This is a genomic window from Desulfovibrio sp., from assembly GCA_016208105.1.
Taxonomy (GTDB): Bacteria; Desulfobacterota; Desulfovibrionia; order Desulfovibrionales; family Desulfovibrionaceae; genus Fundidesulfovibrio.
Genome location: JACQYS010000029.1, coordinates 1 through 114,931, shown reverse-complemented (window position 1 = coordinate 114,931; position 114,931 = coordinate 1). Strand labels below are relative to the sequence as shown.

General features: G+C 58.1%; 112 protein-coding genes, 1 tRNA gene and 1 pseudogene (1 of these 114 cut by a window edge). 68 read left to right on the top strand and 46 right to left on the bottom strand.

Features of this window, described 5'->3' with window-relative positions; all coding sequences use genetic code 11:
- The 4 genes from HY795_17955 to HY795_17940 all read left to right on the top strand — a co-directional run.
- A protein-coding gene (locus tag HY795_17955; protein ID MBI4807103.1) for an ABC transporter ATP-binding protein crosses the window boundary here: on the top strand, positions 1-135 show its final stretch. It extends 624 nt beyond the left edge of the window; 135 of the gene's 759 nt are visible here — the last part of the coding sequence; the start codon falls outside the window, past its left edge; the stop codon is at positions 133-135.
- Positions 136-148: 13 nt separating this feature from the next.
- Positions 149-1,306 carry a SufD family Fe-S cluster assembly protein gene (locus HY795_17950; GenBank protein ID MBI4807102.1) on the top strand — a complete coding sequence of 386 codons (1,158 nt, stop codon included), beginning with the start codon at positions 149-151 and terminating at the stop codon, positions 1,304-1,306.
- A gap of 432 nt (positions 1,307-1,738) precedes the next feature.
- Positions 1,739-2,107, top strand: coding sequence for a response regulator (locus HY795_17945; protein ID MBI4807101.1), 369 nt, complete (start codon positions 1,739-1,741; stop codon positions 2,105-2,107).
- Between the two features lie 37 nt (positions 2,108-2,144).
- Positions 2,145-2,594 carry a metal-dependent hydrolase gene (locus HY795_17940; protein MBI4807100.1) on the top strand — a complete coding sequence of 150 codons (450 nt, stop codon included), beginning with the start codon at positions 2,145-2,147 and terminating at the stop codon, positions 2,592-2,594.
- Positions 2,595-2,655: 61 nt separating this feature from the next.
- Here HY795_17940 and HY795_17935 read toward each other — a convergent pair whose 3' ends face one another.
- The 4 genes from HY795_17935 to HY795_17920 all read right to left on the bottom strand — a co-directional run bounded on the left by HY795_17935 (position 2,656) and on the right by HY795_17920 (position 5,198).
- Positions 2,656-3,417, bottom strand: a complete 762-nt coding sequence (locus HY795_17935; protein ID MBI4807099.1) for a DnaJ domain-containing protein — start codon at positions 3,415-3,417, stop codon at positions 2,656-2,658.
- On the bottom strand, positions 3,414-3,869 hold the full coding sequence (locus HY795_17930; GenBank protein MBI4807098.1) for a YkgJ family cysteine cluster protein: 456 nt from the start codon (positions 3,867-3,869) through the stop codon (positions 3,414-3,416). Before HY795_17930 ends, HY795_17935 begins: the two co-directional genes overlap by 4 nt.
- Before the next feature lie 7 nt (positions 3,870-3,876).
- Positions 3,877-4,269: a CoA-binding protein gene (locus tag HY795_17925; GenBank protein ID MBI4807097.1), complete on the bottom strand. Its 393-nt coding sequence runs from the start codon at positions 4,267-4,269 to the stop codon at positions 3,877-3,879.
- A 104-nt stretch (positions 4,270-4,373) separates the two neighbouring features.
- On the bottom strand, positions 4,374-5,198 hold the full coding sequence (locus tag HY795_17920; protein ID MBI4807096.1) for a DMT family transporter: 825 nt from the start codon (positions 5,196-5,198) through the stop codon (positions 4,374-4,376).
- Positions 5,199-5,247: 49 nt separating this feature from the next.
- Between HY795_17920 and HY795_17915 the strand changes: the two genes are divergently transcribed.
- Positions 5,248-6,471, top strand: a complete 1,224-nt coding sequence (locus HY795_17915) for an aminopeptidase P family protein (protein ID MBI4807095.1) — start codon at positions 5,248-5,250, stop codon at positions 6,469-6,471.
- A 175-nt stretch (positions 6,472-6,646) separates the two neighbouring features.
- Here the strand turns inward: HY795_17915 and HY795_17910 are convergent, their stop codons facing one another.
- The gene (locus tag HY795_17910) at positions 6,647-7,078 is read right to left on the bottom strand and encodes a CBS domain-containing protein (protein ID MBI4807094.1); all 432 of its coding nucleotides are present in this window, start codon (positions 7,076-7,078) and stop codon (positions 6,647-6,649) included.
- A gap of 304 nt (positions 7,079-7,382) precedes the next feature.
- Between HY795_17910 and HY795_17905 the strand changes: the two genes are divergently transcribed.
- From HY795_17905 to HY795_17815, 19 genes are all read left to right on the top strand, one after another.
- A complete protein-coding gene (locus tag HY795_17905) occupies positions 7,383-7,994 on the top strand; it encodes a protein-L-isoaspartate(D-aspartate) O-methyltransferase (GenBank protein ID MBI4807093.1) in 612 nt (203 codons plus the stop codon).
- An 18-nt stretch (positions 7,995-8,012) separates the two neighbouring features.
- The gene (locus HY795_17900) at positions 8,013-8,948 is read left to right on the top strand and encodes an Mrp/NBP35 family ATP-binding protein (GenBank protein MBI4807092.1); all 936 of its coding nucleotides are present in this window, start codon (positions 8,013-8,015) and stop codon (positions 8,946-8,948) included.
- A gap of 110 nt (positions 8,949-9,058) precedes the next feature.
- Positions 9,059-9,601 (top strand): CDP-diacylglycerol--glycerol-3-phosphate 3-phosphatidyltransferase, encoded by a 543-nt coding sequence (gene pgsA / locus HY795_17895; protein ID MBI4807091.1) that lies wholly within the window; start codon positions 9,059-9,061, stop codon positions 9,599-9,601.
- A 345-nt stretch (positions 9,602-9,946) separates the two neighbouring features.
- Positions 9,947-10,225, top strand: coding sequence for a hypothetical protein (locus HY795_17890; protein ID MBI4807090.1), 279 nt, complete (start codon positions 9,947-9,949; stop codon positions 10,223-10,225).
- Between the two features lie 2 nt (positions 10,226-10,227).
- Complete coding sequence (locus tag HY795_17885) at positions 10,228-10,545, top strand: septum formation initiator family protein (GenBank protein MBI4807089.1); 318 nt, start codon at positions 10,228-10,230, stop codon at positions 10,543-10,545.
- A complete protein-coding gene (locus HY795_17880; protein ID MBI4807088.1) occupies positions 10,529-11,371 on the top strand; it encodes a hypothetical protein in 843 nt (280 codons plus the stop codon). Before HY795_17885 ends, HY795_17880 begins: the two co-directional genes overlap by 17 nt.
- Before the next feature lie 90 nt (positions 11,372-11,461).
- The gene (locus tag HY795_17875) at positions 11,462-12,283 is read left to right on the top strand and encodes a hypothetical protein (protein ID MBI4807087.1); all 822 of its coding nucleotides are present in this window, start codon (positions 11,462-11,464) and stop codon (positions 12,281-12,283) included.
- 123 nt (positions 12,284-12,406) lie between these two features.
- The gene (fbp, locus tag HY795_17870) at positions 12,407-13,420 is read left to right on the top strand and encodes a class 1 fructose-bisphosphatase (protein ID MBI4807086.1); all 1,014 of its coding nucleotides are present in this window, start codon (positions 12,407-12,409) and stop codon (positions 13,418-13,420) included.
- On the top strand, positions 13,417-14,469 hold the full coding sequence (gene tsaD, locus HY795_17865) for a tRNA (adenosine(37)-N6)-threonylcarbamoyltransferase complex transferase subunit TsaD (protein MBI4807085.1): 1,053 nt from the start codon (positions 13,417-13,419) through the stop codon (positions 14,467-14,469). The genes fbp and tsaD overlap by 4 nt, the downstream gene beginning before the upstream one ends.
- Before the next feature lie 342 nt (positions 14,470-14,811).
- Positions 14,812-15,132 (top strand): thioredoxin, encoded by a 321-nt coding sequence (gene trxA, locus HY795_17860; protein MBI4807084.1) that lies wholly within the window; start codon positions 14,812-14,814, stop codon positions 15,130-15,132.
- A 3-nt stretch (positions 15,133-15,135) separates the two neighbouring features.
- Entirely contained in the window at positions 15,136-16,065 is a 930-nt protein-coding gene (gene trxB, locus HY795_17855; GenBank protein MBI4807083.1) for a thioredoxin-disulfide reductase, read from the top strand.
- 21 nt (positions 16,066-16,086) lie between these two features.
- A complete protein-coding gene (locus tag HY795_17850) occupies positions 16,087-16,821 on the top strand; it encodes an outer membrane protein assembly factor BamD (protein ID MBI4807082.1) in 735 nt (244 codons plus the stop codon).
- Positions 16,822-16,891: 70 nt separating this feature from the next.
- Positions 16,892-17,677, top strand: a complete 786-nt coding sequence (locus HY795_17845; GenBank protein ID MBI4807081.1) for a hypothetical protein — start codon at positions 16,892-16,894, stop codon at positions 17,675-17,677.
- 8 nt (positions 17,678-17,685) lie between these two features.
- Positions 17,686-19,725, top strand: coding sequence for an elongation factor G (fusA, locus tag HY795_17840; GenBank protein MBI4807080.1), 2,040 nt, complete (start codon positions 17,686-17,688; stop codon positions 19,723-19,725).
- Positions 19,722-20,324: a 16S rRNA (guanine(966)-N(2))-methyltransferase RsmD gene (gene rsmD / locus HY795_17835; protein MBI4807079.1), complete on the top strand. Its 603-nt coding sequence runs from the start codon at positions 19,722-19,724 to the stop codon at positions 20,322-20,324. The genes fusA and rsmD overlap by 4 nt, the downstream gene beginning before the upstream one ends.
- Entirely contained in the window at positions 20,270-20,782 is a 513-nt protein-coding gene (coaD, locus tag HY795_17830) for a pantetheine-phosphate adenylyltransferase (protein MBI4807078.1), read from the top strand. Before rsmD ends, coaD begins: the two co-directional genes overlap by 55 nt.
- Before the next feature lie 14 nt (positions 20,783-20,796).
- Positions 20,797-21,717 (top strand): tRNA (adenosine(37)-N6)-dimethylallyltransferase MiaA, encoded by a 921-nt coding sequence (gene miaA, locus HY795_17825; protein MBI4807077.1) that lies wholly within the window; start codon positions 20,797-20,799, stop codon positions 21,715-21,717.
- Positions 21,699-22,859: an N-acetylmuramoyl-L-alanine amidase gene (locus tag HY795_17820; GenBank protein ID MBI4807076.1), complete on the top strand. Its 1,161-nt coding sequence runs from the start codon at positions 21,699-21,701 to the stop codon at positions 22,857-22,859. The genes miaA and HY795_17820 overlap by 19 nt, the downstream gene beginning before the upstream one ends.
- Before the next feature lie 14 nt (positions 22,860-22,873).
- On the top strand, positions 22,874-23,452 hold the full coding sequence (locus HY795_17815; protein MBI4807075.1) for a CDP-alcohol phosphatidyltransferase family protein: 579 nt from the start codon (positions 22,874-22,876) through the stop codon (positions 23,450-23,452).
- Here HY795_17815 and tatA read toward each other — a convergent pair.
- Complete coding sequence (tatA, locus tag HY795_17810; protein ID MBI4807074.1) at positions 23,449-23,628, bottom strand: twin-arginine translocase TatA/TatE family subunit; 180 nt, start codon at positions 23,626-23,628, stop codon at positions 23,449-23,451. The genes HY795_17815 and tatA overlap by 4 nt on opposite strands.
- Before the next feature lie 75 nt (positions 23,629-23,703).
- On the opposite strand from tatA, the gene HY795_17805 reads away from it, so the two are divergent.
- The 13 genes from HY795_17805 to HY795_17745 all read left to right on the top strand — a co-directional run bounded on the left by HY795_17805 (position 23,704) and on the right by HY795_17745 (position 32,115).
- Positions 23,704-24,075 carry a hypothetical protein gene (locus HY795_17805; protein ID MBI4807073.1) on the top strand — a complete coding sequence of 124 codons (372 nt, stop codon included), beginning with the start codon at positions 23,704-23,706 and terminating at the stop codon, positions 24,073-24,075.
- A 10-nt stretch (positions 24,076-24,085) separates the two neighbouring features.
- On the top strand, positions 24,086-24,904 hold the full coding sequence (locus HY795_17800) for a hypothetical protein (protein MBI4807072.1): 819 nt from the start codon (positions 24,086-24,088) through the stop codon (positions 24,902-24,904).
- Positions 24,905-24,907: 3 nt separating this feature from the next.
- A complete protein-coding gene (locus tag HY795_17795; GenBank protein ID MBI4807071.1) occupies positions 24,908-25,573 on the top strand; it encodes an HAD family hydrolase in 666 nt (221 codons plus the stop codon).
- A gap of 94 nt (positions 25,574-25,667) precedes the next feature.
- Positions 25,668-25,973, top strand: a complete 306-nt coding sequence (locus tag HY795_17790) for a YggT family protein (GenBank protein ID MBI4807070.1) — start codon at positions 25,668-25,670, stop codon at positions 25,971-25,973.
- Positions 25,974-25,986: 13 nt separating this feature from the next.
- Positions 25,987-26,505, top strand: coding sequence for a DivIVA domain-containing protein (locus HY795_17785; GenBank protein MBI4807069.1), 519 nt, complete (start codon positions 25,987-25,989; stop codon positions 26,503-26,505).
- Complete coding sequence (locus HY795_17780) at positions 26,506-26,823, top strand: DUF167 domain-containing protein (GenBank protein ID MBI4807068.1); 318 nt, start codon at positions 26,506-26,508, stop codon at positions 26,821-26,823.
- 21 nt (positions 26,824-26,844) lie between these two features.
- Complete coding sequence (locus HY795_17775) at positions 26,845-27,078, top strand: DUF465 domain-containing protein (GenBank protein MBI4807067.1); 234 nt, start codon at positions 26,845-26,847, stop codon at positions 27,076-27,078.
- 3 nt (positions 27,079-27,081) lie between these two features.
- Positions 27,082-28,782 (top strand): biosynthetic-type acetolactate synthase large subunit, encoded by a 1,701-nt coding sequence (gene ilvB, locus HY795_17770; protein MBI4807066.1) that lies wholly within the window; start codon positions 27,082-27,084, stop codon positions 28,780-28,782.
- A gap of 10 nt (positions 28,783-28,792) precedes the next feature.
- On the top strand, positions 28,793-29,272 hold the full coding sequence (gene ilvN / locus HY795_17765; protein ID MBI4807065.1) for an acetolactate synthase small subunit: 480 nt from the start codon (positions 28,793-28,795) through the stop codon (positions 29,270-29,272).
- Positions 29,273-29,479: 207 nt separating this feature from the next.
- The gene (ilvC, locus tag HY795_17760; GenBank protein ID MBI4807064.1) at positions 29,480-30,472 is read left to right on the top strand and encodes a ketol-acid reductoisomerase; all 993 of its coding nucleotides are present in this window, start codon (positions 29,480-29,482) and stop codon (positions 30,470-30,472) included.
- 137 nt (positions 30,473-30,609) lie between these two features.
- On the top strand, positions 30,610-31,032 hold the full coding sequence (locus HY795_17755) for a hypothetical protein (GenBank protein ID MBI4807063.1): 423 nt from the start codon (positions 30,610-30,612) through the stop codon (positions 31,030-31,032).
- Complete coding sequence (locus HY795_17750) at positions 31,029-31,433, top strand: hemerythrin family protein (protein MBI4807062.1); 405 nt, start codon at positions 31,029-31,031, stop codon at positions 31,431-31,433. Before HY795_17755 ends, HY795_17750 begins: the two co-directional genes overlap by 4 nt.
- A gap of 10 nt (positions 31,434-31,443) precedes the next feature.
- Positions 31,444-32,115 carry a phosphatase PAP2 family protein gene (locus HY795_17745; protein ID MBI4807061.1) on the top strand — a complete coding sequence of 224 codons (672 nt, stop codon included), beginning with the start codon at positions 31,444-31,446 and terminating at the stop codon, positions 32,113-32,115.
- 75 nt (positions 32,116-32,190) lie between these two features.
- On the opposite strand, the gene HY795_17740 is transcribed toward HY795_17745, so the two are convergent.
- The 5 genes from HY795_17740 to HY795_17720 all read right to left on the bottom strand — a co-directional run bounded on the left by HY795_17740 (position 32,191) and on the right by HY795_17720 (position 36,301).
- Positions 32,191-32,634 (bottom strand): N-acetyltransferase, encoded by a 444-nt coding sequence (locus HY795_17740; GenBank protein ID MBI4807060.1) that lies wholly within the window; start codon positions 32,632-32,634, stop codon positions 32,191-32,193.
- A 55-nt stretch (positions 32,635-32,689) separates the two neighbouring features.
- Positions 32,690-33,832, bottom strand: coding sequence for a glutathionylspermidine synthase family protein (locus tag HY795_17735; protein MBI4807059.1), 1,143 nt, complete (start codon positions 33,830-33,832; stop codon positions 32,690-32,692).
- 8 nt (positions 33,833-33,840) lie between these two features.
- Positions 33,841-34,158 carry a hypothetical protein gene (locus HY795_17730; protein ID MBI4807058.1) on the bottom strand — a complete coding sequence of 106 codons (318 nt, stop codon included), beginning with the start codon at positions 34,156-34,158 and terminating at the stop codon, positions 33,841-33,843.
- 9 nt (positions 34,159-34,167) lie between these two features.
- Entirely contained in the window at positions 34,168-35,004 is an 837-nt protein-coding gene (locus HY795_17725) for a DUF350 domain-containing protein (GenBank protein ID MBI4807057.1), read from the bottom strand.
- Between the two features lie 808 nt (positions 35,005-35,812).
- A complete protein-coding gene (locus HY795_17720) occupies positions 35,813-36,301 on the bottom strand; it encodes a hypothetical protein (protein MBI4807056.1) in 489 nt (162 codons plus the stop codon).
- Positions 36,302-36,612: 311 nt separating this feature from the next.
- Here HY795_17720 and HY795_17715 point away from each other — a divergent pair, with 311 nt between their 5' ends.
- The 5 genes from HY795_17715 to HY795_17695 all read left to right on the top strand — a co-directional run bounded on the left by HY795_17715 (position 36,613) and on the right by HY795_17695 (position 48,498).
- Positions 36,613-37,230 (top strand): hypothetical protein, encoded by a 618-nt coding sequence (locus HY795_17715; GenBank protein ID MBI4807055.1) that lies wholly within the window; start codon positions 36,613-36,615, stop codon positions 37,228-37,230.
- A 113-nt stretch (positions 37,231-37,343) separates the two neighbouring features.
- Entirely contained in the window at positions 37,344-46,370 is a 9,027-nt protein-coding gene (locus HY795_17710) for a hypothetical protein (GenBank protein MBI4807054.1), read from the top strand.
- A gap of 9 nt (positions 46,371-46,379) precedes the next feature.
- Positions 46,380-47,357, top strand: a complete 978-nt coding sequence (locus tag HY795_17705; protein ID MBI4807053.1) for a tetratricopeptide repeat protein — start codon at positions 46,380-46,382, stop codon at positions 47,355-47,357.
- A gap of 92 nt (positions 47,358-47,449) precedes the next feature.
- Positions 47,450-47,791 carry a hypothetical protein gene (locus HY795_17700; protein MBI4807052.1) on the top strand — a complete coding sequence of 114 codons (342 nt, stop codon included), beginning with the start codon at positions 47,450-47,452 and terminating at the stop codon, positions 47,789-47,791.
- 29 nt (positions 47,792-47,820) lie between these two features.
- Entirely contained in the window at positions 47,821-48,498 is a 678-nt protein-coding gene (locus tag HY795_17695) for a hypothetical protein (protein ID MBI4807051.1), read from the top strand.
- Between the two features lie 594 nt (positions 48,499-49,092).
- On the opposite strand, the gene HY795_17690 is transcribed toward HY795_17695, so the two are convergent.
- The 5 genes and pseudogenes from HY795_17690 to HY795_17670 all read right to left on the bottom strand — a co-directional run bounded on the left by HY795_17690 (position 49,093) and on the right by HY795_17670 (position 52,894).
- On the bottom strand, positions 49,093-49,578 hold the full coding sequence (locus HY795_17690) for an ERCC4 domain-containing protein (GenBank protein MBI4807050.1): 486 nt from the start codon (positions 49,576-49,578) through the stop codon (positions 49,093-49,095).
- Between the two features lie 182 nt (positions 49,579-49,760).
- Positions 49,761-51,019 (bottom strand): annotated as a pseudogene (locus tag HY795_17685) (integrase arm-type DNA-binding domain-containing protein).
- Positions 51,020-51,226: 207 nt separating this feature from the next.
- Positions 51,227-51,320, bottom strand: a tRNA-Ser gene (locus HY795_17680).
- Positions 51,321-51,372: 52 nt separating this feature from the next.
- Positions 51,373-51,834 carry a tRNA-specific adenosine deaminase gene (locus tag HY795_17675; GenBank protein ID MBI4807049.1) on the bottom strand — a complete coding sequence of 154 codons (462 nt, stop codon included), beginning with the start codon at positions 51,832-51,834 and terminating at the stop codon, positions 51,373-51,375.
- A 247-nt stretch (positions 51,835-52,081) separates the two neighbouring features.
- Entirely contained in the window at positions 52,082-52,894 is an 813-nt protein-coding gene (locus tag HY795_17670; GenBank protein MBI4807048.1) for a phosphoribosylformylglycinamidine synthase subunit PurQ, read from the bottom strand.
- Between the two features lie 136 nt (positions 52,895-53,030).
- Here HY795_17670 and HY795_17665 point away from each other — a divergent pair, with 136 nt between their 5' ends.
- The 11 genes from HY795_17665 (at position 53,031) to HY795_17615 (ending at position 63,845) form a co-directional block, all read left to right on the top strand.
- Positions 53,031-54,668: a CTP synthase gene (locus tag HY795_17665; GenBank protein ID MBI4807047.1), complete on the top strand. Its 1,638-nt coding sequence runs from the start codon at positions 53,031-53,033 to the stop codon at positions 54,666-54,668.
- Positions 54,665-55,216, top strand: coding sequence for an HAD-IIIA family hydrolase (locus HY795_17660; protein MBI4807046.1), 552 nt, complete (start codon positions 54,665-54,667; stop codon positions 55,214-55,216). The genes HY795_17665 and HY795_17660 overlap by 4 nt, the downstream gene beginning before the upstream one ends.
- Positions 55,204-57,537 carry a glycosyltransferase family 39 protein gene (locus HY795_17655; protein MBI4807045.1) on the top strand — a complete coding sequence of 778 codons (2,334 nt, stop codon included), beginning with the start codon at positions 55,204-55,206 and terminating at the stop codon, positions 57,535-57,537. Before HY795_17660 ends, HY795_17655 begins: the two co-directional genes overlap by 13 nt.
- A gap of 116 nt (positions 57,538-57,653) precedes the next feature.
- A complete protein-coding gene (rpoN, locus tag HY795_17650) occupies positions 57,654-59,093 on the top strand; it encodes an RNA polymerase factor sigma-54 (GenBank protein ID MBI4807044.1) in 1,440 nt (479 codons plus the stop codon).
- 42 nt (positions 59,094-59,135) lie between these two features.
- On the top strand, positions 59,136-59,675 hold the full coding sequence (raiA, locus tag HY795_17645) for a ribosome-associated translation inhibitor RaiA (GenBank protein MBI4807043.1): 540 nt from the start codon (positions 59,136-59,138) through the stop codon (positions 59,673-59,675).
- Positions 59,675-60,127 (top strand): PTS sugar transporter subunit IIA, encoded by a 453-nt coding sequence (locus HY795_17640; protein ID MBI4807042.1) that lies wholly within the window; start codon positions 59,675-59,677, stop codon positions 60,125-60,127. The genes raiA and HY795_17640 overlap by 1 nt, the downstream gene beginning before the upstream one ends.
- A gap of 101 nt (positions 60,128-60,228) precedes the next feature.
- On the top strand, positions 60,229-61,113 hold the full coding sequence (gene rapZ, locus HY795_17635) for an RNase adapter RapZ (protein ID MBI4807041.1): 885 nt from the start codon (positions 60,229-60,231) through the stop codon (positions 61,111-61,113).
- A 10-nt stretch (positions 61,114-61,123) separates the two neighbouring features.
- Positions 61,124-61,561, top strand: coding sequence for a PTS sugar transporter subunit IIA (locus tag HY795_17630; GenBank protein MBI4807040.1), 438 nt, complete (start codon positions 61,124-61,126; stop codon positions 61,559-61,561).
- Positions 61,562-61,563: 2 nt separating this feature from the next.
- On the top strand, positions 61,564-62,019 hold the full coding sequence (locus HY795_17625; protein ID MBI4807039.1) for a PTS sugar transporter subunit IIB: 456 nt from the start codon (positions 61,564-61,566) through the stop codon (positions 62,017-62,019).
- A gap of 146 nt (positions 62,020-62,165) precedes the next feature.
- Positions 62,166-62,822: a PTS sugar transporter subunit IIC gene (locus HY795_17620; GenBank protein MBI4807038.1), complete on the top strand. Its 657-nt coding sequence runs from the start codon at positions 62,166-62,168 to the stop codon at positions 62,820-62,822.
- A 99-nt stretch (positions 62,823-62,921) separates the two neighbouring features.
- Positions 62,922-63,845 carry a manganese-dependent inorganic pyrophosphatase gene (locus tag HY795_17615; protein MBI4807037.1) on the top strand — a complete coding sequence of 308 codons (924 nt, stop codon included), beginning with the start codon at positions 62,922-62,924 and terminating at the stop codon, positions 63,843-63,845.
- A gap of 67 nt (positions 63,846-63,912) precedes the next feature.
- On the opposite strand, the gene HY795_17610 is transcribed toward HY795_17615, so the two are convergent.
- Entirely contained in the window at positions 63,913-64,494 is a 582-nt protein-coding gene (locus tag HY795_17610) for a DUF2087 domain-containing protein (protein ID MBI4807036.1), read from the bottom strand.
- Between the two features lie 394 nt (positions 64,495-64,888).
- On the opposite strand from HY795_17610, the gene HY795_17605 reads away from it, so the two are divergent.
- Positions 64,889-65,347, top strand: a complete 459-nt coding sequence (locus HY795_17605) for a cupin domain-containing protein (GenBank protein MBI4807035.1) — start codon at positions 64,889-64,891, stop codon at positions 65,345-65,347.
- Positions 65,348-65,411: 64 nt separating this feature from the next.
- Here the strand turns inward: HY795_17605 and HY795_17600 are convergent, their stop codons facing one another.
- The 13 genes from HY795_17600 to HY795_17540 form a co-directional block, all read right to left on the bottom strand.
- A complete protein-coding gene (locus HY795_17600) occupies positions 65,412-66,293 on the bottom strand; it encodes a 4-hydroxy-tetrahydrodipicolinate synthase (protein MBI4807034.1) in 882 nt (293 codons plus the stop codon).
- Positions 66,294-66,342: 49 nt separating this feature from the next.
- A complete protein-coding gene (locus tag HY795_17595) occupies positions 66,343-67,059 on the bottom strand; it encodes a hypothetical protein (protein MBI4807033.1) in 717 nt (238 codons plus the stop codon).
- Between the two features lie 194 nt (positions 67,060-67,253).
- Positions 67,254-67,529: an integration host factor subunit beta gene (locus HY795_17590; GenBank protein ID MBI4807032.1), complete on the bottom strand. Its 276-nt coding sequence runs from the start codon at positions 67,527-67,529 to the stop codon at positions 67,254-67,256.
- Positions 67,530-67,634: 105 nt separating this feature from the next.
- Positions 67,635-68,462, bottom strand: coding sequence for a MinD/ParA family protein (locus HY795_17585; protein MBI4807031.1), 828 nt, complete (start codon positions 68,460-68,462; stop codon positions 67,635-67,637).
- On the bottom strand, positions 68,459-69,328 hold the full coding sequence (locus tag HY795_17580; protein MBI4807030.1) for a GGDEF domain-containing protein: 870 nt from the start codon (positions 69,326-69,328) through the stop codon (positions 68,459-68,461). Before HY795_17580 ends, HY795_17585 begins: the two co-directional genes overlap by 4 nt.
- Positions 69,315-70,431 (bottom strand): peptide chain release factor 2 gene (gene prfB, locus HY795_17575; protein ID MBI4807029.1). Its coding sequence is split into 2 segments (ribosomal slippage): positions 69,315-70,349 and positions 70,351-70,431, totalling 1,116 coding nucleotides; the frame shifts between segments, so codons are not numbered across the junction. The genes HY795_17580 and prfB overlap by 14 nt, the downstream gene beginning before the upstream one ends.
- A 2-nt stretch (positions 70,432-70,433) precedes the next feature.
- A complete protein-coding gene (lnt, locus tag HY795_17570) occupies positions 70,434-71,957 on the bottom strand; it encodes an apolipoprotein N-acyltransferase (GenBank protein MBI4807028.1) in 1,524 nt (507 codons plus the stop codon).
- The gene (locus tag HY795_17565; protein ID MBI4807027.1) at positions 71,935-72,789 is read right to left on the bottom strand and encodes an HlyC/CorC family transporter; all 855 of its coding nucleotides are present in this window, start codon (positions 72,787-72,789) and stop codon (positions 71,935-71,937) included. The genes lnt and HY795_17565 overlap by 23 nt, the downstream gene beginning before the upstream one ends.
- Before the next feature lie 45 nt (positions 72,790-72,834).
- Positions 72,835-73,908: a hypothetical protein gene (locus HY795_17560; protein ID MBI4807026.1), complete on the bottom strand. Its 1,074-nt coding sequence runs from the start codon at positions 73,906-73,908 to the stop codon at positions 72,835-72,837.
- 13 nt (positions 73,909-73,921) lie between these two features.
- Positions 73,922-75,844, bottom strand: coding sequence for a tRNA uridine-5-carboxymethylaminomethyl(34) synthesis enzyme MnmG (mnmG, locus tag HY795_17555; protein ID MBI4807025.1), 1,923 nt, complete (start codon positions 75,842-75,844; stop codon positions 73,922-73,924).
- A gap of 118 nt (positions 75,845-75,962) precedes the next feature.
- Positions 75,963-77,201, bottom strand: a complete 1,239-nt coding sequence (locus HY795_17550; GenBank protein MBI4807024.1) for a M20 family metallo-hydrolase — start codon at positions 77,199-77,201, stop codon at positions 75,963-75,965.
- 127 nt (positions 77,202-77,328) lie between these two features.
- Entirely contained in the window at positions 77,329-77,565 is a 237-nt protein-coding gene (locus tag HY795_17545) for a hypothetical protein (protein ID MBI4807023.1), read from the bottom strand.
- A gap of 85 nt (positions 77,566-77,650) precedes the next feature.
- Positions 77,651-78,961: an amidohydrolase gene (locus HY795_17540; protein ID MBI4807022.1), complete on the bottom strand. Its 1,311-nt coding sequence runs from the start codon at positions 78,959-78,961 to the stop codon at positions 77,651-77,653.
- Positions 78,962-79,048: 87 nt separating this feature from the next.
- Between HY795_17540 and HY795_17535 the strand changes: the two genes are divergently transcribed.
- Positions 79,049-81,100, top strand: a complete 2,052-nt coding sequence (locus tag HY795_17535) for a hypothetical protein (GenBank protein ID MBI4807021.1) — start codon at positions 79,049-79,051, stop codon at positions 81,098-81,100.
- Positions 81,101-81,178: 78 nt separating this feature from the next.
- On the opposite strand, the gene HY795_17530 is transcribed toward HY795_17535, so the two are convergent.
- On the bottom strand, positions 81,179-81,760 hold the full coding sequence (locus HY795_17530) for a hypothetical protein (GenBank protein ID MBI4807020.1): 582 nt from the start codon (positions 81,758-81,760) through the stop codon (positions 81,179-81,181).
- Between the two features lie 107 nt (positions 81,761-81,867).
- On the opposite strand from HY795_17530, the gene HY795_17525 reads away from it, so the two are divergent.
- The 3 genes from HY795_17525 to HY795_17515 all read left to right on the top strand — a co-directional run bounded on the left by HY795_17525 (position 81,868) and on the right by HY795_17515 (position 83,987).
- On the top strand, positions 81,868-82,383 hold the full coding sequence (locus tag HY795_17525; GenBank protein MBI4807019.1) for an adenine phosphoribosyltransferase: 516 nt from the start codon (positions 81,868-81,870) through the stop codon (positions 82,381-82,383).
- A 100-nt stretch (positions 82,384-82,483) separates the two neighbouring features.
- Positions 82,484-83,227, top strand: coding sequence for an S-methyl-5'-thioadenosine phosphorylase (gene mtnP, locus HY795_17520; protein MBI4807018.1), 744 nt, complete (start codon positions 82,484-82,486; stop codon positions 83,225-83,227).
- Positions 83,228-83,231: 4 nt separating this feature from the next.
- Positions 83,232-83,987 carry an alpha/beta fold hydrolase gene (locus HY795_17515; GenBank protein ID MBI4807017.1) on the top strand — a complete coding sequence of 252 codons (756 nt, stop codon included), beginning with the start codon at positions 83,232-83,234 and terminating at the stop codon, positions 83,985-83,987.
- A 3-nt stretch (positions 83,988-83,990) separates the two neighbouring features.
- On the opposite strand, the gene HY795_17510 is transcribed toward HY795_17515, so the two are convergent.
- The 8 genes from HY795_17510 to HY795_17475 all read right to left on the bottom strand — a co-directional run bounded on the left by HY795_17510 (position 83,991) and on the right by HY795_17475 (position 92,545).
- The gene (locus tag HY795_17510; GenBank protein MBI4807016.1) at positions 83,991-85,574 is read right to left on the bottom strand and encodes a response regulator; all 1,584 of its coding nucleotides are present in this window, start codon (positions 85,572-85,574) and stop codon (positions 83,991-83,993) included.
- Positions 85,575-85,748: 174 nt separating this feature from the next.
- Complete coding sequence (locus tag HY795_17505) at positions 85,749-87,347, bottom strand: citramalate synthase (GenBank protein MBI4807015.1); 1,599 nt, start codon at positions 87,345-87,347, stop codon at positions 85,749-85,751.
- Positions 87,348-87,460: 113 nt separating this feature from the next.
- The gene (locus tag HY795_17500) at positions 87,461-88,693 is read right to left on the bottom strand and encodes an aspartate kinase (protein ID MBI4807014.1); all 1,233 of its coding nucleotides are present in this window, start codon (positions 88,691-88,693) and stop codon (positions 87,461-87,463) included.
- The gene (tsaE, locus tag HY795_17495; GenBank protein MBI4807013.1) at positions 88,690-89,193 is read right to left on the bottom strand and encodes a tRNA (adenosine(37)-N6)-threonylcarbamoyltransferase complex ATPase subunit type 1 TsaE; all 504 of its coding nucleotides are present in this window, start codon (positions 89,191-89,193) and stop codon (positions 88,690-88,692) included. The genes HY795_17500 and tsaE overlap by 4 nt, the downstream gene beginning before the upstream one ends.
- Before the next feature lie 3 nt (positions 89,194-89,196).
- Entirely contained in the window at positions 89,197-89,652 is a 456-nt protein-coding gene (locus tag HY795_17490; GenBank protein MBI4807012.1) for a CBS domain-containing protein, read from the bottom strand.
- Positions 89,639-91,201 (bottom strand): NAD(P)H-hydrate dehydratase, encoded by a 1,563-nt coding sequence (locus HY795_17485; GenBank protein MBI4807011.1) that lies wholly within the window; start codon positions 91,199-91,201, stop codon positions 89,639-89,641. Before HY795_17485 ends, HY795_17490 begins: the two co-directional genes overlap by 14 nt.
- A 108-nt stretch (positions 91,202-91,309) precedes the next feature.
- The gene (locus tag HY795_17480; protein MBI4807010.1) at positions 91,310-91,684 is read right to left on the bottom strand and encodes a holo-[acyl-carrier-protein] synthase; all 375 of its coding nucleotides are present in this window, start codon (positions 91,682-91,684) and stop codon (positions 91,310-91,312) included.
- Positions 91,685-91,819: 135 nt separating this feature from the next.
- Positions 91,820-92,545, bottom strand: a complete 726-nt coding sequence (locus tag HY795_17475) for a pyridoxine 5'-phosphate synthase (protein ID MBI4807009.1) — start codon at positions 92,543-92,545, stop codon at positions 91,820-91,822.
- 151 nt (positions 92,546-92,696) lie between these two features.
- Between HY795_17475 and HY795_17470 the strand changes: the two genes are divergently transcribed.
- Positions 92,697-94,034 carry a UDP-glucose/GDP-mannose dehydrogenase family protein gene (locus tag HY795_17470; GenBank protein MBI4807008.1) on the top strand — a complete coding sequence of 446 codons (1,338 nt, stop codon included), beginning with the start codon at positions 92,697-92,699 and terminating at the stop codon, positions 94,032-94,034.
- Positions 94,035-94,351: 317 nt separating this feature from the next.
- Here the strand turns inward: HY795_17470 and HY795_17465 are convergent, their stop codons facing one another.
- On the bottom strand, positions 94,352-94,858 hold the full coding sequence (locus HY795_17465) for a nitroreductase family protein (GenBank protein MBI4807007.1): 507 nt from the start codon (positions 94,856-94,858) through the stop codon (positions 94,352-94,354).
- 343 nt (positions 94,859-95,201) lie between these two features.
- Between HY795_17465 and HY795_17460 the strand changes: the two genes are divergently transcribed.
- Positions 95,202-95,567 carry a PilZ domain-containing protein gene (locus HY795_17460; GenBank protein MBI4807006.1) on the top strand — a complete coding sequence of 122 codons (366 nt, stop codon included), beginning with the start codon at positions 95,202-95,204 and terminating at the stop codon, positions 95,565-95,567.
- 126 nt (positions 95,568-95,693) lie between these two features.
- Here HY795_17460 and HY795_17455 read toward each other — a convergent pair whose 3' ends face one another.
- Both HY795_17455 and HY795_17450 read right to left on the bottom strand, forming a co-directional pair.
- The gene (locus HY795_17455) at positions 95,694-96,038 is read right to left on the bottom strand and encodes a hypothetical protein (GenBank protein MBI4807005.1); all 345 of its coding nucleotides are present in this window, start codon (positions 96,036-96,038) and stop codon (positions 95,694-95,696) included.
- 157 nt (positions 96,039-96,195) lie between these two features.
- A complete protein-coding gene (locus tag HY795_17450; protein ID MBI4807004.1) occupies positions 96,196-98,292 on the bottom strand; it encodes a heme NO-binding domain-containing protein in 2,097 nt (698 codons plus the stop codon).
- 689 nt (positions 98,293-98,981) lie between these two features.
- On the opposite strand from HY795_17450, the gene HY795_17445 reads away from it, so the two are divergent.
- The 3 genes from HY795_17445 (at position 98,982) to HY795_17435 (ending at position 104,691) form a co-directional block, all read left to right on the top strand.
- Positions 98,982-101,597, top strand: a complete 2,616-nt coding sequence (locus tag HY795_17445) for an EAL domain-containing protein (protein MBI4807003.1) — start codon at positions 98,982-98,984, stop codon at positions 101,595-101,597.
- A 107-nt stretch (positions 101,598-101,704) separates the two neighbouring features.
- Positions 101,705-102,229, top strand: a complete 525-nt coding sequence (locus HY795_17440; GenBank protein ID MBI4807002.1) for a transporter suffix domain-containing protein — start codon at positions 101,705-101,707, stop codon at positions 102,227-102,229.
- Between the two features lie 275 nt (positions 102,230-102,504).
- Positions 102,505-104,691: an RNA-binding transcriptional accessory protein gene (locus HY795_17435; protein MBI4807001.1), complete on the top strand. Its 2,187-nt coding sequence runs from the start codon at positions 102,505-102,507 to the stop codon at positions 104,689-104,691.
- Positions 104,692-105,001: 310 nt separating this feature from the next.
- Here the strand turns inward: HY795_17435 and HY795_17430 are convergent, their stop codons facing one another.
- From HY795_17430 to HY795_17420, 3 genes are all read right to left on the bottom strand, one after another.
- Positions 105,002-105,781 carry an NAD(P)-binding domain-containing protein gene (locus HY795_17430; protein MBI4807000.1) on the bottom strand — a complete coding sequence of 260 codons (780 nt, stop codon included), beginning with the start codon at positions 105,779-105,781 and terminating at the stop codon, positions 105,002-105,004.
- Between the two features lie 31 nt (positions 105,782-105,812).
- A complete protein-coding gene (locus HY795_17425) occupies positions 105,813-106,100 on the bottom strand; it encodes a hypothetical protein (protein MBI4806999.1) in 288 nt (95 codons plus the stop codon).
- A gap of 149 nt (positions 106,101-106,249) precedes the next feature.
- Positions 106,250-106,828 carry an RNA polymerase sigma factor gene (locus HY795_17420; GenBank protein ID MBI4806998.1) on the bottom strand — a complete coding sequence of 193 codons (579 nt, stop codon included), beginning with the start codon at positions 106,826-106,828 and terminating at the stop codon, positions 106,250-106,252.
- 147 nt (positions 106,829-106,975) lie between these two features.
- Between HY795_17420 and HY795_17415 the strand changes: the two genes are divergently transcribed.
- The 4 genes from HY795_17415 to HY795_17400 all read left to right on the top strand — a co-directional run bounded on the left by HY795_17415 (position 106,976) and on the right by HY795_17400 (position 109,719).
- Positions 106,976-107,536 (top strand): hypothetical protein, encoded by a 561-nt coding sequence (locus HY795_17415; protein ID MBI4806997.1) that lies wholly within the window; start codon positions 106,976-106,978, stop codon positions 107,534-107,536.
- 74 nt (positions 107,537-107,610) lie between these two features.
- The gene (locus HY795_17410; GenBank protein ID MBI4806996.1) at positions 107,611-107,859 is read left to right on the top strand and encodes an SHOCT domain-containing protein; all 249 of its coding nucleotides are present in this window, start codon (positions 107,611-107,613) and stop codon (positions 107,857-107,859) included.
- Between the two features lie 769 nt (positions 107,860-108,628).
- A complete protein-coding gene (locus HY795_17405) occupies positions 108,629-109,072 on the top strand; it encodes a hypothetical protein (protein MBI4806995.1) in 444 nt (147 codons plus the stop codon).
- Positions 109,066-109,719, top strand: coding sequence for a hypothetical protein (locus tag HY795_17400; protein MBI4806994.1), 654 nt, complete (start codon positions 109,066-109,068; stop codon positions 109,717-109,719). The genes HY795_17405 and HY795_17400 overlap by 7 nt, the downstream gene beginning before the upstream one ends.
- Before the next feature lie 596 nt (positions 109,720-110,315).
- On the opposite strand, the gene HY795_17395 is transcribed toward HY795_17400, so the two are convergent.
- Entirely contained in the window at positions 110,316-112,799 is a 2,484-nt protein-coding gene (locus HY795_17395) for a DEAD/DEAH box helicase family protein (protein ID MBI4806993.1), read from the bottom strand.
- Positions 112,800-113,470: 671 nt separating this feature from the next.
- Here HY795_17395 and HY795_17390 point away from each other — a divergent pair.
- Entirely contained in the window at positions 113,471-114,085 is a 615-nt protein-coding gene (locus tag HY795_17390; GenBank protein ID MBI4806992.1) for a hypothetical protein, read from the top strand.
- Positions 114,086-114,931: the final 846 nt, after the last annotated feature.

Genomic DNA, 114,931 nt, shown 5'->3' with positions numbered 1-114,931 from the left:
ATCCTCGAATACATCAACGCCGACCGGGGCCAGGTGATGTACGAAGGCAAGCTCTGCTGCGAATCAAACCCGAGAGACATCCTCGATCACATCAGCCGTTTCGGCTACCAGGAATGCCTGCGCTGCCTGGCCTAACCGGAGTTCCCATATGAAACCCATCGACCTGAAAGCCTTCGATTTCACCGCTCCCGCGCCCAAGGAGATCCCGGACCTCACCACCCTGGACGAGGCCGACAAGCAGCAGCTGCTAATGGCCGGCGTGGACGTGACCGCAACCGCCGTAAGCGGCACCTACATGCACCTGGACCACGGGGCTGTGCACTGCAAGTCCCGCCAGAAGGGCGTGGAAATCCTTGACATCAAGACCGCCATGGCCAAGTACGACGGCCTCAAGGAGTACATGTGGAAACTGGTGGACAAGGACAAGGACCAGTTCACCAAAACCGCGCATGAGAGCCTGCACGGCGGTTACTTCATCCGCACCGAAAAGGGCGCCAAGATCACCGAGCCTGTTCAGTCCTGTCTGTTCATCAAGGGCGACATGACCGGCCAGGCCGTGCACAACATCATCGTGGTGGAAGAGGACTCGGAGCTGCACATCATCACCGGCTGCTCTGCGGCGCATTCGTCCAAGGGCGCGGCCCACTTGGGGATTTCGGAGTTTTTCGTCAAGAAAAACGCAAAGCTGACCTTCACCATGATCCACAACTGGGCCGAAAACACGGTGGTTCGTCCCCGTTCGGCCGGAGTGGTGGAGGAGGGGGGCGTCTTCCTCAACAACTATGTGCTGCTGAAGCCCGTGCGCGACCTGCAGATGTACCCCACCGTCACCCTGGCGGGCAAAGGGGCCGTGGCCCGCTTCAATTCGGTCATGGTTGCGCCGGTGGGATCGCATCTGGATACCGGCAGCCGCATCATCCTGGGCGCTCCCGAGACCAAGGGCGAGATGATCGCCCGCACCATCACCACCGGAGGCACCATCATCGCCCGTGGCCATATCGCCGGCAATGCCGTGCCCGCCCGGGGGCATCTGGAATGCAAGGGGCTTATTCTCGGCGGCGGCGTGATCCACGCCATCCCTGAATTGGAGGCCACCGTGGACGGGGTGGAGCTCTCCCACGAGGCGGCCGTGGGCAAGATCGCCCAGGAAGAGATAGAGTACCTCATGGCCAGAGGCCTGGACGAAGAGCAGGCCACCTCGACCATTGTCCGCGGCTTCCTCAACGTGGACATCATGGGCCTGCCGGAAAAGCTGCAGCAGGTTATCGACGAAACCATCACGGAGTGCGAGAAGGACATGTTCTGATTTGCGCCCGTAAGGCAACGCTTGGGTGGCTTTATTGCCGACAGACCTGAGATTGTGTTGTCTTGGTCTGAATGATTGTTGAGCCGGAGAAAGAGTGATCTCTTTTTCCGGCTTTTTTTCGGCTTTGCCAGCTCCCGCCGTCACAAACTGTAAGCTCCCGCCGAGCGTGGTGTCCGCGAAAGCCTCCCGCTATTGCAAGTGTTCAACAATGCGGAAGCATTGAGTTTGGTTTTTTCAAGCATGTACCTGTTATTAATAAACGCTACACTGGGAAGGAGAATACTCTCGTGTTTTTGTATAAATAAACAGATGGAATTGTTATTTGTTTATTTATATTTATGTTGTTTTGCCTTTCCCAGTGGTGTCATCCCGGCTATGGTAGAAAAAAAGATGTCGTCGTTCCTATGGCATCTTCCTTTGAGCGGAGGAGTGATGACGAAATCCGTTGTCATCGTTGAAGACGATCCCTGCTGGTGCGAGGCCTTGAAGACCTTTTTCGACGGTAATGGGGAATTTTCGGCATTGGCCTTCACGGACGCGCACCAGGCCTGGGATGCCATAGCTCATTCGCCCCCGGATTTAGCCGTTCTGGATGTGGTGATGCCGGTTCTGGGAGGCCAGGAACTGGCGGAAATGATCCGTGAGAAGGGCCTTTCCACCAGAGTCATTTTCCTCACGGGCTTATTGACCCTGGAGGAGACGAAGGCCAGAGGCTACCGGGTAGGGGGCCAGACCGTGGTGGGCAAACCGGCCCCACTGCATGTTCTGCTTGATCTCGCCCGCCAGGCTCTGGCGGTCTGACTTGCCAGCCCGCCCAGGCTGATGGTAGCGCCTGCGCATGCCCGGATTCAAAGGACATGTTGCTGGCGCTGTGGTCTCAACGGGAATCGCTCTCGGCGGGGCTTGGTGGCTCGGACTCTACCGGCCGGAACCAAAAATGATGGCCATCCTGGCCGCCCTGGCCATTCTCGGCTCCCTGTTCCCGGATGTGGACACCAATTCCAAGGGCAGGCACCTGTATTACGGTGCCGCGCTTCTTGCTGATGCGGTTCTTATTCTCAAACAGCAGTACCGGTACGCTGCCCTGCTCGGGTTCTGCGCCATTCTCCCCGCCGTTGGCGCCCACCGGGGCTGGACCCACACCTGGTGGGCCGGGCTCATCATTCCAAGCCCCATCCTCATCGCGCCCATGATGCTCATGGGCATGACCTGGCAGTTCCTGCTGCCGTTCTATTTGGCAGCGGTGCTGGGGTATTATTCCCATCTGCTTCTGGACGGGACGTTCTAGGCTCTTTCTTGGGCCGGATGTGTGCCCAGGTTCTTTGAGGGGGGAGAAGGCAGGCCGAATTTCAGCCGATGGTGAGCTTGAGATACAAATCGCCTTTCCAGGGGCCGATCCTGCGGCCAAGCCCCTTGAGCCTGATGGGCTGGCCCAGAGTGTAGTCCTTGGGCAGGGTGAACTCCACGGTCTTCTGCTCGCTGCCAACCCCTTGCCTGATGCCGACCCGGAGTTTGGCTCCTGGAAGAATGCTTGTCGGAGGGACCTCGACGGTCTGTTCGTCGTCGAGCTGTCTGAGCATCGCTCCCTTGATCCCGCCCAGAAAGCCGGAGGAGAAATCCAGGCTCCATTTGGATTTTCCCACCCGAACGTCCAGGGTGCGGCTGGTGGTGCTTTGGCCGGGAGTCCGGGCCTTGGATTTGTGAAGTTCGTTGTAGATGTCGTCGAAGACCTGGCGCGCGAAAGCGTCCTTGAGCAGGTCCTGGAGAACGTCCTCGCGCCGGAAATAGTAGTTGGTCTTGTCGGTATCCTGGGTGGATGCCTTGGTGTAGGCCGTCTTGGCCTTGCGACGGGTGGTGGCGTCGGCTTGCGGTTGTTCCCCAGCCTTTTCCCGGTGGGAGCCGCGCGCGCCCTTGGGCGGGCCTTCGGCCATGACCTGCTTGAGCAGCAGATAGGCCTCGTTCAAATGCTGGAACTTGCGCTTGGCCAGGGAGTCGCCGGGGTTCAAGTCGGGGTGGTAGCTGAAGGCAAGATTGCGGTAGTTCTTTTTGAGTTCCTCAGGGCCGTCCTCAGGGCCAAGACCAAGAATCTTGCTGGCTTCGGCGACGTTCACGGCGCTTTAATCCCATCCAGTTTGAGGGCGCTCGGGGCGTCCGGGTCGCCGGTGACGCCCACGTCCGCATTTTTGAGCGTTGCCAAGCCTTCCTTGACGAACTGCTCGTGTGAGAGCTCTCCGTTTATCCCCTGGCAGTAATCCTGGGCCAGTTCCCAACTGGACGAGTCCAGCAGGTTGCCCCGGAAATAGGGCCAGGCCCGGCAGATGTCCGGCCGGGCAGGGTGAACCCCGCAGCCGTTCTCGAAAAAGACGCAGTAGGAGTCGCTTCGGACCCCGAGGTGGACTTTTTCCCCTTTCCGGCTGGTATGCTCGGCAAGAAAAGCGCCGAGCGCCATACCCAGGTGTTCAGCCAGGCGCAACTGGTCCTTGGCGGTGAGCACGATGCCCCCGTCGCCCTGGCAGCAGTGGCCGCAGCGGCGGCATTCGAATGCGGAGGGTGTTTGGTCCATGCCGGGTCTATTGGAAAAGGCGGCGGTGTTCCACCATGAGACACAGGTCCTCCACCACCATTGCGGGGCTGCCGGAGAGGATCGTGCGGGCCTCAAAGCTGAAGATGCCAAGCTGCATCCAGAAAATCCTGGGAGGCGCAACCAGCTGGAGGGCTTCCCGGGCGTGTTCCGGACAGTTCTCCGCTGCTCGAAACAGATTCACGATGTCTATGGGCTGGCCGATGTCGGTGAGTTTGGCGAAGGTGGGGAGTCCCCAGACGTCCTTGCGGACAGGATGAACCGGGTAAACCGTGAATCCCTTTTCAATGAGGTAGCGCCCCACACGGTCCACGGGGCTGCCGGGCTTGTCCTTGGCCCCGACCACGGCCACGGACGCACAGCCGGCCAGAGCCTTGCGCATCTCGGCATCGCCTAAAAGCATGTTCGCCGCCTTGTCCTGAAAGTGCCGTACAATTGGGGGTATAATCCCGACGTGCCCCTTACTAACCGCAAAGTCCGTCCCTCTCAAGGGGTATGTCCCGCCAGGCGGGCTCCGGTGAGGATAAGGGCGATGCCGAACCACTGCCAGCCCTGGAGCGATTCGCCCAGGAGAAGCCAGCCAAGCATCAAGGTGAAGGCTGGAATAAGGTTCACCGCTGCGGCCACGCTCCCGGCGGTCAGTTTCGAGAGGCAGTAGTTGTAGAGAGAGTATGCCCCCACGCTCACGCCAATGCCCAGGTACGCTATGGCGGCCAGGGCTTCCCAGTGTATCTCCGCTGGCCAGGGGGAGATGAGAAGGGCGGGGAGAAAGAAGATCGCCCCGATGATCACCTGGAAGGCGGTGAGAAAAAGCGGCGGAAATACCCGCACCAGGTGTTTGACCATGAGCGTGTAGACTGTGGCGCAGGCCATGGCCGCGAATTCCAGGAGGTTGCCTAGAGCCGGGTTTGGCGAGTATTGGTCCTCTGGCGCGAAGGCGCTCAGGAGCGTCGCGCCGGCAACACCCATGGCCAGTCCCAGCCAACCCCTGCGGGAGGTCCTTTCGTGCAGGAACAATCCCGCTGCGCAGGCCACCATCACGGGCAGGAGCGCGGTTATGACTCCGGCCTGGGATGCCTGGGTCAGGGTGAGGGCTTTGGCCTCGAACACGAAGTAGAGGCACGGCTCGCTCAGGGCCATCAGCATCAGTTTCGGAATATGGGCCCGCACTTTGTTTATTGGAGGGATGCGTTTCCAGTAAAGGCTGAATGCCGCCAGGGCCAAGAGAAGCCGGCCCAGCACGATCAGCCAGGGATCGAGGTACTGCACGGCGGCCTTCATGGCCACGAAGGACCCGCCGTAGAGAAGCATGGCCGCCACCAAAGCGGCGGATGCAGTCCATGTAGCAGGAGAAGAAGGTATGTTTGAAGCCATTGAAGTGATGCCCGCTGAAGAGATCGCCCGGCGCCATCAGGCCTGCCGGGCGGTTTTGGCCAAAACGGCTCCCGAAGCGGGAGGATTGGCGGTCTTTTCCCGGCTGGCCATCTACTATCTCACGGGGACCTTTGGCAACGGAATGCTGTGGCTGCCCATGGAGGGCGAGCCGGTGCTCTTGATCCGCAAGGGAATCGAACGGGCCATGATGGAGTCGCCGCTCAGCCGGGTGGTGGCTTTCCGCTCCTACGGTGATGTTCCGGGGATATGCGCCGAGGCCGGGTCCCCCCTGACTCCGGTGGTGGCGGCCGAGATGAACGGGCTTTCCTGGAGTTTATCCGGTTTGCTCTTGTCAAAGCTCAAGGATGTCCGCTTCGTTCCGGGTGATATGGCGCTTTCAAAGTGTCAGGCCGTGAAAACCGAGTGGGAGCTGGCCAAAATCCGTCTGTGCGGGCAGCGACACGCTAAAGCCATGGTTGAACTTTTACCCGCGCGGCTGAAGCCGGGCATGACCGAGCGCGAGGTGTCCCACACAATATGGGATATCTTTTTTGAACTCGGACATACCGGGATAATGCGCATGGGCTCGCACGGAGAGGAAATTTTCCTGGGACACGTGTCGGCCGGGGATTCCGGCAACTACCCGAGCGTGTTCAACGGCCCCCTGGGCCTGCGCGGTGAACACCCGGCCACTCCCTTCATGGGGTATGCGGGCCAGGTCTGGCGGGCCGGTGAGCCGCTCAGCGTGGACTGCGGCTTTGCGCTCGAAGGCTATGTTACTGATAAAACCCAGATATTCTGGGCAGCCTCCGGTCCAGCCATTTCGGACGAAGTCGCATCCGCGCATTCGTTCTGCATGGACGTGCAGTCCTTTGTGGCTGAAAACTTAAAGCCCGGAGCCATACCCAGCGAACTCTACGCCCATTGCCGGGAATGGGCCGTGAAACAGGGGTTTGCCGAAGGTTTCATGGGGCTTGGCGGAAACAAGGTGCCCTTCCTGGGGCATGGCATAGGCCTTGTGGTGGACGCATGGCCCGTGCTGGCCAAAGGTTTCGACGAGCCCTTCGAGGCCGGCATGGTTATGGCCGTGGAACCCAAGATGGGCATCGCGGGCGTCGGCATGGTGGGAGTCGAAAACACCTTCGAGGTGACGCCGTCGGGCGGGGTGTGCCTCACTGGAGACAGTTTTGGCATACTGTCCGTAGGGTAGCCGCTGGCGTCTTGGGTGCGGCGTGTGAATACCCAAGGAACAAGCCGGGCCTCCCCCATGGAATCGAGGGCGGCCCGAAGGCAAGTTTGCGATTGCTCTTTCTGGACGGTGCCAGGGCTCCGCGAGAGATGTCGTATTACGTTTTGCCTTTATAATGTTGGCAGATCGTCTTACGCTAGTCCCGCTCGTCAAGCGCGTCCATAAGGCTTATTGTCAGGCGCAGGAAATCCGCTTCGGTTATGATGCCAACCAGCTTGTCGCCGTCCACCACGGGCAGGCAGCCGTATTTGTGGTCCAGGAGCATTTGGGCGGCGTCGCGAAGCTGGGTGTCGGAGGAGACAACGGCCACGTCCGTGCGCATGATTTCGCGCAGGGGGATTCCAGCGTCCAGTTCGTCCTGGGTGGAAGAGTCGATCTCCGAGAGCTTGGAAACGGCAACAGCCAACATGTCCCGGTGGGTGATGAGCCCGATGAAGCTGTCCTTCGAGTCGACAATGGGCACGTGCCGCACTCTGGCCATCTCCATGATCTGTTTGGCGGTGTAGAGGGAATCCGACTCCAGCAGAGTGAACAACTGGGTGGTCATGAGGTCGCTGACAGTGAGCATGTTCGTTCTCCTGGGGTTAGTATCCTGCAAAAAACCATGGTGAAGGCGTCGCGTTGCCCTTGCCGGTGTTGGATGTTCGAGGGTGCATGCCGCGGTCAATTCCAGTTGGGCGTTGCAGTTTCCGATTTTTCCATTCTTACATATTTACCAAGTCGCGTGGCGCCTGTAAACCCTGCCGGGAGAATTCATCTATTTTCCCATACGGACTCCAACGGCTGGCGTCTTGGTGAAAAAACAGGTATTTTCCTCGATGTAACGCCGGAGTTGTCGCTTGGAAATCGATCCCAAACGCAGTCGAGAGCGCATGGTGCGCGACCAGATCATCGCCAGGGGCGTCTCCTCTTCCGCGGTGCTGGCCGCGATGCGCAAGGTTCCGCGTCATCTTTTCGTGGAAGAGGCGCTCAAACCCCAGGCCTATGAGGACCACCCCCTGCCCATCGGACAGGGACAGACCATTTCCCAGCCCTACGTGGTGGCCTGGATGACCGAGCTTTTGGACATCCGTCCGGGCATGAAGGTCCTTGAGATCGGCACCGGCTCGGGGTACCAGACGGCGATTCTGGCGGAGATGAACGCCGTCATCTACTCCGTGGAGCGGGTGGCCGAACTCTACGAGCTGACCCGGAACCGCCTGGCCTCGATGGGGTATGGCAATGTTCATCTCAAACTCGACGACGGGACGATGGGCTGGCCCGAATACGCCCCTTACGACCGGATTCTGGTCACTGCCGGCGGCCCCAGGGTGCCGGAGCCGTATGTGGAACAACTGGCCGATCCCGGCCTGTTGATTATGCCGGTGGGACCTGAACGGCGCAGCCAGAATCTGCTTCTCTTGCGCAAACAGGATGGGAAGATCGGACGCAAGTCCGTGGGACAGGTAATGTTTGTCGATCTCGTCGGCCGCCACGGCTGGTAGGCTGGACGGAGGAATTCCATGAATATCAAGAAGAAAGGCGAGAAGGACCCAGCAGCCTGCAAGAGCTGCTCGAAAGCGAGCACCTGCGGCTCCAAGTCGTCCTCCGAAGATTGCAAGGACTCCAAGGCGCAGCAGCAGGACGAACGGATCTCTTCGGCCCTGTCGAAGATCGGCTACAAGCTCTTCGTCATGAGCGGCAAGGGCGGAGTGGGCAAGAGTTCTATCACCGTGAACCTGGCCGCGGCCCTGGCCCGAAAGGGACACAAGGTCGGCATTCTGGACGTGGATCTCCATGGTCCGAGCGTTCCGCGCATGCTTGGGCTCTCGGGAAACCTGGAGGCCAACGAAAAGGGCGAGGTTTCCCCCAAGGCCTACGACGAGAATCTCTATGTGGTGTCCATGGAGTCCCTTTTGAAGGACCCGGACCAGGCTGTCCTGTGGCGCGGCCCCATGAAAACCTCCGCCATCCGGCAGTTCATAGGAGAAGTGAAGTGGGGCGACCTGGACTATCTCGTCATCGATTCCCCGCCCGGAACCGGAGACGAACACATGACCGTTCTGCGCACCATTCCCGACGCCCTGTGCGTGGTTGTGACCACGCCGCAGGAAGTCTCCCTGGCGGACGTGCGCAAGGCCATAAATTTCCTGCAATACGCCCAGGCGAACATCCTGGGGCTGGTTGAGAACATGAGCGGGCTCATCTGCCCGCACTGTTCCAAGGAGATAAATCTGTTCAAGAAGGGCGGCGGAGAGGAACTGGCCAAAAAGTACGGCATCGAATTTTTGGGCGCCATCCCCCTGGACCCGGTCACTGTGGTGGCCGGTGACGTAGGCAAGCCGGTGGTGCTCATGGATGCTCCCTCTCCAGTGAAGGACGCCCTCATGACTCTGGCCGACAATATCGACAAAGCCGCCCAGTCCAGCTTGGAGGCCCATTCCACCTTGAGTCGCTGACGCTTTGCCATGAGTATCACCTGTTTGTGCTTTCGCCGGCCTGGCCGGAATGACCGGGCCTTTGGCCAGGTCCATCCGGTTCGCCCGGAACGCGGCATGGGAGACCGTGCATGATGAACCTACCCAATATTCTCACTCTTGCCCGCATCGGCGTGGTGCCGGTGCTCGTGCTCATGCTTTATTTCCCGGGCCAGTCCATGTGCTTTGCGGCCATGCTCGTGTTCATCCTCGCGTCCGTGACCGACATCGTTGACGGGTTCCTTGCCCGGCAAATGGGTTTGGTGACGAACCTCGGCAAGTTCCTGGACCCCCTTGCGGACAAGCTGCTCATCGGCTCGGTGATCATCATGCTGGTGCGCCTGGGTTGGGTGGAAGCCTGGGTGGCGGTGCTCATCATCGGACGCGAGATGGCTGTGACAGGTCTGCGGGCAGTTGCGGCGGACGCTGGCGTGGTGATCGCCGCAGACCGTTTCGGCAAGTTGAAGACTATTATTCAGACTTTCGCCCTGTGTCCCTTGATTCTGCATTATCCCTTCGCAGGTGTCGATCCTCAGCCTTTCGGGGACATGCTGCTCTATGTTGCGCTGGGATTAACTGTCGGATCAGGGGCCAATTACATGTACACCTTCTTTAAAAACTGGTCTCCTCAATAGTCTTGGCGTTGCCAAGGGCTTTTGGCCGTCCGGAGCATCATGGGGTGCTTCGGGCGGCTTCTTTCGTTGTTGGTTCCAGAGACGATGGTGCGATCGGCTGTAATTGGATAACACTCCCTTGCTTTTCAGTGTAGGGATGCATGGATGATGTCTTGGAGGAGAAGTGTCCTTTTTTTGGTCTTAAAAAATACATTTCTCTCTATTTTGCTTTGCATTTCCTTTTCTGGTATGTAATGAAACAACAAAGAGTTCGCCAACCCTTGCCGGGATTGCCTTCCCTGGCTGGTTGAAGTAGGAAGAAAAGGACTTTGGCCTCAATTTTTGGATAGAGCAGGGTAAGTCTTCATGCAAGAGCTCGATTCGACAACCCTTGCCGCGCGCATCATGAACTGCCTCCAGACCATTCTGGAGCTTGAACCAATGCTTAGCCGTCTTGATTCCGGACACATCCTGCTCTCAGAATTCAAGGTTCTCAAAGCCTTCTTGAACGACATGGACGGCCTGTCGCTTGACGAGGACGACGTGACGCGTATAGAAACCGCCACTGAGCATTTCCTCCAGGAACTGAAGACGCCCGTGGCTTTCACGGCCCCGGGCGGCGCCAACAGAGTGACTCTTCAATAGCCATGTTCATGCGGCGCCTGCTTCTGACGATGATCCTCTCTTGCAATGCAATATTGCTTTACAACCTTGTATGGAGCGACAAAGGCATATTCGCCTACCTGGATCTGAAGAATCACCAGAAGCAGCTGAAGTCCAGGCTGGAAAACCTGGGCGGACGATCGCTTGATTTGAGTCAGGAAATCCGCTGGTTGAAATCCGACAAGGCATTTACGGAAAAAATGACGCGCGCACACGGGAACTATCTCCGCGATAACGAAATCATCTATCTTTTCCCAGGGAACACTCCCGAAGGAAGCGTCGGCGATGACATCAAAAATTGATTTCTACCGTGAAGTCCTAAACGACGACCCCAACTCCCGCGTCTTCTTCCCGCTGGCCAAGATGCTTGCTGAGCAGGGCGAGGCCGAAGAAGCCGTCTCCGTGCTCAACCGGTCCGTGGGGTTTCATCCCGGGCATCTGGAAGCAAAGTTCCTGCTGGTGGAGCTTCTCACCCGCCTGGGTCGCCAAGAGGAGGCTCTGGGCGCGTTCGAGGGGCTTTCTTCGCTCATGTCGAGCTACCCCTCGGTCTGGACTCTCTGGGCCTCCAAAACCACCGGCCTTTCAAAAGATTCCGCCCTGGCCCTCAAATTTCTGGCTCTGTCCCTGCAGGGCAAGGATGTCTCCTGGCTGAGCATCATGGAGCAGGGGCTCGGCATCGCATCAGGGACGCCTGTCTCCGCAGATGACGACGACGCTCATGAAGGCTCTGACGTTTCTGGCGGGTTCAGCCTGCGTGGGGCCGACGAGGTCATGGCCTTGACCCAGCAGATCGTGTCCCAGGAACGTCTGACCCCGAAGGAGCAACTGCCGCCGGAATGCGCCTCCCAGGCTTTCGCCACGGTGAAGACCAGGACCATGGCCGATCTTTTGGCCCGGCATGGCGACTATTCCTCGTCCCTTGAGATTTATGGCGAACTTCTTCGCATGTCCTCCTCCGAGCAGGAGAAAAAGAACATCACCGCCCGCATCGCGGAAATCGAATCCCAAATGGCCGCCGGCGTGGCTCCGGCCAGACCCGCTCTGGGACAGCAGCCCAAATCCAAGGCCAAACTGGTGAGCATGCTCGAAGCCCTCGCCAACCGCCTGGATGCCCGGGCTACCGCCTGAGCCGCTTGAAATCGCCCTCACCAAAGAGTACACGGGCCAGGTACGCTTGGGTCTCACCCCATCTCACACTCGGTAAAAAGGAACGGCGTCATGCTTAAACGCGTTATTCCGGCCATGCTGGCCTGCGTTCTTTTCGCGGCCTCTGGCTGCGACACGGTCAAGCCCTACTGGAAGGGCACGAAGAAATTCTACAAAGAGTACGTCAACGTCGATCCGTCCATTGACCTCAAGGATCCGGGGGATTCCGACCCTTCCGTGCGCAAACTGGCCGCTTTGTTCGCTCCCGTGGACGAGCATCTGGAATTCTTGCTGCGCAGTCTCTCGGCCCAGGACCTGCCTCCTGAACGCGAATGGTGCCAGGCATTCATGGACGCCTTCCCGTGGCTTTCCGGCATGGCCGTTCTGACCGACACCGGGCTGGTTTCGTTCAAACTGCCCACGTATACCATCAAACCCATCGACTACGCGCCTCTGCTGGAGTTCGAGAAGCTCTACAAGAACAGAAAGATGGCCGCATATGTCGCCGCTTCCGAGCTTGGATCCGAGGTACTTGTGGCCAAGCCCCTTTTTGTGAACAACGAATACAAGGGGCTTCTGGTTGTGAGCTTCGATCCGGGCAACCTGGCGAAGTTTTCTCCCGAGCCAGGCCAGTTGATGATCTTCGCACCCGGAGCGACTCTTTGGACCGGGGATAATGCCGCGGCCTGCCAGTCTCTTGCGCAGCTGAATTGGAAAAACATATTCAAGAGCGACGTGGCCGGAGAACAGGCTGTCGGGGGAACCCGGTACCTCTGGCAGTCGCGCTTTGTGGCCCAGGCCCGCTTGATCTACGCGGTTTCCGCGGCGCAAGCCCCGGCCAAACCCGCCAAGGCGGAAGCCAAGCCGCAGCCCGCGCCAGCACCGGCTCAATAAACGCATCAACTGAAGCTGGGGGGGCGAAAGCCCTCCCGTAACGGTTTGTGCAGAGAGTAGCCTCTCCAAACCGTTGCGGAAGAACCATTGGAATTTCAACTCGCCAAACAAGGAGCCGGCCGCATGCGCCAGGTCACCGTCACTGAACACCTCCTCCTGCACCAGAAGGAATCGCCCATGGCCACCGGGCGTTTCACCTCCATGTTCAACGAGCTGATCCTGGCCGCCAAGATCATATCCCGAGAGGTGAACAAGGCCGGCTTGGTGGACGTGCTCGGATTGACCGGTGAAGTGAATGTTCAGGGCGAGGCTGTGCGCAAACTGGACGAATACGCCAACTCCGTGCTCATTCACCGGATGCAGCGGGCCGGAGTGCTCTGCGCCATCGCCTCGGAAGAGAACGCGGATCTCATCGAGATTCCGGACCATCTCCCGAAAGGCGACTACATCCTGGTCATCGATCCGCTGGACGGCTCCACCAACATCGACGCCAACGTCAACGTCGGCACCATCTTCTCCATTCTGCGCCGCAAGGAGAAAAGCGAATGTTCGGCCAGGCTGTGCGAAGTGCTCCAGAAGGGTGCGGAGCAGGTGGCGGCCGGGTATTTCCTCTACGGCACCTCCACCATGATGGTCTACACCACCGGGCGCGGCGTGAACGGCTTCACCCTGGATCCCAGCGTGGGCGAGTTCCTGCTCTCCCATCCTGAAATCCGCACCCCGGAAAGGGGCAAGATTTACTCCGTCAACGAGGCCTACTGGACCTATTGGGACGAACCCACCCGCGAGATAGTCGATTATTTCAAGAGCCCCGGGAACGAGCGCGGCGCGCCGTACTCCGGCCGCTACATCGGGTCGCTGGTGGCGGATTTCCACCGGAATCTCCTCTACGGGGGCATCTTCCTCTATCCCGCCGACACCCAGGATCCCAAGAAGCCCCACGGCAAGCTGCGCCTCATGTGCGAAGCGAGCCCCCTGGCCTTCGTCTGCAAGCAGGCCGGCGGGGCGGCCAGCGACGGCCGGGGCGACATCCTGGACATCGAACCCACCGAATTGCACGAGCGCGTCCCGCTGTTCATCGGCAGCAGGAAAGACGTGGAAAAGGTGGTGGAGATTTACGGCAAGCATAAGAAATGATTTGTCTTGGCGTCGAGACCTCCTGCGACGAGACCGCGCTGGCACTGGTGGAGGACGGCAAGCTCCTCGGAGAGAGGATGGCCAGCCAGGTGGAGCTGCACGCCCTCTTCGGCGGCGTCGTTCCCGAGCTTGCCTCCCGCGAACACCTTCGCAAAATGTCGGCCTTGTTCAATTCCCTGCTTGAATCAACCGGCGTACGCTCCGAGCGTATCGGGGCCGTGGCCATAGCCAGGGGGCCCGGCCTGCTGGGCAGCCTGCTGGTGGGATTGAACTTTGCCAAAGGGCTTTCGCTGGGGCTTGGGGTTCCCCTTGTGGGGGTGAACCACCTGCACGCCCATTTGATGGCAGTCGGGCTTGAGCGCGATGTCCCCTTTCCCTCTCTCGGTCTCCTGATTTCCGGTGGCCACACCCACCTCTATCTCATCAAATCTTTTTTTGATTTCGAGCTGTTGGGACGCACTTTGGACGACGCTGCCGGCGAGGCCCTGGACAAGGCCGCCAAGCTGGTCAATCTTCCCTATCCTGGCGGCAAGTTCATCGACCTGTTGGGTCAAGGCATGGAGCCCGACAGATCCCTGTTTCCCCGGCCCAACACCAGCCATCCCGGCCTGGATTTCAGTTTCAGCGGCCTGAAAACCTCTGTGGCCCGCTACGTGGACGCGCATCCGCACCTGAAACTGCCGGTGCTGCCCGAAGGCCAATTGCCGGACGTGCCCGGACTGCCTCTTTTCTGCTCCTCCATCAATTGGGCTGTCGCGGACACGCTACGCATCAAGACCAAACGCGCCTTTGCCGCGCACCCCGGGATGAAGGCCCTCATCGTGGCCGGGGGAGTCGCTGCAAATTCCATGATCCGCCGGGTACTGACCGGCTTCTGTAAGGACGCCGGAGTTGAGGCTGTGTTTCCTTCCATGTCCTTATGCACGGACAATGCGGCCATGATTGCCTCTCTGGGCGAGAAGCTGGCATGCGCCGGTCTGAGCCACGGCATGGAGCTTATGGCCATCCCGCGCGGCCGCCCGGTTCCCTTTGATTATTCTCGGGTATAGCCAAGGATAAACAGGCCGGGCTCAGGTCCGCCGCACCAGCGTTCACTCAGGGGGTTCCCGGCTCGCGATTCTGAGAGGCGATTTATCACCTTGTAATAGATGGTTATATTTTTTAATTGAGCTGGTGGTTCTATTTGGTGGCCTTGACGAAGTTCGAGACATCAGGCTTAGATGTAGAAGGACCAACGCTGATTTTAAAAATTCAGGAATTATTCGCTTCTCAAAATCCGGGACGTTCTGTAAGAACCAATCAAGCCGGAACGCCCTCGTTCCTGCGGGCCCGTCCATGAATGAAGCGGGCCTTTCTCTTCGAGGTTCACGATTCAGCAAAGGAGAATACGCATGGCCATCCAAGTCACCGATGCAAATTTTGAAGAAGAAATCCTCAAGTGCCAGCTGCCAGTTCTGGTGGATTTCTGGGCTCCCTGGTGCGGCCCCTGCCGAGCCATGGGTCCGGTGATCGACGAACTGGCCAACGAGTATACCGGTCAGATCAAAGTGACCAAGATGAACGTGGACGAAAACCCCGCCACCCCCAGCAAGTACGGTATCCGCGCTATTCCCACCCTGATCCTTTTCAAGGCTGGCGAAGTGGTTGAGCAGATTACCGGCGCCGTTTCCAAGTCCTCCATCAAGGAAATGATCACTCAGAAGGCGCTCTAGTCCATGAAGAGTTACGACGCAGTGGTCGTGGGAGGCGGGCCGTCCGGAATGACGGCCGCTCTCTATCTGGCCAGGTCCGAGCTCACTGTGGCCATGGTGGAGAAGCTTTCTCCCGGCGGCCAGGTGCTCATGACGCATTTCATTGAGAATTATCCCGGCTATCCCGACGGCATCGAGGGATGGAAACTGGCGGATATTTTCGCCAAGCATCTCGACTCTTATCCGGCAATCGCCAGGTTGAACGACGAGGTCAAAGCCATCGAGCCCCATGAGGGTGCACACAAGCTTTTGGTCGGTTCCGAGTGGATCCAGGCCAGGTCCGTGATCATCTGTTCAGGGGCCAGATACAAGCGTGTAGGCATCCCGGGGGAAAGCGAACTGCTTGGCAAGGGCGTGTCCTACTGCGCCCTGTGCGACGGCAATTTCTTTCGGGGCCAGGACGTGGCGGTCATCGGCGGCGGCAATTCCGCCCTGGAAGAGTCGCTGTACCTTGCCAGACTGGTAAAAAAGCTCTACCTCATTCACCGCCGCGACGACTTCCGGGCCCAGCGCTGTTATCAGGAACGCTGTGTCATAAACCCGGCCATAGAGCTTGTCCGCAGTTCGGTTGTGGAAGAGATCGTCGGTACCGATAAGGTCGAGGCCGTGACCATTCGCAACCTCAAATCGGGCGAAGTTTCGCGGCTGGAAGTGCAAGGGGTGTTCGTCTTTGTGGGCTACGAACCCAACGGCGGTTTTTTCCCGCCGGAGATGGAACTCGATACACAGGGGTTTATTGTCACGGACCAGAACTACCGTACCAGCGTGCCGGGCATCTACGCCGCCGGGGATGTGCGCTCCAAGCACGTCCGCCAAGTGGCCACCGCCGTGGGAGATGGCGCGGGTGCGGCGAGCACAGTCATCAGTTATCTGGAGACCCTGACCCACCATTAACACAGGTTCGCAAGCAAACACATGACAAGAACCAATTTCGTGCGCGCCATATCACTGGCGCTTCTGCTTTTCGGCCTTTCCGGCTGCGGCTTCATCGACTACTATTTCCTGCCTCCGGCCGAGGACACCGCTCAGGAACTCTGGGAAGCCGGGCGGGACGCCATGAAGGAAAAGCGCTACACCGAAGCTCAGGAGTACTTCCTGAAGCTTAAGGACCGCTATCCTTTCAGTCCCTACACCCCTGACGGACTCATCGGGTTGGGCGACGCCTACTTCATGGACGACAAGTTCCTGCAGGCCGCGGACGCCTACAAGGAATTCGAAGCCCTTCATCCCAGGCACGAGCAGATCCCTTACGTGCTCTACCAGGTCGGCGTGTCCACCTTCCGCCGGCTCGAGTCCATCGATCTGCCTCAGGACGGTCTCCAGGAGGCCATCCAGTACTTCACCCTGCTCAAGGACGCCTATCCCAACACCCAGTGGGGACAGGACGCGCCCAACTGGATCGTGAAGTGCCGGACCCGCATGGCTTCCCACGAGATTTTCGTGGCCGACTTCTACTGGAACACGGACAGGTTCGGAGCCGCTTGGCGCCGCTACATGTACGTTGCCGAGAACTTCAAGGATCTGCCCGAGATCTTCGCGTATTCCAAGGAGAGGGCCCAGCTCTCCTACTTGAAATACCAGAAGACCCTTTCCGAGTCGGAACGCCGGGAAGTGGAAGGCAGTTGGCTCAAGTTCCTGAAATGGCTCTAAGACGAGGCGGCCTTCGGGCCGCCTTTTTCTTCATCCCATGACTCAAGACCGGCCTGGCGCACTTCCTGATTTGTTTGATGCCTGGCGCGTAAGCGATGCCCGGTTCGCCAAGGCGTACCATCGGACCGGGGACCGGGGCAGGGCCGTTATCAAGAGCGCTATCGCCGCCGCCTTCCAGGCCTGGCAGCCTTCAGCCTGCGCCAGTGTAGCCATCTCCACCCGCTTTCATGGCGGCGAGACCCGCTCCGAAGAGACCGCCCCCCGCCCCTGGTACGCACTCGCCCTTGATCCCGGGGTTGTGTCTCCAGCCCAGATCGTGGCCGCCCTCATCCCGGCGGTGGCCGCGCGCATCCCCAATGTGCTGGTTTTCCGGCCCAAGGCGCGAAGCGGCTGGCCGGATGCGCTCCTGACCGCCCTTGAACTGTGCGGCGTGGAGCAAGTATTTTCCCCGTCCATGAAGAACTTCGAATACTGCCTGGGCTTTCTTCGGGATGCATTCGGCCGGGGAGGCCTGGCCTGTCTTGGTGCTGAGCCTTTCTGGAAGAAGATTGCGGTATTGGCCGGGAGCGGGGTGCGCACGCACTGGCTGGCACCTCCCCCTCAGATGGGCCAGCTTGTTGTTTCTGGCATCACCTGGGATCAGGACGCAATCGAGTTCGCGCATGCCGGGGTGGAGCTTGCCGTGTATGGCGACGCCTCTGCTCTGGCCCATTCGGAACACGAGGTTGTGCTCGCTCCCTATGCGGCGGCGCCGCGTTCGGCCAGGCTGGTTCTCGAACCCGGGCGCGAGGCCCTGTGGGACTGGAACGACCTGCCGCGCGAGCTTTTCTTTGGCCGGCGTCTCGTCTATAGCTGATTCCCATCATGGCTTCACATTCTCCCTCGGGCAAGCCGGGAATCGGCTCTCTGCGCAATATCGGCATCATCGCCCATATCGATGCGGGCAAGACCACTCTGACCGAGAGGATTCTCTATTACGCCGGCAAGATACACCGCATGGGCGAGGTCCACGAAGGCACCGCCACCATGGACTATCTGCCCGAGGAACAGGAACGGGGCATCACCATCACCTCGGCCTGCACCACCTGCTACTGGGCGGGCCGCCAGATAAACATCATCGACACTCCCGGACACGTCGACTTCACCATTGAGGTGGAGCGCTCCCTGCGCGTTCTGGACGGAGCCATCGGCGTCTTTTGCGGTGTGTCCGGAGTCGAACCCCAGTCCGAGACCGTGTGGCGCCAATCCGAGCATTACCGAGTTCCGAAGCTGGCCTTTGTGAACAAGATGGACAGGCCGGGGGCGGATTTCCGGGCTGTTTTGGACTCCATGCGCCAGCGCCTCGGTGCTGTCCCGCTCGCCATCCAGATCCCTCTGGGTGCGGGCCCTGATTTTTCCGGCATTGCCGATCTTGTGCGCATGGAGAAAATAGTTTTCTCCGGCGATACGGCTGAACGCGCTCCTCTCGCCGCCGACGAGAGAGCCCTGGCCGAGCCCTGGCGGGACACCATGCTCGAAGCCCTTGCCGAACATGACGAAGCCCTCATGGTAGCCTATCTTGGCGGCGAGGCCATCGCTTCGGACATGATAGCCGCCGTGATCAGGAAGGCCACGCTGTCGCGCGGGCTCACCCCGGTTCTGACCGGTTCGGCTCTTCGGAACATGGGCGTCCAGCCCGTCATGGACGCTGTCTGCGACTATCTGCCGAGCCCGGCCGACATCGGATCGGTGCAGGGCCTGGATCCTGTTTCCAGGAAGACGGTCGAGCTCGCTCCAGACCCCAAGGCTCCGCTCTCCGCCCTGGTGTTCAAGGTGATCATGGAAGCGGGGCGCAAGCTCGCCCTGGTGCGCGTGTATTCCGGCACCCTGGTCGAAGGCGAGGATGCCGTGAACGTCACCCAGGGCAAGACCGAGAGGATTGGCCGCATCTTCCATCTGCACGCGGACCAGAAGGAGCCCCTGCCCAAGGCCGGACCAGGCGAGATCGTGGCTCTGGCCGGGATGAAACTGCCGCGCACCGGCGACACCTTGGCCAGCAAGGCGCAGCCAGTACTGTTGGAGAGCATCTCCCAGTACAAGCCGGTGCTTTCCATGGCCCTGGAGCCTCGCAACACCGAGGAACTTGATAAGTTGAAGGACGCCATGGCCAGGGTGCTCCTGGAAGACCCCACCTTGACCTGCGCTCACGACGAGGACACCGCCCAGCTCATCCTTTCCGGCATGGGAGAGCTGCACCTGGAAGTGGTGCTGGAGCGCATCCGGCGCGAGCACGGTCTGACGCCCAGGGCGGGCAAGCCCCAGGTGGTCTGCCACGAGACAGTCACCAGGGAAGGCCGCGGCGAAGCGGAATTCGCCCGCGAGCTGGGCGGACAGATGCACTACGGGAAAGTTGTGCTCACTGTGGCGCCTCTGCCCCGTGAAAAGGGCAGGGAAATCCATGTGCCGCTCGACCCGAAAGTCTGGCCCAAGGTCTGGCTGGACGCTGTGGCAGAGGGCCTGGAGGATGGGCTTGAATCCGGGGCCCTGGAGGGCTTTCCGGTTCAGGACGTCTCCGTGCGCGTGGAGGACATGGGAAGGGTGGAAGGCCAGTCGTCCCCGGCGGGCTACCGCATGGCCGCAGCCCAGGCCCTGAAGAGCGCGCTTCGAAACGCTTCCCCGGCGCTGCTGGAACCCATCATGTATCTTGATATCTCGGTCCCGGACGACTTCGTGGGCGACGTGATCGGCCTGCTGGGTTCCAAAGGGGCGAAGATTGAGAATCTTTTCGACCGGGCAGGGCAGAAGATCGTCCAGGCGCTCACACCCCTGCGCAGGCTGTTCGGCTTTTCCACCGAGCTTCGTTCCGCCACCCAGGGCAGGGCGGGCATGGTGATGAAGTTCGCCCGGTTCGACCTCCTGGAATAGCCGTGCGCATATTGGGGGGAAGATTCAAGGGGCGCGACCTGCCCACGCTTTCGGGCGACGGCTGCCGGCCGGCCATGGCCAAGGTGCGCGAGGCGCTTTTTAACATGCTGGCGGCCAGAGGGCTTGACGTGGAAGGCCTAAGGGTGCTTGACGTGTTCGCGGGCACCGGCAGCCTGGGATTTGAATGCCTGAGCCGAGGCGCGGCGTTTGTCCGGTTTGTGGAAGCCAACAAGACCCTGGCCAGGCGGATAGCCGACAACGGACGCCTCCTGGGTCTTGGCCCCGAATCCTGCTCGGCTTCCCCGGGAGACGCCCTCAAGCTTCTCTCAAGACCGCCCCGGGAGCCTTTCGGACTCGTGTTTATCGATCCGCCGTACGGCCGCGATCTTCTGGCTCCGGTGCTTACGCGTGTTGTCGCCAACCACTGGCTTGCCCCCGGCGCCTTTGTCGTGGCCGAGCTGGAAAAAGATCTCAACCTGAATATCTGCCCCGCCTCACTGGAACTGGAGGCGGACCGGCTTTACGGACAAACCAGGATACTCGTATGGACTCTCGCAAATCCCACACAGCCGTCTATCCCGGAACCTTCGACCCCCTGACCATGGGCCACCGCAGCCTTGTGCGCCGTGCGCTCAAGGTTTTCGACGGGGTCACCGTGGCGGTGGCGGAACAGACGCCCAAGCAACCTCTTTTCACCCTGGAAGAGCGGGTGGAGATGATCCGCGAGGTTTTCGCAAGCGAACCCCGCGTCAAGGTCGAGCCGTTCAGCGGGCTTTTGGTGGAGTACGTTCGCTCCTCCGGGGCCAACGTCATTCTGCGGGGCATGCGCGCGGTTTCGGACTTCGACTATGAATTCCAGCTGGCGCTCATGAACAGGCGTCTGGACAAGGACATCGAAAGCGTATTTCTCATGACCGACTTCAGGTGGCTCTACATAAGCTCCACCATCATCAAGGAACTTGCCAGGGCGGGAGGCGACTACGAGGGGCTGGTGCCGGACGCGGTGACGCGCCGCTTGCGGGAACGCTTCGGCCCCCCCAACGGCAAGAGAAAATAGGGCTCGCTTTCCACGTGCATCCCGCAAAGGCTCTTTGCATACTGGGGCCGACAGGAGCCGGAAAAACCGAGGCGGCTCTGGCTTTGGCAGACGCGGTACGAGGCGTGGTGGTCAATTTCGATTCACGCCAGGTGTATCGGGAGATTCCGGTCACCACCGCCCAGCCCACTCCCGAGGAGCAGACCCGGTGCGGGCACATGCTCTACGGTTTTCTTTCCTGTTCGCGGGCCATATCCGCTGGAGCTTATGCCGAGCTGGCCGCGCCCGTAATCCGGGATGTGCTGGCCCAGGAGATGGTCCCCATTCTGGTCGGTGGCACCGGCCTGTACCTGAAGGCCTTGCTCGAGGGCATGGCCCCGATCCCGGATGTGCCCGGCGAGGTCCGCCAAAAGGTTCTCGACGACTGGGATTTCCACGGACCTCTGGCCATGCACGAACGTCTGGCACTGAGCGATCCCGCCTATGCTACAAAAGTGCACCCGAACGACCGCCAACGCGTGACCAGAGCCCTGGAAGTCTTCGATGCCACAGGCAGGACGTTCTCCCAGTGGCATGCGGCCACCGAGAAGGTGCTTGACGTGCCCTGCCTGAAGATGGGCATCGGCCTGGACAAGGGAGTCCTGGAAAAACGTCTGGCCCGCCGCATCGAGGCCATGCTCGAAGCGGGTGCCCTGGAGGAAATCCGGCGCGCCGTGGAACTCTGCCCGGAGCCCAATGCGCCGGGGCTTTCCGGAATAGGCTGCGCCGAACTGGCCGCCCATCTGCGCGGGGAAACGAGCCTGGATGAGGCCAAGGCCCTGTGGCTTTCCAATACAAAGGCCTACGCCAAGCGGCAGATGACCTGGTTCAAGAAGGACCCGGACATTCGCTGGTTCAGCCCGGGCGAGGCAGGGGCGATGCTTACGACGGCGCAAAAATGGTTGCACACGCCGTGAACAGTGCCAAGGGCGTTGGTATGTCCCGCATTTCCAGGCGCAGCGCCATCTCAATAGTGACAACCGCCTGCTTGGGCCTTTCCGTGCAGTGCTTTGCCAGCAAGGACACAGGCCAGGAGCTCGCCTCCAAGGGGCACGAACTGCTCCTTTCCGGGAAGCCGTCCGAGGCGCTCGCCATGCTCAAGGAGGCGGCCAGGTTAGATCCCGCCAACCCCTGGGTGTTCAACCTGCTTGGGCGGGTTTATTTCATGTCCGACCAGAACTCCCTGGCTGCCGAGAGCTTCCGAATGGCTCTTCGGGCTGACCCAGGCGACGGCTATGCCCGCATGATGCTCGACGTGCTGTCCCAGAAACCCCTGGGGCCTGCCCACACCCCAGAAAAGCCCGCCAAGCACAGGAAGCCTTCCCAGATTGAGGAGGACGCCCGCAAGGAACTCGAAGCGTACGCCGCCAGCGGCAAGCCTTCCGGGGCGCGGCTCATCCTCATCGATCCCGGCCATGGCGGGGCTGACAAGGGTGTGGCGGGTTCAACGGGACTGGCGGAAAAGACAATTGCCTTCGAGTTGGCAATAAAGGTCGCTTCGGCAGTGGAAGCCCAACAGGCGGGCGTGCGGGTTCTCCTGACCAGGAACGCGGACCACGACCAGCCGCTGTGGAGCAGATCCGCTCTGGCCGGGCTTCTGGGGGCCGATCTTTTCGTTTCCCTGCATTGCGCGGCTTCCCTGCCGGGGTATTCCGGCATCGAAATCTACTCCTATTCCCCAACTCCTTCGGATCCTCAGGCAGCGGCAGTGGCCGACCTGGAAAACGGGGTCATCCGCTTCGAGCGGATCCAGGCCCCGATGGTCCAGGTTCCGGTTGCCATGGATTTTGTGTCGTCCTGGTACACGAGGCGGCTGTCGGTGATGGGCAGGGAAGCGGCCCAGCGGATCGCAACCGGGCTTAGGGCCGGGAAACCGCTGGATACGGTCACTGTGCGTGCCGCGCCCCTCAAGGTGCTGGCCAATGCCGGGCGGCCGTCCGTTTTGCTGCAAACGGGCTTTCTCTCCAACCAGCCGGACGAAACTGCCCTCAAAAACCCGGAATTCCTGGAGAAGCTTGCCGATGAGCTTGCCAGGGCCTTGACTCGAAGCCTTGGATAGGGTTTTCACTGATCATGGTTTCCGGCTCAAGCAACTGGACCATCCCCAATGCCCTTACCATGGCGCGGATTCTCTTTACGCCCCTGTTCGTGGGCTTTTTTCTGGATGGAAGCCACAGGGCTGCGCTGTTCATGTTCTTTTTGGCCGGAGCAACGGACGCGTTGGACGGATTCCTGGCCCGAGTGCTCAACCAGCGATCCCCGCTCGGAGCCGTGCTCGACCCCGTGGCGGACAAAATCCTTCTGGACTCGGCCTATGTCTGTCTGGCCCATGCCGGCTGGATCCCAACCTGGCTGGCGGTGGCCGTGGTCAGCCGGGACGTCTTGATTCTTGGAGGGGTGGCGCTTCTGACCTTCTGGGGTCAGGACATGAGGGCGAGTATCAAGCCGAGCCTTACCAGCAAGGCCACGACGGTTTTTCAGATGGCTCTTGCCCTGGCGGCCTTTTGGCGGGGCATGGCCGGTTTGGAAGGTGCTTTGGGGCTCGCAGTGGATTGGCTGGCCTGGGCAACGGCGGCCCTGACGTTCGTTTCGGGATCTCTCTACGTGGTTTCCGGACTGACGATGTTCAAAGGGGCCTCTGACCAGGACTAGTGGGTGTCCTTCTTGTCCTTGGTCTCTTCGATTTTGTCCGTTTCGGAAGTGGCCCGGCGGAAATCCCTGATGGCCTTGCCCAGACCGCGTCCAAGATCGGGAAGTTTGCTTCCCCCGAAAAGAAGCAGAACGATAAGCAAAATGAGCGATAACTCCCAAAAACCTAAGCCGAACATGCCAAGCCTCCCAATCGATTGCTTCTCAAAAGGCTACATTGCTGCCAGTAACCGGTCAAGCGAAGCGAGAACCCTTTGACCCAGATATTACGGCTTCCAGCCACCGGTTGCGGACATTTCATTCGCGGCCGGTGCCTGTATGAAGAACACTTGAATCCCGGTTATCATGCTGCCTACCGTTGCGCTGTTCTGGAAAAGCTGCAGGCATTCTACGACTCCTTCCTTGCCCAGGCCGATGCCTTCGGGCTGGAAGAGTCGGTGGCCTGCGGCATCTGGGAGAAGCGATTCCGGGAGCTCTGCCAGGAGGATACGGGTTGTCAGGATCACAAGCCCGATGTTATTGATCCCTTTCCCGGCTGTCTTCATTGCCTGGAGGATGTCTGCGTCCTGAAGCTTCCCGAATGCGCGGGGCGCTGCCAGAATTTCACATCAAAATCTCGGGGATGACCCACGGACTATGAGTCTCAACACCACGAATTTCCTGGTCAATGTCCCAGCTCTCAATCCCGGGAGCGCGCCCGATGCACCTTCTGCCGTGCGTTTTTTGAACCCTGGCGTGCCTGTCCCCGGACATGACGCTTCCCTCTACAAGCCGGACAACCTGCCCATGAATGATGCCGTGGTGAAGGCCATGCTGGCCCAGTTCGCCCAATTGGCCCGCGAGACCAAGAACCTGGGCGATATATCGGCGCTTGTCTCAGGGCACTTCGAGAACTTCTTTTCGGGCACGAGTTTCGCCATAAAAGATGATCTCCGGGCAGCTCTTTCCGGCTCAGCCCGCGAAATCGAGATGCGCAAGGCTCTTTCCCGTGCGCAGACGGAACTTTGTCTGGCCTGGGCCCTGGAGGACGCGGCTTTCGAATTGGCGAGCCTCAAGGACAAACTGGACGCCCAGTGGAGCACGTTCGAGAAATCACTCGGCCTGGAAGAGGAAGACGCCTTGGAGGGCTCGGCTGCCGCCCTGGCCGGGGCCAAACCCGATCTCACTCCCGATGGGCCGAAGATCCCCCTTGCCGTGCTGATGGAGTCCATTCTGGCCTTTGTTCCAGACGGCCAGGGGCTCTATTGCGCGGACGAAAATATTTTGGCTGACTGGGCGGAGTACGGGGTGGCCTTCTCCGAGGCGTCCGCGGAAACCCTGGCCAGGTTTGGCCTTGAAGGGGAATGGCGCCAGGCCTTGGCCCCTGGCTACACGTTGTGCCTGAACAAGCGCCCCGACGCCTCAAAGCCGTGGCTGGACGCGGTTCGTTTGATCGTCTCCCCTGGAGGGAAATAGCCCATGCCCGAGTGTAATGACACATCACCCGCCGCCTTCCTGGACGGCGTTAAAGGCGTGATATTCGACTGCGATGGCGTGCTGGTGGACTCCAAGGTCGCCAACCGCATGTACTACAACACGGTGCGCAAAAAGCTCGGCCTTCTCCCCATGACTCCTGAGGAGGAAGAATTCGTCCACGCCCACGCGGTAACGGTGTCCATTGCCCATATCATTCCGGTGGAGCGCCTGGCCGAGGCCGAAGAGGCCCGCCGGGAGATCGACTACGAGCAGGACATCATGCCGTTCACTTTCCTGGAGGACGGTTTGGTGGACCTTCTTTCCACCATGCGAGACCAGGGATACCTTCTGGCGGTGAACACCAACCGGACGGATTCCATGGAGATGCTCCTGGAAACCTTCGACCTGACGGAATATTTTTCACCGGTGGTCACCGCCGCCAAAGTGAGCCACCCCAAGCCCAATCCCGAGGGGGTCCACCAGATTCTCAGGCACTGGAGCCTCACCAGGCAGCAGGTGGCCTACATTGGCGATTCCAGTGTGGACGAACTCACCGCCAGGGCCGCTGGCGTGCCGTTCTGGGCTTACAAAAATCCGAAGCTTTCCGCCGCGCTGCATGTGGGGAGTTTCGAACGCCTGCGCAGGTGTTTCCTCCAGGGGGCGACTTAGGGGCGGACTAAAAAGCCCTTGATTTGCGTGGGTGCGTGTGCGAGTCTCGCTTAGCCGGGAAATGTCCGGCCAAGCCAGTTATACGGGGAAAAACATGCCTTTTGTGGGACCTCTTTTAAAGACCATTGCTCTCATTCTTGATTTCGTTTTCGGCACCTATAAGTGGATCATCATCATAGCGGCGGTGGTCTCCTGGATTCGGCCCGATCCCTACCATCCCGTTGTCCGCTTTCTCTATTCCGCGACGGAACCCGTGCTCTACAGGGTGCGCCGCATGTTGCCGTTCGTCATGGTGGGGGGGATGGATCTCTCGCCTATTGTGGTTATTTTGGCGTTGCAGTTCATCGGCCAGGTGTTCATCGTCGAATCGATCGCTCAACTGGCCTTCATGATGCGCTAACCAGGAAGAGGCTGTGACGATCTCCAAGATCGACCTCTTGGGAAAGAAATTCAACCGTTGCATGCGCGGGTACTCCCCTGAAGAGGTGGACCTGGTCATGCACGAAGCCGCGGAAGCGCTCGGCGAAGTGGCCGACGAGAACCGCAGGCTTACGGAGCGTCTGGCCGAGTTGGAGCGTGCCCAAGGCGGCCGCTATCAGGACCCAGCCCTCGCGCAACCTCCCTCCGACCTTCGCGGTGCTCTTGCCACGGGACGAAAGATCGTTGAGGAAATTCATGAAAACGCCCGGCGCGACTCCCAGCGCATCATAGAGGAGGCCCGGGCCGAAGGGAGCCGCATTGTTGCGGACGCCAATCTGGTGAAGGCCCGCATTTTCGAGGAGATCGCGGATCTTCGGGCCCAGAAAGAAGCCTTTGATCAGGAAATGCGCAAACTCCTCGAAGACCATTTCAGGCTGCTGGAGGCCTCCGAAGCCCCCTCCGGAGCCGGCACGCTCGGCGGAGAATTTACCTTCGCCGAAGGCCAGGAATAGATGGTGGACCGGCCGCCCTATGCCGGGGAAGCCAAGGGCGGCGGGCTCAGGGTGCTGGTGTGGGTGCAGCCAGGGGCCAAACAGGACGCCGCTGTCGGAGTGGTGGACGGGCGCCTCAAGGTGAAGCTCAAGGCCCAGGCCCAGGAGAACAAGGCCAACGAGGCGCTGGTTGTGTTTCTGGCCAAGTGTCTTGGTCTGCCGAGAAGCTCGCTTGAGCTCACCTCCGGGCAGACCAGCAGGAAAAAGACGATACGCGTCAAAGAAGGCTTCGAGCCCGATTGGCGCGCACTGGATAAGGCCAATCACGAAGGGAATTAACCTGAACAGGAGGCAACGGCCATGGACAGTCGCGATATTGAGCTCATTCAAAAGCTCAGCGATTCGGACCAGGAACTCAGAGCACTCTACGACGAGCACGTAGCCTTCGGGAAACTGATCGAGAAGCTTGAAAGCAAGCCCTACTTGAACGCCACCGAAGATCTTGAGATCAAGGAGCTCAAAAAGAAGAAGCTGGCCGGCAAGACCCGTATAAACGTCATTTTGGATTCATACCGCAAGGCGGAGGCGAAATAGATCATGGAACTGACCGGGGCCCAAATTCTCCTCGAGTCCCTGGGGCGCGAGGGAGTTGACGTTATCTTCGGCTTCCCAGGCGGGGCGGTGATAGATATCTATCACCAGATCCCCAATTATCCCAACCTCAAGCACGTTCTGGTACGCCACGAGCAAGGCGCCATTCACATGGCGGACGGCTATGCGCGGGCCACGGGCAAGGTGGGGGTATGTCTGGTAACGTCGGGCCCCGGCGCCACCAACACTGTTACAGGGATCGCCACGGCCTACATGGACTCCATTCCGGTGGTGATCATCACCGGGCAGGTGCCCACTCCGCTCATAGGCAACGACGCCTTCCAGGAAGTGGACATCGTGGGCATCACGCGGCCCTGCACCAAGCACAACTTCCTGGTCAAAGACATCACCAAGCTGGCCAAGACCATCAAGGAAGCCTTCTTCCTTGCCCAGTCCGGCAGGCCCGGGCCGGTTCTCATCGACCTGCCCAAGGACGTGCAGCAGCAGCTGTGCGCGTTCAATTATCCCAAAAAGGTGGCGCTTAGAGGCTACAACCCGCACTACGACCCCAACGTCAAGCAGGTGCGCAAGGTGGCCGAGCTTCTGTGCAAGGCCAAGCATCCCGTCATTTACGCCGGGGGCGGCGTCATCAGTTCAAGCGCCTCCAAGGAGCTCACCAAGCTGGCCCAGGCCTACGGTTTGCCGGTCACGGCCACGCTCATGGCCCTGGGCTGCTTCCCGGGAGACGATCCCCGCTGGCTCGGTATGCTCGGCATGCACGGCACCTATGCGGCCAACCACGGCATGTCCAACGCGGACCTCATCCTGGCCGTGGGCGCGCGCTTCGACGACCGGGTAACCGGCAAGCTGTCGGAGTTCGCCACCAAGGCCACCATGGTCCACATCGACATCGACCCCACCTCCATCCAGAAGAACGTGCACGTGGACGTGCCTATAGTGGCCGACTGCCGCCTCTTCATGGAGGCCCTCAACAAGGAGATGGCCGATCTGGCCGGGCAGAAGGACGTGTTCGTTCCCAAGGACAAGTGGCTGGCCCAACTGAGCGAGTGGAAGGCCAAGCATCCGGTGAAGTACAAACCGGCCACCAAGGGCGGATTCATAAAGCCCCAGTCCGTTGTTGAGATGCTCTACAAGATCACCAAGGGCGACTGCATCATTTCCACCGAAGTGGGGCAGAACCAGATGTGGGCGGCCCAATTCTTCAACTACAAGAAACCGCGCACGCTTCTTACCTCCGGGGGCCTCGGCACCATGGGGTTTGGTTTCCCCGCAGCCATCGGGGCCCAGGCCGCCTACCCGGACAAGCTGGTCATCGACGTGGCCGGCGACGGCTCCATCCAGATGTGCATCCAGGAGCTGGCCACGGCCGTGTGCTACAACCTGCCGGTGAAGATCGTCATTTTGAACAACGGCTACCTGGGCATGGTGCGTCAGTGGCAGGAGCTCTTCTACGAGAAGAACTACTGCAGCACCTGCTTAGATATCGCCCCGGACTTCGTGAAACTGGCCGAAGCCTATGGCGCGGCCGGCTTCAGGGTCACCCAGGCCAAGGAACTGGAAGCCACCCTCAAGCAGGCTTTCTCCACACCCAAGCCATGCATCGTGGACGTGATCGTAGACCCGGAAGAGAACGTGTACCCCATGGTTCCCGCCGGAAAATCCATCACCGAAATGATCCTGGTCTAAGGAGGACGCCGTGCGCCACATTCTTTCCATTCTCGTTGAAAACGAACCCGGCGTTCTCTCCCGGGTGTCCGGGCTTTTTTCCGGCAGGGGCTTCAACATCGAAACCCTGAACGTGGCTCCTACCCTTGAAGAGGGTGTGTCCATCATGACCATCACCACCATCGGCGACGAGACGATCATCGAGCAGATAATAAAGCAGCTGCGCAAGCTGGTCACGGTGATCAAGGTGGTGGACCTGACCGAGGTGAAGAACGTCGAGCGGGAGATGATGCTCCTCAAGGTTGCTGCCGAAGAAGGCAAGCGGGCCGAGATCCTGCGTATCGTGGACGTGTTCCGCTGCAAGGTGGTGGATGTGGGCCTTGACGAGTTCACCCTGGAGATCACCGGCACCCAGGACAAGATCACGGCGCTCATCAACCTCATGCAGCGCTTCGGCATCAAGGAAGTGGCCCGCACCGGAGCGGTGGCCATGCGCAGGAGCATGCAGTAGCAACGGCGCGGCGCGAGGAAGCCTCCGGCGGCCAAAGGGCTATCGCCCTCTGGACTCCCTTTCCGCTTGCGCATTGAATGACCGGAACCTGGGAGCCCACCGCAAGGTGGGCTCCCGTTTGCTTGCACTATTGACGGTTTTTGTCTAAATTAACCGTCCCACGATTACAGCTATCACCTCTCCGTGAGGCGCAAAGGAGCCCTTTCAATGAAAGTTTTCTACGATCAGGATGCCGATCTTTCTCTTCTGAAAAATAAAACCGTGGCCATCGTCGGTTACGGTTCCCAGGGCCATGCCCACGCCCAGAACCTCCGTGATTCCGGAGTGAAAGTGGTCATCGGGCAGCGCGAAGGCGGCCCCAACTGGAAGCTGGCCAAGGAACACGGCTTCGAGCCCATGGACGCTGCCAAGGCCGCTGCCGCCGCCGACGTGATCATGATTCTGGTGCAGGACCAGTACCAGGCCGATCTCTACAACGAGTGCATCAAGCCCAACCTGAAGGCCGGGAAGGTGCTGGCTTTCGGACATGGTTTCAACATCCATTTCAACCAGATCGTCGCTCCCTCCGATGTGGACGTCATCATGGTCGCTCCCAAGGGCCCCGGCCACATGGTGCGCCGCGTCTACACCGAAGGCTCCGGCGTGCCCTGCATCGTGGCCGTGCACCAGGACGCCTCGGGCAAGGCCCTGCAGATCGCCCTGGCCTATGCCAAGGGCGTCGGCGGCACCCGCTCCGGCGTGCTCCAGACCACCTTCAAGGAAGAGACCGAGACCGACCTCTTCGGCGAGCAGGCCGTACTGTGCGGCGGCGTGTCCGAACTCATCAAGGCCGGTTTCGAAACCCTGGTGAACGCCGGATACCAGCCCGAGATCGCCTATTTCGAGTGCCTGCACGAACTCAAGCTCATCGTGGACCTGATCTACGAGGGCGGCCTGGCCAAGATGCGCTATTCCATCTCCGACACCGCCGAGTACGGCGACTACACCCGCGGCCCTCGCATCATCACCGATGAGACCCGCAAGGAGATGGCCAAGATTCTGAAGGAAATCCAGCAGGGTGAATTCGCCAAGGAATTCATTTTGGAAAACCGCGCCGGCGGCCGCGCCCACTTCCTGGCCATGCGCCGCACCAACGCCGACCACCAGGTGGAAGAGGTTGGTTCCAAGCTTCGCGGCATGATGAGCTGGCTGAAAAAATAATTCGCGGGAATACTTAAAAAAAAGGCCGTGGTCCTGGACGTGACCACGGCCTTTTTTTATAGGTTGCTCAGAACGAAATATATACGGTGATGAACATGGCGGTTAAGGTTTTCCCCATTCCTCCGAAAAGGCCTGGTATGGCTGCATATCTTCGCCTTTTCATGGCTGCCGTACTGGTCGTGACGGTCCTTGCCGGGCAGCTTCAGGCTCAGGACAAACGCGACGGAAATTACTGGCGCACCATACCGGAAACCGAAAAGCTGGACATCATTCTCGGCTTCTTCGACGGCATGGCGTTATCGGAAAGCCTTATCCATATCGTCGTCCGGGAGAGCTATTCCGTTTGCACGGATGTTATCGAAAGCATCATGGCCCAGACGGGCAAGTATTTGGACAACCTGACCACAGCTCAGATAGCCACGGGCCTGGACACCTTCTACGAGGACGCGGCCAACAGGAACATTCCCATCTATTGGGGGATCTGGGCTGTTGCCAGGCAGGCCAAGGGCGACAAGGACCTGGGAAAATTCATCAAGGAACTGAGGAAAGCCCATAAATGATCAATGCTCCTGAAACCTGGGATTCGTCGCTGGAAGTAGGGCACGAGGACATTGACGCGCAACACCGGGCCCTGTTCGGCATGATTGTGGAGCTTGACGAACGCCTGTCCAACGATGAATCCGGCCAGGGGGTGCAGGACGCTCTCCAAGGCATGATGGCCTATGCCCATACGCATTTTGAAATGGAGGAAGCGTTGATGGCCAAGGCCGGGTGGCCGGGGTTGACCCGCCACAAGGGAATGCACGCGGAATTCATGCTGAAGACGGTTTTTTTTACCAGCGAGTACCCTGAGGACAGCGAATGGACCGCCTTGGATATGCTGCGATTCCTGCTTACATGGCTTGTGGACCACATCAAGGTGCAAGACAGAAGCTTCTTCGAGTGGCAGAAAAAACAGTAAGGGGTGCCTCTTGCGTTCGATGGCTGGCTTTTTGGCTTTGCTGGTTGTTCTGGTTTTTCCCCACACCTGCTTTGGACAAACGTTAGGCCCCGACGCCTATTTTTCAAGCACCTCGGCCGCGCAGCAAGCCCTGTTGCTCCTGCCGCCCCCGCCTGCGCCCGGCACTGCCGCTCAGGCCGCGAACATTCTCCTCCTGAACACCGTGATGGCCACCGCTTCCCCAGCAATGGTGGCCAATGCCCAAGCTGACGTTGTCCCCTCGGTCTTCGACTTCTCCAATGTGCTGGGCGCGGGTTTCAACGCCCAGAACCTGCCGCTGACCAACGCTTTCTTCAACAAGGTCACCATTAACACGCAAAACACGAACATTGCCCTTGATCGCACGTACAACAGCCAGGGGCCTGTAACGGCGGCTTCCTACCCCAGCGCGCACACGGTGCTTGGATATATAGACGGCGTGCTGCTTGGGGAAATGCTTCCGGAAAAAAAGGACCAGCTTCTCACCTACGGCGTCCAATTCGGGCTCAATCGCCTGATCCTGGGCCAGCATTGGCCCACGGACGTTGGCGCCGGCCAGATGGAAGCCACCTTCCTCTTGCCGATTCTGTCCGCCAGCCCGCAATTCCAGAGCGATTTCAACCTGGCCAAGGCGGAATTGCGCGCCCAGCAGGGGCTGAAGTAATCCCCCGGCAGACCGCCTGAAGCCAATCCCGCTTGGCGTTGAATGCCGGGGCGTGGCAATTGTGGGGCATTCTCTCTAGAGTTTCTTCGTCATGAACACGCGTCGGAAGCCCTTGTCTTCGCATCGGTGCGTTTCCACAAAGCCAAGGCGCTCATAGAATGCCACATTCTCGGTCATGGCCTCGTTGGTGTACAGCCGGATTGCCGGGTGGCCCCGGCGGCGGGCCTCTTCTTGCGCAAACGATATGAGGCCTCTCCCCAGGCCGCGCCCCTGAGCTTCGGGATGCACCGCCACGTTGTCCAGGAGCAGGGCGTCAGGCTCGTCTTTCAGAACGAGAACCCCGAGCACATGGCCGCCATCCTCAACCACGAACGTCTCTCCGGCCGCTATGAGCTCGCCATAGTCGTCCAGCATGGGTCCTGGCTTTCTCCCAATACGCGGGACATAGGCCACGTAGGCGTCCTGCAGGATTGTTTCGATGCCGGGCCTGTCTTGTGATGTGGCTTGCCGGATTATCATACATCTCCGATTGTCGTGTGGTTTGCGCCCAGGCGACCCTCAGGCGTGGCAGTGTTCATGCAGGCTCGAAGGCGTGGGGCACGAACCGGCTGAGATTCGTTGTCACGCATTGCGTGGCTTCGCGAATGCCCATGCCCGCAGCCCAACCGCCGATTACCCAGGCTCCTATCACAGGCCTTGCGCCGTCAAAGTCCGGCAACTCGCACAATCCCTGCCACACCACATCGTTCTCGTCGTAGGCCCCGGCCGTTTTTTCCACGATCCTGCCGTCCTTCACCACGGTCAGGTTCGCCCCTTCGCGTGCCAGCTTTGGTTTCACTACGTAATCCGAGAGCCCGTTCGGCCCGTCGAGATAGGCGGGCAGAAGGTTGGGGTGGTCCGGGAAAAGCTCCCACAGGATTGGCAGGATGGCCTTGTTGGAGAGGAGCATCTTCCAGATCGGCTCTAACCAGCGCATGTGTGGCGATGTGAACGACAAGTATTGGCTGAAGTCCTCCCGCGTGAGCCATTCCCAGGGATAGAGCTTGAAAATGCTCTGGATCGGGCGGTTCTTGGTGTCCACATAGCGCAAAGCCAGGGCGTCCCAGCCGATCTCGTCGACATGGAGAAAGTCCGTGGCGATGTTTGCGGATTCGGCGGTGTCGCGCAGGTAGTTGGCGGTGATGATGTCTTCGATGTCGCGGGTTGAGGCGAAATGGAGGATTTCTCCTTTCAGTCCGGGTTTGACTTCAGCCCATCTGGCCAGGAGTTTTTCGTGAATGGAGTTGAACTGGTCGCGTTTCGGGAAAACATCCTGCAGCCAGAACCATTGAATAACCGAGGCTTCGAGCAGGCTGGTCGGCGTGTCCGCGTTGTATTCGAGAAGCTTCGGAGGGGAGACGCCGTCGTACGCGAAGTCGAAGCGGCCGTAGATCGAGGGAGGTTCTTCCTCCCATGCCTGCTCGATGAGCGGGACGGCAAAGCCCGGAATACCCAGATCCGTGTAGCGGCCTTCGCTTATGATGTGCTGGGCGGCATCGAGGCAGCGCTCATGGAGTTCGTTGGCGGCAAGCTCGATGACGTCCACCTCATTGGCAGTGAATAGGTAGTAGGCCGATTCGTCCCAATAGGGGACGTCGTCCAGGCTGTGAAAGATGAATCCCTGGCTTTCGACAATGCCTTGCCAGCCGGGGCGGGGGTCTACACGAATGCGTCTCATGGGTTGGGTCAGGATGCGGATGAAAGGTGTGCGCCTGTGGAACCGAAGCCGCCACGGCTGACGAAGGTTTTTCCTGTCGAGGACTTATTGCCCGATGCGATGGCCTGACCCTCCGCGACAGCCGCGTTGTAGTTCGGATGGTCGGCTGGCAAAGGCCTTACGGACCTGTCCTCGCCGACGAGGTAGGGGCGCCCGGAGGAATGGTAGATGATGTTGTGATAATTCCCTCGCTGGTATTCTTCGTCATCGTCGTCGGAAACGCAGCCGCTTAACGCAAGGCTGACCGATACTACGAGGCCGATGGTGACGTGGCGCGATCGTTTCATGGCCGTGCCCTATGCGGTGGCAGCGATGATGAGGGCCAAGCCCAGCTTGACGCCCATGTCCGCGATCACGGCCGCGGCATTTTTGTCCCGGGCGATTTCCTGGGTCAGGGTGGTCTTTGCCAGAAGGACCTTGTCGGTCAGGTAGCACCCGGCCAGGAGGAGAATTATGCCCCGGATGGCGGCAAGGCAGAAGGCCCAGATGTCACGGCCCCAATCAGTGAAATCTCCCGATACGGCCGAGGCCAGGATAAGCGAGAGGCAGACCAGCATGGAGCCCAGATGCAGGCCAAGAGCCGGATTTCCCTGGGCGATTTCAGCCTGATCGTCAAAAGGGGACAACCGTTCGAGAAGTTTAAGAAAAAGGACGAGGGTGAGTTGCCCCAGGAGGAAGAAAACCACGCCGGAGAGAAGGGAGCCTTGGCCCGAAAAGGCTGACCGGAGAATGAATCCCGTGGCCAGGCCGCCACCGGCTTCGGCGAACCCGACCGCGCTGTTGCCGCCTAGGATGGCTTGGGTGTTGTTGAGCCCAGGCAGGACTACCCGGTCGAGAATGGCGAAAGCGATGAACAGAAGGGCCAGAAGGATCACTCCTGTGAAGGCGAAGCTTGCGATGTCGCGCAGGAATCCCGTGGAGGGCGCGCTTAGCGGGCCGCAGAGTCCAAGGGCGGTAGCCAGCGCGAAGGACGAGAAGCGAAGGGCCAAGGCGGTATTGTTGCCATTGGTTATGTGGTCATCAATGGAAACGTTGTTGGACTTTTCAATGCGAAGGGCACAGAGGCGGTGTGCAAGCCAGAAAATGGCGAATGCGACGGCGAGGAAGGTCAGGGATGCTAGGGCGTGGGCCATATGGGCGCTCCTGCTCTGTTAGGCGGTCCAATTTTAAAAAATCTCTACAGTCGGGGGGAGGATGAGGCAACCGTAATATGACGGCATTGCTGGAGGTAATGCCTAACACAATCCGGCGGATGGAGATGTTTTCCAGCGTCCCAGGGGTCTGGGGAGAATTGAAAAGCGGGATTTTACGGAAGAGTAGATGGCGGAGAGGGTGGCCGTCAAACTGGATTCTAATTTACTATTATAGTAGACATTATTTTTTAGAAATAAATAGTTATCCGGAAAATTACCCGGAAAACGATGGAGCTGCATCTACTCAATTATCGCACAGAGCACCCCAATTTCATAGCCCCTTCGAGAAAAGGGAGGGTAACCCCCTGCCCCCCGCTCAGTGGTTCCATCCACCCCGGTAGAGGCTCAAGTGGAACGTCCGCAGGCGGAGTCGCCTACGCCTAAGTCAGAGCATCCCACTTTTATCAACGCATCCAGCCCTAGAATCTCGTCTGATCTCGACGTTGGCCTTCTGGTCAACTGAGGAGGGTAAACGCGCTTTTTTAACCCTCCTATGTTCGTTTATTCAAGCTAGCCTGAAGATGGCCAAAAGAGGTCTCCCATCTTCAACCCTGATGTGGTCTACGAGCGGGAGGCCAGCCATGCGCGTCAGCTTTTGGGATCACAACTATGCCGGAAGAGCTCTGCCCTCCTGGCCTGTGCACTCTTGCTTTTGGTTTGGACCTTGGGATGCCAAAGGAAGCTGTAGCACCTTGAGACACGAGATTAACTGAGATTGCTATTGCCAATACGGAGCGCTCTTTGCTTCTTATTCTTTTTTGATACCAGGCACACCACCATCTAGAGTCACGGTGTTCCGAAGCACACCGCCGTCTAAATAAAATAACAACCGGTACGTAGCCGTGCGGTGGACGATAGCAGCATTGCTGTTCATGAAATCCTCGTCCACGCGGAGCAAAATAGCGTTTCCGGAACCAAATGACATCCTCTTGACGGAGCGTACGTTCAACCCCGTGTTCCATACGAACGATCGGTCATTGTGGTCGATGCGAAGATAAATGAATGAACCGTTCATTGCGGGGTCGCCTCCTCCAACCTCAAACACTTTGATGGAAGGGCCTGTACGCGAGTACTGCCCCTGGTGCATCGCCTGGAGGTAGGCCAGAACGGTGTAACGATCGCTCTCCGGCAGTGGAGTGCACTCCTGGGCCAGGGTTTTGGGTGAATCCCACAGCAGCAGGACGAATACAGCGTAAGCGAGCAATGCGTAATAACCGGCCGACCTGTTCGAAATCATTGTGGGTCCTGTGGTTGTTACAGGTGACGATGCTTGCCTCCTCTTAACGGCTGCCCAGAACTGCGGGTCGTAACATGACCTCATAGGATCGTCGCGAACCGCCCAGGAAGACGACCTCTTGCGTTACTCCATATTTTTCCATTTTTGAGAGTCAGCAGCCGAAAAGCCAAGAGAACCCCCTTCAGGCCCTAAATGAGCCTGTTCCGTCCTCTCATTGACATCCCAAGACCATATTTGTCATTAAAAGTTAGCTGGGCGATTCATTCGTCGTGCGCAAGGTCCCGGCCAAAAGCCCGTCAGGAGCTACTTCCGTGAGACAACGCGCCGCACCAAAGCCCGTTGAGCCCCTCTTGGCTTGGGACATCACAGTTCCATTGCTCACCAACCGCTTCATGCTCACCGACTTCGCGCGCTGGATGCTCTTGACCTACGCGGCCATGGCGCTGATAGCCTGCCTGATCGGGCTCTTCGCCCGCGACATGAAGGTATTCCTCGGTGTCCTCCAGCTCTTCGGACTCATCTGCGCTGGGATGACAGTGCTGTTCGTGCTGATCATGCTGATCTTCTTCAGAAACCGCATGGAGCTAGCGTTCGCTATCGACGAAGACGGGATCAACGCCCTGGTTGCAAGCCGCAAGGCCAAAGCAGGCAACCGTCTGGCCATCCTTCTTGGCATCCTTGCCGGAAAGCCCGTTGCCGTCGGAGTTGGTCTCACCGCCCGTGCTCAGGAGCATACACGCCTGGAATTTTCCGAGCTACGCCGTGTGCGTTTCTCGCCCGAACCGGCGGTCATCAGTCTGCGCGACAAATGGTTCAAGCACGTCCGGCTCTATTGCCGCCCGGACAACTACGCCAAGGCCGAGGCACTGGTGGAGAAGGGGCTTTCGCGGTCCAAATCCAAGGTCAAACCCTTGCGGGACGCGGGCTGATAGCCGCAGGGAGACCCTGGACGCGCGCAGGCGCGCGGCGGAGCCGATGAAGATGAAGGGGTGAGGGTGGCAGTTGTTTTCCGTTTGAACACACAAGCAGCGAAGGGTTCTTCATGATCAAGCATCCATGCCTGCCGGTGGGAGCGTTTCACTATTGCTTGCCGTTCTTCTTCCTCACAGTCCTGCTTCTTTCACTGCTTTTTCCCTGCTCTGCCCTCCAAAGCGCATGGGCCTCCAATCAGACCACGCTCGCCAACCTTATTCATAAAGCGGCCGACAACTGGCAGCAGCGCGACTTCGACGAGATGCTACCTTTCATCAATATCGAAGGCGGCAAGGACACTGAGGAATTCCTGCGCCTGCTCGACAGCTCGATCAACTCCATCAACACCTTCAACGGCGTCCCCGCCACGCAGCAGGCCCGCGACAAATTCCGCGCGAGCATCCTGGAGGAACTCGACGCCAGGCGCTTCGCCCAGGTGGACGACATCCTGCGCGAGGCCGCAACCAAATTTCCAAACCTGGAAGCTGCCGTGCGCACGGGCTCGTCGGGACTTCGCCATCTGGGCAAGGACGCGGGAGGGGGTTATCGCCCGCTTCTCTCCGACGACGACATCACCTTCGTCGGCGAAGGCGCGCAGGAGGCCAAGACATGGTTCAACCAGCAAGTGAGGAATAGGGGCCTTGGCGGGGTGAAGGTCAAGGGCTTCACCTTGAACGATCCGGGCAAGTTTTCCCGGCAGGACAAGGCAATCCTCGACCTGCTCGATCCCGAAAAGTTCGTGGGCCAGTCGGCCATGAGCGGCATACGCGGCGAAACCATGAAGAAGGGCGCCGTGGTTCTGGCCAAGGGACCTGACGGAAAGCTCACTTTCACGCGGGTCTCCCTGGCTGACCACCTCTCAAGCCTCAAGTCCACGAAGTCCGCCTTGGACTCATTCATCGACAATGCCGCCCGAAAGTACGGCCCCCTTACCATGACCGCAAGCGTTGAGCGCCAGATCGTGGACGCCCACAAGGGCTGGGACAACCTGACCGGCTCGGAGAAGGTCAAGTACATGCTGCGCTCGCGCAAGAAGCTCAACGAGAGCCGGGGCGTGGCGTCGGACGCTTCCGTGAGCAGGCTGGAGGAGATGGCCTCGCGCTTCTCCAGATTCCCTCCCCCTGAGATGACCCCGGACGAGGCTACCTTCCTGCTCAAGCTTCGCCGGGACAACATCGTGGAGGGGTTCAAGGCGGCCAACAACCGGCTTTTCCTCCAGTCCCTCAATGCCCGCCAGGCGGGCGGCAACCTGGCCGCCAACCCGCAGGTGCGCGAAGCCATCGACGAGCTGGCCACCGGCTTCGCCATGCTCAAGGACCTTGGCGGCAAGCCCGAGTTCAAGGGCATGGTGGATGTTGATGAAATGATCGAGGAGCTCATCAAAAACGCCGACGGCAACCCCGAGCTCAAAAAGATGCTCTACACCGCCAGCAAGCAGGCCGACGACATGCTCGCGGTGCTCAGGCAATGGGCCGGAATGGAGGACGAGTTCGCGGCCATGCTGGCCCGGCTTCCCGCCATGACTCCCGCGCAGCGCGCCAAGGCCCTGGCGGACCGCAAGGCCATGCTTTCGGGCGCGGGCGGCCAAACGCGCAAGAACGAGCTGGCCCTGGTGGACGAGATGTCCAAGGCGGCCGCCACCAAGGAGGGCGACGCCCTGGTTGTGGCCATGATCAAGAGCCCGGCGGGCAAGAAGGTGCTCGTGGCCCTGGCCATGAGCGGCGGAGCGGTGGCCTTCTCCAAGATGAACGAGCGCTGGAAGGACGGCGGCTGGTACAACGACCTCTCCTCGGCCGCCTCCACCCTGCCCGATTTCCTTCCCGGCGCCATGAGTTTCGAGCGCATGAAGCAGGACGGCTATATTTCTCCCGGCTTGGCCTACCAGTTCGTCAAGGAGTCCATGTACTTGACAGTTTTGTGGCCCGCCGCCTTGTCGGCGGACCTGGCCGAGATGACCTACGACGCCACCCGCGCGGTCACGCTTTCCAATTACAAGGACGGACTGGTGGACATCCTCGAAACCCACGGGGTGTTCGAGGACGGGCGGTTTACGGCTTTAAAGCTTCCCGGCGGCGAGACCGTCCCCCGCGACAGGCTCGCGGCCTTCCTCAAGGAAGACCGGACGGTCAGGCTCGCCAACACCAACAGACCCGATCTCTTCTACACGGCCAACCTCTCCGAGAAGGCCTCCGAGGTCTACGCCCGCCACTACGTTGAGAACGACCCGGTTCTAAACGACCTGAAGAAGGCGCTCATCCAGCAGATCGGGCGCATCAATGTGGGCGAGGCCATGGGCCAGATCACGGACCAGCAGTGGCTGGAGGCCGCCAAATCGGGCTTCAGGCTGCTTTTCGCCATTGAAGGCGTCTGCACCAAGCTGCCCAAGCAGTGGTGCGAGCTGGTCACGATATACCAGAACAAGATCAAGGATCGCGCCGACGACATCTTCCCCAACGTGATGGTCCCCCACCTCATCTCCCTGGCCGAGGACGCGCACAAGGCGCTCACGGGCTCGGACGAGGCGGTCAAGCAGATCATGAAAATCCAGCGCGAGCTTGAGAGCCTGCGGGGCTCCCCGCTCGGCGTGGACCTGGCCCAGGAGGCCGCCCAACGTGCGGCCAAGGCTGGCGATCTCCGGGCAACGTCCATCTCCGGGGACACCTCCACCAAAAGGGACAAGGCCCTGGCCGAGGGCGGGTACCTCCAGGCGGCGCTCAAGGCTTACGAGACCATCCTCAAAGAGGCCAGCGACACCCTCAACGACATCGTGGAACGCACGGGCTACAAGGAGGCGAAAGTCCTGGCCTTCCCGTTCTCGGGGAACTTCTTCCAGGACGCGGCCAAGGCCCGGCAATCCCGGCGCGGCTTCATGGCCGCCACCAACGCCATCGTGCAGGACGTGGGCAAGATAAAGGGCTCGGCCCCGGATGTGCTGGACGAGACCGACCTGAAGGCCCTTGGCATCCTGGCCGAGGTCGCCTACCGCAACCGCGCGGCGCTGGATGCGGCCAACTCCGCCAAGGTGGACACCCCGAAGGACTCTGCCGCCACGCCCATCCCGGACCTTTTGCCCCCCATGGCCGGGAAGGATTCCCCCTACCACGCATGGTACAAGGACGCCCTGGAGAAGGTGAAGGCCCTCTACGCCAAGGCCGTGGACTTGAAGAAGCTGGTGGCCAAGGGAGTTATGCTTGTTCCGCCTGGCAAAGAGATGATCGAGCGTGTACCTGGCGTGTTCGAGGCCCGGATCACCGACCCAGCCCTGCGGACCATGTTCAATGAAGGCAAGGTGATCGTGGAGTGGGCATCGGACCAGTATGGTGCCGCCTTCTCCGATAAACGATCGCTCAAGACCTCCTTTACCCCCGACGAGCCGGGACAGGCCACGGTGCAGGCAACCTTCAGCCTCAAGGCCGAACCGGCAGCGGAGGCCTCGGTCCATACCAAGGTGACGGTGCGCCCCGCGGAAAAACCCTCCGTTTCGCTTACGTTGCACCCGAGTACGCCCCAAGCAGGGGGCACGGTGACGGCTTCAGCTTCGCCCGACTCCACGTCGGCGCGACGGCCGCTTGGCTACGAATGGTCGTGCGAAAATTGCCAGATCGTGGACCGGCGCGGCTCCCAGGCGATGATCCGGGCTCCGGAACAGGGCGGCGCGGAGGTTTCGGTGCGCATGAAGCGCGATGACGGCAAGGAACTGGCCCAGGCCTCGGCCCGCTTCACGGTGGCCGCCCCGCCCGATGACAAGAAGGACCCCCCGAAACCCAAGACGGACAAGGACGCTCAGGACGACAAAGACGCCAAAGGCAGCAAGGAAGGCAAGGGCGATAAAACGTCAGGGCCGGATCAGCCCGGCGCGGACGGCAAAACTCCCCTGGACAAGACGCCCGGTCCCGTCTTCCCGCCGGTCCCGCCTGTGACGCCGCCCCCGGCCGTTGTTCCGCCCTCTACCGTGACGCCTCAAGGCCAAACGGGCGCGCAACCAACCAAGCCGGGGGACCAGGGGCAGCCCCCGAAGACAGGCCAGCCGGGCGCGGACGTCCAAAAGCCTTCCACCGGGGCGGACTCGGGACAGAAACCACTCGTTCCAGAAGACCCCCAGCGGCCCAAGGATAAAGAAGCAAAGGATCCGGCCATTGATTTAAGCGACATGGTGGATTCGCTGTCCTCCAAGAGCGGGGTAGAGTCGTGGCGGGAGGCCCTGAGCCTTCGGGCCGAGATGAAGAAAAAACTGGCCGTTCCCTCGCTTGCGGCCAAGGAGAAGCGCGCCTACGAGGAACGGCTTCAATATGCCGAAGGCATGCTCAAGCATTATTGGAACAACGCCAGGTCCAACTTCGACGGCCTGCCCGAGCACCTCGCCAGATGGCGCGACGAGGCCGGGAGGGCGTACGACGACGTGCTCAAGAATCAGCCGAAGGCATCCGGACCGGCTGCCCCGAGGAAGCCGTCCAGTCAATTCGAGCCTTCCGATGAGGGAATGAAGCCGGTACCTCTGGAACAGGCTGCCCCCTCGAAGGCATTTGAACGAAGACAGGGCCCGGTCACAAAGGTCAATCCCGCTGGAGATGAACGCAAAGGCTACCACTCCAGCACCGTGACCAACCTGGAAGGCGAAACTCCCGACTCGGTGCCAGACGTCTTCGACAAGGCCTGTTTCGAGAGGGTCAAGCGCGCCAGAGACGAGTACGTGGGACGCCTCGACCAGAGGGCGCGGGAAGCCAAGGCCATTTGGGATATTCTCTCCGGCAGGGGTGATCCGGATGCGGGATACGAGGCGGCCATGACCAGGGCCGACCAGTTCTGGATGAACGCGGGGGGAGTCCCCCCCTTCGACTGGAAGACCAAGCCTGTCCAGGTCTACGTGGAGACCTGCGGCGGTCCTTCCCGCAAGGTGGACATCGCGCCGCCCAAGCAATCCGCGCCACCCGCGCTCAAGGTCGAACTCAGGATCGACGGGAAACAGTCCGCGCCCGGAAAACCCGTCACGGTCGTCGCGATGGCTTTGGGCGGCAAGCCTCCTTACACATACGTCTTCAAGGGAGCGGAAACCTCCAGGGAGAACTCGGCCACATACGCCATTCCCGAAGGAAAGAAGCATGTGGTCGCCAGGGTGCAGGCGTTCGATTCGGCAGGCCAGACGGCCTACGGGGACTTAAGCCTTGCCGGGGAGGCAGTCACGCTCAAGCTGGGCAAGACGGCTCCCGCCGGGAACGCCCTTGCCGCCGGGGCCGAAGCGCGCTTCGAAGCCCAATTGATGAGCGAAGGCAAGCCCGCCGACGCATCCGCATTCGTCATCCGCTGGGAGCCCTCCACCGAGGCGCGCTTCGCCAGGAACGAAGGGCAGGGCCTTCTTACCAACACCGCCACGTTCACAAGGCCCGGCAAGGTCAAGGTCTGGGCCGTGGCGCTCAGGAAGGATGGCGCGGCGCTGACGACCGTGGCCGAATCCAACCAGATCGAGCTGGAGGTCGCGGGGACGTCCATAACCCTGACCGCCTCCCCGGCCGAGCCTTTGGTCGGCCAAGAGGTCACGGTTACAGCCGTGGAGAACCCTAAAGTCCTGGACGCCGACGCAGCCTACTGGTGGGACGACTCCCAGGGCGGCGCGGGAACCGGCCCAACGGCCAACCAGCGGCAGTGGAAGTTCACCGTGAAGGAGGCCAAGCCGGTCACGGTCAACGCCATGCTCAAGGGCAAGAAGGGCGGCGAGGATCTGGCCAGGGCCTCGCTGACCGTAACCCCCAAGAGTTATCAGGTCACGGCCGTGAGCCTCGGCCACACCTGGGGCGGCGAGACCACGCGGCCAGTGGTCTGGAAGCCGGGCGTGGGCCTCGTCGCCCTGGACAAGGAGATCGCCGCCCACATGGACGTGGGCCTTCGCGCCGACGTCTCGCCCGCCCCGCCGCAGGGGCAGGCGCTCCGCTACAAGTGGACGGTCAACGAGGGCTCCACCCTGTCCGGCAATCCGGCCTCGCGGGAGACTCGGGCGCAGCGGTCGTCCAAGGGAACCATCGAGGCCAAGGTGGAGGTCCGCGACGGCAACAACGCGCTTCTGGGCACGGGCTCGGTCAGTGTGCCCGTCACCGTGTCCGACGAGGACATCAAGCAGGGCAAGGCCAAGGCCCAGGAGTTGGAGAAGCTCAAACAAGAGGCCGCAGCCGCCTGGAACGCCGGGGATATCGACCTGGCCTGCGGCAAGGCCAAAGCAGCCGCACAGATCGACCCCAAATTCCCGGATGTCAAAACCTACTGCGACGGCCGTGAGCACCTCCTGACCCTGGCTAAGCAAGGCGAAGACGAACTGGGGCAGGACGCCCCGGACCGCGCCCAGACCAAGCTCGACGAGGCCAAGCGCATCAACGCTAAGGCCAAGGTCCTGGCCGCGCTCGAGGAGAAGATCAAGAAGGCCAAGGAAACCAAATCTAAGGCCGAGGATCTTCTGGCCCAGGCCGCCAGAAAATGGACGGAGGGCGACGCCGAAGGCGCGGAGCGCTTGGCATCCGAGGCGCTCGCCCTAGCCCCAAAGATGGATCGGGCCAAGTCCGAGAAACAACGCTACGCCGAGGGGCTGTCCAAACTCAAGGCCAGCCTGGAACAGGCCAAGTCGCTTCAGTCCAAGGGCGAAATCGATCCGGCCCTGACCGCCGTCACGAACGGCAAGGGCGTGAACGCCGCCTATAAGCCTCTGCTCGACCTTGAGAAGGAGCTCATGGAGCTCAAGAAGAAGAAACAGGAACTGGCCAAGCTTTTGGTGAAGTCCAAAAAACACTGGGATGACGGCGAGGTGGACGAGGCCTGCCAAACGGCACAGGAAGCGGTGAAGTTCGATCCGGCAAGCTCCGAGGCGAAAGCAGCTTCAGGCCTGCACTGCCAGGGCCGCGACGCAATAGCCCAGGCTGTGAAGCAAGGCGAAGCCGAGCTGACGGCGGACCATGTGGATAAGGCCCAAACACAGTTGGAGGCAGGGCGCAAGATAAACGCCAAGGCCAAATCCCTGGCCGTGCTCGAGGAGAAGATCAAGCAGGCAAAGGACAAACTCGGCCAGGTGGAAAAACTTCTCACAAGAGCCGCCAGGGAGTGGTCCGACGGGGAGGCAGACAAGGCTGCCGCGACGGTTGAAGAAGCCCTCAAGGTCGATCCGAAACATGACAAGGCCCAGGAGGAAAAGAAATCCTACTCAGGAAGGCTCGATAAACTCCATTTCGCCGTGGGCGAGGCCAAGAACGCGCTGAACGCCAAGGACACGGCCAAGGGCATGGCAGCCGTGGCTGATGGGAAGGCGATCAGCTCCCGCTACAAACCGCTTCTCGCTGTGGAAGCCGAGCTTGAGAAGCTCACACGCGAGAGCGCCCAGAACGAAGCTGAGCGCAAGCGCCGCACCGACCTCATTGTTTCTGGAGCGGGAGAATGCACCAAGGAAAACTGGCAGGCCTGCAAGGAGAAGCTGACGTCTGCCTTGAACGGCTCAGAGAAGGTTTTCGGTCCCCAGGACGCCGAGATGGTAGGCAAGGCCAATGCACTGCTGGCCAAAGCCGAGCAGGGCTTGGCTGCCAAGAAGCAGACTGAGGCCAAGGACAACGCCGAGCGGTCAAAGCGGCTGGAGCTGATCGCCTCTGCGGCGCAGTTGTGCAACCAGCAGCACTGGTTCGCCTGCAAGAGCAAGCTTGACGAGGCGCTGCTCAACGCTGACGCCGTCCTCGGCAAGAGCGATCCCGAGGTGCTGAACAAGGCTAAGGCGCTCCACGCCAAGGCAATGCAGTCGCTCGAAACCGGGCTCAAGGAGAACACGCGCAAACAGCGCCTGGATGACATCGTGGCCGCTTCAGCGGATTGCGGTAAGGAAAACTGGGAGAGTTGCCGGGACAGGCTCGGTTCAGCGCTGCAGGGCGCGGAGAAGGACTTCGGGCCGCAAGACGCCGAATTGTTAAAGAAGGCCAAGGATCTTAAGGCCAAGGCCGAACAGAAGGTCATGGAGAAAAACAAGACTGCGCAGCTTGCCGTTGACTCCGGCAAACCCTCCGGAGGCAAGCCCCCTGAATCGGCACGAGAGGACACGAAAAAGCAGTGCGACAAGCTTTTTGAACAGGCAAAAAGCATGGGCGACAGGGGTGAATCTCAAGCGGCCGTTCGCGCCTACAAGGAGCTTTTGTCCATCTGTCCGGACAATTGCGGCGCCATGAACAACATCGGCGTGCAAATGAGAAAGCAGGGTGATGCCCAGGCGGCGCTTTCCTGGTATGAGTCGGCCAGGAAGTGCAATCCAGACAAGGAACTCTACAAAAACAACGTGGAGTCGGCCAAGGCGGCCATAGCGAGCGAAAAAGCCAGCACCGCGAGCCCGGCACAAACGACCGCCCCCACCTCATCCCCGCCAGCGTCTTCTCCCGCTTCGACGCAACCCTCAGGAGGATCGGCGCGGTTCGACGGGACCTACGCGGGCCGTTTCACGGGCGAGGCCCAGGGGAACGTCAACATGGTCATCTCCGGCGGAGTTGTGTCCGGAACGGTTGGGACAACGGACTTCACCCTCCAACTCAGGGGGAGCGTAGATGCCAGCGGCAAGATAACCGCCCAGGTTAGTGGTGCCTACAAATTTGGAAACTCATCCTATCCCGTGAACGGAACGGTGTCGGGCTCTTTGGAAGGTGCTCAGGCCAAAGGAAACTGGTTTGCCAAGGGCTGGGTTGAGCAGCCCGGTACCTGGAGCGCCACGCGTCAGGGGGGGGCAGCCTCATCGGTTGGCGGGGGAGGCAAGCTCACGTCCCATAACGGGATATTCAAGGGAGAATGCGTTGTTCCCCAAAGCGGCGGGACGGGTGTTGTCCCATTCACCCTTTCCGTGAACAACGGCAAATGCTTGTTCGAGGCCACAACGAATAAGGGCAACTTCCGGTCGGAAGGCTCCGTGGCTGAATCAGGGGAGTTCTCCGTGACCGTGAAGGGGAAAGATAGAGTAGATAAGGATAGAACATGGAGTATGACTTTTCGAGGAGTGATCCGGGGTTCTACCGCGAGCGGGTCTTCAGATTTGGTTACCCATGACAGCTCACGTATCGAGAATCACTGTAAATTCCAACTTACAAGAGTTCAATAACGAGGCGGGATGTCGTCAGACAAGCAGATAAATGGGGTGACGAATATGACAAGAATACTGATCATGGTCGGCGTGCTTGCTTTAGTTTTACGAATCCAGTTGACCTTTGCCCAGGATGCCGCAAGCAAGGACGCCATGGATGCTTTGGACAAAGCGCTTGGGCAGCCTGTGCCCGCTGTTGATCAACAGTCCCCCCTTTCGACCCAGCAAAAAAAGTATTCAGAAAAAAGCAAGCAGGAAGGATCTATTTCCTCACAGGAATACATAGAGAAAGGCAAGTCAAGTCTCACAAATAAACAGTATGCACAGGCAGTGGATTATTTCACAAAAGCACTTGAGAATAATCCTGAGGCCGTCAGTGCATATTACTTGCGAGGGAATGCCTACATTTTACTTTGGATGTACGACTTAGCGAAGACGGATCTAAGTTCCGCCATTGCAGTACGCAGCAACACAGCTTCCTCATACAGATTGCGGGCTTCCACGAAAAGAATGCTTGGTGATTTGGAAGGAGCGCTCGAAGACCTGGACAAGGCAGTTTCATTGGACCACGCCAGTGAGAAAGCGTTTGTCAGTAGGTGCTATACGCTTGCAAAAATTGGAAAGATAGATCAGGCGATAATGGATTGCGATAGAGCGATCGAGATTAATCCAAATTCTGCAGAAGCATACTCCAGCCGGGGATTGGTCTGGACGAAAATCGGTGACAAGCAGAAGGCCATGTCTGATTTGAATAGAGCCATAGACTTAGGGAAAAACAGTTCGGCTGAATATATGCGACGAGGCAGAGCGTACCAACTGTTGGGTGACATTGATGCTGCAATCAGTGACTACACAAAAGCGATTGAAGGTGATACCGAGCAGGCTCTTGCATACTATTATAGAGCGCTCGCCCTAAGGGACAAGGGCGAGAAGGACAAGGCTTCTGCTGACGAAGCGAAGGCAAAGGCGATCTACTCTGGGATAGAGAATGCGGTTTTCAAGTAGGCGTCACCTGACTCTTGTGACGGGGCTGGTATGTGATGGCATTGTTCAGGTATAAGCAATTCGTCATCAAAATGTGAATTTTTGGAGGTGACATGTACAGAGTCATTTGCGTGTTCACATTTGTGTTTCTAGTATGCGTCTCAGTTCATGCAGCAGATACGCAAAACATCGAGGCTATCCTCAAGGGCTACAAACCCCTGAGAATGGGTATATTTCTTGTCACCACTGACAAGGGTCCATTTTCAATAGAATTGAATTTCGAGGACGGCGAAGACAAATTCGAGGCCATTATGAACGGCAACAAGGGGAAGAAGGTATTGCTAGTCTACGAAAAGGCTTCCGTTCCAAAGACCTTAGGCCACATCACAGAAATCCATTACCCCGGGACGGTCTTCAAGTCCGATGCTCTCTCGCGGGCGTCCATTGGCAAATGATGAAACGTCAACGCATGCGAGGAGTATCCATGTTCCGTTTCGCTGTCACAGCCCTGCTGGCCGTAAGCCTGCTCGCCTTTGGGAGCGCCCACGCCCAGGACGACTCCGCGCAGAAGGCTCTCGATGCACTGGACAAGGCATTGGACAAGGCCGCCCAACCCGCACCGAAGACCCCAGCGGCTCAATCGCTTCCGGCCGGGAAGCAGGCGCAACCACGTCAACAGGATAAATCAAGCGCGGCATCTCCCGGCACTAAGGGCAAGCGCGAACTCAGGATGGAGTCAGGGCATATCGACCGGGCCATCCAAAAGCCAGGCAACGCTTCTGCCTTCCGCGACTATGGCGCAAAACTGGACTACTTTTCTTTCTTCGAATCCGGGAAAACCTACCCTCCACGGGAGGAACGTCTTTATCAGAACAGTTTCGTTCTGAACTCCACGCGCTTCGTCAACTGGCAAATCGGCTTCAATTTCCAGTATACCTTCGATGCGCCTTATTCCTTCAAGCTCAGGGCGGTCTGGACCTTCCCAAGCGGAAAAACGGAAGAGCAAGAGCGAGAATTCAATATCAAGCCCAACAAGGAGAACCTGAGTCTAGCCTGGGGCAAGGGATACGAGGAGCCGGGCAAATTGCAAAAGGGCAATTACAAGGTGGATATTTACATCGAGGGTGAACTTGTCGCGGCAGGTCAGTTTATTATCTTTTAACTCTGGACCACTGCAATGATAAGTCCTCACAGCCACAGGATTCGGGACGGGTTTCGAACCGGGTATCTGATCACACCCAAGGTTACATGATGATCACATATTTGCCATTCACCTCTTCCGGCTTTAAGCACAGGTTCATCTCTGCCGGGATCAATTTTGACCTTCTGACCACAACATCGGCCACACAGTGACCACATACTCGCGTAATCTGACCACAGAGTGACCACAGCGACCTCAGAAACAATGAGGTCTTTGTTAAACCCGGCGGGATGTACCTGGAGGAAGATTCAAGTTGGAGCCACAGCCGGGAACTACCGTGGCTACTGGGTTCTCATCTTCGGGTGTATCTGAGATGGCCAAAATTGCGGGGGGAGATTCAGAGGCTTCAGAGCGCATGACAGCGGCTCTGCTCACCTCCCATAAAAAGGGGGTAGGGGGTGGCCGGGGAGGGGCTCCAGGTTCCATTCTCAGGGTGAAGGTTCCAGCACAGCGTCCGGATGCTGAGAAGGCCATGCAAGTGAATAAGCCGGACCCCTCTCGGAATCCGGCTTCCCGAAGCTCAATGCGTACTTTGTCTCGTCTCGCCCCTGGCCCTTACGTCAAGGCCCGGCGGTGCTTTTGTAGCTCTGGCATCGTGCTCCCGCTGGTACTTCCCAGGGTCCAGAAGGTCGCGTACTCGCCTCTCTCCCGGTTGCCAGCCCAGATGAAGTTCACGCCGTAGCGCACCTGGAAGGCCATAATCGACTGGAAGGCAGAGTGAGGGGTGAGCTTACTGCGATAACACCCTTTCGCTACGTCCTCCATGCTGGCCTCCACGATGATCGAGAAGTAGTCCAGCTTCCTGGCCCTCTCCAGTTCACGCTCGAAGCGGTCCCGGTCAGTGGTCAGGCAGCTGATCAGGTCGTCCAGAGATTTCCGCTCCAGGGCTTTCTTCATTTGAGTCGGGAGCGGGATGTAGCCGTTGATCCAGGAGTTGAGGGTGCTCACGGGCGTGGATAGTGCCTTGCTCACCTGGAGCATGGGGACCTTGTTGCGCTTTCTCCAGGTCTTAAAATCATGGCAGAACTGGTTTTCGTACATAGTATCTATCTCTTCCGGTTGGTGGTTTTGTCCTTTCGGACGTCGATGAAAGAGATGATATCGGTGGCGGTGGCGCAGTACAGACACGCGATGCCACAAATTCACGTCCCGAACGATTTGAAAATAAAAATGGCCCCAGACCGAAGTCCAGGGCCATGAAGGGGCGGGTTAGCGGGTGAAGATCAGCCGTTAGCCTCCTGGAAGAGAGAGGTAACCTTCGCGCCAGTTTTCAGCGAATCGAGGTAGTCCGCCCAGGCCTGCATCATTTTGCGGCGCTCCGGGAGATGCTCGGCATGGTTATAGGTGGAACGGATCTTGTCCTTGTCGGTATGGGCAAGCTGCCGTTCAATCGCGTCCTTATGGAAGCCCTTCTCGTTCAACAAAGTGCTTGCCATGTGGCGAAGACCATGAATGCAGATGTTGTCTACTTCGCCCTTGTAGCCCAACTTCCCAAGTGCCTTGTTGAGGGTGTTCTCGCACATGCACTTCGACTTATCCCTAGCCCCGGGAACAGGTACTGGTAGGAGCCGGTCAAAGGGAGCAGTTCGTTCAGGATGCCAACGGCCTGCGTGGAGAGGGGAACCAGATGTGGTATCTTGGTGATTTTCCGGTTCCTGTCGCCTTTCATCTTCTCTGCGGGGATGCGCCAGACAGGGCCATCGGGGTTATCCAGTTCGAACTCTGACCATTCGGCAGATCGGATGTTGAAAGGGCGGACGAAAACGAGAGGGGCCAACTTGAGGGCGCACATCGTCTCGAACTGGCCCGAGTATCCGTCGATGGCTCTCAGGAGCGGACCAACCTTCTTGGGGTCCAGGATGGTAGGGAAGTGGTTCTTGACTCTCGGTGGGAACAACCGCTTCCTTGGAGGAATGGGGTTCGCGTCGGCTAAGTTGTTGTCGACCGAATAGTCGTAGATTTGGCTGCAAACTCCACGCACCCTGCTGGCAACTTCGTGCGTTCCACGCTCATAAATGCGCCTCAAGTTGGTGCGCCACTCGTCAGCCTGAATTGACTTGATGGGCTTGCTACCCAGCCAGGGGAAAATGTTCTTCTCAAGGCGGGAGATGACGGTCTTGGCATGGCCTTCGCTCTAGCCCATGGAAATTGAGGTTTCCGAGTAATACTGCCGGGCAACACGCTCGAAGGTCATCTCATCTTCGACCATTTTCCCCTTGAGAGCCTTCCGGGTAACGCTGGGGTCGATGCCTTGGGCGAGGAGAAGGCGAGCTTCATCACGACGCTCTCTGGCCATCTTTAGAGGAACGTCGGGGTAAACCCCCATCGACAGGAGCTTGTCCTTGCCCTTCATGCTGTAGCGGAACCGCCACCACTTAGAGCCGTTCGGGTTCACCAGAAGGAAAAGCCCACGCTCGTCATGGAGCTTGAAAGGCTTCGGTCCCGGTTTGGCATTCTTAACGGCGACATCGGTCAGGGACATCCGGATAACCTCTCGATCAAGATATAGCGGGGAATCCCATAGTTATCCGGTTGGGTTGGCCAGATAAACCTGAGTTATCCGGTGAGTTATCCGGTGAAATAGAGGCTGTCAGCGGTCGTTGGTGGACGAGCGAGGACAAACGACACAGCAATTTGTCAATGATTTCGTGGCAATTAGGACTTATGAGGATGTTGGCGGAAGAGTAGATGGCGGAGAGGGTGGGATTCGAACCCACGTGCAGGCTATTAACCCGCAACCCGATTTCGAGTCGGGCCCGTTACGGCCACTTCGGTACCTCTCCGCGCCATGAAGGAAGCGGACATTAGAGAAATCGGGCCTTGTTGGCAAGCCTCTTATGGGCCGCTTTGGGCGGCTTTTTCCTTGCGGCGCGCCGAGAAAAACCGTGAAAGCGTCGCTCCGCATTCGCCAGCCAGAATTCCCTCCAGAACGGGAAACCGGTGGTTCAGAAAAGGCAGGTTCGGGCCGTCCAGGTTTGAGACCACGGCCCCGGCCTTGGGGTCGCGCGCCCCGAAAACCAGGCCGCCAATGCGCGCATGTACCATGGCTCCCAGGCACATGATGCACGGCTCAAGCGTGACGGCCAGGATCGCCCCGCCAAGCCGGTAGTTGCCGAGCTCCTGCCCGGCCTGGCGCAAAGCCAGTATTTCGGCGTGGGCCGTGGGGTCGTTGGTCGCGATGGGGCCGTTGCAGGCCTCGGCCAGCACCTTGCCCGAGGCGGCGTCTATCACCACTGCCCCGATTGGGGCCTCGCCGCTTTTCCCGGCCCGCCAGGCCTGCTTGAGCGCCCGCGTCATGACCAGGCGCCAGGATTTCCATCCGTGCGGCGGCTGTGTGAAGATTGCGGCTGGCGTTTGGAGAATGTTCACTGATGGCCTCGCAGGGAGAGGGCGCAGGGATTGCCGCCGCCCGATTGAGGTCGAAAAGGAGGCCGGGGGATGCCTCCGGCGGCCAAAGGGACACGTCCCTTTGGAATCCCTTTTGGCTTCGCGTCAGGGGCGAAGATTTGGGTAAGGCGGGGAGCCGGGCTCCCCGCCGGATACTCTAAGCGTTTTCCTTGAGATAACGAATACCGTTTTCCAGAATGGATATGCCCAGACGGGGCTTTTCGCCGCGGGTCCAGCCGGGATGGTTGGTCGGGTCGTTGAAAGCCTCTGGGTGCGGCATAAGCCCCAGGATGCGCCCGGACGGGTCTGTGAGTCCGGCGATGGCCATGGGCGATCCGTTGGGGTTGCCGGGGTACTCCATGGTCGGGCGCCCCGTGGCCGGATCGGCGTATTGCAGCGCGATCAGGTTCTCGGTGACAATGCGGGAGAGGGTGGCGTTGTCCAAAGGAATGACCATGCCTTCGCCGTGGCGCACGGGCAGGTCGAGCAGGTCGATATCCTTGGTGAACACGCAGGGGCTCGTTTTGTTCACGCGCACCGTGACCCAGCGGTCTTCGAACCGTCCAGAATCGTTGTTGGAAAGAGTGACCTGGCGCTCGAAGTACTTCTTGTCCAGGGCGGGCAGGAGCCCAAGCTTCACCAGAAGCTGGAAGCCGTTGCAGATGCCTAGGATGATGCCGCCGTCTTCAAAAAAAGTTTTCAGTTGGCCAAGCAAGGTTTCACCCTTGGCCGACTTGGCGTATTTCCAGCGGATGGCGCCGGCTTGCCCGGCACCCAGGTCGTCGCCGTCGAGAAATCCGCCGGGGAAAATAATGAAATTATACCCGGGCAGGCGGACCCGTCCGGCGGTAATATCGGAAAAATAGACGATGTCGGTCTGGTCGGAACCGGCCAGATTGGCGGCATGAGCGGACTCCGTCTCGCAGTTCGTGCCGTAGCCGGTAATGACCAGTGTCTTAACTTGGGCCATGAACAATGCTCCAGGGGTTTCTTGAAAAAATCGGACCGGTCGCTTAGACGTATCCGCAGACATTACGTGCCCCCGCGTGAGGCGTCAACCGGGCGGGGGTTTTACACTTTTGACAGCCCCAAGGAGGCTAGGGCTTATGAAGACCAAGTTCATATTCGTTACCGGAGGCGTGTTGTCCTCCCTTGGCAAAGGATTGGCCGCCGCCTCCATTGGCGCGCTTCTGCAGGCTCGCGGGCTTCGGGTGACCATCCAGAAGCTCGACCCCTATATCAACGTGGACCCGGGCACCATGAACCCCTTCCAGCACGGAGAGGTCTACGTCACCAACGACGGCGCCGAAACCGACCTGGATCTGGGCCACTACGAGCGCTACCTGGGCGTGGCCATGTCCCAGAACAACAACTTCACTTCCGGGCGCATCTACAACACCGTGATCCAGAAGGAGCGCCGGGGCGACTACCTGGGCGGAACCGTCCAGGTGATCCCGCACATCACCGATGAGATCAAACGCTCCATCCTGGGCGTGGCCAAGGACGAGGACGTGGCCATCATCGAGATCGGCGGCACCGTGGGCGACATCGAGGGCCAGCCCTTCCTGGAGGCCATTCGCCAACTGCGCTCGGACCTTGGCAAGGAAAACGTTCTCTACATCCACCTGACGCTCATCCCCTACATCCGGGTTGCCGGTGAATTAAAGACCAAGCCCACTCAGCACAGCGTCAAGGAACTGCGCTCCATCGGTATCCAGCCCGACATCATCATCTGCCGCTCGGAAATCGACCTGGACCAGTCGCTCAAGTCCAAGATCGCGCTCTTCTGCAACGTGGACCCGGACGCCGTATTCACTGCCGTAGACGTGAAAAACATCTACGAGCTCCCGCTCAAGCTCTACGCCGAGGGCGTGGACCAGAAGATTGCAATCCTCTTGCGCCTGCCTGCCAAAAACGCAGAACTGGACGCCTGGCAGGATCTCACGCACAAGCTGGCCAACCCGGAAAGCAAAGTGTCCATCGGCATCGTGGGCAAATACGTGGACTTGAAGGAGGCCTACAAGAGCCTGCACGAAGCCTTGGTGCACGGGGGCGTGGGAAGCGACGTGAGCCTCAACCTAGTCTACGTCAATTCGGAGGAAGTCACTGCGGCGAATGTGCAAGAACGCCTCGGGGCGCTGGACGGCATCCTGGTGCCCGGGGGCTTCGGTACGCGCGGAGTGGAAGGCAAGATCGTTGCCATCCGCTACGCCCGCGAGAACAAGGTGCCGTTTTTCGGCATCTGCCTGGGCATGCAGCTGGCCTGCATCGAATTCGCGCGCAACGTCCTTGGGCTGCCTGAAGCCAACTCCGAGGAATTCAACAGATTAAGCCCGGACCCGATCATCTATCTGATGCGCGAATGGTACGACTTCCGCACCAAGAAGATCGAGAAGCGCGACGCTGATTCCGAAATGGGCGGAACCATGCGCCTGGGGGCCTATCCCTGTGTGCTCAAGCCCGACACCAAGGCCATGGAGGCCTATAAAGCCCCCCAGATCGAGGAACGCCACCGCCACCGCTACGAGTTCAACAAGGCCTACTACGCCCGCATGGAAGAGAAGGGCATGGTCTTCTCCGGGCTTTCGCCGGACGAATCCCTGGTGGAAATCGTCGAGCTGCCGGAGCATCCCTGGTTTTTGGGGTGCCAGTTCCACCCCGAGTTCAAATCCAGCCCCATGCGCCCGCATCCGCTCTTCACCGAGTTTGTGCGTGCGGCCAAGAAGGCCCGCAAGACTTCATGAGGCGGCTTGCCCGGCCCGGCGTTTCGCGCCGGGCCCTCGCCCTGGCCAAGTCCGTAAAGCTTCTGGTGCTCGATGTGGACGGCGTGCTCACGGACAACGCCGTCCTGCACGATGGCGAGGGGCACGGGCTTAAGCGTTTCGGCATCCAGGACGGCATGGGCTTGAAGCTCTGCCAGCTTGCAGGGATTGAAGTGGCCATTATTAGCGGCCTGGACAACGTCCAGGCCAGGCAACGCCTGCAGGAACTCGGCATCCGGGAATTCCACGGCGGGCATCTCAAAAAGCTCCCGGTCCTGGAACAGCTTCTTGCCGAAAAGAACCTGTCCTTTTGCCAGGTGGCCTACATGGGCGACGACTGGCTCGACGCGCAGATCATGTCCCGCATCGGCTTGCCCATGGCACCGGCCGACGCCCAGCCAGAGATTCTGCGCCTGGCCGCCTGGGTGTCCCGCTTCCCGGGCGGAGGCGGTGCGGTTCGGGACGCTGTGCGATTTCTTCTGATGGGACAGGGGAAGTCTGGGGGGCTGTTTTCGAAATGGAAAGGATAGATTTGAAAGGTGAAGAGCACGACTCGTTACTCACGCGAGTCGCGCTATGGTTTGTTCTTAGCGTCTCTTTCTTTCTTCGATTCTATGCACTTGAAGTCCCATCTATGTGGTGGGATGAGATACTTGTACCGCTTATTGCCTCTAAACCTGTGGAGTACATTCTGCAACGGGCACGGACGGAAGATTTTCATCCACCATATTTCTATCTGGCCATAAAAGCAGTTCAACAATTCGGGATATCCGATTTTGCCCTTCGCCTGCCATCGGCACTCTGTGGAACGATCTCTGTCTATGCTATCTACAAATTGATTCGGATAGCTGGGAATGGGGCTGCCGCGTTGCTAGCGGCAGCGTTTGTGTCAGGTATGCCCCTCCACCTGCTCATGTCCAGGCAAGTGAGGCCTTATGCGATCATATTCCTTTTGAGTTGCATGACGCTTGCTGCCGGAGTAAAATACCTGAGGGATTATTCCGATAAAAATTTCCGTGTAATGGTCATATGGAATGCACTTCTCGGACTCTGGCACTACTCTACTTTCTTATTTACTTTTTCTAATTACGTGTTTATTTTTTTTGCATGCATTCGTAAGAGTAATAATCGCACAAAGTTTATTGTCAATCTATGCATAGGTGCATCGCTTGCTATTATTCCTGCTTTGTTATTCTATCATACGCCTTTAAGCCAGGTGTCAACATCGACTTTTTCTGACGCTATAATTCAAACATTCTATAAACTATACGAAGGATTATGGGATAATAAGGCGCCAGTCTTTTTAGTTACTGCATTCGTCCTGTGTGTCTTGGGGGCGAGCAGGGTTCTCCAGGACAACTCAGTACAGTTTTTATATTTTTTATTTATTCTGATGACTCCAGTAATGATTCTTGGAGCTATGCGTTATGGAAGTTACTTTAATGCATGGCATTTATTCGCAGTCACGCCAGTTTCAGTGTTGCTTTTGTCCTATGGCTTGTCAACTTTATTGCGCGATAGGTACGCTGCATGTGCTAGTATTGCGTTGTGCGGACTTTTTTTTATATTTAACTTTTACGTTCGTTACGAACGGTTCTATGAAGAGTCTAGTCATAGTGGTCAGTATAAGCAGTGGGCTAAAGCCGTCCCATCTGTTTTAGATGGTCGTGCCATGTGGGTATACCAGGATGGATACGATGCAGATTGTACTGCTTGGTATTCAAATCAATTTTCTGGACGTGCGTTAACGAAGCATTGGCCAGACCTGTTGGGTGATCCCCTTCTTCGGGCTTGTTTTCTTCGATTCAACGACAGTGCATTCTCTAGTGGTGATGGGGATTTTGTTGGATATTTCGATAGGGTTACAGCTGTAACACAGTTCGGATCTGCAAAGTTGTATTATCTAGAGTTGGACCGTGTTCCAAGGCAGGTGGTCACGACCCTTCCATATTCTCTCGCATTGCGTGCTCGACCTGATGAACTTCTCAAGAACGCCTCATGGTTTTCTAATATTACATTTGACCCTTATTTCGGCTGTTCTGTTATTCCAAATTCAACAGAAAAACCTGGCGTCTTAGAGTATCATTTTTCTAATACTGCTAATTCCATTTCGCCGAATTTTATCGCTGTGGACATGCACGTTGAGTCTACCAACCGTAAGAACTCAGTGAAAATTCTTTACCGTTTTGACTCCGATGACTGGACTGTTGGCTGTGTGTTAGATAATCTTGAGCCGTCTCAGACTCGAAGACTCATCATCGCAAAGAATTCAAATTTCCAAGATTTTCATGTTCGAGTTGAATTGATTGCAGACCATTCCGCTCCTACAATGACTGGAAATGCAACAGGTACATTACGTCTTAGGGGTTTAAATTTCTATTGCAATTCTGTAGACAAGGAGTCATTTGTTTCGCATTCATTGCGATTGAATGAAGCTGGAATTGAAGGTGTAGAGAGAGATGGAGTTGGAACATGGAGGTGGGCAGAGGGTCCAGAGACTCGTGTCCTTTTTTATACGCAGATGTCACAGCAAATAGTGTTGGATCTTTCTTTGAACAATCCATTTCCTGATCAAAGAGTTTGGATAGAGTTCAATGGGGAAATGGTCAAAGATATATCGAATATGAGTGCTCATCCTTGGCTGCAGGAATGGACCAATATCTACCTCCCGTTGCAGTCTCGTGTGGGCAATAATGAGCTAGTAATTCATTACGCAAAATGGAATGGAAAGGGAGGGCCTGAAGGGCAAATTGTCTTGAACGAACTGGATAAGCGCCCTTTGTCCTTGGCCTTTGGACGGTTCCTCCTCAATTATAGCAAGCCTCCTGTAGATGGCCACCTATTGTACTGACCCGTGTAATAAAGCTTGCGCGACCTTGGAATTTGATGCATAAAAACACCGTTTTGAGACGCCTTCGGCATTTTTCTTGCTAGTCGCCCAAACTTTCACGAGGACCTGTACGCACAATGGCTTTGGAGCTCAGACAGCAACTCAAGCTCTCGCAGCAACTGGTGATGACTCCCCAGCTGCAGCAGGCCATCAAGCTTTTGCAGCTTTCCCGCCTCGAACTGATGGAGACCGTTCAGCAGGAACTCCTGGAGAATCCATTGCTGGAAGAGGTCATGGTCGATGAGGAACGTCCCGAACCGACCATCACCGAGGACTCCCATGCCCCGGATGCCACCACGGACGAAGGGGCCATGCATCGCGAACTCCAAAAAACGGCCGAGTGGGACGACTACATCGGCGATTTCGCGTCCACGTCGCGCCAGGCAACCGTCCGCGAATACGAAGCCCCGGAAGAGGGCATGTCTTTCGAAGCCAGGCTCGCTTCAAAGACATCGCTCGAGGGGCATCTCGCCTGGCAGATAAACTTCTCTCCCTTCACCGATGTTGAACGCGCCATCGCGGACGTCATTGTAGGCAACCTCGACGCCATGGGCTATCTTCAGTCCACGGTGGAGGAAATCGCCGCTGAAACCGGAACCGAAACTGAGCATGTCGAGAAGGTTCTCTATGCGCTGCAGCGGTTCGACCCTGTGGGCGTGGCCGCCCGTACGCCCCAGGAGTGCCTGCTGGTCCAGCTGGAGGTCTACGGCTACACCGATCCCGTGCTCCTGGAAATCGTGCGCGATCATTTGGAAGATCTCGAAAAGAAGCGTTATAAACCGCTCGCCAAGAAGTTTCGGATCACCTTCGAGGACATCAAGAACTACTTGGACATCATCCAGACGCTTGATCCCCTCCCGGGTTCGCACTTCAGCTCTTCGGAGCCTGTGTATGTCAGCCCGGACGCGTTCGTGTACAAGTACGGAGACGACTTCGTCATAGTGCTCAACGAGGACGGCCTGCCCAAGCTCCAGCTCTCTCCCTATTACATGGAAGATTTCAGCAAAACGGGCGGGGGAAAGGACAAGGAATACCTTCAGGACAAGATGCGCTCGGCCCAGTGGCTTATGAAGAGCCTGTACCAGCGCCAACGCACGTTGTTTAAGGTGCTGGAATCGATTGTTAAATTTCAGAACGCCTTTTTCAGGGAAGGGGTGACGAAACTAAAGCCCCTTATTTTGAAAGACGTGGCCGACGACATCAGCATGCATGAGTCCACGGTGAGCCGCATTACCACGAGCAAATACGTGGCCACGCCCCACGGGATCTTCGAGCTGAAATTCTTCTTCAACTCCTCGCTGGAACTGGACGACGGCACGTCCGTCGGCTCGGAATCGGTGAAAGCTCTCATCAAGCAGCTTATTTCCGGAGAAAACGAGAAGAAGCCCATAAGCGACGAGCAGATAGCGGACATCCTCAAGCAGAAACTTCAGGTGAACATCGCCCGCCGAACCGTGGCCAAATACCGCATGGCCATGGGTATCGACTCCTCGTCCAAACGCAAAGCCGTCTTGTAATCCAGCCGCAGTTCGCCTGTGGCTTAGACCTTGGAGGAAGATATGAACATCGCTTTTCATTTCAAGAATTTCGAACCGTCCCCCGGCCTTCGCGAATACGCCAGCAAGCGTTTCGAGAAGCTGGCCAAATACATGCCCAATTCCGACAATGCCGAGGTGGTGGTCACCCTTCTGGTGGAAAAGACCCGCCAGATCGCGGATGTGATCATCGATGCGGACGCCATGCACATCTCCGCCCACGAGCGGTCCGACGACATGTATTCCACCATCGATATGATCACCGACAAGCTCGAGGCCCAGGTGCGCAAGATGCGCGAGAAAATGAAGGACCGCCGCAAGGCCGCTTCTTCACCCGTCACCATGGGGGTCATCAGCTTTACGGATGAGGGCAAGGTCCACTCCATCGAGGAATCCGACAAATACAATCCCAAACCCATGGGAGTGGAGGAAGCCGCCGAGCAGCTGGTGGCCATGAAGTATGAGTTCCTCGTGTTTCTGAATTCCGAGACGGAGCGCGTAAACGTTATCTATAAGCGCAAAAACGGCGACTACGGTCTCATTGACCCTGGAGTTACACTCTGATGCGGTTAGGGGAGTATCTGCGCAAGGATTTCGTGCTTGATGACCTCAAGGCTACCGACAAGCCGGAGGTCCTGGCCGAATTGGTTTCTCCCGTTGCGAAGTCTTTCCCGGACCTTGATCCGGAAAAGGCCCTGCGGGTCCTTATGGACCGGGAGAACCTGGGGACCACCGGCATTGGCGACGGAGTAGCCATTCCTCACGGCAAGATGGACTCTCTCAAGGAGATAGTCATCGTGGCCGGAAGGAGCAGGACGGGGGTGGAATTCGAATCCCTCGATCACAAGCCTTGCCGCATTTTCTTCCTGGTGCTCGCTCCGGAACACGTGGCGGGCATGCATTTGCGCATTCTGGCCCAGATATCGAGGCTTCTTTCGGATGAGAGCTTTCGTGGCTCATTTTTGGATGCCCAGGACAGCGATAGCCTCTGGCGGGTGCTCACCAGCCACGCCTGATCATTATTCTGTAATGATTATCGCTCGATGATGTGCTAGCGTTCATCCCCGTTCCGATTTAACAACGGAACGGGGATTTTTTTGCCCAAGGAGCCGGCCGCATGCCATACCCTGTCAGACTGCCCGTTGTTGTCATCACGGGTCTTTCCGGATCAGGAAAGTCCACGGCCCTCAATGTTTTCGAGGATCTCGGCTATTTTTGCGTGGATGGCCTTCCTGTCAGCCTCATGGCGAAACTGGTCAATCTCTATGAGTCCCAGGCGGCCACCCGGTACAGGGGGTTGGCCCTGGGCATGGACATGCGCCAGCTGGACTTCGAAGCTGGCTGGGAACCGGCGCTTGAGGAACTTAAAGCCCTGGGCAACCTGCCCCAGATGATCTTCATCGAGGCGTCCACCCAGGAAGTCATGCGCCGCTACGCGACCACCAGGCGGCCGCACCCTCTCGAGTCGGAAGGGTATGGCTTGGGAGAGGCTGTTGAAGAGGAGCGAAAGCGCCTGACCCCGCTTCGTGAAGCCGCCGACCTGGTCATGGACACCACGGACTTCTCGATTCACGATCTGCGCCGCCAGCTTCAGGACAAGTGGCAGTTCCTTGAAGGGCAAGGCCCGGCAATGAAAGTGCACATCATGAGCTTCGGGTTCAAATACGGCATACCAACGGAATCCGACCTTCTTTTTGACCTGCGTTTTCTCCCGAACCCTTATTTTGACCCGAACCTCAAACCGTTGTCCGGGCAGGACAAGCGCATAGTGGACTACGTTTTGGGCTCCAAAGAGGGCAAGTCGTTCATGCCGAAGTTTCAACGCTTTCTTACCGACTTGATTCCCCTGTATGCAAAGGAAGGGCGCTACCGCCTGACCATCTCGCTCGGGTGCACCGGTGGCAGGCACCGCTCCGTGGCCACTGCCGAGGCCGTCTTTGACACGCTGCGAAAGGCGGGATACACAGTCTCCCTGGAACACCGTCATATAGAAAAAGGCTGATATTTCAACGATGAACGACACTATTCCTGTCCCGCCCCCTGTGGGCGTGGTCATTGTGACCCACACGGATTACGGCGATAAACTGCTCAAAGCCGCAGAGATGATCATCGGCCCGCAGGAGAAGACCGGCACTGTCTCTGTGGACGTAGGCGTGGACACCGCCGAGACCGTGAAAGAGCTGAACCGGGTTATCAAGGAAGTCGACCAGGGCGGTGGGGTCATCATCCTCACCGACATGTTCGGCGGCACACCCACCAACCTCTCACTTTCCCTCATCGGCCAGCACCGTATCGAAGTGGTGACCGGCGTGAATCTGCCCATGCTCATAAAAATCCTCTCGACCCGGACCAAGGCGCTGGAGCTGCTTTCCGCGGACGCCAAAACCGCGGGGGTTCAGGGTATTGTTGTGGCTGGGGAGATACTGCGGAAAAAGGTTTCCGGGGAATAGGAGTGTTCTGGGTTCGTATCGACAACCGGCTGGTTCATGGCCAAATCATCGAGGCGTGGCTTCCCTTCACCGACGCCAGGTCCATTGTCGTGGCCAATGATGAATTGGCTGAGGACGAACTGCGCCAGCAGATCATGTCCATAGCCATCCCCCTCGGGGTGGACATCGCCTTCGTGGCTGTGAAGAATATTCAAGACTATTTGTCCGGGAAAACTATCGTGGGAAAGGACGTTCTTGTGTTGTTCGCCTCCTGTCCGGACGCCAGGCGGGCATTCGAGGCGGGGCTAAGCTTTTCGCGTCTGAACCTGGGCAATCTGCATTATGGGCCTGGCAAGAAGCAGATCTGCCAGCACATCGCTCTGAGCAAGGAAGACGAGGCGTGCCTGAGCTTTCTCAAGTCACAACACGTTGATCTGGATTACCGGTGCATCCCGAGCGATTCCGTGGAGATTGTTTGAAAACCGCTTCCTGGTCTCGTGCCTTGGCGGTTTCTTGCGTCCCGGACTTTTCTTTTCCCTTCTTTTCGGGCATCGTCAGGTAACGATTGAGCGCAACCGGACACACTGATGGAATTAAACGCCACTGACATACCTTTCATCCTCGCCTGCGCTTTTTTTTTGCCCTCTTTTCCTGCTTTCGTTTCCTGATCAACCTGCCTTTGCTCGACAGGCCGCTGACCGTGGGCTTCGTGTGGGGGCTCTTCACCGGGGACTGGGCAACGAGCCTGGGCGTGACCCTTTTCTTCGAGCTTCTCTGGCTGGACATATTCCCGGCAGGCACCATCATCCCCCCGCATTCCCTGGCTCCGGCACTGGCCAGCCTTGCTGTCATGTGGCTCTTCGGCATTGCCTCGCCCGCCCTTGCGGCGGTGATAATGCTTGCCGCCCTGCCCCTGGGGAGGCTTTTCACCTTTCTTGAGCGCTACCACCGCCAATACGAGAACCACGCCTTCGACCGCCTCCTCCTCTGGGCCAAGCGTCCGGAGCATACGCCTGGCCCGGGAGTCCTTACCAGGCGCGCCATCATGGTCATGCTGCCGCTGAATTTCGTGGCCTTTACCATGGCCTTGGCCGGGCTTTTGGCAATCATGCACCTTGTTCTGCCCAGGCTCGCGCCCTTGCTTGGTAGCATTCCGCTCAAATGGCCCCATCTTTGGGTTGTGGCCAGCGTTGGAGCCGTGCTCTCCCTCAGGCATCGTCCTGCCTACGCCATCCTTCTGGGTGGGGTGGCCCTGGCTGTGGCCAGCCGCATGTTTTTGTAGTCCGTGCGTTCAATCTTGGACGAGGGTCTTGGCAACAGATGATCTTTGTGATATTTTCCACAAGTTAACTTTGCACACCACCTCAGGAGGGATTCGAACATGGCAGCATATGTCGTTGGACACAAAAACCCGGATACCGACTCCATCGCCTCGGCCATTGCCGTGGCCGACCTGATGACCAAGCGCGGCACCAAGGCCGTGGCCGCCGCTCAGGGCAAAACCACCCCTGAGACCGATTTCGTTCTCGGCAAGTTCGGCGTGAAGGCCCCTGAGATTATCACCGACGCCGAAGGCAAGCAGATCATCCTGGTGGACCACTCCGATCTGGCCCAGAGCCTGGACAACCTCGGCAAGGGCGAGATCCTGGGCGTCATCGACCACCACAAGCTGGGCGACGTGACCACCTCCTCCCCGCTGGAGATGTGGGTTTGGCCCGCCGGCTGCACCTGCACCGTCATCGCCAGCATGTACGATTTCTACGGCATCGAGATCCCTAAGAACATGGCCGGCATCATGCTGTGCGCCATCCTGTCCGATACCGTCATGTTCAAGTCCCCCACCTGCACCCCTGCCGACAAGAAGGCCTGTGAGAAGCTGGCCAAGATCGCTGGCGTGTCCGACATGATGGCCCTGGGCATGGAGATGTTCAAGGTGAAGTCCGCTGTGGACGGCACCCCCATCCGCGACCTGGTCTTCCGTGACTACAAGGACTTCAGCATGTCCGGCACCAACGTTGGCATCGGCCAGCTGGAAGTGGTGGACCTGGCCATCCTGGACAAGTACAAAGCCGACCTGCAGGCGGACATCGCCAAGGTGAAGGCCGAGAAGAAGCTGCACTCCGTGTTCCTGCTTCTCACCGACATCATGAAGGAAGGCACCGAGATGCTGATCGTCTCCGACGACGCCTCCGTGGTCGAGAAGGCCTTCGGCGTGAAGCCCACCGGCACCTCGGTGTGGCTGCCCGGCGTGATGAGCCGCAAGAAAGACGTGGTTCCCAAGTTCGAGAAGGTCTTCGGCGCCTAGTAGCACCAAGACTTAGCGAAATGATGAAGCCCGGAGCGGTAACCGCTCCGGGCTTTTTTGTTTGGATTTAGTTGGTCTGGCGTTCGCTCAGAATCTGGAGCAAGGCCAGGGCTTCGGGTGAAGGCTCCTGTTCGATGCGCCGATAGACCCGGCCGTCGGGCGTTCGGGACAGCATCCCACGGTCGAACATCTCTCGGCGGAGCAGGGCGTGGTCACCGAACAGGTGGCCAGCCAGAAGCAGCTCGTTCACCTGCTTTTCGGTCATGTCCTGGCGGGCCGGGAATCGTGACCACAGTACCCATAGGCAGGGCTCGCGGTGGCTGTACTTTCCAGGCCAGCGTATCAGTTGCCCGCCCGGATTGAAGTAGCGCGCCACGCGCTGCACTTTGGCCGAATCAACGGTGGCAACTTCGCTTTTGTTGCCTGCCGAATCGTCGTTCGGTGTACGCTGATCAGGGGGAGCGAGGCGGGTTTGCCCTTCAGCAATCGCCCGGAAATGCTGGAAGTTCCGGTAGCCGGTGGACCGGGCCAGCATGTTCAAAAGCTCCACATGGCCAGGCGTGGAATCGCACGCACTGAGCTGGTCGCGCAAGGAGCGTGCCATGGCGGAGATGTCCTCAACGTGTAAGGGAAGGGGAGTTCTAGACATCGCTTATCCTCGCAAGCGCGCCTATCCAGGAATGGATTGCCGGTGGTCGCCGTCTTCCGACTCGGCACGGGATAAGGTGTCGATCGAAGAGGAAATGGCAGGTTTAGCTCCCCGTAAGGGGCGGCGACGCCTGGGTGAACTGCCGACCGGGGGTAGCTATACGAAACCGATTGGCATCTTGCAACAGGCAACAATGCACTTCACGAGGATGCCCTAAGATGTCTGAAGTTGCATTTCCCGACGGAAATTCAGCCCATTAACCCGCATAAATGCCTTTTGAGGCCAAACGGCTATCCAGGAGGTGCGTTCAGTGAGACAGGCAAGGCATCGTCAGTGGAATATGGAGTCCGTTATCGGCTCATGGCCAGACAACAAGTAACGAAGGGAGAACCGCATGAAGAAAATGATTGGTCTTGCCATGCTCGCGCTTCTTGTTGCCGTCCCTGCTTCTGCCCAGGTAATTCCCAAAGGGCTCATTGATTCCAAACCGGAACAGGCGCTTCTGATTAACCTTGATCAATACTACTCCAAGCGGCAATTGCCGGAAAAACCAAGCATTGATGTGGATACGATCTTCACATCGCCCAGGTCGCAGGTACAGCTCAGGACGATTCTCAAAGGGTTCACGGCTGGAGCCCATTATCACTCCACAGCTGATGAAATCGTCATTGTCGTTGGGGGCAGCGGGGAGTTGTTCTTGAATGGCCAATGGGTGGCGGTAAAGCAGGGGGATGTTCACGTGAATCCTCGCGGCGTGGTCCACGACACGCGGGCACTCAATGAGAACATGCGTTTTCTCTCCATCTACACGCCGCAACTTCCCCCGGGCGGCGACGCGAACATGGTGAAGTAACGGCGTAGAACAAAGAAGGCCGGCCGCTTGTCGCGGCCGGCCTTCTGCGCTGAAAATGGGAAGATTATTTCAAGATGCCGGAACTCTTGAGAATCTCGACGAGTTTGGCTTCCGAGTCCTTGGACATGTTCACCATGGGAAGACGCAGTTCAGATGTCATGCGTCCCATGAGCCCAAGGGCGGTCTTGGCCGGAACCGGGTTGGTCTCGATGAACATGGCCCGGTTGAGCGGGGCGAGCTTGTAGTGAAGCTTGCGCGCCTTGGCGGTGTCGCCCTTGCGCCAGGCCTTGCAGAGCTTGCGCATCATAGCCGGGGCCACGTTGGAGACCACCGAGATCACGCCGTGCCCGCCGATGGCCAGGGTGGGCAGCACCGTGAAGTCGTCTCCCGAAAGAATGATGAAGTCCTTGCCGCAGAACTCGATGACATCGGAAATCTGGCACAGGTTGCCGGTGGCTTCCTTGACGCCGACCACTTCGGGAATCTGCTTCTTCATGGCGGCCAGGGTCTGGGGAAGCAGGTTCACCGAGGTCCGCCCTGGAACGTTGTAGACGATAAAGGGCATGGACACTTCCTTGGCGATGGCCGCGAAGTGCGCGATAAGCCCGGCCTGGGTGGGCTTGTTGTAGTAGGGGGTGATGTGCAGGGCGCCGTCGGCTCCAGCCTGTTTGGCCACCCTGGTGAGTTCAATGGCCTCGGTGGTGTTGTTGGAACCAGCCCCGGCCAGAACAGGCACCCGGCCTTTCACCTGGTCGACGCAAATCTTGATGACCTGGGCATGCTCAGCATGGGACAGGGTGGCGGACTCCCCGGTGGTGCCGCAAGGCACCATGCCGTCTATTCCCTGCTCGATCTGCCACTCTATGTGCGCGCGGTAGGCTTCTTCGTCCACCCGCCCGTTCTTGAACGGAGTGACGAGCGCGGTGAAAGCTCCGGTAAACTGCATGCTCCCCTCCAAATAAGCTTTCTTGAGCAATTAGAGGCCCGTTACAGGCCTATTTCGCTTGCTTGTCGCCAGGGTCCGGGACGTTCTGGAGCAGTTGCTCAATGCCCGGATCAGGAGTGTACGTGTCGTCCAGCACCATAGCCTGGGTGGTGAAATTCGTGCCAGGCTCCCACTTGAATCCCTTTTCTCCCGGCCAGGCAAGCACGTCAACGGTGTAGATGGCCTTGCCCTTCGAGTAGGTATGCACCCATAAGACCTTGCCGCCTTCAGCCGGTTTGCCGGAAAAACCAACGCCTCCGCCGCTGCCGAGCAGGATGTCGAGATCCGGCTTGGATTTCTCCAAAAAGTCGGATTCCGTCTGGACGCCCCAGGGGCTCACGCCCACCACCAGCTTCACTTGGGGCCTGAGCTCCTTGATGGCGCGGCCGATGGCCTGGATGGCCTGCTGGTCCGGGTCGTCGCCCACCTTCTTGGTCTCAGGGAAAAACACGACGCCGACCTTTCCCTTGGGGCTGTCCAGGATGACGGTCCTGGGTTCCTTCTGGTCCAGGACCTGCCAACCTTTCGGAGCAGCGGTTTTCAGGCTCGCGAGTTTCGCGGCCTCGGCCGGGGAGACCGCGCCGGCGTCATATCCGAGGCTTTCATACGCCTTGACCAGGGGCACGAAAGCATCGGGCAGGGCGTGGTCCTTGCCGTCGTCGGAAATAAACTCGTAGGGCCCCGCAATAAAGAGCGTCTGCCCTTTGGCGCTCTCCTGGGAACGCAACTTGGTGAATGCGCTGGCCCGCCGGGCCAGCCCGCCTAGGGTGCGGTTACCTCAGGTGGGGCAAGGTTTGAGATAGCCCCAGGAATTACCCGAGAATACTATGGAAACAACCGGTTCTGCCTGGGCGGAGGCCGTAAATCCAATACAAGCAAACAACGCTACGAGAAGCGCCGAAAGAAAACGCATGAAAAGTCCTACTTGTTGAGAAATTCCTTGAGTTCCTTGCCTGGCCTGAAAAATGGCAGGCGTTTGGGAGCCACATCCACCACTTCGCCGGATTTCGGATTGCGGCCGGTGTAGCCTTTGTATCCCTTGACCTTGAAGCTGCCGAATCCACGAATCTCCACGCGGTCCCCGTCGACAAGGGCGCTTTTAATGGAGTCGATGAACGAGTTGACCACTGCCGAGGCTTCATCGATGTGGATGTCGCGGCTTTCGGCCAGGGCGTTGATGAGTTCGCTCTTGTTCATGACAGCCTCCGTTTCCGGCCATCCTGATTGTTCCGGATGGCGCGATGGTTTCAAATACAGCAGTCGGTTTTTGTATGTATTGCGGATACTAAAGGTGCCGTCAAGTTAAGCATGCGTTATTTTTTTTAAAATAGACTTCATCTTGAGATGCGACTTTGATTCGGCCCGGTGCCGCCCGATTTTGATGGCCAAACTCAAGATGTCCTGGGAAGCCCGGCACTGCGGGGCGTATTTGATGAGCGGCACCTGCCGGCGCACCGCATCGGGAACATTGGGGTCCGTGTGAACCGCGCCCATGTAGGCGATGTCCAGATCGAGGAAACGCTTGCAGGCCCCGTGCAGACGGTCAAAGGTTGTCTGGGCTTCCTTGGCGTTGGTTGCCTGGTTGACCACCACCTGGAAGTCTTTGATATTGTACTGGTTTTTCAGGACCTTGATGACCGCGTAGCCATCCGTGAGGGACGTGGGCTCAGGGGTGACCACCAGAATGCGCATGCGGGTCATGGAGGCCAGGGAGAGCACGGTCTTGCCTATGCCAGCCCCGAGATCGAAGAGTATGTAGTCGTATTCGCCAAGCACCGTATTGAGCTTGGTGAAAACAGAATCGCGCATGTCCTCGTCGAGCTCAAGAAGTTCCGGCACGCCGCTGGCCGCGGGAAGGAAGTCGAAACCGCCGGGTTCCACCGGGGCCACGACATCCGCGGGCAGTACTCCGGGCTTCAAAAGATCCTGGAGGTTCTTTTCCGGGGAAACGCCCAGGAGAACATCGACGTTGGCAAGGCCCACGTCAAAGTCCATGACCAGCATTTTGTGGTTGGCCTTGTACAGGGCGTAGGCCAGGTTCAGGGCCAGATTCGTCTTGCCGACGCCGCCTTTGCCGGAAAGGATGGAGATGGAGAGGGTGGAGAGGGGATTGACTGTTTCTTGGCTCATGTGTCCGGCCCCGTGAACAGGAACTGTTTCTCCTGGGCATGGACCAGGGTTGCCTGGGGAGTTTCCATAAGATCGGGGATGGGGGCTTTGACGATGCGGTTCTTGCCCTGGGCCTTGGCCTCATAGAGGGCCTTGTCGGCCAGATCGACAAAGCGATCCACTGAAAGGGGCATCTTCCCCTTGGTGCAGACAAGTCCGACGGAACAGGTAACCCCCACCGGTTCGTCCACGCCTTCGCAGGTCACCTTGTGCTCGCGGGATTCGTTCAGCAATCGCTCCAGGGACGACTCGGCCTGCATGAGGCCCGAACCGGGCAGGATGAGCGCGAATTCCTCGCCGCCTATGCGCGCCGCCATGTCGTAACCGCGCTTGTGGCCCAAAAGCGCCGCCGCAATGCCCATGAGAACGCGGTCGCCGCAGAGATGTCCGTAGGTGTCGTTGACCGCCTTGAAGTCGTCCAGATCAAGGATTGCCAGGGAGAGGCTGCTGCCGCTTCGATAGGCGCGTTCAAGCTCCAGCTTCAGATTCTTTTCAAAAGCGCGCCGGTTGGCAAGCCCGGTGAGGGGGTCGTGCCGGGTCTGGTGCGCCAGTTCTTCCAGGGTCCGCTGGATGCTGGCCAGATGCGGCGTGGCATCGCCGGATGCGGGCAGGGCCAGCCAGTTGATGAAGTGGCCATCATGCACGAGCTCCTTCCAATCCGCCATGGTCAGCCCCGAGCACAGCCGGGCTATGATAAGCCCGTCCGGGCAGCCGCTAAGGGTGGACCGGCCTTTTTTGGCCAGGGCTTCCCGCAACCTGGCGATTTCTTCCAGGATGGCCTGCCTGTCTTCAGCGAAAGCGGCGCGGTGGCTGCTATTTTCCCGCATGGAAGTGGAGGAGATAGTCGCGGATGAAGGTGTCGATGTCGCCGTCGAGCACGGCTTCCACATTGCCCGCTTCGCTGCCGGTACGGTGGTCCTTGACCAGACGGTACGGCTGCATGGTGTAGGTGCGGATCTGGCTGCCAAAGCCGATGGCTTCCTTGGAGTCGTACTCGGCCTGGCGCAGGGCCTGCTGTTTTTTTATCTCAAGATCGTAGAGCCTGGCCTTGAGCACCTTCATGGCGGATTCGCGGTTGCGGTGCTGGCTCTTTTCGTTCTGGCACTGGACCACGATGCCCGAGGGCATGTGGGTGATGCGGATGGCGGAGCTGGTCTTGTTGACGTGCTGGCCGCCCGGGCCGCTGGCCCTGAAGACGTCGACGCGGATGTCCTCTTCCTTGACCTCGATCTGGATGTCGGCCCCGGCGTCGGGATAGACGTCCACGGAAGCGAACGACGTGTGCCGCCTGCCCGAGGAGTCGAAGGGGGAAATGCGTATAAGCCGGTGGATGCCCTTTTCGGCCTTCAAAAAACCGTAGGCGTATGCGCCGTTCACCTGAAGCGTCACGGATTTCACCCCGGCCTCGTCGCCGGGAAGAAAGTCCAGAACATCCACGCCGAACTCGTGGCGCTCGCACCAGCGGCGGTAGAGGCGAAGGAGCATCTCGGCCCAATCCTGGGCCTCGGTGCCGCCCGCTCCCGGATGGATTTCCAGGATGGCGCCCGAGGCGTCCTCCGCTCCGGAGAGCAGGGTGGCCAGTTCCGCATCCTGCACCAGCTTGCCCAGATGTCCGAGCTGATCCGCCAAGGCCTGCAGCATCTCCTGGCCAGGGTCCTCCTGGGCCATGAGCAGCCACTCTTCCATGTCCTCGCGGGACTTCAGAAGGGCCTCGAAGCTTGCGACCTTGCCGGTCAGGTCGGCTTTTTCACGCAAAAAAGGAGTAAGGAGTTCGGGATTCTGCCAGGCATCCGGTTTGGAAAGCTCGGCTTCTATGGCTTCCAGACGGAGCTTTTTGCCGTCCAAGTCAAAGTCGCCCCCAAAGGGAGTCGAATTGATCCTGGATGTCCTTGGCCTGGGATTTGAGATCGGGATATTGTAGGAGTGCCATATTTATTCGCCGCGTGTGCGTTTCTTGAGATGAGTCGCCCTTGCGAAAAGGGCCAAGGCCAGAAGAGCGGCCAAACCCTCAATCCAGCCGTAAAGCCGGTGGTAGGGCGTCTTTTCCGTGATGAGTCCGACTCCGGATACTGCCACGGCAGCCTCCTGAAACAGGGGAGTCTCGCTTGTTATGCGGCCCTTCGGGTCGATGAGCGCCGTTATGCCGGTGTTGGTGGCGCGCAGGAGAAACCTGTTCTGTTCCACAGCCCGGAGGACGGCCAGCTCAAGGTGTTGCCTGGGAGCCGCTGAGCGGCCGAACCAGGCGTCGTTGGAGATGTTCACCAGCACGTTGGCGCCGGACCGAACACGCTCCTGAGCCAGTTCCGCAAAGATGGATTCATAGCAGATGAGCATACCCATGGCAAGGCGGCCAGCAATTAGCGGGCTTGTTCGTTTGCCTGGAGTGAACGCGCCAACCCCCATGAGCAAACCCGACAGTATGGGGATGTCCTCGCCGAAGGGAGCGTATTCACCGAAGGGAACCAGATGCTCCTTGTCGTAATAGTCCACCAGTTTGTCCGCGCTTATGAGGTACGCCCTGTTGAAGACCAGCACGTTTTTGCCGCTGCGCTCGTATCCCGGAGCTCCGGCCACCAGGGGGACGCCCGTTTTTCGGGCGAAGATTTTGACCAGGCTTGATTCCACGCTTGGTTCCTGGACAAAGAAGGTCAAGGATGTCTCGGGCCAGATGATGATGTCGGGTTTGGAGGAGAGAACGGTTTCCGTAAGGGCGGCGTACTTTCCCACTGCTTGGGCCAGGGTTTGCGCGTCCCACTTGACCGCCTGCTCGATGTTGCCCTGGATCATGGCCGCGGTTATTTCCCCGTCGGTTTTGACCGGCTGGGCCAAGGACCAGAACCCATATGCGGTCAGGACTGCCAGGGTGGTGAGGCAGAGGAGCCGGCTGGCCAGGCCGGGCCCGGAAATCCACACCCCGCAGGCGGCGAGAATACCGGACAGGCCATAGGCACCGAGCAGGCAGGCCGCCTGAATGGCGAAAGGCCACGGAGCAAGGGTGGCGGCCAACGGAAGCCAGGGAAAACCCGAGAACAGCCAGCCGCGCAGGGCTTCTATGGCTATCCAGCTCAATCCCGCGAAGGCTCCCCACAAAGCTGGGCGCAGAGCGGAGCGCGTGGAGTAGAGCAGCCAGCAGAACAGGGCGGGGTAGAGCCCGAGCACAGCCGCCATGAGAAGCGGACAGGGTACGGCCAGAATCCAGGGAAGATAGCCATAGTCATGGACGGGAAGTGCAATCCAGTACAGGCTGGCCGAAGCTGCAAGCGCGCCCTGGAGCCAGCCCAGTTTCAGGGCGTGCTTGCCGCTACCCGCAAGCCTGGCCAAGACGGCCAGGGACCACGGCATCGCCAAAACCAGAACGGGCAGCCGGACAAACGGATTTTCGAAAGCCAGAAAACCAGCCAGAGCTCCCAGGAGAACGATGCCCCCGGCCTGATTAGGCCGGAGGAGCCGGATCATTGTCCCTTCCAGGCTCTGAAATCGGTTCGGCCAGAACCCAGCGCACCTGGCGCCTGTCGGCTTCGATGACAGTGAAACGGTACCCGGCGTCCTCGAAGGAATCTCCCTGGCGCGGCACGCGTCCGGCCAGTTCCGAGAGGTAGCCGCCGAGGGTTTCGACCTGCTCGGAGGAAAGATCTATTTCAAAGCGTCCGGCCAGTTCTTCCAGGGGAAAGCGTCCGTGGAGCTTGAGTTTGCCGTCACCGAGCTCCTGGTATTCCGCCGGCCGGGTCGGATCGTGCTCGTCCTCGATTTCGCCCACGAACTCCTCGAGCACGTCCTCGAAGGTCACCAGGCCGGACGTGCCGCCATACTCGTCCATGCAGATGGCGATATGGATGCGGCCTTTCTGGAATTCGGCCAGCATGTCCTTCAAGTTCTTGGTTTCCGGAATGTAGAGGGGCTTTCGCATCACCGAGGACACGGGCGGTGTCTTTGCCTGGGGGTTCACCAGGTATTTCAGCAGGTCCTTTGCGTGAACCACGCCGATGATGTGGTCGCGGTTTTCCCGGTAGATGGGGATGCGGGAATGCCCTTTTTCTATGATGAGCCGGGTGACCTCGGGGAAGCCGTCTTCCTCGTCCGCACAGACTATGTCCGTGCGGGGCACCATGATGTCCGCCACCTGCTTCTTTCCGAGTTTCAAGAACTTGAGCAGTACGGATGCGTCGTCATCTCCGACTTCTCCATCTTCCTTGGCCGCCTGGATCAGTTCCTCCAGGGGCAGGTCGTTTCGACCGCGAAAGAATTTGTTGACCAGGTTCCAAAATCGTCCTTCCGATCCTTCTTCCAACGTCGTCCTCCAGAATAGGCGTGTACCGCCAGCAAGCGGCTCGCGCTATACGATACCCTTGTTACGGTACAGTTCCAGATGCAGTTCGTAGGCCCAATCGTCGAGTTCGCTGATGCCGAAATCCCGGTTCACGGTGCGCCATTGCAGCCCGGTAAGGGGGGGCTCGTACGGCACGCCGACTCCGGCGAAATTCATCCCTAAGGACAGGTCGATCCTGGAATCACAGTCATCGTAGCATTTGAGCACCCGGGTGAGAACATAGTGGGTGGTGAAATCCGTAAGATCAGGCGAAGCCAAGGTGAGCCGGCAGAAGTATTGCTGGTTCAGCGTGATTTTGTGCGCTTTTGTCCGCAGCGCCTCGGGGAGGATCTCCAGGCGCAGGCCTCCTCCGGATATGTTCTCCAACCGAATGTCGCGGGACACTCCGGAATCCAGGCAATAGAGAGGGGCGCCCCAGGTGTCGGGTTCCTTGGGATCGGCGTTGCGGCGAACGGTTTCTTCGGGCCACAGGCAAAAGCTCTTGATGTATTTCTCCGGCGGTTCCACCCGTAAATGGAGCCGGTTCTGGTTGAGCTCCAGCCGCAAGGGCCGGGAGACGTTCAAATGGATGATGTCCTCTTCGACATGCTGGTAGGACAAAATGTCCGAGACGAAGCCGAAATTCGTCTGAATCTTGGGCTGTTCCGGCAAGCGGAGCCTGAAATGGAGTTGCAGGGTGCGGCCAACCCAGGCCGGGTTTATGGCCTTGATGGAGGACATCTCCAGGACCACCTGGTTCTTGTTCACTTCAATGAAGGTGCCGTCGGTGGAGCGCGCCGCGCCCAGATCGCGGTGGAAGCTCACGCGTATCTTGCTGCGTTGGACCACCGCGGCGTCGAGAAGTTCCATGATGCGGCGGTAATCGGTAATCCACGTCATGGGGTGGTCGCGCATCAACTCGACAGGCTTTTTTTGAAAAACAAAGGCGAAGGTGGTGAGCAGAGCAAAGCAGCCGAAGAAGGCCACGACCAGAATCACCGACTCAAGCGTGACCCGGCCGGCCAGAATGTCCTCGAACATCCTCGTGAAGAAGTCGTTGAACGAGGCGAGGAAGTTCGGAGTCATTTGCAGGTCGACCATGTATGCACCTGGGTTATAATCGCCCGGTCTTCTTCAGGTGGATCTCAAGGCAGGCCAATGAGGCCGGGGTGATGCCCGAGATCCGCGAAGCCTGCCCGAGAGTGAGCGGGCGTACCGTTCCGAGCTTCTCCACAACCTCACGGGAAAGCCCGGCTACCTCCTGATACTTCATATCAGCCGGAAGTTCCAGGGATTCCAACCGAACAAGTTTTCCGGCCAGCTCCCCCTGGCGCTTGAGGTAGCCCTCGTACTTCACCATGGTTTCGGCCTCCTGGAGGGCCTCATCCGAAAATGCCGTTACTTGGGGCCAAAGCGGCTCCAGGTCTTTGATGGACAGTTGAGGCTGGCGTAGCATTTCGGCCAGGGAGACGGACTTGCCCGGTATGGCGGCTCCCATGCCGGCCAATATATCCCGGGTGGGCGCGTCGGGACGCAGGCGGATGGTTTCCAGCTCTTCCACCACGGCGGTTATTGCCCGCTCTCTGGCACTGAAGATCTCCCAGTGATCGTCATCCACAAGGCCAAGCTCCCGCCCGGCGGGGGTGAGCCGGGAATCTGCGTTGCCTTCGCGCAGCAGGAGCCTGTGCTCGGCGCGCGAGGTGAACATGCGGTAGGGTTCCAAAGTGCCTTTGGTGACCAAGTCGTCCACGAGCACGGCCATGTAGGCCTGGTCCCGGCGAAGGACGAAGGCCGGACGGCCGCTGAGTGAACAGTACACGTTGAGCGCGGCCCAAAGCCCCTGGGCGGCTGCTTCCTCATACCCGGATGTTCCGTTGATCTGGCCTGCGAAATACAGGCCAGCCAAGGACTTTGTTTCAAGTGTTGCTTTAAGTTGTGTGGGGTCCGAGTAGTCGTATTCGATGGCGTAACCGGGCCGTACTATCTGGGCGTTTTCCAACCCGGGGATGGTGGCCAGCATGGCCTTCTGGATTTCGTACGGCAGGCTGGTGGGTATGCCGTTGGGGTAGACCTCGGGGCTATCCAGCCCTTCGGGCTCGATGAAGATCTGATGACGATCCTTTTCCGGGAACCTGGCCACCTTGTCTTCAATGGAGGGGCAGTAGCGCGCCCCGGTGCCTTTGATGACGCCGGTGAACAGGGGGGACCTGTCGAAGCCCGCGCGGATGGCCTCGTGGGTGGCCTGGTTGGTGTAGGTGAGCCAGCAGGGCAGCTGAGGCAGGGGGACGCCCGGAGAGCGGAAGCTGAACGGCGTGGGCGGCTCGTCCCCGGGCTGGATGGCCATTTTGGAAAAATCGATGGAATCCTTGAGGAGCCGTGGGGTAGTGCCGGTCTTGAGCCTCCCGAGCGTAATGCCATGCCCGCGCAAGCTTTCGGACAACCCTACGGAAGCGGGATCCCCCAGGCGGCCTCCTGGGAAATTGGTCAACCCGACGTGGATGAGCCCCTGAAGAAAGGTCCCGGTGGTCAAGAGGACCGCGCCGGCCTGGTGGTTTTCGCCCAGGGCCGTGACCACCCCGCAGGCCCGGCCGTTTTCGGACAAAATGCTGACCGCCGTATCCTGGCGGACCCACAGGTTGGCCTGGGAGAATATGTCGCGCTTGACCACCCGCATGTAGGCGTCCCGGTCGATCTGGGCACGCGTGGCCCGCACGGCGGGCCCTTTTCGGGTGTTGAGCTGGCGGAACTGGATACCCCCAGCGTCCGCCCATAGGCCCATCATGCCCCCCAACGCGTCGATCTCCTTGACCATGTGCCCTTTCGCCAGACCGCCGATGGCAGGGTTGCAGGAAAGGTGGCCGATGCGGTCTACGTTTATGGTGATGAGGAGCGTGGTGAGGCCCAGCTTGCTCGCGGCCATGGCAGCCTCGCACCCAGCATGCCCGGCCCCCACGACTATGAGGTCGAAACGGGCTGGCAAGGGGAGCTTGGCCGGGCTTGGCCCTTGAACCGGGAGAGGGTGCGGCTGGTCAGTCATTTTGGAAGGTTGCGGCCTGTGGCAAGGGGGAGAAGCCGCGCCCGCGAGCCAGGGGCTGCTGGCTCTGCGAACCCTGAAGCGGCGCAAGCACAGGGCCTTGGTGGCGCGTTTTCACAGTTTAAGCCTTGGGCTCTCCGTCGAAGAGCGCTTTGGCCATCACCTGCGCGTCGCCGATGTTGTACTTTATGAGCGAGCGTTCATTGGGCTGGTGCGCATTGGGGGTCCAGGTGGCCCAGACCGCCGCGTCCAGGCCGGCTCGGCGCAGATACGCCGCGACAGTGCCGCCGCCCACGCCCATGGGCCTGGGAGACCCCCCATAGACCGACTGCACGGCCGGAAGAAGCCTGGTGACGATCTCTGCGTCCTTGGGAGTGGCCGGTGCGGCCTGTTCCTTTTGGACGATGTGGTATTCGGCGGTAACGCCATAGGTTTTGCAGATGTCCCGGCCCATTTCGTAGACGGCCTCCAGCACATCGTCGAGTTCGTACTGGGGCAGCACGCGGCAGTCCATGTAGAAGACGTCACGACCGGGGATGGTGTTGACGTTCTCCACGTTGGCCTCCTTCTTGGTGGGCTGGAACGTGGAGTTGGCCGGCTTGAAAAGCTCGTTCACGGCCGGGAAACGGTCGTGGAGCTTGGTCAGGCGGAGAATGAAGGCGGCAGTGGCCACCAGCGTGTTCACGCCCTCCTCGGGCGAGGAGGCATGGCACTGCTTGCCCGAAAGGGTGATGCGCAGCCAGAGCATGCTTTTCTCGGCAATCTCGACCATCTCGGAAGAGGGGATGCCGAAATCCGGGATGAGGTAGAGGTCATTCTTGCCGAATATTTCCGGATGGTTCTTCAAGAGCCAATCCAGGCCGAATTTGGAGCCGTTCTCCTCGTCCGCCACCAGGAGCATGCCGTAGTTCATGGGGGGCGTGACCTTGTTCTCCACAATGGCCTTGGCCAACAGAAGCGAGGCGACCACTCCCTGGTGGTTGTCCTCAACGCCGCGCCCAACGAGCACGTCGCCTTCCACGGAGAGCGTGAAGGGATCGGTGGCCCACAGGGACAGGTCTCCGGGGGGGACCACATCGAGGTGGGAGATCACCCAGAAGGTGCGGGAGGTGTCTTTGCCTGGGATGACGGCCTTCAGGCTTGGGCGGTGGCCGCAGGGGACGCGGCTGTCCGGGGCCTGGTATTCGGCCACGTCGGTGATGCCGTGATCCGCAAGCCAGGCGAGCATGTAGTCGGCCTTGGCCCGTTCGCCCTGGCCGCCGTTGTCTGGGCCTACCGCCGGGATGGAGACGAGGGTTCTCTGCAGGTCGATGACGGTCTCGCGGCTGGCCGCGATGTTTTCAAGAATGCCGGGAAGCATGGGGGCTCCAAGTATTGCTCACAAAGGGTTTGGGGTCGAGCGATCTGTAGCCCTTTGCAGGGGGCGCTGGCAAGGCGCAAAGAAAAAGGCGGGAGCCGACGGCTCCCGCCTGGTGAAAACGAGAGGCTTAACGTCCGCGGGCGGCGCGCTTGGAGGCCTTCAGCGGGTTGACCTTGATCTTGCCGCCGGTGTCCTTCTCGGCCTTCACATGGGTGGCGAAGTTGCACACGCTGTGCGACCATTTGCGCTCGGGCAGCGGATAGCTGGAGCAGTACTTGGCTCCCTCGACTTCTTTGGTGCGCTCGCAGCCTTCGCACTTTTCCACGATGGGCTGGCACTGAACGCCGTTCACGACATAGCTCATTGATCTATCCTCCGTTCACGCCCAATGGGCGATACGATTCACGTCGTTTGGAACCGTGCTCTCTTTCATCATTCTTTGCGGACTGTCAAGACCCGCGCGCCCATTTCCTGACGGAATTCATCTCCCCGAGCAGGGCCTGGTAGTCAATGGTGTGGAACCGGCCGTTTCTGTAGAGGGTTTTCCCGGCCACCATGGTCAGGCGGACTTCATGGCCAGTGGCGCTGTACGCCAGATGGGACACGGGATTGTGAAGAGGATTGAGGTTCGCGACGTTCGCGTCCAAGGCGATAAGGTCCGCCTGCATGCCGGGCGCGAGTGCTCCGATGTCACGTTGGCCCAGGGCGAGCGCGCCCTGCGTGGTGGCCATGTCCAGCACAGCCTGTGCGGGCAGGGCGGTGGGGTCGAGGTCGCGGACTTTGGCCAGAAGGGCGGCGGTGTTTAATTCCGAGAACATGTTGAGCGCGTTGTTGCTTGCCGCTCCGTCGGTTCCCAGGCCAACGGTGATCCCGGCTGAGCGCATGGCTGCCACCGGGGCCATGCCCGAGGCCAGCTTCATGTTGCTGCGCGGATTGTGAGCCACCTTGACGCCATGTGCGGCCATGAGCCCTATCTCGGCGTCGCTCACGTCCACGGCGTGGGCTATGAGCAGGTTCGGGGCGAGAAGGCCGAGTCGTTGCAGAATGCCCACTGGCCGCGCGCCGAACCGTTCAAGGCACATGGCTGTTTCGGATGTGGTTTCGGCCGCGTGCAAGGTCAGGGTAAGGCTCAAGTCCCGGGCAAGGCCGGACAGGCGCTCCAACGAATTGTGGCTTGTTGCGTATACGGAATGGGCCACCAGGCACGGCTTGACCAGGCCTTTGTCCTCGCAGAAGCTGACGAGCTCCGAAATCCGCTCGAATGCCTGGTCCACGGTGGAGTAGGAGGCGTTGGGCGTGTCGAAGACGCCTTCCCCGAGAAAGGCCCGCATGCCTATGGTGTCGACCGTCCGGGCAATGGCCTTTTCGAACAGGTAGAGGTCGCAGAATGTCGTGGTGCCCGTGGCCAGCATTTCGGCGCAGGCCAGGGCCGTGCCCATTGAGACGATTTCAGGAGAAAGCCTGGTTTCGGCCGGCCATATGTGGGTGTTCAACCACTCCATGAGGGGCAGGTCGTCCTCCAGGCCGCGAAACACCGTCATGGCCGCGTGGGTGTGGGTGTTCACAAGCCCTGGAAGAACGATGTGTTCCGAGAGATCGATGGTTTCCCGGGCTTCAAAGTCTCTGAAGTCCTGCCAGCGGCCCAGGGAGTCTACCTGGCCATTGGTGACGGCAATGCCGGCATCCGGCAGGATTCGCCTGTCCGCGTCCTGGGTGACGAGGGTTCCGGCGCGTATGAGGGTGTCGCAGGTGTTCGGCATCTGTGGCATCTGGCGGTCATGCCATGTGGGCGCCTGAAGTCAAGTTCTGGCTTGCAGGGCCTGGAAAAAACGGGAAAACTCCCCTCCATGTCCCGCAACGTTGTCACCCGGCTGCTCACGCTCGTTACTTTCGCGGCCGCCGCATTCTCCGTGTTTTCCTCTCTCGGGATCAACATCCGCCTTCAAGGCATCCTCCTTGCCATCCTGATGGTGAACGTGGTTTGTTTCAAGGTAGTCACGTTCAAAATCACCTCTGTTCCGGATGCCAAACGAAGAATTCTACGAATATTCAATGGCGTAACACGGATAATGGAATACTGCTGCTGGGTGCTGGCGCTCGCGCTGCTGGCAGGCTTCACCCAGGCGTATTGGCAGGATGTTCGGGACGTGCTCCCCAGGCTTTTTCCCCTCAATGCCATGGAAGGGCGCGAGTCGGTCAAAGCCTGGCTTCTTGCCCACGGCCAGAACATCTATCCTTCCCTGGAAACCCATCCCTACCTGATCACAATCTATCCCCCCGTCTACCACGCCGTTACCGCTGGGGCGGCCTTGCTGGCCGGATGGGGCATCGGGGCCGGAAGATGGGTGAGCCTGGCGAGCTTTTTGTGCCTGGCTGCCCTTTCAGTGATGTTTGCCCATCGTCTCACCGGCTCAAGTATCGCGGCCTTTCTGGTGCTTGCCGTTCTCCTGCTGGACCCGGCTCTGGGAGAGTGGAGCCTGCACGCCCGGCCGGACATGCTGGCATGGCTTTTGGCTTTGGCTGGTTCCGCCTGCTTCTGGGGCTCCTGCAACGCGCCGGAGCGGCAAAGGAGCGGGCGGCTGGCCCTGGTCTCGGGCATCGCGCTGTGCCTTGCCCTGTTTACCAAGCAGCAGACCTTGCCGTATCTTCTGGGCTGTATTGTCTGGGCTGCTGGAAAGGGCAGGGCAGGATGGCGTCCGGCTTTTCTTATGTGTCTGTCATGCATTGCGTTGAGCGCTCTCCTGGGAGGCGCTCTTGAGATGTGGAGCGGCGGCTATTTCCTGCGCGACATCGTGCTCTATCCCAAGCTCATGGGGTCCCTGGCATCGATTTCAACCCTCGAGAACCTGCTGGTCCGGCTTGGCCAGGTGTGGGAGCAGTTCCGGACCCTGTGGCTTTTATCCGCAGGGTACCTGGCCTGGGCGATCTGGAACAGACGTTGGGACTTGCCCATGGTTCTCACCGTGGTCAATGTCGCCTTCATGGTGAAACTCCTGGCATCCTGGGGAGCGGACATCAACTACGCCTTCGGCTCAGTGGTTCCGGCGGTGCTCTGCGCGGGCCTGCTGGCGGGCGCCCTGGCCGCGACGAAACCGTACGGCAAGGGCCTGGCGTTCGCGCTGCTGTTTCTTAGCCTGCATGCGTCCTCAGGACATCCCAAGAACACCCTGGCGGACGTCTCTACGCTTCAGGGGATGGATGGAACCCTCCTGGTCAATACGGAGGGCGGCCATCTCTTTCTGGGAGAGAAGCCAGGGCGGACCGTGACCTTCTTCGATGGCATTGAAACCCAGCTCTATGAACAGACGGGTTTATGGAAAAGTGAGGGGTCAGGCCTGGTTTCTGACATACGCAACAGAAAGTTCGGTCATCTGGTCTTTTACGGGGGGTTTCTTCCCCAGTCAGTGCTCGATGCGGCCGCCATTTCCTACGACATAAAGGCGAAGGCGGATCAATATGTAATCCATTCTCCCTCGAATGCCGCTCTGGTGGCGGCTGTGGACGGTTCCGGCAAAGGCTGGTCAAACGGCAAGGGGCGGGTGCTTTCGGTGTACCTAACGACCTTGCACCAGGAGACCGAAGGCTTTGCCCCTCTGGACCGAAACCGGCCGGGAATACTGCGCTTTACGCTCATGACGGACAAGGCCGCGCCCTACGTGGAGGCTGCCCTGGATGTGCGCCTGGACCCCAAGGACCCCGGGAGCGCGGTTCGAATCTCCCTCATTGGGGCGGAGGGCAGGGTACTGGCGTCTTTGCCGGTAACGGACAAGGGACTGCGCAACGTGACTCTGAAGGGAGAATCATTCGGAAACAGTGTGGAATTGCTGGTCGAGCTTTCCGGCAACGCCTGGATCTCGCCCCGTCATGGAGCCCTGGCCGTGTTGAAGACGTTTGATTAAGGCTGCATCTGGCAGGTTTAATATCCCATCCTAAAAGCCGATCTTCGCATCCTGTTGAAATAATCCAGCTGGACGGGATTATTCGAAGAATGCCGCGCCGTCCTTGGTCCAGAGTTGGGCCCACGGCCCCGTGAGCGTTACCTGAAAGGTTATGGGGCCATCCCTGTCGAGACAATCCAGGGAAATGCTCCACCGGGCGCTGATGGGCGACCAGGCTCCGGGTTTTCCGGTGAGCTTGGTCACTGGCTTGAGCTTCCCTCCGCGCACAACCGAGACCTCCACGGCGCTCTCCGCTCCGCTCGCGCGTGGGTAAAAGGTCAGCATGCCGCTCCGGGGCTGAACGTCATAGAGAAGGGTCAGGGTGGTTGCTCCTTCCGGTACGGCCAACAGTCTCCATCCGGGTGTGTCGGTGGCTTCGTCTCGAACGGATTGGGGCAAGGCCTGAACCAGTCGCTGCGGCGGGGCGTCCCCCTCGGCAAACCCCTGATGCAGGCCCTGCAAAACGGTGGTCTGCCTCCCGGCCATGCAGCCGATGCGGTCGTAGAGCGCCTTGAGCCCCCACCAGCCTGGATCGCGTACCATGAAGTGGCCCACAAGGGCCATGTTCACCACGAGTGGGAAAAAGATGTATTTCCAGAAGGGTTTCCGCAGGCAGCTCAAGAAATTCCCCAGACTTTTCAATAAGATGGTTTGCAGGACGCTTGACGGGGACGCACATTTGTCGTAGCGGCGTCAACGCATCAATACCACTTCAGGAGAGAGCTGTCATGGACTTGCGTGCCCTGATCAGAGACATTCCGGACTTCCCCAAACCCGGCATCATCTTTTTGGACATCACCCCGCTGCTCGGCGACGGCAAGGCCTTCCGCCACGCCATCGACTCCATGGCCGAGCGCTTCAAGGACTGCGGGGCCACGCGGATCGTCTGCGCCGAAGCCCGCGGCTTCATCTTCGGCGCCGCCCTGGCCTACAAGATGGGCCTTGGGTTCGTGCCTGTGCGCAAGCCCGGCAAGCTCCCCTGGAAGACCACCACTGTCACCTACGACCTGGAATACGGCACCGACACCCTGTGCATGCACGAGGATGCGCTGCTTCAGGGCGAAAAGGTGCTGGTGATCGACGACGTGCTGGCCACCGGCGGCACCCTGCAGGGCATGCTCAAGCTCATGGAAACATTCGGCGCCGAGATAGTCGGCATCGGAGTGCTGATCGAGCTTGGATTCTTAAACGGCAGGGAGAAGATCAACGGCCTGCCTTTCGACAGCATCATCCAGGTAAGCTGATCCGAACGGTTTCAGTTGCCTGCTGGTTCACGAGGCGGCTAGTCCGGCCAGGCCGGAGATGGCCCGCTTTTCATATTCATTGAAGGGAAACGGAAGAATCATGAAGATTGGCATCATCGGCGGCAGTGGCCTGGACAACCCTGACATTCTGGAAAATCCCCAGGACCAGGAAATCGACACGCCCTACGGCAAGCCCAATTCCACCCTGCGCCACGGGCTCATAAAGGGACGCGAGGTTGTCCTTTTGGCCCGGCACGGGCGCCAGCACACCACCCCGCCCACCTGGGTGAACTACAGGGGCAATGTCTGGGCACTGAAAAACGCCGGGTGCACGCACATCCTGGCCACCACGGCCGTCGGGTCTTTGAAGGCCGAGATCAAGCGCGGCGACCTGGTTGTGCTGGACCAGTTCATCGATTTCACCCGTCACCGGCCGATCACCTTCCACGAAAGCTTCGAACCCCATGCGCCTGTGCACACTCCCATGGCCGATCCCTTCGACGACGGCCTGAGAAATAAACTCATCAACGCCTGCGCCAAATACGGCTATGCGCACCATCCTACTGGCACCCTGGTCACCATTGAAGGGCCACGTTTCTCCACCAGGGCCGAGTCCAACATGTTTCGCATGTGGGGTGCGGACGTCATCAACATGAGCGTGGCCTCCGAAGCCATCCTCGCGGCGGAAGCCGGCGTCCCCTACGCAGCGGTGGCCATGTCCACGGATTACGACTGCTGGAAGACGGACGAGCCTCCCGTTACCTGGGAGGACATCCTGCACATCTTCAAGCAGAACGCCGAAAAGGTGACCAATGTCCTGATCGAGGCCATCGCGAGCGCGTAGATCCATGTCAGGCTGCGCCTGCCTGCTCGTGCACGGATTCGGGGGGACGCCCTTTGAGATGGCCCCGGTGGCCGAGGCCTTGGAAATGGGCGGCCACCACGTGAGCCTGCCTGTCCTGCCTGGCCATGCCAGTACAATAGACGATTGGAGCCGTACCCGCTGGTCTGATTGGCTGGGGCACGTCTGCGCCGAGTATGAGAGGCTGCAAGCCTCGCACGGCAAGGTTTTTGTCCTGGGGCTTTCCATGGGGGGGAGCCTGTGCCTTGCCTTGGCCCAGCGCTATCGCCCGGCCGGGGTGGTTACCATCGCCTCGCCTGTCTTTCTCTACCGTTATCTGCCTCTGGAAGCCACGGACTGGCGTTTGCCCTTTACCGGCCTGCTCAAGAAGTTTCGCCCCATCTGGCCAAGCGCCCCCAAAAAGCCTGAATCACGACTCATAGCGCCCTGGCAGGGGTACGAAGAGGCGGTCGCGCTTGAGCCTTTGCACAGCTTTCTGACCGGCCTCCGCGAGGTGCGCTTAAACCTTGGCAGGGTTACCGCGCCGCTTCTCACGATCCATTCGCCCCTGGACCGGTACGTGCCTTTCGGCAATCTGTGGGAGATAACGAGGAGCGTGGATTCAGCGGTCCGGCGCTGCGCCGTGCTGTCCATTGAGGAACGGGTAACAAAGCACCATCTTCTCACAACCCACAGGGAAACCAAGGGCATGGTTTCCGGGTTGTGCGCGGCGTTCGTACAAGAGTTTTGCGAGACGGGGTAGGGATTACCCCCGGGAGCTCTTCAACACCTTCCAGGCGGCTTCGAGGACAACGGTCTTGTCCAGGGGTTTGGGCACGTATTCGTCCATTCCCGAATCCAGGCACGTCTGCCTATCGCCTTTCATGGCATGCGCGGTCATGGCCACTATGGGCAGGCGCGCGCTCCCGGGCCGGGAGGCCTCCAAGGCGCGGATGGCCCGGGTGGCCGAGAGGCCGTCCATCACCGGCATTTGGATGTCCATGAACACTATGTCGTAGTTATTCGTGGAAACCGCTTCCACTGCCTGAAAGCCGTCGCTCACGCAGGTGACGGTGAGCCCGAATTTCTCCAGCATACGCCTGGCGGTGAGCTGATTGACCCGTTCATCCTCCACCAGAAGCGCCTTGGCTTTCGGGAGCGTCCTATTTTCAAACGGCTGTCCCGGCTTTTCTGGCTCTTTGGCAGGAACCAGGCTGACAGGGATGCTCAGGACGAAGTCGGTCCCTTCTCCCTGCGAGCTGTTCACGCACAGGGCTCCACCCATCATGAGCACCAGCTTTTTCACGATGGAGAGCCCGAGCCCCGCTCCTCCATGCCGGCGGGTCAATGAGCCTTCGGCCTGGACAAACGGATCGAAAATCACGGCCATTTTGTCGTCGGGGATGCCGATGCCCGAGTCGGACACCTGGAGTACCAGCATCATTTTTTCAATGCTCCCGGAAAGAAAGGCGGTGACGCAGATTATGCCGCCAAAGGTGGTGAACTTGAGGGCGTTCCCCATGAGATTGAAGAGAATCTGGCGAAGGCGGACTTCATCGACCGAGAGCATTACCAGATCAATCTCGGAGGAAACATTGATAGTCGTGGAGATGCCCAGTTCTCTCGCCTCGATGGAATAGGGGCCAACGCCCTTGCGGATAAGCTCCCCAACGTTGACCGGGCTGGTGTTCAGGCTCAGGTTGCCTGCTTCGATCCGGGCCACGTCCAGCAGGTCGTTTATCACTGCGAGCAACTGCTTGGCCGAATACGTCGCGGTGGCGATCAATTCTTCCTGTTCAGGGGACGGATGGGTTTCCGAAAGAGCGTCGAGCATGCCCATTATTCCATTCAAAGGCGTGCGCACCTCATGGCTTATGTTGGCCAAAAATTCGCTCTTCACTTGCCCGGCGACGACGGCTTTTTCTTTTTCCTGCTTGAGGGTTTGTTCCTGCTCGATGCGGTCGGTAATGTCGAAACAACATCCATGGAATCCCGAGAACGCGCCTTCAGCGTCTTGCGAGGGCCGGCCGATATCGGTGATCCATCGCCAGGCTCCGTCGGCCCGCTTCAGGCGGTAGTGGAACTCGAACTCCCGCCTGAATGTAAAGTGATGGTTTAAGTTTTTTCGGAGGTCCGGCAGGTCGTCGGGATGGACCCGGCGCATCCATCCATCGTTGCTTGATTGCTCAAAGGTCAGGCCGGTGAAAGCCAGCCAGGTCTTGTTGAAGTAGTCGTGGGCTCCCTGGGCGTTCATCCGCCAGATAAGCGCCGGGAGATCCTCTATGATGGAGAATTGCTGGTCAGGAGCGCTGTTGTCAGTGGCCTGCGGAGCGCGCGGCGGAGCATCCATCTTTTGGCTCGTATCTGGCAGCAGATATACGTTTCACGTTCTCACGCATGCGCCAAAAGGCAAAGCCGACAATGCAATAAGCAAATATTGCTACCATATGTACCGAGACGTTGAATCATGCAATAAAAAAACCGGCACAGGCCGGTTTTTTTCAATAGTGACTTGTTACTGGTATCAGCGTTTGGACATTTTTTTCCGGTCATCAAGCAGCAATTTGAAATTGACCGAATCCTCAAGGGCTTGCCAGCTGGCCTGGATGATGTTGTGCGAGACGCCAACAGTGGTCCAGGTATCCTGCTGATCGCCCGAGGTGAGCAGGACGCGGACGTGGGACGCCGTGCCCGTGTCGTGCTTTGTCTTGGAATTAAGCACCCGGACCTTGAAGTCCAGGAGCCGAATTTCGCTGATGCGAGGATAAAAGCGCGACAAGGCCTTTCTGAGCGCGGTGTCCAGGGCGTTGACCGGGCCCAGGCCCGCGGACGCGGTGTGCTCCACATGGCCGCCGACCTGGACCATGATGGTGGCCTCGGCCAAGGGCTCCTCGCAGTCGGCCTGTTTCCAGTCCAGCACGCGGTATTTCACCAGGGAGAAATAGCGGCGGCTCATGCCCAGGGCCCGGCGCATGAGAAGCTCGAACGAGGCCTCGGCCGCGGAGTACTCGTAGCCGGCGGCCTCCTTCTCTTTGACTTCCCGCAGGATTTCCAAAACATCCGGAGAGCCTTTTTCCAAAAGGATGCCGTATTCCTTGGCCTTGAAGAGGATGTTGGACTGTCCGGCCATGTCCGAGAGGACCACCTGGCGGACGTTGCCCACCTTTTCCGGCTGGGTGTGCTCGTAGAGGCTTGAATTCTTCGTGACTGCGGCCACATGAATGCCGGCCTTGTGGGTGAATGCCGATTCGCCCACATAGGGTTGCCGTGCGAACGGCACCCTGTTGGCCACCTCGTCGATGAAACGGGAGGCTTCGGTGATAAGGGGCAGGTTTCCTTTGGGCAGGGCCTGCTTCTTGAGCTTCAGCTCCAGGGTGGGGATGATGGAGCAGAGATTGGCGTTGCCGCAGCGTTCCCCGTAGCCGTTCATGGTTCCCTGGACCTGCACAGCGCCAGCCTGGACGGCCATGAGCGAGTTGGCCACGGCCATGTCCGTGTCGTTGTGGGCGTGGATGCCTATCTTGGCCAAAGGCAGGGTTTTCAGGACCGCGTCGCAGATCTTGCGGATGTCGCAGGGCAGGGTGCCGCCGTTGGTGTCGCAGAGAACCAGGACCTGGGCGCCCGCGTGGTGGGCCCGCTTGAGGCACTCCAGGGCGTAGTCCTTGTTGGCGCGGAAACCGTCGAAGAAGTGTTCGGCGTCGAAGAATAGCTCCTGGCACTGGGGCTTCAAAAAGGCCAGGGAGTTTTCGATGAGCTCAAGATTGCGTGGCAAATCCACGCGCAGGGCCTCGATGACGTGCTGTTCCCAGGCCTTGCCGAAAATGGTCAGCACCGGCGCCTTGCTGGCCACAAGGGCCTTTAAGTTGGGGTCGGCCTCGGCGGTGTTCTTGGAGTTGTGCGTGGACCCAAAGGCCGCGATGCGGGAATGCTTGAGCTTGTGGCCCTGGATGTCCTCGAAGAAGCGCTTGTCCGTGGGGTTTGATCCCGGCCAGCCCCCCTCGATGAAATCCACGCCAAGCTCGTCGAGCTTAAGTGCTATGCGCATCTTGTCTTCGGCCGTGAGATTTATGTCCACGGCCTGGGCCCCGTCGCGCAAGGTGGTGTCGTATATCTGTACCTTCACCGCATCCTTCCCGCGTTGCTCCGCTTGGCGCGCTGCTTAAGCGGTCTTACGGGCAACGTCTTGGCAAAGTCATGTTGAGGGGCAAGCGCAGTGAGCGCCAGCCCCTGGGGCAATCAGCAGGCGGCCTTTTCTTCCTTGTCCAGCCCGAAGACCGAATGCAGGGCGCGAACGGCCAGCTCAACGTATTTCTCGTCGATCAGGCAGGTGATCTTGATTTCCGAGGTGGAGATGAGCTTGATGTTTATGTTTTCGTCGCGCAGGGCCTGGAACATGGTGGAGGCCACGCCGGAGTGGTTGCGCATGCCTACGCCCACCACGGAGACCTTGGCCACGTTGAGGTCGTGCTGCACGGACTGCGCACCGATCTCGTCCTTCACCGAGTCCAGGATCGCAAGAGTTTGCTCAAGGTCCGCGCGGGGCACGGTGAAGGTCATGTCCGTGAAACCGTCGTGGCTGGTGTTCTGGATGATCATGTCCACCAGGATGCGTTTTTTGGAGATGGCGCCGAAAATGGACGCTGCCACCCCGGGCTTGTCTTTGACCTGGTAGACGGTCACCCGGCACTGGTCGCGGTCATAGGCGATGCCGGAAATCACGAGATCTTCCATCATAGCGTCCTCCTGGGTGACCAGGGTACCCGGGTCGTCGGTAAAGGTGGAACGCACCCGGACGGGCACGTTGAATTTCTTGGCGAATTCCACGGAACGGATCTGGAGAACCTTGGAGCCGGAGCTGGCCAGCTCAAGCATCTCGTCGTAGGAGATGACATCTAACTTGCGGGCAGCCGAGCAGATGCGCGGGTCGGTGGTGAACACCCCGTCCACGTCGGTGTAGATCTCGCAGACGTCAGCTTTTATGGCGGCGGCCAGGGCCACGCCGGTGGTGTCGGACCCGCCTCGGCCAAGGGTGGTGACGCGGCCCTTGCAGTCCACACCCTGGAACCCGGCCACCACGAGCACATCACAATCTTCAAGCAATGCTTTAAGTTTTTTGTCGTCGATGCTTATGATGCGGGCCTTCATGTAGGCATCGGTGGTCTGGATGGGGATCTGCCAGCCCTGCAAGGACTTGGCTTTTATCCCCTCGGACTTGGCCAGGATGGAGAACAGCGCGATGGACACGTTCTCGCCGTTGGCCACCAGGGAGTCCATTTCCTCCGGGTCCGGCTTGGCGCAGAATTCCTTGGCCAGGGCCAGGAGCTTGTTGGTCTCGCCGGACATGGCCGAGAGGACCACGATCATCTTGTAGCCCTCGTCAATGCCCTTCTTGACCCTGGACAGCACCTTCTTCATCCGTTCCAGTCCGGCAACGGAGGTGCCGCCGTACTTTTGAACCATGATTTTCATGACTTGCCGCTCTGTAAGTAGGTTGAAAGGGTTCTCTCAAGCCATTGTGCCGCCTTGGAACCGTGGGCTGTGAACCGTGCCGAGCGTCCCGGGCCTTCTTCGGCCAGTTCCAGGTCGATAAAGCTTGGCGGGCGCAAAAAGTCAGGCAGGTATTCAGCCCATTCCACAAGCACGACCCGTCTTGCAACTCCGTGCCCAGCGTCCAGAAGTTCTTCCAGGCCCGCGTCCATGAAACCTTCGCCAAGACGGTACAGATCGATGTGCACCACGGGAGGGTCGGTCGGATAGACGTTGACCAGGTTGAAGCTGGGGCTGGCCACTTCGGCGTCCGCGCTGCCGGGCAGGGCGGACACGAAGCCGCGGGTCAGGGTGGTTTTGCCTGAACCGAGCCCGGCGCGCAAGAGCACGGTGGGGCTCTCCCAATTCTCCGGCAGGTTCAGCGACAACGCTCGCCCCAGGGCCAGGGTTGCCGCTTCGTCCGGTAAAAAGAGCCCGGCCACCGCCTATTTCTGGCTGGTGACCGTGCGCAGGATGTCTTCCATGCCGATCACGCCCGCCAATTTGCCCCCGTCCACAACCGGCATGGTGTGGAAACCGCGCTCGACCATGAGGGTGGCGATGTCCTCGATGGGGGTTTCGGAGGTCACGTATTCGGGGTCCGGGCTCATGGCCTGGGACACGGTGATGGCCGCGATCTTTTCCATCTCGCGGTCAAGCTCGGACATGGACGTCATGGGCACCAGCCCGTCCAGCAGGGTGAACACCGTGGGCAGGGACAGCTTCTTCTGCTGGGCCACCAGGTCCGACTGGCACAGGATGCCCACCAGGCGCCCGCTGGCGTCTACCACGGGGCAGCCGTTGACGTGCTTGTCCAAAAGGGTTTGGGCGGCCTGCGAGATCGGGGTTTCCGGGGAGAAGGTGATGACCGTTTTGGTCATGATGTCTTTAGCTTTCAGCATCGAGCCACTCCGTGAGGGCGCGGGGCAGTGCCTGGACTATTTCTGAGGCCAGGTTGCCCCGGTAGGGGAATTCACCGGACACCAGCCGTCCGGCGAGACCGTGCCAATACACCCCCAGGCAGGCGGCTAGCAAGGGGGAAAGAGCGCGGGCCAAGAGACTTCCGACAATGCCTGAGAGAACGTCGCCCGAACCGCCGACAGCCAGGTTGGGTTCGGCAAATGGAGAGACGAACACTTGAGAGGATGGGCCGCCCGCCTGACAGATGACCGTGCCCGGGCCCTTGAGCACCGCAGCCGCGCCCAGGCGATTCGCCAGTTCCCGTACGGCTGCCAGGCGGTCCGCCTCCACTTCGGGGACGGTTTTCCCGAGGATGCGGGCTGCCTCTCCTGGGTGCGGCGTGATGACGGCGCCGGGCAGGGGGCTCGGATTCTCCGCCAGCCAGAACAGGGCGTCCGCGTCCAGAACGAATTTCGGCAGACCGGCATTGTCCGGGGTGCGTGCCGATTGTGGTTGGGCGCGGTTCTCCGCAAATGCGGGCGCCAAGGCTGACAGGAAACTGCTGGCTCCGGAGTCCCGCCCTATTCCTGGCCCCAGAACCACCGCATCGAACTGGGGCAGCCTTTCGATCAAGGTGGATGCCATGGCCGCGTTCCAGGATTCGCCTTCCCCCAGCGGCATGGTCATCACGTCGGGGTATCCGGACTTTAACGTGGGTTCGATGCCTCTGGGGCAGGCCACGGTGACCAGCCCGGACCCGGCCCTGAGCGCGCCCATGGCCGCGAGCACGGGAGCCCCGGTCAGGCCCGGCGAGCCGCCCACTATGAGCAACTTTCCTGCCGCTCCTTTGTGCATGGACGAATCAAACCCAGGCAGAAGCAGGGCCAGGCCGGGCGTGAGAAGATGATGGACCGGCGGCAGCTTTTCCCGGATGGAGCGCGGGATGCCGATCTGGCGCACCACCAACTCGCCGACGTAGGGCGAGGCCTGGGGCAGGCACAGCCCCAGCTTGGCCGCTTCGAAGCTCACGGTCATCTCCGCGATGACCGTGGATTGGGACGGGGCGCCGGAGAGACCGGACAGGCCCGACGGAATGTCCAGCGATAAGACGAAGGCTCTCTCGCCAAGCCTGTTCACCGTGTCGATGTGGGCGCGGTATTCGGGGCGCGGCTTCCCGGTGAGGCCGGTTCCCAAAAGGCCGTCCACCACGATGTCCGGGCAGTCGAGCTTGTCGGCTTCAGAGGGCGTCAGGAGCTTCACTTCAACCCCGGCGCGCTTGGCCAGGCGCAGGTGAAAGCCGGGCGCGCCGGTATAGGCCTTGCCCGGCCGGGTCAAAAAAAGCGTGACTTCCGCTCCTGCGTCCTGGAGGTGCCTGGACAGGGCAATGGCGTCGCCGCCGTTGTTTCCCGGCCCGGCGAAACAGATTGCGGTCTTGCCGCTCAAATCGCCGAGTTTGTCCTCAAGGGCGTGCAGGGCTTCGCGGCTGGCGTTCTCCATGAGAAGCTCAGTCTTCAAGCCCATGGCGGACGAGGCCTTGTCCCAGGCGTTCATTTCCGTTGGCGTGAGAAGCGGGGAAAACAGGAGAGTGTCTATCACAAAAAGCCTCCAGGGCTTTCGTTCAGCGATGCGTCATGAAATCTTTCGTTGGGTCCGCCCCTTTCATGGGGCTTCCAGAACCACCACGGCGGCGGCCACGTCGCGGCCGTGGGTCAGGCTCACATGGGTGTGCGTGACTCCCATGGCCATGGCCCGGTCCCGGGCGTGGCCGTAAAAGAGCACGCGCGGCTTGCCCATGGCGTCCGACACGACTTCGATGTCCTTGTACCAGATGCCGTCGCGAAATCCCGTGCCCAGGGCCTTGGCTCCGGCTTCCTTGGCCGCGAAGCGCGCGGCCAGATAGGGAACGGCCTTGGCGGGCATGGCTTCGCGCTCGGCCTGGGTCAATATCTTCTCCAGGAAACGCTCGCCATGGCGTTCATACACCGTGGCGATGCGGTCCAGTTCGGTAATGTCCATGCCCAAGCCGACTATCATAGTGCCTTTCCAATACTCTATCGCGCGCTTAAGATGCCAAACAGAACCCGGCGCCATAAAAGGGATTCCAAAGGAACGTGTCCCTTTGGCCGCCGGAGGCTTCCATTGCCACGGCATAATCTCGCCTGCATCAGCTTAGTCAACAAACCCCTGGATGATCCCAGTCATCTTCTCCACCGCTTCGGTGATGCCCGTGAGCACCGCGCGCGAGATGATGCTGTGGCCGATGGAGTATTCGCTCACGCCCGTCACCTTGGCGAAGGCCCAGATGTTGTCGTAATTGAGCCCGTGGCCCAGGTTCACCTTGAGCCCCAGGTCGCGCCCCAGGCGGATGCCATTAAGCACCTTGGCCAGCTCGCGTTCGCGGTCCTTGGGCGTTTTGGCGTCCGCATAGGCCCCGGTGTGTATCTCGATGTAATGCGTTCCAGCAGCCTTGGCAGCCTTGATCTGCTCGGGGTCGGCGTCGATGAACAGGCTGGAGCCGATCCCGGCGTCGTGCAGCGGGGCCAGGTAGTCCGCCAGCTCCTTTTCGCGGCCAACGCAGTTGAGGCCTCCCTCGGTGGTCAGTTCCTGGCGTTTTTCCGGCACCAGGCAGACCATGTCCGGGCGTATACCCAGGGCCAGGCGGTGCATTTCCTGGGTGGCAGCCATCTCCAGGTGCAGTCTGGTTTTTATGAGCTGGCGCAGGAGGGCAACGTCGCGGTCCTGTATGTGGCGGCGGTCTTCGCGAAGATGCACGATGATGGCCCTGGCCCCGGCGATCTCCGAGAGATGTGCGGCAGTGACCGGTTCCGGCTCCTGGCCAAGGCGAGCCTGGCGCAGGGTGGCGACATGGTCGATATTGACGGCCAATATTGGCATATGTGCGCTCCTTATAATCTGCCGGAAATGTAGCCTATATTTATTGTGCCTGCCAGATCAAAGCTCTGTGTTGACAAACTTCCCCGACGCTCGTATCGGATGCTGCCCCAATCGATGGGCCTTAACCTAAAAGAATGGAGATGCGCGGATTATGAACCTGTGCATAGTTGGAACTGGTTATGTCGGCCTCGTGAGCGCCGCATGTTTCGCCGAGATGGGTAACGACGTCTGCTGCGTGGATATCAACCCCAAAGTCGTGGAGAACCTCCGCAACGGCAAGGTCCACATCTACGAGCCCGGCCTTGACGAGATCGTCAAGCGCAACACCGAGCAGGGCCGCCTGAAGTTCACCACGTCCATTGCCGAAGGCATGGAAGGCGCGCTGTTCGTGTTCGTGTGCGTGGGCACCCCCTCCAAGGCCGACGGTTCCTGCGACCTGAGCTTCGTGTATCAGGTTGGCAAGGAAATCGGCCAGAACATGACCGACTACAAGATCGTGGTGGACAAATCCACCGTGCCCGTTGGCACTGCCGACAAGATGCGCTCCATCATCGGTGAGGAGCTCAAGAAGCGCGGCCTGGCCATCGAATATGACGTTGTCTCCAACCCCGAATTCCTGAAGGAAGGCGACGCGGTGAGCGACTTCTTGAAGCCCGACCGCGTTGTGGTGGGCACCGAGAACGTGCGCACCGCCGAGCTTCTGAAGGCCCTTTACGGTCCCTTCGCCCGCAGCCGCGACAAGGTCATCGTCATGAGCGTGCGCTCCGCCGAAATGACCAAGTACGCGGCCAACTGCATGCTGGCCACCAAGATCTCGTTCATCAACGAGGTCTCCAACATATGCGAGCGCGTGGGCGCCGACGTGCGCGACGTGCGCATGGGCATCGGCTCCGACAGCCGCATCGGCTACCAGTTCATCTATCCCGGCATGGGATACGGCGGCTCCTGCTTCCCCAAGGACGTGAAGGCGCTGATCGACACCTCCCGCCAGCACGATTTCGAGCCGCAGCTGCTGGCCTCCGTGGATGAGGTCAACAACCGCCAGAAGCACGTGCTTTCCGGCAAGATCAAGCGCTACTTCGAGCCCCAGGGCGGGCTCAAGGGCAAGACCCTTGCCATATGGGGTCTGGCTTTCAAGGCCAACACCGACGACGTGCGTGAAGCCGCCGCTTTCGAGCTCATTCGCGACGTGACCGCCCAGGGCATGAAGGTCCGCTGCTTCGACCCCGTGGCCGGCCCCAACACCCGCAAGGAGTTCGAGGGCAACGACCTGGTCGAGGTGGTGGAAGAGCAGTACGCCGTCCTGGAGGGCGCCAGCGCCCTGGCCGTGGTCACGGAGTGGAACCAGTTCCGCAACCCGGACTTCGACCGCATCAAGAAGACCCTGAAGGCCCCCCTGATCTTCGACGGCCGCAACCTGTACTCGCCGAGCCTTCTGGGCGAGATGGGCTTCGCCTACTTCTGCATCGGCCGCAGGGACCCGAAGTAACAAGAGTGATACGGGGCGCTGCCCCGAACCCCGCCGGGGGGAGACGCCTCCCCCCGGACCCCGGCAATAAATAAACGCAGCCCCGCCCACCGGTCTTCCGGTGAGCGGGGCTGCGTCATTTACGAATCAGCGATCGATCGCCAAGAGAGCGCGACAAACGCGAAGCGATAGAGGATTCCAAAGGAACGATAATTCCGCAGGACAGCGGAATTAGGCGCTGCATGCAGCGCCCGCAGGGCGAGGGCCAGGACGGCCCGAGTCAATCCCCTTTGGCCGCCGGAGGCATCATCAGCCCGCTGGTCTGATGCTTCCCCTCATCAGGACCACTTTTCCTGCTTGATCCTTTCCTGCTTGAACCGGTTCTCCTTCCAGCCCGGCTTTTCGGGCCATCCCAGACAGACGAACGCGAACGGCATGATCGTTTGCGGTATGCCAAGCAGCTCGCGGTATTTGGCCATGCGGCCTTCATCCGGGTAGGCCGCTGTCCAGACGCTTCCAAGGCCCAAGGCATTGGCGCAGAGGAGGATGTTCTGGGTGGCGGCGGAGCAGTCCAACGGCCAGGTTCCCTGAGCCTTGGCGATGCCGGGCTCCCCGCAGACAAGTATCCCGGCCGCGGCGCCAGCCGCCGGTCTGGAACCGGCCTCGGAAATTGCTTTGAGCGTGTCCTTGTTCGCGACCACCACAAAGTGCCAGGGTTGCTCGTTGTGGGCCGACGGCGCGGACATGGCCGCTTCAAGCAGCTGTTTCACGAGGTCGTCGTTGACGGGTTTCTCCAAAAACTTCCTGATGGACCGCCTGGTCTGGATGCATTCAATGGCGTCCATCCCTTTGACGCTCTGTCCGAAGGCCGCGTTCGCGGCAAGCACCGGGGCGGCCGCGGCCATGCCGAGAATGGTTCTGCGTTTGATGCTCATCTGAACCTCCATGACTTTGTTGCCAAACGAAGGGTAGAATCGATTGAAAAACAGGGCCACCGGCACGCATGAATGCTTGTGGACTCAGGCTCTCCAGTGACACCTCTCTAGGTGTCAACTTGATCCCTCGTCAAGAAATCCGGATAAATAAACCGCGATTCCTCTTGGCATGGAAGAAACTTTCACGGTAATGAGCTTCTATATCTCTAGGAACTAGGCTGTTGCGGCTCTTTTGCCGCCGGGAGGGACGATAATGTCGGACAAACGCAAGCGCAGCCGGGTGGACGCGGGATTCGAAGCGGTTTTGTCCTGTGGAGCAATAGAGAAGCATCCGGTGAAGGTAAAAAACGTAAGCCTGAAGGGGATGCTTTGCGAACACGCACCGGAGATTGCACGCCGCAAGGGATGCACTGTTACTATTACGCTTTCGGACACGGTTTCCTTCAGCATCGAGGTACGCATGGTCCGAAACGATGCCAAGGGGTTGGCGCTTGATTTCGTGGGCATGGACGAAACCGCGTTTTTTCACCTGAGAAATCTGGTTCGTTACCACTCCCAGGACCCGGATTCCATCGACAAGGAGCTTTCCGTCCCGGCTTTTATGACCCCTCACACCTAGAATCGTTTGTGCCCGGGGCCTTGGATCACGAGGTTCTCAAGGCTATTCCCAACTGCTCGCGTGGTGTCGCATGATTCGTTCGCCAGACTCTGGCGCGTGCATGCACCTGTGTTATTTAATCGCTCGCTAATGGGTTACGCCGTTGCCGTTTTGCGGATCTTTCACCGTCTGCTGCGGATGGAAATGGAGTTTCATCTCCTGCCCGGAGACCTGCTCCAAGACATAAGACCCCGAAAGCCCCAATTCCAGCCCCAGTTCCTCGGCCCTCGCGTAGAGGGTCAGCGCGGCCAAAGCGGCCTTGTCCGGCGAACAGTCGCGGTTGAAGCATAAGAGAAACAGGCCGTCTTCCTTGGAATCGATCACGAGGAACAAATTGTGTTCCACAAAGTAGATGTCGTCGAAGGCGTGGGTCGCCTTGAGGCCCAGGGGAGAGAGAAGGGAATTTATCGCTTCGAGGGATGATCCTGTCATTCTGCTTGTCCTTGATTTTTGGCCCGGCAAAGGGCTGAAAGGCGTCTTATCCTCAGGCGGTATGATTTGCAAAGCGTAGCGGGCGCAAAGAAAGGGCGAGGCTCGCAAGCCCCGCCCTTGATGACCTTCCCGGCCGGAAGTCCGCCTGGATTCGGTATTACGCCCGCAACGCCCGTGGACCTTTGAACACGATTTCCGCCCTGGCGGAACCATCATTTTGCATGGATACGCTTATGTCCACCGGTTCCTTGAAAAAGTCGGCCGCACCGCGCAAAATTCCTTCGTAGTACTCTGCGTAGCCGCGTTTCGAATGGTAGGTCATCACCAGCGTGTTGCCCTTGTCCTCGTATGTGAAGCGCGGCGGTTGGATGCCAGGAAAATCCTTGGTCAGGCGGGCATGGGTGTCGTTCATGGTCAAATAGAATTCCTTGAGCCCGCTGGCCTTGAAGTAGCGCTTATACATTTTGTTGAACTGGGGAACTGTGTACCGTCCCAACCCGACGAAGATGTCCTTCTGGTTTTTTCCTGTTTTTTTCGAAACTATTTCAGCCATTTGTCTGAGAACCTGGTCGGGGTAGCTTTGCCCTGGCAGGAAGGTCGGGTTGCCGATCTCCGCCTGGACGGCTTGGTGGACATTGGCCCCGAACTCCATCCGGATGTACTCACTCATTAGTTTCGGGAGCACGCCCTTCATGTCTCCGCCCGATACCCGCATCTTGCTCAGGTCGGTCTTGCTGCCGGAAAACTGCTGGGAGAGCGTCAAAAGTTCCTGGGAGAGCTGGGCCAGGTCCCTGGTGGCCTGGGCAGTCTGCACGGCGGCCTCTTCGGATTCGGCCGCCACGTTGGCGATGTCCTCGATGCTGCGGTTGATCTCTTCGGCCGCTGCGGACTGCTCTTCGGCCGCCGTGGCGATCTGCATCACCTGGCTGGTCATGTCCTGAATGCGGTTGGTGATCTCTTCGAGAGCTTCGCCTGTCTTGGCTGTGGAGACGGTGCTTGATTCGACGTACTGTTCGGTTTCCTGCATGGACGCCACGCATTGGCGCGAGCCGTCCTGAATCTGCAGTATGGAGTTTTCGACTTCCTTGGTGGCGGTCATGGTTTTTTCGGCCAGCTTGCGCACTTCATCGGCGACCACCGCGAAGCCCCGGCCCGCCTCGCCCGCACGAGCGGCTTCGATGGCCGCGTTCAAGGCGAGAAGGTTCGTCTGGTCCGCAATATCGTTGATGACGCTTATTATCCGGCCTATCTCGGCGGCCTGCCCATCCAGGGTCGAGAGCACCTGTCCGAGCTTGCGGGTGGAGTTGGCCACGAGATTGATCCCTTCCACAGCGTCGTGAACCTGCTGCGCTCCGGTAGCGGCGGCCTGGTTGGCCACGGTGGCGGCTTCGGAGGAGGTGGAAGCGTTCTTGGCCACCTCCATGACGGTGGAAGTCATCTCCTCCATGGCAGTGGCCACGGTTTCGGACTGGCTCTTCTGCTGCATCGCCCCTCTGGCCTGTTCGTCGGCAGTGGCGGAAAGCTCTTCGGAGGCGGAAGCCACGCGCTGGGCCAGGCCGTTCACCTCTTCGCCGATTTGGATCATCTTTTGGCCGTTTTCCTCAATGTGCCTTTGCTGCTTCTTCGTTTCGGTGAGGTCGACCATGGACATGACCGCGCCAAGGGCTTCTCCGTTGCTGCTCCGGATGGCGTCGATATACGCCCAGATTTCCATTTCCCTGCCGTCCCAAAGTGTTATCGAATGCTCATCGACGGACTTCACTCCCTGGCGCATCACCTTTTCGGTTATGGATTCCCCCTCGCGGTTGTAGAACGCCTGACCCACGGTCTTGCCGACGACGTCCTTTTCGGATTTCTTGAGGAGTTCGAGGAGCGAATTGCTGACGTGCGTGATAACGCCTTTCAGGTCGCACATGAGAAACGGCGTTCCCAGGGAGTGGACGGCGCCCCGGTAGAATTCCCGGCGGCGCATGTTGAATTCGACAACCTCTGAGATGAGGGCGGGCAGGGGCCCTTGCTGCGCCCAGCTGGTTACTTCGTCCAGAAGAAACTCGCGTTTCTTCGCATTGAGAAGTTCAAATCCAGACTGGAGCACGTCTAGGGGCTTCTGGATCTGGATGGAAAGAAACCAGGAGGCTGCGAGTCCAATGGCCGCCATGGCTGCCGCAACGTAGACGTTGCCCGCGAGGTAAGCCGCAACTATCAGTACGCACAGCCCAATTCCCAGAAAGAGTATCTTCGTGCCTGCCTTCATTGCGGAAGTCCTTTTGTTCGTCGCCCGTTCAGATACATCCGCTGAACAGAGCGAATTCCATTTGAGCGCACACCACCGGCCACGGTTTGAGGCCCCCCCGGTTCAGTCCGTGATGTCTGGCCAGCCAGGCGTTCCCCGCTGCCTCGAAGCGGACGCGGCAATTTGCCCCGACTCCGCGATGCATCAATAGCGTCATTTTCCATAGAAACACAAGGACTCAGGGCAATTACATTTCGTGATCACCTTTTTTGCATCGAGGTCATTGGGAAACGTTTTGAGGAGAAAACAGACCTCCGGGGCTTGTGAGGGAAACCCGGAACGAACTGAGGGCATGCGGCGGGTGCGGGTGGTTCATATTGATTCAATATAAGGAATGATTACGGTTTGTTGCGGATGTTTTTCCAGTTCCCCTACCTTGCCGAGGCTGTCATTGTGTCAGATGGTCGATAAAAGTATATTATAGCATTCTCAGGCGCGACCCCACGCTGGACAGCAGGGCCTCAAAAAGGGCAAGAATGGTTGCATCCGCCCCATACAGCTCGCGGGAGGGCCTGGTTGCAGGTGCCGCCTTCCGACGAGCAGAAACTCAAGGTACGAATTCACGGCGGATGTGCTGGGAATGTGACTGGTTCTTCATCAGTGGCATTGTGTGGTCATCCGAACCTTGTGCGGGTGTTTAGGGACACGGCATGATCAAACGTTGGGCTTCCGGTCTTAAGATATCCACCAAGATAGTCGTGGCTTCCCTTATCGGAGTCGTCTTCTTCCTGGCGGGCTTTCTCGTGATGCTCCTGCCGCGCATTGAGGAATTCTCGTACTCCGAACGGCGTTACTTCCTCAAGGAACGGACCGCGGCGATCATGAATCTCTTCCATCAGTACCAGTCGGAGATCGAGGCTGGTGAACTGACCCTGGCGGAGGCTCAGCGCCGGGCCATCCGAAGGATCAGGGGCATCGTTCTCAGCAATGACGAGTATTTTTGGATTATGGACACCACCCGTCCCATTCCCAAAATGATCATGCATCCGGTGATGCCGGCTTATGAAGGAATGATTCTCGACGCGCCGGCCTTCTACAGCGCAACGGCCAAGCGATTCGGCAACGCGGATCCCCCTGAAAAGCTCGACAAGGTCAACCTTGCCCAGGCCATGCTGGAGGAATGCCTCGAGAACGGCAGCGGGTACGTATCTTACGTATGGCCCAAACCCATAAAGGAGGGGGGGTACACCGAGAAGCTTTATCAGAAAGAATCGTATGTGGTCCTGTTCAAGCCGTGGGGGTGGATAATCGGCACCGGCGACTACAACGACGACATACAGGCTGTGATTGCTCAATTGCGCAACGCCGCTTTCGTCTACCTGGGGCTCGTTACCCTTTTGGCAGTGTCCGTGGCCATCGCCATGGCTTCCTCCATCACCCGCCCATTGTACCGTTTGATGGCAGCAACCAAGTCCATTGCCGAGGGTGATCTCGACACTCGCGCCGGCATCACGGGCGTAGCCGACGAGTTGGCACAGCTCTCGAACAATTTCGACCACATGACTCTCAAGCTCCGCCAGCGCGATGAAGAACGTCGCGCAGCCGAGGCGGCATTGGGGGCGAGTGAGAAAAAATTCCGGACAATGATCGAGCACACCCGGGAACTCTTCGGCCTGCTTACCCCGGAGGGCTTCGTTGTTCAGGCGAATCCGGCGGCCCTCGCGGTTGCGGGCGTAAGCCTGAAGGACGTGGCCGGGAAGCCTTTTTGGGACACTCCCTGGTGGAACGATGATCCCAAAAAGCAGTTGGAACTCAAACAGGCTCTGGATCAGGCCAGAAAAACAGGTCTGGAATGTTTTGAAACATACCACACAAGCAGGAATGGCCAGAGAGTCCGCATTGATTTTTCTGTTCAGGCCGTGACCAATGACAACGGCGATGTTATTATGTTTATTGCTGAAGGAAGAGACATTACAGAGCGGCATGAGATGGAGTCGCAGCTTCGTCATATGGCCCTGCATGACCCATTGACCGGGTTGGCTAACAGAACATTGCTGCGCGATAGAATTGGTCAGGCCATAATGTCGTCGTCTCGTGAGTCGAGTTATAGTTTTGCGGTGTTGTTTATTGATTTGGACAGGTTTAAAATAGTCAATGATAGTCTTGGTCATAGTGTCGGGGATGATATTTTAAAAGAAGTGGCGGGCCGTTTCAAATCCGTTTTACGGTCCGGGGATACCCTTGCGCGGTACGGCGGCGACGAATTCGTTGCGGTTATCAAGGGCATTCAGATGGCACGCGAAGCTGTTCGCTTGGCACGCAGGCTCGTGAATGTGTTGGAAGCGCCTTTCCATGCGGGAAATTCGCTCGTATCCCTCCGGGCGTCGATCGGAATTGAACTCAACCCGCCTGAAAATGCGACGCCTGATGAACTTATACGAAACGCGAACCTGGCCATGCACAATGCCAAGCAGCTCCGAAAGGGCGGGCCAAAAGTTTTTACAGCCCGTCTTCTCGAAAGCATACAGTCCATTCGGATCATGGAACAGGAACTCCCGGCGGCATTGGAGAATGGACAGCTCCACCTGGTTTTCCAGCCCATAGTGGATCTGTCTCACAGCCGGGATGCTTCCGGCTTTGAAGCCCTGTGCCGCTGGAACCATCCGGAAAACGGCAGCATCCCGCCCATGAATTTTATTCACATGGCCGAGGAGACAGGGTTTATAGTGAAATTGGGCGAGTGGGTCCTTGATAAGGCTTGCCGGACCCTGGCTGACTGGAACCGGTTGGTGCCCGCTTCCAGGGATGTTTTCATTTCGGTCAACGTGTCCCCCAGGCAGCTGAAAACCGTCGGGTTTTTCGGGATGGTGCGCAGGACGCTCGATAAATATGGTCTGAAGCCGGGGCAGCTCCATCTGGAAATCACCGAGACGGTCATCATGGATGCCTTGCCGAAGACCATCGAGCAGCTGACAGAACTGGCGGAATTTGGCGTGCGCCTGTCCATCGACGACTTCGGCACCGGGTATTCCAATCTCGCGCTTCTCACGAAACTACCGGTCTCAAATCTGAAGATCGATCTCTCCATAATAAGCGGCTTGAATCAAAATGAGGCCAATCTGGCAGTGGTGCGAACCATCGTGAACATGGCCAGGGCCCTGGAACTCAATGTGGTGGCCGAAGGCGTGGAGTCGGAACTCCAGCGGGAGGTGCTCGTTTCCCTCGGCTGCTTCATGCAGCAGGGATACCTGCATTCCCGCCCGCTCTCCGAGGAGGGAGCCTTGGCAGTCTTGACCGGACAGTATCTGATCAAAGAGACTGCCTGAGCGGCCCTCACGACGTTCCCCCCCAACTGCTCGGCGCGACAGCGGCGTTCACCCGAGGGGCGTGTGTTTGGGGCTCTTCACAGCCAGACGATCCCGGGAGGCCGAACGTGTCCGAACCAGAAACCACCACAGCACCGGCTGCCAAAAGCTGGAAACAGCGCCTGGGCATTGCGCTCGTGGTCTACAGTTTCATACCCATCTGCACTGTCGAATTGCTCGCCTTCCTGGACGTTTCCCCAACCTTCGCGGTGACCTTCGGGGCCATCTATCTGGCTTCGGGCGAAATCGCCTTTCTCGCCGCCGTGGCGCTTCTTGGCAAACAATTCGTCATAACCATCAAAGACAAGGTGAAAGGCTTCTTTTTCAGGCCCAAGGAGCCGGGCAGACCAAAGCCCATAAGCCGGTTGCGCCATGGTATCGGCGTGGCTCTCTTTTTTTTCAGCATCGTGCCGTATTACGCCACCATGGGGATTCTCTTTTTGGCGCATCCCAAGGAACCCGATCTGCAAGCGATTCTGTATCTGCTGCTGGCCGGGGAGGCGCTCTTTTTCGTGAGTCTCTTCATTCTCGGCGAAGAGTTCTGGGCGCGCCTGAAAAGGCTTTTCGAATGGCCGGGGAAGGAAGCGGTTTGAAATACTCCCTGGTGGAGCGGCAGAGAAACACATGTTGCTTCTTGGACGGGACGGTCTTTGATCCGCTGCCGGAAAGCCTGTCGGAAACCTCCACGCATTGTCCGCACGTCTGCGGGACGCGACCACGCACCCTCCAACGTTAAACTCCGCGCTCATTCCCGCCTGCGAGAACAGGCGCCTGGCCTCTCGCAATTGGCAAGCAACCCGCGAAACGCTACAAACCGACTTTAAGCAAAAATGTGTTCTCTCTCAGGATGGTCTGCGGCCTGTCCGGCATGCATGGGCCGAGAGATCAAGGAAACCACGCAGTGATTGAAAACTATTGCCTTAAAATCGCTGGAGAAATGTCCCTGTCTGAGTCCCAGGTGACGGCTGTGGCCAGCCTGGTGTCCGACGGGGCCACCGTCCCCTTTATCGCCCGCTACCGCAAGGAGGCGACGGGTTCCCTGGACGAAGTGGCCGTGGCCGCCATCCGCGACCGCCTGGAGGAACTGGCCGAGCTGGACAAGCGCCGCGAGGCCATCCTGTCCTCTTTGGAGGAGCGCGGGCTTCTCACAGCCGAATTGAAAACGGCTGTGGAGAAAGCCCAGGACAAGGCCAGGCTGGAAGACGTGTACCTGCCGTACCGGCCCAAGCGGCGCACCCGGGCCTTGATGGCCCGGGAACGGGGGCTGGAGCCCTTGGCCAGGGCGCTCATGGCCCAGCAGGGCCGTGATCCCCAAGTACTGGCTCGGCCTTTTGTGAACCCGGACAAGGGAGTCCCTGATGTGGAAAGCGCCCTGGCCGGGGCCCGCGACATCCTGGCCGAGAACATGGCCGAGGAGCCCCGCCTGCGTGCGGCCGTGCGTGACCTGTATTTCCGGCGCGGCAGGTTCGTGTCCAAGGTGGCCAAGGGCAAGGAGGAGGCCGGAGCGACCTTCCGCGACTGGTTTAACTGGGATGAGCCGTTGCGGTCGATTCCGGGCCATCGTGTTCTGGCGATGTTTCGGGGAGAGGCCGAGGGCTTTTTGTCGCTGAGTTTGCACCCGCCCGAGGACGAAATCATCGAGCTGGCCCGCAGCTCGCCGGTGTGCGGCGTGCGGGGTAGGGGGCCTGACGCGCAAGAGGTTGAGGCCGCACTGGTGGACGGTTGCAAGCGCCTGCTGGCGCCGTCGCTTGAGAGCGAGGTCCGGGCCGAGGTGAAGGCCAGGGCGGACGGCGAGGCCATCCGCGTCTTTGCCTCCAATCTGCGCGGGTTGCTCCTGGCGCCGCCCCTGGGCCAGAAACGTGTGCTGGCCCTGGATCCGGGCTTTCGCACCGGGGCCAAGCTGACCGTGCTGGACGCACAGGGGGGCCTGTTGCACCACGACACCATCCATCCCACCGGCTCGGCCGGCCAGCGGGAGGCTTCGGCCACAACCATCAAGGAACTCTGCGCCCGGTTCCAGGTCCAGGCCATCGCCATAGGCAACGGCACGGCCGGACGGGAGACCGAGGCCTTTGTGCGCGGGCTTGGTCTTCTCCTACCCGTGGTTCTGGTGAACGAGGCCGGAGCGTCGATCTACTCCGCGTCGGACGTGGCGCGGCGGGAATTCCCGGATCTGGACCTGACCGTGCGCGGCTCCGTGAGCATCGGCCGCAGGCTCATGGATCCCCTGGCCGAACTGGTCAAGCTTGACCCCAAATCGATAGGCGTTGGCCAGTACCAGCACGATGTGGACCAGGCCGGGCTGCGCCGGGCCCTGGACGACGTGGTCATGAGCTGCGTGAACGCCGTGGGCGTGGATGTGAACACGGCCAGCCAGGAACTTTTGACCTTCGTGTCCGGGCTGGGTCCGGCTCTGGCAAAGTCCGTGGTGGAGCATCGAGCTGAGCACGGCCCTTTTGCGAGCAGGGACTCCTTGCGCACGGTCAAGCGCTTGGGGCCGAAGGCGTTCGAGCAGGCGGCGGGTTTTCTGCGGGTTCGAGGCGAGGAACCGCTGGACCAAAGCGCCGTGCATCCGGAACGCTACGCCCTTGTGCGGCGCATGGCCCGCGATGTTGGATGCACCGTGAGTGAGCTCCTGTCCGACCCGTCCGCCAGGGCCAAGGTCCGACTTGAGGGGTATGTTTCCGAGGACATCGGCATGCCCACTCTCACGGACATCATGGCGGAACTCGAGAAGCCCGGCCGGGACCCCCGGGAAGGGTTCAGCGCCTTCGCCTTTGCCGAGGGGGTGAACAAGATAGAGGACCTGACCCCCGGCATGGAGCTGCCAGGCATAGTCACCAATGTGACCAAGTTCGGCGCCTTCGTGGACGTCGGCGTGCACCGGGACGGCATGGTGCACGTGAGCCAGCTGGCGGACCGCTTCGTGGCCGACCCGGCGGAGGTGGTGTCCGTAGGCCGGGAGGTGCTGGTGCGGGTGGTGGATGTTGACCTGCAGCGCGGCCGCATCGGGCTCAGCATGCGCGGGCTTTCCACAGGCCGGAAACCGGCCTGATGGGGATGGCCTGCCAGTGGGCTGTCTCAGTCGGGAATGAGGCAAAAGGCAACACCAGATATCCAGCACAGATGATCAAATTACTGCGTCTATTTCGCTGACCGGGGATTGCCGTTGGCAAAACAAGTCAGGAGCGTTTTTCGGGCCTTCGCTGCAAGGAGTTGATTGATGGATTCACCGATTCCCAGGGCCCCCGCAGGCGCTTGAGGTCAACAATCTCCGCTCTTGAGTTGGACGACCTATAACCCTCCAGCCTCATAAATAAAAAGCCCTGGAACCGGGGTGAACCGGTTCCAGGGCTTCTCTGCGCTCAGCGGCCTTTGAGCTTGCCAAACAAAGCAGTCAGCTTGGCCGAGTACATTTCTTCGATCTGGCCGGAGAACTCCGCAAGCGGCTTCACCGGCACAGTGTCCTCCACATCCTCAAACGACATTCCAGACTGAAACAAGAGCTTCGCGCTTCCGGCGATCATCGCCTCCAGGCCGGTATCGACCTCCAGCGGGGAAAGCCCGAAGCTTTGCCCGAGTTCCCGCAGCTTCTGCCACTGGAACCAGAAGTATGTCGGTCCCATGGCTGTAAGAATCGCATAGGCCTCAAGCTTTGCCTCATCCACTTCCGGGTGCTGACCAAAGACGTCAAACAGGCCCATGAGCGCTTCCCGCTGATCCCTGGGAACCTCCGGCGCAAAAGCGACAGGGTTGTAGCCCAGGTTCATCAGGGAAGGAGCGTTGGGGATCATGCGGACGATCCGCTGGTGGCCGCCCGCGAGTTCGCTGAGTTTGGCGAAGCCGAGCACCGGCGCGAGCGATACGAGGGCGGACTGCTCCCTTAAAACCGGAATCAGGCCGGGGAGAACTTCCTTGAACAGGGGCGGATGCAGGGCGACGAAGACTATTTCCCGGCTCGCCGGTTTCTGATTGTCGTCGCAAATGATTATTGACGGGAACCGCTCCGCGAGGCCCTCGCGCACGGTCTGGCTCGGATCGCTGATGCAGAGTCCGTCGAGCGTCATTCCTTGGCGGGCCATCGCCTCCAGGAGTATCGTGGTGACCCGGCCGCCTCCGATGAAGCCGATATCCTTTGCTTTCATGGCGTTCTTCCTTTCCGTCCGAGCTCTCTTCTTACGACCCAGTGCAGGCAGGGCTGGATGAACAGGAACACGGAGTTGCGCTGGTGTTTTCATTGACCCCGGGAACGAACTCCCCAAATGAGGCCCGAGAGTGCTCGTCCATGTCGGACCTGGCGCGGTTCGCCGCCATGCAGCCGATTTCCCGGGCGCGGGCGACCTCGCGCGGGTCTATGCCGAGTTCGAGACAACGGCCCAAGGCGACGTCAAGGCACGGCCTGCATCCAGCGGCCATGGCCGCGCCTATGAGAACGAGCGTTTCCTGAGAATTGAGAGCGGACATCGTGTACCTCCAAATAGTGTTTGGAAGCATTGACGAGAGAGGAGAGTTAAAAGGTACACTTGGCTGTGAAGACCTTGGAGCTGGTCCCCGGAAACAGAACTCCGGTCAGGCAGGATGCACTTCAAGAACCAGAGCGTGAACAAATGGGACTAGAAGCCGTCACCCTGCCTGCGATCACAGGAGAGCTGGCCAAGATCGTCTCGGTAGAATTGGCATGCCTGCTCAAGAGATAGGCGAAGTCGGCCCCTGGCTCGGTGGAGACGGATTTTGGCCGCCTCCAGGCTAAGCCCCAGCCGGGCGGCGACTTCGGCGGGCGTGAACCCTTCAAGGTCCGACAGGATCAGGACAGTACGGTAGTTGGCGGGAAGCTTCTCGACTACTTCGCGGATGCAGACATTCATTTCGTTTCTGATGGCTTGGTGCTCGCTGTTGGAGGGCCGTTCAGCGAGAACCGAAGCGTCGGGTTCGCTCACCTCTTCGAGGGATGCGTCCCGGCGGCGGAAAGCAGGACTGCGCAGCAGATCGACCGCCACGTTCGTCGCAATGCGGTACAGCCAGGTGGCCATGGACGAGTCACCCCTGAATTCCGACAGGGACCTGTTGGCCCGTTCGAAAACCACCTGCGTCATGTCCTCGGCATCCACCTCCCCCACCATGCGGCGTAGAAAACGCAGGATGCCCGGCCTGTATTGGTCATGCAGGGTCTGAAAATCGGGTTGTTCAGACATGTTCATTCCTCCTGGCGGTTCCGGTCCCTATCAGCGGCTCAACCCTCGGGCAAGCGTTTCAAGATTTACGAATAATTCACGCCAAGGGTGTACCTTTCGACGACGGCGTACGTCTTTAAGGGCAAAATCAATTTGGAGGATTTAGTCATGAGTTTTTCTGAAAACAAGTCCACACCTGAGAATCTGGCTGTGCGCAATAAGGAATTCGAAACCGTCTTCATCCGCAAACCGAACGGAGTCTGCCAGCTTTGTGAGGATTATTCCGCCCGTGAGTCGGTCAAGCCTGTGGCCATCATGTGCTGCGAAGGCTCATGCCTACGGGGCGAGATCGCTCGACAGGCGTCCAACATCCTGTGCCATTCGCTGCTCAGGGACAAGACAGTGCGGGTATGCCTCGGCGGGGCGTTCACCAAGGACAACGGACAGCGCAACCTGGTCCGCAACGCACCCCAGGTTGTCGCCATGGAGGGGTGCTTCCTGAAGTGCGCCACCCGCATGATGCAGGGGGTGCTGGAAGGGCTGGAACCCGACGTGGTCATCACGGATTCCCTCATCGATTTCGACCGGCAGCTCTTCAGCGTGGACGAAATGCCCGAGGTAGAGATCATGAGGCTTGCCCTCGACGTGGCCGAGCAGATGGCCGCCCGGCTTGGGGAACCGAAATCGGTCAGGACTGCTGGCGAGGCGTGCTGCGCCTGTTCCTCTTAGACCGGTGAAACACAGTCCTATTTACATACTGAACGGGGGGGAGTTGGCCCCCCCATTGTTGAAAGGAGTTTACAATGTGCTTCTTGAATTACAACGGGTTAGGTGTGTGGTTTATACCCATCGTTATGATCGGTATGATAGTTCTTATGGCTTTATTTATGCAACTGTTCATGCGGTTCAGAATGGGACATTGTTGCGGATGGCCGCTTTTTAAAGGACAACAACATGCAGATGAAGATGCTCTGTCCATTGTTAAGCGACGTTACGCCAATGGCGAGATAAGCAAGGAAGACTTCGATAAGATCAAAAGTAATCTTTCCTGAAACGCTTCTGCCGTAGCGGATGATCAAAGTGCGCAGTCGCTGAAAGGTGGTTGCGCACTTTGTATTAGCTTTTTCTGGTTTGGAGTTGCCCACCGAAAACGCGGCTATCAATTGACCAAAACGGACGAAGGCGGACCTTGCGGCCCGCCTTTTTCCTTAAATTCCTGGGGGATGTAGACTTTGTTGGACTGTACTGGAAGTCCTGTTGGTGGGGCGGGGGGAGTCGAATTTATGTCTTATTAACTGTTTTAATTTGTAAAATATTAAGAATTATTTTTTGTACTCACAATCTTACTCACAGCATGGTTGTCTTAGCCAGAAGGAAGACATCAGGTGAGAATTGTTCACAACCCTTCCAAATGCCCTTTATGAAACTGCCAGTCGGTTATATCTTCTGAGTCAAGTCTCTATTCTGGATAATCTTCTGTTTCTCCGAGTAATTATCCTCGGCTGCCTTCGGGGGTCAATGCCTCCAATGGTGACCGTCTAGTGTTGTCTACTAGCTGCGACCGGCCTTCACCTTTTCCTTCCTCTCGCGTAGTGTGTCATGTGATTACTCCGAGACTACCGTCCCCTTCTGCGCGTACGAATGCTTGCTAGGGATCTCTCTATGCACATGTATGCCTGAAAAGTCGGCTGATTGAGACCTAGTTCTAAAATTGTTGACAGGGTTTTTCGAGTAACTTACAAAATAATAATAGTTAATCACGTAATGAATAATATATGTAAGTGATGTGTGTCTATAATTATTGCGAGTGAGAGGTTTTTGATGAGCCTTTTGTTTAGTAAAAGGAATGTCAGGGCGCTTACAGCAGGACAAATTAAGGAGAGCAAGAGCGCGTGGAAAATACTCGGCGGAGAGAGAAGGAAAATAAAACTCATATTGAAAAATGCGCGACAAGATAATAGCAAAACTACATATAATCCTGCGAGGAGATGTGTCAATCTAGGCGCAGATGCATTTCCTTCTTCAACGCCATCATGTCATTTTTCGGGGATGAGTCTTCTGGCTTGTTTAGCCCACGAATTGGCACATGCAGAAAGACATAAAGTCGGAATTAAAAGGCCTTTTGAGGGGGATGGATCATATATAGAAGAGGTGGAGGCAAGTCTTCATGCCTCGTTATCTCCAGCACTTGCTGAACATGATAGACTAAATTTAATATGCTATGCTCGTAGTATATTGAATAAGCACTGGGAGAGCAAATGTTAATCGATACGACTGGTTTAATTGCACTAGGGGTGTGTGAAGTGCAGACAAAACAATGTGAAGCAAAAAAACTATCATCTATTACTGCAGTGTTGGGACCAGGTCGTCAACAAATCAACGTTTGTGGCGCATGTCTAGAAGCAAAGATTCGTTCTGGAGAATGGGAAGTCGAAGGTGCAGCGACTCAAAAAATGCGCAGGCGAGCCGATATTGCAATTTTGATTAATAAGAGTATTAAAGCTGTATTTGAAGTTAAGGCAATAAGTAGTAGTAAGTATGGCACAAATAAATTATACGCATTCTTAAATGATATTAAAAAGAAAAGAGAAGTTGACTACCTTGTGTATATATTTATTGACAAGATATGTTTTAATAAAGTTAGCAATAAAATATCAATTTCGTCAACAAAGCTGGATCATGAGTGTAATTGGATATATACAAAAGACATTCTTGATTCGTATTTTAAGAAACTTCATATAAATTATAGAAAAGATAACAAGGTCGAGATGCATGCGGATCTTCAGAATGCCTTCATTCTGTGGCTTAACGATATTAAGGATAAGCGTACAACAATCCCGCACGATATTGTGGATGATGATTTTCTAAATATTGTTGAAAAGGGAGAAATTGTCAGGGAAGCGCTTCTATAGCCTGGCGTAGGGGGCGCCTGGACACTAATGGATCACTGGCATTTATCTTTATTGTCTGCGTCGGCCTCACGTCTTCGCGTTCCATTGTTTCTTGCCACGAATAATCATCGGCCCGTCTCGCGTGAGAATGGCCGGACGGATGGGCGTGGTGCGAACACCCGGCAGGTCGTATTTCACCAGGCACCTTTGTACCGATCTACAAACTCTCTCTTTTTTGTCGGCCAAGTACCATACCCCTTGAGGCGTATGTTGAACCCTTTAGACGTTTCAACTATGTCATAAACTAAATATAAATCTGGACTGTTCGGATGCATATATACATGGTTACCTCTAACAATTTCAGATGGTAAAACGCGGTTTACAACTACTCGAGTCTCGCCTGGTTTATTGATTCTGATATTATCAAACTCTTTGTCTGAAAATATGTCTAAAACACTTCCGCAGTCGCATTTCCAAGCACGAGTTGAAGCAGTTTCTCTACTAGGTTGATTTCCGCAAGAAGGACACGTAAAACGTTTGTCGGCACCATATAGCATCATTATAAATCATCCTCATGTCTTAGTCTTGCCTTCGAAATATCCATCCTAATACTAGTGTTATGGTTTGAATGATTTTCCAAGGTTTTTGAATAATTGATCTCCAAGAAGATTATGATGTTGTAACGCCTTTCGTACCTCCAACAGGTCATTAAGCGTCCGCTGACTACAAATCGTAGCGATGAATTGTCTGATAGAATCTTTGAATTCTTGAAGCTCTTTTTCTCCAATTATTCTAGTGTCGGGATTTAGGCTAGCAGCATACTCTGGTGATTTAGACTTATGAATCATAATGGGTACTGAGCGACATGTTTTGTCGTAATTTGAGTTAAACCACACAACAGATCCATTTAACTGGTTACAGTCGTGCTTATTAATTTTATCTGTAATCGCTCCATTCTTACATTCAATTATAAAGTATTTTAGACCACCAAGGCTCCATAAGATGTCTGGTCCTTTGCCAAATTCACTTTCAGGTCGTTGACTAGTAAATCCTAGAAACATGGCAATTCTTTTTATTGCAGCTTCAAAAGCGTTCGCTGTGTCTGGCTTAAAAATTAAAAGCTCAAGAATGCCATCAATGTCAATAACAATTGCATTCGGATCTTTGTAGTTACCTTTAAAAAAGTCAACAGCGTTTTGAGCTTGATCAATATCTGTTGAAGTGAGCTTGTGGTATGATATCCCGGCCAATGGCTTCAATATCCTGTTGTTGTATGAAGAACCAGACATTAATATCTTTTGAGCCTCAAGCTGGTCAAAGAAATTAACGTACTCTGCCATGCACTGCTTTAAGTATCCCTTGAGTTTATTCCCACTAGTCTGGTTCACGAGTGTATTAATAAGTTCTGCAGCTTCTTGATATTTTCCACAAAGAGCTGCGTCGTATGCTTGTCGTTGCGTTAAAGCGTACGGATCAATCCCGGGAGAATCTTCATATTTTAATGTAGCCATTGCACCCTTACTAGCTCTAATCCATTTTTCATCCCTCGTAAGGCAGAGTTTCATCACGTCAAGGAGTTCCTTGCTCCCTTTCCCTTTTATCTGTTCCGATAGTCTTTCCGATAGAGTTAATTGAGCCTTTGTGCCAGGGGAGAATTTCTGGAATGCATTTGTAGAGTATAATTTACTTGCCAAATCTTTGCCCATGAGTAAAACAACACAATGATCATCATTTGAACGTACACCACGTCCCATTCCTTGCTCAATCTTTTGAATGATCTGACTGGACGTCTTCTCGCCTCCAAGCAAAACCCCCTGATTAATTTTGTCGATCATCCTTCGAACATCGGGAAGTCCATCGATTACTAAAAGTCTGCAAGCTTTCTTGGGCAAATCAATTCCATCGTAACGGTTTACCATGATCACTAAGCCGACATGGCTTGATTTAAGTTTTGCTATGCCATCAGGAATGTTGTTCTTATCTAACACAACATCTGAGACGTCTCCCCAGTATCTAGCCCTATTTACAGATGGAACAATGACGACAACATTAAGGCGTTTAGAAACAAATTTACATATCATTTTTATGTCGTCATTGTTAATTTCTGTATTTATCATTTGTGGGACAAGAATCATCCGGTCGCCAATGTCGCCAGCACTATCCGGAACGATCGCCTGCGGAACGTGGCCAGCAACATCAAAATGACTGGCCAATATGCTATCGTCTGCCAGTGTCGCAGTCATAAATATTCTACGTGAAGCGTTTGATATGCTAGGAATCATTTGAATTGGTATAAAAAAAGGGGAGATTTCGATATTTCTAGACCCAACAACACATCTACATAATTTGAATGACTCCTTAATCAAGGGCCACGTATACTTAATCGCGTCATCTTCCTTATGTGCAATTATTGCCTTTGAAACATCCCCGGTTTTTGATTGCCAATCCCAGAACGGGACTTGTAAATATGCATTTGGGTCTTCAGCTTCAATCTCAATGGCCTTTGACTCGCACTGCCTGCGAAGTCCATCCTTGAAAATATCATATATACTGGCATATACTTCACTTGATCTGGGAATATTTAGTGTAAATTGATCTTCTATTGTGTCTAAACACGCATGGGCATCATCAATAAGTAATGATCCAATGCTGATTTTTTCACCATCGTCTCCCACACCGAATACAGATAGTCCGTTTACTAGTTTAAATATATTAGCTATAAGTATTGCTTTTCCGGATGAGAACCTTTGAGAATGAGCATCTGTAGTGACTTCTATTCCAAGATCTTTAGCTTCATCTGTAATTTGTTGAATAAGATAATTGTCAGGTGCAATATATACAGCTGGAGATTTCCCCTCGTTGAGGCAGCTTTTTAATATCAAAAGTCCAACAACAGTTTTACCACTTCCAGTATTCATTTTGATGATTAAATCTGAGTTGTCCTTACTTTCATACCACCTATTCCACACCTGTGACTGCACATCTCTTGGGTACTGAAACTTATCTTCATTTTTATTTGGCAAGGCATTAAAAATTTCTCTTGGAGACAAAACTGTGTCTGAAGTGTTTTCGCTGCCTAGTCTACTGAAATCAATTATCATTGTGTTCCTACCTTTTTGCGTGTGCCAATCAGTGCGCTTAAAAAGTCAGATGTAGTTTCACCCTTTGAGTTGAGATCAATGCATAGCCTGAATCCAAATATAGACTATTCCAGGCATTGGCTCACGCACAACCCTGTTTCTACGATTCCACGATATGGCTGTGCCAAAATTTCCGTGTCGAATGTGGGTTTCAAATTCGCTTTTACTCTAACCAATCAAATCCAGCGCATCCAGCTAAATCTCCATCAGGTATATCATTCCACGCAGCAGTATCGCGTGGTGGCGGGTTGTCCTGGCGCCTGCTCCAGGCCTGTTCATCCTCACATAAGAAGGCTTCAAGTTGGGAGCTTAATGCCCCAAGATGATGCTGCTTTTCACTTAACGTTGTAGGTTGTGGTTCGGTATGTTGTCCAATTTCTTTTCCTTGTGACTATTTTTGATCCCTAAAATTACCCTCAAATCATGACAAAACTGCATGTGTAAGGACGGTTACGGTCAAACCTACAGGGTGCCTAGGCATTGCCCCCGCCCTGTTGCCTTGTGTATATTGGTGTTGTCTGATGTTCATCTGAACAGAATTAACCGGTTTGGGGCTAGGGAGAGGGCAATGGAACGATATAATATGGTAAAATGTATGTTTGACTATTTCATATCTACGAGGGGTAGCGAAAATGATAAGATCTGGGAAGGTTGAAGAAATTGACTGGAATATTGGAGAATGGGTGTTTGTTGATATTGGATTTTCAAAGAAATCTAGTTGTGGATTTATTGTTGCGGATGAAAATTGCATGGAGATTTCATTTGCTGGCTTAAAAGAGAGAATGTATGCTTATGTTAGTATGCGTAGTCTGTCTGTTCAAAAAGTTAATGTAATTAATTTGGTAATTGAAGCGCCGCTTTCAGTGTGTTTTGATAAGAATGGAAACCCAAAGGGGAGAAGGCCTGAAAAAATTGATGGAAAGACAAGGTATTGGTATGTTGGACCTGGATGTAGTGTTTTGTTGGCCGCCACGTATTTGTTGAAACATATTTCAAACATTCAGTTTGACGGAGAAATAAGGCTCTTCGAGGGATTTGTTTCATTCAAAGATAGTTCCCAAAAAAGAAATCATTGCCATGATGCTAAATGTTTACAGAATATTGTTAAGAATATCCAGAGACATAAGCACTGCATTATTGATCGGCGCGAAATGCTATTTGACAGCTCAGATATAATATTAAGTGCATTTGAAGTGCATGGAATGGATTTTGGTGTTCCCCCAATAATCATGTATTCCAACGTATAATGGCCGGAGTCCTTTGCTATTGTGCTTCGCGTCCTCATTGCGACTATTCACCTCGCTATGTTCTCAGTGTGGTACCCCAAGGGTTCCCTTCACGGGGCTCGATATCGGAAGCGTGAAGTCATTATGCGGCAAAGTACTGTAATATGCGCTTAGCGCCGACAGGCTTTATATAGCCACCAGAATGAAAGCAACAATAGCGTTATGAGTGCAGACATAACATATATGTATATCTTGTAATACTTGTTAGAAAATGCCATTTTTTCGTCTAGTTCGCGATAAATTTTGTCAGAATTTAAACTTTTATTTCTCATATAAGAATATATGTGTGCCATTTTGTCGTTGTAAATTTTCTTTATTTCATCTATATCAGTCTCTGCATTAATCATGTCGTCAAAGTGTTTGAGCTCTAGTACGTTTATGTTCCCGTGGTTAATATTCTCTTTTACTGCAGATTCATAGTCATTCAACAGCTTGTATATATCCAAACCAAAATTCAGACCGTATGTAAATAAGGAACCGATCAACACGACCAGAAGACTAATCAATGTTGAATAAAGAACTATCATGTTGCTATTTTTTTTTCATTGCTGTTTATCCTCCGGCGTCTGTTGGTTTGTTCTGTCCTTAATCGTCACTCTTATCGTGAATATCTCTCTCTTGTTTGACAAGTAAATTCTCACTATTAGATTTTGGTATATCGAAATTCAAACGTGGCTATCCCCTTAACTCCGCATAGGTGACAGGGGTGGCACTGGAGCAGGCCCTCAAGAGGCGGTCGAAGCCCTGCCCAGGCCAGAAACGGCGGTTGAATCGGTAGCAGAATTCATCGAGGTATTTTTGAAGATG

Coding starts and splice junctions, on each gene's coding strand:
- HY795_17950 (MBI4807102.1), top strand. CDS start 149: ATGAAACCCATCGACCTGAAAGCCTTCGATTTCACCGCTCCCGCGCCC.
- HY795_17945 (MBI4807101.1), top strand. CDS start 1,739: ATGACGAAATCCGTTGTCATCGTTGAAGACGATCCCTGCTGGTGCGAG.
- HY795_17940 (MBI4807100.1), top strand. CDS start 2,145: ATGCCCGGATTCAAAGGACATGTTGCTGGCGCTGTGGTCTCAACGGGA.
- HY795_17930 (MBI4807098.1), bottom strand. CDS start 3,869: ATGGACCAAACACCCTCCGCATTCGAATGCCGCCGCTGCGGCCACTGC.
- HY795_17925 (MBI4807097.1), bottom strand. CDS start 4,269: ATGCGCAAGGCTCTGGCCGGCTGTGCGTCCGTGGCCGTGGTCGGGGCC.
- HY795_17920 (MBI4807096.1), bottom strand. CDS start 5,198: ATGCTTCTCTACGGCGGGTCCTTCGTGGCCATGAAGGCCGCCGTGCAG.
- HY795_17915 (MBI4807095.1), top strand. CDS start 5,248: ATGTTTGAAGCCATTGAAGTGATGCCCGCTGAAGAGATCGCCCGGCGC.
- HY795_17910 (MBI4807094.1), bottom strand. CDS start 7,078: ATGCTCACTGTCAGCGACCTCATGACCACCCAGTTGTTCACTCTGCTG.
- HY795_17905 (MBI4807093.1), top strand. CDS start 7,383: ATGGTGCGCGACCAGATCATCGCCAGGGGCGTCTCCTCTTCCGCGGTG.
- HY795_17900 (MBI4807092.1), top strand. CDS start 8,013: ATGAATATCAAGAAGAAAGGCGAGAAGGACCCAGCAGCCTGCAAGAGC.
- pgsA (MBI4807091.1), top strand. CDS start 9,059: ATGATGAACCTACCCAATATTCTCACTCTTGCCCGCATCGGCGTGGTG.
- HY795_17890 (MBI4807090.1), top strand. CDS start 9,947: ATGCAAGAGCTCGATTCGACAACCCTTGCCGCGCGCATCATGAACTGC.
- HY795_17885 (MBI4807089.1), top strand. CDS start 10,228: ATGTTCATGCGGCGCCTGCTTCTGACGATGATCCTCTCTTGCAATGCA.
- HY795_17880 (MBI4807088.1), top strand. CDS start 10,529: ATGACATCAAAAATTGATTTCTACCGTGAAGTCCTAAACGACGACCCC.
- HY795_17875 (MBI4807087.1), top strand. CDS start 11,462: ATGCTTAAACGCGTTATTCCGGCCATGCTGGCCTGCGTTCTTTTCGCG.
- fbp (MBI4807086.1), top strand. CDS start 12,407: ATGCGCCAGGTCACCGTCACTGAACACCTCCTCCTGCACCAGAAGGAA.
- tsaD (MBI4807085.1), top strand. CDS start 13,417: ATGATTTGTCTTGGCGTCGAGACCTCCTGCGACGAGACCGCGCTGGCA.
- trxA (MBI4807084.1), top strand. CDS start 14,812: ATGGCCATCCAAGTCACCGATGCAAATTTTGAAGAAGAAATCCTCAAG.
- trxB (MBI4807083.1), top strand. CDS start 15,136: ATGAAGAGTTACGACGCAGTGGTCGTGGGAGGCGGGCCGTCCGGAATG.
- HY795_17850 (MBI4807082.1), top strand. CDS start 16,087: ATGACAAGAACCAATTTCGTGCGCGCCATATCACTGGCGCTTCTGCTT.
- fusA (MBI4807080.1), top strand. CDS start 17,686: ATGGCTTCACATTCTCCCTCGGGCAAGCCGGGAATCGGCTCTCTGCGC.
- coaD (MBI4807078.1), top strand. CDS start 20,270: ATGGACTCTCGCAAATCCCACACAGCCGTCTATCCCGGAACCTTCGAC.
- HY795_17820 (MBI4807076.1), top strand. CDS start 21,699: ATGGTTGCACACGCCGTGAACAGTGCCAAGGGCGTTGGTATGTCCCGC.
- HY795_17815 (MBI4807075.1), top strand. CDS start 22,874: ATGGTTTCCGGCTCAAGCAACTGGACCATCCCCAATGCCCTTACCATG.
- tatA (MBI4807074.1), bottom strand. CDS start 23,628: ATGTTCGGCTTAGGTTTTTGGGAGTTATCGCTCATTTTGCTTATCGTT.
- HY795_17800 (MBI4807072.1), top strand. CDS start 24,086: ATGAGTCTCAACACCACGAATTTCCTGGTCAATGTCCCAGCTCTCAAT.
- HY795_17795 (MBI4807071.1), top strand. CDS start 24,908: ATGCCCGAGTGTAATGACACATCACCCGCCGCCTTCCTGGACGGCGTT.
- HY795_17790 (MBI4807070.1), top strand. CDS start 25,668: ATGCCTTTTGTGGGACCTCTTTTAAAGACCATTGCTCTCATTCTTGAT.
- HY795_17780 (MBI4807068.1), top strand. CDS start 26,506: ATGGTGGACCGGCCGCCCTATGCCGGGGAAGCCAAGGGCGGCGGGCTC.
- HY795_17775 (MBI4807067.1), top strand. CDS start 26,845: ATGGACAGTCGCGATATTGAGCTCATTCAAAAGCTCAGCGATTCGGAC.
- ilvB (MBI4807066.1), top strand. CDS start 27,082: ATGGAACTGACCGGGGCCCAAATTCTCCTCGAGTCCCTGGGGCGCGAG.
- ilvC (MBI4807064.1), top strand. CDS start 29,480: ATGAAAGTTTTCTACGATCAGGATGCCGATCTTTCTCTTCTGAAAAAT.
- HY795_17755 (MBI4807063.1), top strand. CDS start 30,610: ATGGCTGCATATCTTCGCCTTTTCATGGCTGCCGTACTGGTCGTGACG.
- HY795_17750 (MBI4807062.1), top strand. CDS start 31,029: ATGATCAATGCTCCTGAAACCTGGGATTCGTCGCTGGAAGTAGGGCAC.
- HY795_17740 (MBI4807060.1), bottom strand. CDS start 32,634: ATGATAATCCGGCAAGCCACATCACAAGACAGGCCCGGCATCGAAACA.
- HY795_17735 (MBI4807059.1), bottom strand. CDS start 33,832: ATGAGACGCATTCGTGTAGACCCCCGCCCCGGCTGGCAAGGCATTGTC.
- HY795_17730 (MBI4807058.1), bottom strand. CDS start 34,158: ATGAAACGATCGCGCCACGTCACCATCGGCCTCGTAGTATCGGTCAGC.
- HY795_17725 (MBI4807057.1), bottom strand. CDS start 35,004: ATGGCCCACGCCCTAGCATCCCTGACCTTCCTCGCCGTCGCATTCGCC.
- HY795_17720 (MBI4807056.1), bottom strand. CDS start 36,301: ATGATTTCGAACAGGTCGGCCGGTTATTACGCATTGCTCGCTTACGCT.
- HY795_17710 (MBI4807054.1), top strand. CDS start 37,344: ATGATCAAGCATCCATGCCTGCCGGTGGGAGCGTTTCACTATTGCTTG.
- HY795_17705 (MBI4807053.1), top strand. CDS start 46,380: ATGTCGTCAGACAAGCAGATAAATGGGGTGACGAATATGACAAGAATA.
- HY795_17700 (MBI4807052.1), top strand. CDS start 47,450: ATGTACAGAGTCATTTGCGTGTTCACATTTGTGTTTCTAGTATGCGTC.
- HY795_17695 (MBI4807051.1), top strand. CDS start 47,821: ATGTTCCGTTTCGCTGTCACAGCCCTGCTGGCCGTAAGCCTGCTCGCC.
- HY795_17690 (MBI4807050.1), bottom strand. CDS start 49,578: ATGTACGAAAACCAGTTCTGCCATGATTTTAAGACCTGGAGAAAGCGC.
- HY795_17675 (MBI4807049.1), bottom strand. CDS start 51,834: ATGACGCGGGCGCTCAAGCAGGCCTGGCGGGCCGGGAAAAGCGGCGAG.
- HY795_17670 (MBI4807048.1), bottom strand. CDS start 52,894: ATGGCCCAAGTTAAGACACTGGTCATTACCGGCTACGGCACGAACTGC.
- HY795_17665 (MBI4807047.1), top strand. CDS start 53,031: ATGAAGACCAAGTTCATATTCGTTACCGGAGGCGTGTTGTCCTCCCTT.
- HY795_17660 (MBI4807046.1), top strand. CDS start 54,665: ATGAGGCGGCTTGCCCGGCCCGGCGTTTCGCGCCGGGCCCTCGCCCTG.
- HY795_17655 (MBI4807045.1), top strand. CDS start 55,204: ATGGAAAGGATAGATTTGAAAGGTGAAGAGCACGACTCGTTACTCACG.
- rpoN (MBI4807044.1), top strand. CDS start 57,654: ATGGCTTTGGAGCTCAGACAGCAACTCAAGCTCTCGCAGCAACTGGTG.
- raiA (MBI4807043.1), top strand. CDS start 59,136: ATGAACATCGCTTTTCATTTCAAGAATTTCGAACCGTCCCCCGGCCTT.
- HY795_17640 (MBI4807042.1), top strand. CDS start 59,675: ATGCGGTTAGGGGAGTATCTGCGCAAGGATTTCGTGCTTGATGACCTC.
- rapZ (MBI4807041.1), top strand. CDS start 60,229: ATGCCATACCCTGTCAGACTGCCCGTTGTTGTCATCACGGGTCTTTCC.
- HY795_17630 (MBI4807040.1), top strand. CDS start 61,124: ATGAACGACACTATTCCTGTCCCGCCCCCTGTGGGCGTGGTCATTGTG.
- HY795_17615 (MBI4807037.1), top strand. CDS start 62,922: ATGGCAGCATATGTCGTTGGACACAAAAACCCGGATACCGACTCCATC.
- HY795_17610 (MBI4807036.1), bottom strand. CDS start 64,494: ATGTCTAGAACTCCCCTTCCCTTACACGTTGAGGACATCTCCGCCATG.
- HY795_17605 (MBI4807035.1), top strand. CDS start 64,889: ATGAAGAAAATGATTGGTCTTGCCATGCTCGCGCTTCTTGTTGCCGTC.
- HY795_17600 (MBI4807034.1), bottom strand. CDS start 66,293: ATGCAGTTTACCGGAGCTTTCACCGCGCTCGTCACTCCGTTCAAGAAC.
- HY795_17590 (MBI4807032.1), bottom strand. CDS start 67,529: ATGAACAAGAGCGAACTCATCAACGCCCTGGCCGAAAGCCGCGACATC.
- HY795_17585 (MBI4807031.1), bottom strand. CDS start 68,462: ATGAGCCAAGAAACAGTCAATCCCCTCTCCACCCTCTCCATCTCCATC.
- HY795_17580 (MBI4807030.1), bottom strand. CDS start 69,328: ATGCGGGAAAATAGCAGCCACCGCGCCGCTTTCGCTGAAGACAGGCAG.
- lnt (MBI4807028.1), bottom strand. CDS start 71,957: ATGATCCGGCTCCTCCGGCCTAATCAGGCCGGGGGCATCGTTCTCCTG.
- HY795_17560 (MBI4807026.1), bottom strand. CDS start 73,908: ATGGTCGACCTGCAAATGACTCCGAACTTCCTCGCCTCGTTCAACGAC.
- mnmG (MBI4807025.1), bottom strand. CDS start 75,844: ATGACTGACCAGCCGCACCCTCTCCCGGTTCAAGGGCCAAGCCCGGCC.
- HY795_17550 (MBI4807024.1), bottom strand. CDS start 77,201: ATGCTTCCCGGCATTCTTGAAAACATCGCGGCCAGCCGCGAGACCGTC.
- HY795_17545 (MBI4807023.1), bottom strand. CDS start 77,565: ATGAGCTATGTCGTGAACGGCGTTCAGTGCCAGCCCATCGTGGAAAAG.
- HY795_17540 (MBI4807022.1), bottom strand. CDS start 78,961: ATGCCGAACACCTGCGACACCCTCATACGCGCCGGAACCCTCGTCACC.
- HY795_17535 (MBI4807021.1), top strand. CDS start 79,049: ATGTCCCGCAACGTTGTCACCCGGCTGCTCACGCTCGTTACTTTCGCG.
- HY795_17525 (MBI4807019.1), top strand. CDS start 81,868: ATGGACTTGCGTGCCCTGATCAGAGACATTCCGGACTTCCCCAAACCC.
- mtnP (MBI4807018.1), top strand. CDS start 82,484: ATGAAGATTGGCATCATCGGCGGCAGTGGCCTGGACAACCCTGACATT.
- HY795_17515 (MBI4807017.1), top strand. CDS start 83,232: ATGTCAGGCTGCGCCTGCCTGCTCGTGCACGGATTCGGGGGGACGCCC.
- HY795_17510 (MBI4807016.1), bottom strand. CDS start 85,574: ATGGATGCTCCGCCGCGCGCTCCGCAGGCCACTGACAACAGCGCTCCT.
- HY795_17500 (MBI4807014.1), bottom strand. CDS start 88,693: ATGAAAATCATGGTTCAAAAGTACGGCGGCACCTCCGTTGCCGGACTG.
- HY795_17490 (MBI4807012.1), bottom strand. CDS start 89,652: ATGCTGAAAGCTAAAGACATCATGACCAAAACGGTCATCACCTTCTCC.
- HY795_17485 (MBI4807011.1), bottom strand. CDS start 91,201: ATGAACGCCTGGGACAAGGCCTCGTCCGCCATGGGCTTGAAGACTGAG.
- HY795_17480 (MBI4807010.1), bottom strand. CDS start 91,684: ATGATAGTCGGCTTGGGCATGGACATTACCGAACTGGACCGCATCGCC.
- HY795_17475 (MBI4807009.1), bottom strand. CDS start 92,545: ATGCCAATATTGGCCGTCAATATCGACCATGTCGCCACCCTGCGCCAG.
- HY795_17470 (MBI4807008.1), top strand. CDS start 92,697: ATGAACCTGTGCATAGTTGGAACTGGTTATGTCGGCCTCGTGAGCGCC.
- HY795_17465 (MBI4807007.1), bottom strand. CDS start 94,858: ATGGACGCCATTGAATGCATCCAGACCAGGCGGTCCATCAGGAAGTTT.
- HY795_17460 (MBI4807006.1), top strand. CDS start 95,202: ATGTCGGACAAACGCAAGCGCAGCCGGGTGGACGCGGGATTCGAAGCG.
- HY795_17455 (MBI4807005.1), bottom strand. CDS start 96,038: ATGACAGGATCATCCCTCGAAGCGATAAATTCCCTTCTCTCTCCCCTG.
- HY795_17450 (MBI4807004.1), bottom strand. CDS start 98,292: ATGAAGGCAGGCACGAAGATACTCTTTCTGGGAATTGGGCTGTGCGTA.
- HY795_17445 (MBI4807003.1), top strand. CDS start 98,982: ATGATCAAACGTTGGGCTTCCGGTCTTAAGATATCCACCAAGATAGTC.
- HY795_17435 (MBI4807001.1), top strand. CDS start 102,505: ATGCATGGGCCGAGAGATCAAGGAAACCACGCAGTGATTGAAAACTAT.
- HY795_17430 (MBI4807000.1), bottom strand. CDS start 105,781: ATGAAAGCAAAGGATATCGGCTTCATCGGAGGCGGCCGGGTCACCACG.
- HY795_17425 (MBI4806999.1), bottom strand. CDS start 106,100: ATGTCCGCTCTCAATTCTCAGGAAACGCTCGTTCTCATAGGCGCGGCC.
- HY795_17420 (MBI4806998.1), bottom strand. CDS start 106,828: ATGTCTGAACAACCCGATTTTCAGACCCTGCATGACCAATACAGGCCG.
- HY795_17415 (MBI4806997.1), top strand. CDS start 106,976: ATGAGTTTTTCTGAAAACAAGTCCACACCTGAGAATCTGGCTGTGCGC.
- HY795_17410 (MBI4806996.1), top strand. CDS start 107,611: ATGTGCTTCTTGAATTACAACGGGTTAGGTGTGTGGTTTATACCCATC.
- HY795_17405 (MBI4806995.1), top strand. CDS start 108,629: ATGAGCCTTTTGTTTAGTAAAAGGAATGTCAGGGCGCTTACAGCAGGA.
- HY795_17400 (MBI4806994.1), top strand. CDS start 109,066: ATGTTAATCGATACGACTGGTTTAATTGCACTAGGGGTGTGTGAAGTG.
- HY795_17395 (MBI4806993.1), bottom strand. CDS start 112,799: ATGATAATTGATTTCAGTAGACTAGGCAGCGAAAACACTTCAGACACA.
- HY795_17390 (MBI4806992.1), top strand. CDS start 113,471: ATGATAAGATCTGGGAAGGTTGAAGAAATTGACTGGAATATTGGAGAA.